This window comes from Paenibacillus sp. JT22N15 (assembly GCF_059383755.1).
The window spans coordinates 115,344-230,686 of sequence record NZ_JBXENV010000002.1; the positions used below are offsets into that span (position 1 = coordinate 115,344).

The 115,343-nt window shown below is 48.9% G+C and carries 92 protein-coding genes and 2 pseudogenes (2 of these 94 cut by a window edge); 33 read left to right on the top strand and 61 right to left on the bottom strand.

The window, feature by feature from the left end:
• Together AC50X8_RS04190 and AC50X8_RS04195 are read right to left on the bottom strand one after the other, a co-directional pair.
• On the bottom strand, window positions 1-286 hold the 5' end (the start) of the coding sequence (locus tag AC50X8_RS04190; RefSeq protein ID WP_494864823.1) for an RNA polymerase sigma factor. 326 nt of this gene lie to the left of the window's left edge; only the first 286 of its 612 coding nucleotides appear in the window; it begins with the start codon at window positions 284-286; its stop codon lies beyond the left edge, outside the window.
• 64 nt (window positions 287-350) lie between these two features.
• The gene (locus tag AC50X8_RS04195) at window positions 351-803 is read right to left on the bottom strand and encodes a MarR family winged helix-turn-helix transcriptional regulator (protein WP_056031006.1); all 453 of its coding nucleotides are present in this window, start codon (window positions 801-803) and stop codon (window positions 351-353) included.
• Window positions 804-922: 119 nt separating this feature from the next.
• Between AC50X8_RS04195 and AC50X8_RS04200 the strand changes: the two genes are divergently transcribed.
• Window positions 923-1,396: a GNAT family N-acetyltransferase gene (locus tag AC50X8_RS04200; RefSeq protein WP_494864821.1), complete on the top strand. Its 474-nt coding sequence runs from the start codon at window positions 923-925 to the stop codon at window positions 1,394-1,396.
• The gene (locus AC50X8_RS04205) at window positions 1,393-2,004 is read left to right on the top strand and encodes a YczE/YyaS/YitT family protein (protein WP_494878804.1); all 612 of its coding nucleotides are present in this window, start codon (window positions 1,393-1,395) and stop codon (window positions 2,002-2,004) included. The genes AC50X8_RS04200 and AC50X8_RS04205 overlap by 4 nt, the downstream gene beginning before the upstream one ends.
• A 104-nt stretch (window positions 2,005-2,108) precedes the next feature.
• Here the strand turns inward: AC50X8_RS04205 and AC50X8_RS04210 are convergent, their stop codons facing one another.
• Window positions 2,109-3,197 (bottom strand): pentapeptide repeat-containing protein, encoded by a 1,089-nt coding sequence (locus tag AC50X8_RS04210; protein ID WP_056031015.1) that lies wholly within the window; start codon window positions 3,195-3,197, stop codon window positions 2,109-2,111.
• 215 nt (window positions 3,198-3,412) lie between these two features.
• On the opposite strand from AC50X8_RS04210, the gene AC50X8_RS04215 reads away from it, so the two are divergent.
• Window positions 3,413-3,967, top strand: coding sequence for a glycoside hydrolase family 12 protein (locus tag AC50X8_RS04215; RefSeq protein WP_494878806.1), 555 nt, complete (start codon window positions 3,413-3,415; stop codon window positions 3,965-3,967).
• Window positions 3,968-4,057: 90 nt separating this feature from the next.
• Here the strand turns inward: AC50X8_RS04215 and AC50X8_RS04220 are convergent, their stop codons facing one another.
• The 4 genes from AC50X8_RS04220 to AC50X8_RS04235 form a co-directional block, all read right to left on the bottom strand.
• Window positions 4,058-4,624 (bottom strand): TetR/AcrR family transcriptional regulator, encoded by a 567-nt coding sequence (locus tag AC50X8_RS04220; RefSeq protein WP_056031020.1) that lies wholly within the window; start codon window positions 4,622-4,624, stop codon window positions 4,058-4,060.
• Between the two features lie 252 nt (window positions 4,625-4,876).
• Window positions 4,877-8,095, bottom strand: a complete 3,219-nt coding sequence (locus AC50X8_RS04225) for a bifunctional cytochrome P450/NADPH--P450 reductase (RefSeq protein ID WP_494878808.1) — start codon at window positions 8,093-8,095, stop codon at window positions 4,877-4,879.
• Between the two features lie 909 nt (window positions 8,096-9,004).
• Window positions 9,005-9,424 carry a VOC family protein gene (locus AC50X8_RS04230; RefSeq protein ID WP_494864812.1) on the bottom strand — a complete coding sequence of 140 codons (420 nt, stop codon included), beginning with the start codon at window positions 9,422-9,424 and terminating at the stop codon, window positions 9,005-9,007.
• Between the two features lie 47 nt (window positions 9,425-9,471).
• Window positions 9,472-10,758, bottom strand: coding sequence for an MDR family MFS transporter (locus AC50X8_RS04235; protein ID WP_494878810.1), 1,287 nt, complete (start codon window positions 10,756-10,758; stop codon window positions 9,472-9,474).
• Between the two features lie 135 nt (window positions 10,759-10,893).
• On the opposite strand from AC50X8_RS04235, the gene AC50X8_RS04240 reads away from it, so the two are divergent.
• Window positions 10,894-12,669: an ABC transporter substrate-binding protein gene (locus tag AC50X8_RS04240; RefSeq protein ID WP_494878812.1), complete on the top strand. Its 1,776-nt coding sequence runs from the start codon at window positions 10,894-10,896 to the stop codon at window positions 12,667-12,669.
• A 71-nt stretch (window positions 12,670-12,740) separates the two neighbouring features.
• On the top strand, window positions 12,741-13,058 hold the full coding sequence (locus tag AC50X8_RS04245; RefSeq protein ID WP_494878814.1) for an S-layer homology domain-containing protein: 318 nt from the start codon (window positions 12,741-12,743) through the stop codon (window positions 13,056-13,058).
• Window positions 13,059-13,147: 89 nt separating this feature from the next.
• Here AC50X8_RS04245 and AC50X8_RS04250 read toward each other — a convergent pair whose 3' ends face one another.
• Entirely contained in the window at window positions 13,148-13,777 is a 630-nt protein-coding gene (locus AC50X8_RS04250) for an NUDIX hydrolase (protein ID WP_494878816.1), read from the bottom strand.
• Window positions 13,778-14,006: 229 nt separating this feature from the next.
• On the opposite strand from AC50X8_RS04250, the gene AC50X8_RS04255 reads away from it, so the two are divergent.
• Entirely contained in the window at window positions 14,007-14,630 is a 624-nt protein-coding gene (locus tag AC50X8_RS04255) for a LysE family translocator (protein WP_494864883.1), read from the top strand.
• Window positions 14,631-14,676: 46 nt separating this feature from the next.
• Window positions 14,677-15,801: a metallophosphoesterase gene (locus tag AC50X8_RS04260; RefSeq protein WP_494878818.1), complete on the top strand. Its 1,125-nt coding sequence runs from the start codon at window positions 14,677-14,679 to the stop codon at window positions 15,799-15,801.
• Window positions 15,802-15,916: 115 nt separating this feature from the next.
• Here AC50X8_RS04260 and AC50X8_RS04265 read toward each other — a convergent pair whose 3' ends face one another.
• Window positions 15,917-22,069, bottom strand: coding sequence for a DUF5695 domain-containing protein (locus AC50X8_RS04265; protein WP_494878819.1), 6,153 nt, complete (start codon window positions 22,067-22,069; stop codon window positions 15,917-15,919).
• Window positions 22,070-22,419: 350 nt separating this feature from the next.
• Here AC50X8_RS04265 and AC50X8_RS04270 point away from each other — a divergent pair, with 350 nt between their 5' ends.
• Window positions 22,420-23,310, top strand: coding sequence for a helix-turn-helix transcriptional regulator (locus AC50X8_RS04270; RefSeq protein ID WP_494878820.1), 891 nt, complete (start codon window positions 22,420-22,422; stop codon window positions 23,308-23,310).
• A 98-nt stretch (window positions 23,311-23,408) separates the two neighbouring features.
• On the opposite strand, the gene AC50X8_RS04275 is transcribed toward AC50X8_RS04270, so the two are convergent.
• From AC50X8_RS04275 to AC50X8_RS04360, 18 genes and pseudogenes are all read right to left on the bottom strand, one after another.
• Window positions 23,409-23,660, bottom strand: coding sequence for a hypothetical protein (locus AC50X8_RS04275; RefSeq protein WP_494878821.1), 252 nt, complete (start codon window positions 23,658-23,660; stop codon window positions 23,409-23,411).
• Window positions 23,661-23,699: 39 nt separating this feature from the next.
• Entirely contained in the window at window positions 23,700-24,941 is a 1,242-nt protein-coding gene (locus AC50X8_RS04280; protein ID WP_494878822.1) for a hypothetical protein, read from the bottom strand.
• 11 nt (window positions 24,942-24,952) lie between these two features.
• Entirely contained in the window at window positions 24,953-25,795 is an 843-nt protein-coding gene (locus AC50X8_RS04285; RefSeq protein WP_056031049.1) for a hypothetical protein, read from the bottom strand.
• Complete coding sequence (locus AC50X8_RS04290; RefSeq protein WP_056031052.1) at window positions 25,792-26,481, bottom strand: ABC transporter ATP-binding protein; 690 nt, start codon at window positions 26,479-26,481, stop codon at window positions 25,792-25,794. The genes AC50X8_RS04285 and AC50X8_RS04290 overlap by 4 nt, the downstream gene beginning before the upstream one ends.
• Window positions 26,474-26,905, bottom strand: coding sequence for a GntR family transcriptional regulator (locus AC50X8_RS04295; RefSeq protein WP_056031055.1), 432 nt, complete (start codon window positions 26,903-26,905; stop codon window positions 26,474-26,476). The genes AC50X8_RS04290 and AC50X8_RS04295 overlap by 8 nt, the downstream gene beginning before the upstream one ends.
• Before the next feature lie 216 nt (window positions 26,906-27,121).
• Window positions 27,122-32,113: a cadherin-like beta sandwich domain-containing protein gene (locus AC50X8_RS04300; RefSeq protein WP_494878823.1), complete on the bottom strand. Its 4,992-nt coding sequence runs from the start codon at window positions 32,111-32,113 to the stop codon at window positions 27,122-27,124.
• Window positions 32,114-32,297: 184 nt separating this feature from the next.
• A complete protein-coding gene (locus AC50X8_RS04305) occupies window positions 32,298-32,831 on the bottom strand; it encodes a phage tail protein (RefSeq protein WP_494878824.1) in 534 nt (177 codons plus the stop codon).
• Between the two features lie 18 nt (window positions 32,832-32,849).
• Window positions 32,850-33,347 (bottom strand): phage tail protein, encoded by a 498-nt coding sequence (locus AC50X8_RS04310; protein ID WP_494878825.1) that lies wholly within the window; start codon window positions 33,345-33,347, stop codon window positions 32,850-32,852.
• Window positions 33,348-33,388: 41 nt separating this feature from the next.
• Window positions 33,389-33,904, bottom strand: a complete 516-nt coding sequence (locus AC50X8_RS04315) for a phage tail protein (protein WP_494878826.1) — start codon at window positions 33,902-33,904, stop codon at window positions 33,389-33,391.
• A gap of 78 nt (window positions 33,905-33,982) precedes the next feature.
• Window positions 33,983-34,456 (bottom strand): GNAT family N-acetyltransferase, encoded by a 474-nt coding sequence (locus AC50X8_RS04320; protein WP_081418637.1) that lies wholly within the window; start codon window positions 34,454-34,456, stop codon window positions 33,983-33,985.
• Between the two features lie 1,209 nt (window positions 34,457-35,665).
• On the bottom strand, window positions 35,666-36,520 hold the full coding sequence (locus AC50X8_RS04325; protein ID WP_494878827.1) for a diguanylate cyclase domain-containing protein: 855 nt from the start codon (window positions 36,518-36,520) through the stop codon (window positions 35,666-35,668).
• Complete coding sequence (locus AC50X8_RS04330) at window positions 36,510-38,609, bottom strand: cellulose biosynthesis cyclic di-GMP-binding regulatory protein BcsB (RefSeq protein WP_494878828.1); 2,100 nt, start codon at window positions 38,607-38,609, stop codon at window positions 36,510-36,512. The genes AC50X8_RS04325 and AC50X8_RS04330 overlap by 11 nt, the downstream gene beginning before the upstream one ends.
• A 17-nt stretch (window positions 38,610-38,626) precedes the next feature.
• The gene (locus AC50X8_RS04335) at window positions 38,627-39,877 is read right to left on the bottom strand and encodes a glycosyltransferase family 2 protein (protein WP_494878829.1); all 1,251 of its coding nucleotides are present in this window, start codon (window positions 39,875-39,877) and stop codon (window positions 38,627-38,629) included.
• A gap of 10 nt (window positions 39,878-39,887) precedes the next feature.
• Window positions 39,888-41,504 carry a hypothetical protein gene (locus tag AC50X8_RS04340; protein WP_494878830.1) on the bottom strand — a complete coding sequence of 539 codons (1,617 nt, stop codon included), beginning with the start codon at window positions 41,502-41,504 and terminating at the stop codon, window positions 39,888-39,890.
• A gap of 4 nt (window positions 41,505-41,508) precedes the next feature.
• On the bottom strand, window positions 41,509-43,035 hold the full coding sequence (gene wsfD / locus AC50X8_RS04345) for a glycan biosynthesis hexose transferase WsfD (protein WP_494878831.1): 1,527 nt from the start codon (window positions 43,033-43,035) through the stop codon (window positions 41,509-41,511).
• 229 nt (window positions 43,036-43,264) lie between these two features.
• On the bottom strand, window positions 43,265-44,446 hold the full coding sequence (locus AC50X8_RS04350) for a hypothetical protein (RefSeq protein WP_494864773.1): 1,182 nt from the start codon (window positions 44,444-44,446) through the stop codon (window positions 43,265-43,267).
• A gap of 29 nt (window positions 44,447-44,475) precedes the next feature.
• Complete coding sequence (locus tag AC50X8_RS04355; protein ID WP_494864767.1) at window positions 44,476-44,844, bottom strand: MGMT family protein; 369 nt, start codon at window positions 44,842-44,844, stop codon at window positions 44,476-44,478.
• A gap of 326 nt (window positions 44,845-45,170) precedes the next feature.
• Window positions 45,171-45,290 (bottom strand): annotated as a pseudogene (locus AC50X8_RS04360) (TetR family transcriptional regulator); the annotation flags it as partial.
• A gap of 317 nt (window positions 45,291-45,607) precedes the next feature.
• On the opposite strand from AC50X8_RS04360, the gene AC50X8_RS04365 reads away from it, so the two are divergent.
• Complete coding sequence (locus AC50X8_RS04365) at window positions 45,608-46,462, top strand: SDR family NAD(P)-dependent oxidoreductase (RefSeq protein WP_056031095.1); 855 nt, start codon at window positions 45,608-45,610, stop codon at window positions 46,460-46,462.
• A gap of 80 nt (window positions 46,463-46,542) precedes the next feature.
• Here AC50X8_RS04365 and AC50X8_RS04370 read toward each other — a convergent pair whose 3' ends face one another.
• Window positions 46,543-47,052 (bottom strand): GNAT family N-acetyltransferase, encoded by a 510-nt coding sequence (locus AC50X8_RS04370; RefSeq protein WP_056032909.1) that lies wholly within the window; start codon window positions 47,050-47,052, stop codon window positions 46,543-46,545.
• Window positions 47,053-47,296: 244 nt separating this feature from the next.
• Here AC50X8_RS04370 and AC50X8_RS04375 point away from each other — a divergent pair, with 244 nt between their 5' ends.
• The gene (locus tag AC50X8_RS04375; protein WP_494864763.1) at window positions 47,297-48,250 is read left to right on the top strand and encodes a ribose-phosphate diphosphokinase; all 954 of its coding nucleotides are present in this window, start codon (window positions 47,297-47,299) and stop codon (window positions 48,248-48,250) included.
• Between the two features lie 120 nt (window positions 48,251-48,370).
• On the opposite strand, the gene AC50X8_RS04380 is transcribed toward AC50X8_RS04375, so the two are convergent.
• Window positions 48,371-50,137, bottom strand: coding sequence for an AraC family transcriptional regulator (locus AC50X8_RS04380; protein ID WP_494878832.1), 1,767 nt, complete (start codon window positions 50,135-50,137; stop codon window positions 48,371-48,373).
• A 194-nt stretch (window positions 50,138-50,331) separates the two neighbouring features.
• On the opposite strand from AC50X8_RS04380, the gene AC50X8_RS04385 reads away from it, so the two are divergent.
• Window positions 50,332-51,297 (top strand): ABC transporter substrate-binding protein, encoded by a 966-nt coding sequence (locus tag AC50X8_RS04385; RefSeq protein ID WP_494878833.1) that lies wholly within the window; start codon window positions 50,332-50,334, stop codon window positions 51,295-51,297.
• Between the two features lie 146 nt (window positions 51,298-51,443).
• Here AC50X8_RS04385 and AC50X8_RS04390 read toward each other — a convergent pair whose 3' ends face one another.
• Both AC50X8_RS04390 and AC50X8_RS04395 read right to left on the bottom strand, forming a co-directional pair.
• Window positions 51,444-53,789 carry an endo-1,4-beta-xylanase gene (locus tag AC50X8_RS04390; protein ID WP_494878834.1) on the bottom strand — a complete coding sequence of 782 codons (2,346 nt, stop codon included), beginning with the start codon at window positions 53,787-53,789 and terminating at the stop codon, window positions 51,444-51,446.
• A 307-nt stretch (window positions 53,790-54,096) separates the two neighbouring features.
• Complete coding sequence (locus AC50X8_RS04395; RefSeq protein ID WP_056031110.1) at window positions 54,097-54,741, bottom strand: TetR/AcrR family transcriptional regulator; 645 nt, start codon at window positions 54,739-54,741, stop codon at window positions 54,097-54,099.
• 343 nt (window positions 54,742-55,084) lie between these two features.
• Here AC50X8_RS04395 and AC50X8_RS04400 point away from each other — a divergent pair, with 343 nt between their 5' ends.
• The 4 genes from AC50X8_RS04400 to AC50X8_RS04415 all read left to right on the top strand — a co-directional run bounded on the left by AC50X8_RS04400 (window position 55,085) and on the right by AC50X8_RS04415 (window position 58,023).
• On the top strand, window positions 55,085-55,852 hold the full coding sequence (locus AC50X8_RS04400) for an SDR family NAD(P)-dependent oxidoreductase (protein ID WP_099517260.1): 768 nt from the start codon (window positions 55,085-55,087) through the stop codon (window positions 55,850-55,852).
• Between the two features lie 39 nt (window positions 55,853-55,891).
• Complete coding sequence (locus AC50X8_RS04405; protein ID WP_494878835.1) at window positions 55,892-56,644, top strand: SDR family NAD(P)-dependent oxidoreductase; 753 nt, start codon at window positions 55,892-55,894, stop codon at window positions 56,642-56,644.
• 173 nt (window positions 56,645-56,817) lie between these two features.
• On the top strand, window positions 56,818-57,270 hold the full coding sequence (locus AC50X8_RS04410; protein WP_494878836.1) for a hypothetical protein: 453 nt from the start codon (window positions 56,818-56,820) through the stop codon (window positions 57,268-57,270).
• Window positions 57,271-57,378: 108 nt separating this feature from the next.
• Window positions 57,379-58,023: an HAD hydrolase-like protein gene (locus tag AC50X8_RS04415; RefSeq protein WP_494878837.1), complete on the top strand. Its 645-nt coding sequence runs from the start codon at window positions 57,379-57,381 to the stop codon at window positions 58,021-58,023.
• Between the two features lie 183 nt (window positions 58,024-58,206).
• Here the strand turns inward: AC50X8_RS04415 and AC50X8_RS04420 are convergent, their stop codons facing one another.
• The 4 genes from AC50X8_RS04420 to AC50X8_RS04435 form a co-directional block, all read right to left on the bottom strand.
• Complete coding sequence (locus AC50X8_RS04420) at window positions 58,207-58,587, bottom strand: VOC family protein (protein WP_063892469.1); 381 nt, start codon at window positions 58,585-58,587, stop codon at window positions 58,207-58,209.
• Window positions 58,588-58,786: 199 nt separating this feature from the next.
• Window positions 58,787-64,597: a PKD domain-containing protein gene (locus tag AC50X8_RS04425; RefSeq protein WP_494878838.1), complete on the bottom strand. Its 5,811-nt coding sequence runs from the start codon at window positions 64,595-64,597 to the stop codon at window positions 58,787-58,789.
• 836 nt (window positions 64,598-65,433) lie between these two features.
• Window positions 65,434-66,660 carry an S-layer homology domain-containing protein gene (locus AC50X8_RS04430; protein WP_494878839.1) on the bottom strand — a complete coding sequence of 409 codons (1,227 nt, stop codon included), beginning with the start codon at window positions 66,658-66,660 and terminating at the stop codon, window positions 65,434-65,436.
• 25 nt (window positions 66,661-66,685) lie between these two features.
• The gene (locus AC50X8_RS04435) at window positions 66,686-67,687 is read right to left on the bottom strand and encodes an S-layer homology domain-containing protein (RefSeq protein ID WP_494878840.1); all 1,002 of its coding nucleotides are present in this window, start codon (window positions 67,685-67,687) and stop codon (window positions 66,686-66,688) included.
• Between the two features lie 515 nt (window positions 67,688-68,202).
• Here AC50X8_RS04435 and AC50X8_RS04440 point away from each other — a divergent pair.
• Together AC50X8_RS04440 and AC50X8_RS04445 are read left to right on the top strand one after the other, a co-directional pair.
• Window positions 68,203-68,760, top strand: coding sequence for a hypothetical protein (locus AC50X8_RS04440; RefSeq protein WP_056031140.1), 558 nt, complete (start codon window positions 68,203-68,205; stop codon window positions 68,758-68,760).
• Between the two features lie 27 nt (window positions 68,761-68,787).
• A complete protein-coding gene (locus AC50X8_RS04445) occupies window positions 68,788-69,264 on the top strand; it encodes a glycoside hydrolase family protein (protein ID WP_494878841.1) in 477 nt (158 codons plus the stop codon).
• Between the two features lie 9 nt (window positions 69,265-69,273).
• On the opposite strand, the gene AC50X8_RS04450 is transcribed toward AC50X8_RS04445, so the two are convergent.
• A complete protein-coding gene (locus AC50X8_RS04450) occupies window positions 69,274-69,600 on the bottom strand; it encodes a TroA family protein (protein ID WP_494864737.1) in 327 nt (108 codons plus the stop codon).
• A gap of 244 nt (window positions 69,601-69,844) precedes the next feature.
• Between AC50X8_RS04450 and AC50X8_RS04455 the strand changes: the two genes are divergently transcribed.
• On the top strand, window positions 69,845-72,082 hold the full coding sequence (locus AC50X8_RS04455; RefSeq protein ID WP_494878842.1) for a carboxylesterase/lipase family protein: 2,238 nt from the start codon (window positions 69,845-69,847) through the stop codon (window positions 72,080-72,082).
• Window positions 72,083-72,273: 191 nt separating this feature from the next.
• Here AC50X8_RS04455 and AC50X8_RS04460 read toward each other — a convergent pair whose 3' ends face one another.
• Both AC50X8_RS04460 and AC50X8_RS04465 read right to left on the bottom strand, forming a co-directional pair.
• Window positions 72,274-72,927: a hypothetical protein gene (locus AC50X8_RS04460; RefSeq protein ID WP_494864733.1), complete on the bottom strand. Its 654-nt coding sequence runs from the start codon at window positions 72,925-72,927 to the stop codon at window positions 72,274-72,276.
• Between the two features lie 93 nt (window positions 72,928-73,020).
• Window positions 73,021-73,788 carry a helix-turn-helix domain-containing protein gene (locus AC50X8_RS04465; RefSeq protein ID WP_494878843.1) on the bottom strand — a complete coding sequence of 256 codons (768 nt, stop codon included), beginning with the start codon at window positions 73,786-73,788 and terminating at the stop codon, window positions 73,021-73,023.
• A gap of 317 nt (window positions 73,789-74,105) precedes the next feature.
• Between AC50X8_RS04465 and AC50X8_RS04470 the strand changes: the two genes are divergently transcribed.
• Together AC50X8_RS04470 and AC50X8_RS04475 are read left to right on the top strand one after the other, a co-directional pair.
• Window positions 74,106-74,912 (top strand): alpha/beta fold hydrolase, encoded by an 807-nt coding sequence (locus tag AC50X8_RS04470; protein WP_494878844.1) that lies wholly within the window; start codon window positions 74,106-74,108, stop codon window positions 74,910-74,912.
• A 122-nt stretch (window positions 74,913-75,034) separates the two neighbouring features.
• A complete protein-coding gene (locus AC50X8_RS04475; protein ID WP_494864727.1) occupies window positions 75,035-76,021 on the top strand; it encodes a sensor domain-containing diguanylate cyclase in 987 nt (328 codons plus the stop codon).
• A gap of 159 nt (window positions 76,022-76,180) precedes the next feature.
• Here the strand turns inward: AC50X8_RS04475 and AC50X8_RS04480 are convergent, their stop codons facing one another.
• From AC50X8_RS04480 to AC50X8_RS04515, 8 genes are all read right to left on the bottom strand, one after another.
• Window positions 76,181-77,035, bottom strand: coding sequence for a GyrI-like domain-containing protein (locus tag AC50X8_RS04480; RefSeq protein ID WP_494878845.1), 855 nt, complete (start codon window positions 77,033-77,035; stop codon window positions 76,181-76,183).
• 95 nt (window positions 77,036-77,130) lie between these two features.
• Window positions 77,131-78,051, bottom strand: a complete 921-nt coding sequence (locus AC50X8_RS04485) for a hypothetical protein (protein ID WP_494864725.1) — start codon at window positions 78,049-78,051, stop codon at window positions 77,131-77,133.
• A gap of 117 nt (window positions 78,052-78,168) precedes the next feature.
• Window positions 78,169-79,197 (bottom strand): serine hydrolase domain-containing protein, encoded by a 1,029-nt coding sequence (locus AC50X8_RS04490; RefSeq protein WP_494864877.1) that lies wholly within the window; start codon window positions 79,195-79,197, stop codon window positions 78,169-78,171.
• Window positions 79,198-79,386: 189 nt separating this feature from the next.
• Window positions 79,387-81,123 carry an ABC transporter ATP-binding protein gene (locus tag AC50X8_RS04495; protein ID WP_494878846.1) on the bottom strand — a complete coding sequence of 579 codons (1,737 nt, stop codon included), beginning with the start codon at window positions 81,121-81,123 and terminating at the stop codon, window positions 79,387-79,389.
• Entirely contained in the window at window positions 81,092-82,945 is a 1,854-nt protein-coding gene (locus tag AC50X8_RS04500) for an ABC transporter ATP-binding protein (RefSeq protein ID WP_494878847.1), read from the bottom strand. Before AC50X8_RS04500 ends, AC50X8_RS04495 begins: the two co-directional genes overlap by 32 nt.
• Before the next feature lie 45 nt (window positions 82,946-82,990).
• Window positions 82,991-83,314, bottom strand: a complete 324-nt coding sequence (locus AC50X8_RS04505; protein ID WP_494878848.1) for a nitroreductase family protein — start codon at window positions 83,312-83,314, stop codon at window positions 82,991-82,993.
• On the bottom strand, window positions 83,311-83,652 hold the full coding sequence (locus tag AC50X8_RS04510) for a nitroreductase family protein (RefSeq protein ID WP_494864717.1): 342 nt from the start codon (window positions 83,650-83,652) through the stop codon (window positions 83,311-83,313). The genes AC50X8_RS04505 and AC50X8_RS04510 overlap by 4 nt, the downstream gene beginning before the upstream one ends.
• A gap of 222 nt (window positions 83,653-83,874) precedes the next feature.
• Window positions 83,875-84,849: a helix-turn-helix transcriptional regulator gene (locus AC50X8_RS04515; protein ID WP_494864715.1), complete on the bottom strand. Its 975-nt coding sequence runs from the start codon at window positions 84,847-84,849 to the stop codon at window positions 83,875-83,877.
• 144 nt (window positions 84,850-84,993) lie between these two features.
• Between AC50X8_RS04515 and AC50X8_RS04520 the strand changes: the two genes are divergently transcribed.
• A complete protein-coding gene (locus AC50X8_RS04520; protein WP_494878849.1) occupies window positions 84,994-86,625 on the top strand; it encodes a helix-turn-helix domain-containing protein in 1,632 nt (543 codons plus the stop codon).
• 119 nt (window positions 86,626-86,744) lie between these two features.
• Window positions 86,745-87,758 carry an ABC transporter substrate-binding protein gene (locus AC50X8_RS04525; RefSeq protein WP_494878850.1) on the top strand — a complete coding sequence of 338 codons (1,014 nt, stop codon included), beginning with the start codon at window positions 86,745-86,747 and terminating at the stop codon, window positions 87,756-87,758.
• A gap of 91 nt (window positions 87,759-87,849) precedes the next feature.
• On the opposite strand, the gene AC50X8_RS04530 is transcribed toward AC50X8_RS04525, so the two are convergent.
• The 3 genes from AC50X8_RS04530 to AC50X8_RS04540 form a co-directional block, all read right to left on the bottom strand.
• Window positions 87,850-88,884: an ABC transporter substrate-binding protein gene (locus AC50X8_RS04530; protein ID WP_494879064.1), complete on the bottom strand. Its 1,035-nt coding sequence runs from the start codon at window positions 88,882-88,884 to the stop codon at window positions 87,850-87,852.
• 99 nt (window positions 88,885-88,983) lie between these two features.
• Complete coding sequence (locus AC50X8_RS04535; protein ID WP_494878851.1) at window positions 88,984-90,639, bottom strand: helix-turn-helix domain-containing protein; 1,656 nt, start codon at window positions 90,637-90,639, stop codon at window positions 88,984-88,986.
• Window positions 90,640-90,676: 37 nt separating this feature from the next.
• Complete coding sequence (locus tag AC50X8_RS04540) at window positions 90,677-91,720, bottom strand: NAD(P)/FAD-dependent oxidoreductase (protein WP_099517287.1); 1,044 nt, start codon at window positions 91,718-91,720, stop codon at window positions 90,677-90,679.
• 129 nt (window positions 91,721-91,849) lie between these two features.
• Here AC50X8_RS04540 and AC50X8_RS04545 point away from each other — a divergent pair, with 129 nt between their 5' ends.
• Complete coding sequence (locus tag AC50X8_RS04545) at window positions 91,850-92,014, top strand: hypothetical protein (protein ID WP_155972839.1); 165 nt, start codon at window positions 91,850-91,852, stop codon at window positions 92,012-92,014.
• A 325-nt stretch (window positions 92,015-92,339) separates the two neighbouring features.
• Here the strand turns inward: AC50X8_RS04545 and AC50X8_RS04550 are convergent, their stop codons facing one another.
• Window positions 92,340-93,278, bottom strand: a complete 939-nt coding sequence (locus tag AC50X8_RS04550; RefSeq protein WP_056031186.1) for an aldo/keto reductase family protein — start codon at window positions 93,276-93,278, stop codon at window positions 92,340-92,342.
• 97 nt (window positions 93,279-93,375) lie between these two features.
• Window positions 93,376-93,696, bottom strand: a pseudogene (locus AC50X8_RS04555) (winged helix-turn-helix transcriptional regulator); the annotation flags it as partial.
• Between the two features lie 201 nt (window positions 93,697-93,897).
• Between AC50X8_RS04555 and AC50X8_RS04560 the strand changes: the two are divergent.
• From AC50X8_RS04560 to AC50X8_RS04580, 5 genes are all read left to right on the top strand, one after another.
• Window positions 93,898-94,632 (top strand): SDR family oxidoreductase, encoded by a 735-nt coding sequence (locus AC50X8_RS04560; RefSeq protein WP_494878852.1) that lies wholly within the window; start codon window positions 93,898-93,900, stop codon window positions 94,630-94,632.
• A gap of 207 nt (window positions 94,633-94,839) precedes the next feature.
• A complete protein-coding gene (cysC, locus tag AC50X8_RS04565) occupies window positions 94,840-95,442 on the top strand; it encodes an adenylyl-sulfate kinase (RefSeq protein ID WP_056031190.1) in 603 nt (200 codons plus the stop codon).
• A 50-nt stretch (window positions 95,443-95,492) separates the two neighbouring features.
• Window positions 95,493-96,251 carry a sulfotransferase family protein gene (locus tag AC50X8_RS04570; RefSeq protein ID WP_494878853.1) on the top strand — a complete coding sequence of 253 codons (759 nt, stop codon included), beginning with the start codon at window positions 95,493-95,495 and terminating at the stop codon, window positions 96,249-96,251.
• A gap of 43 nt (window positions 96,252-96,294) precedes the next feature.
• Complete coding sequence (locus AC50X8_RS04575) at window positions 96,295-97,092, top strand: HAD family hydrolase (RefSeq protein WP_327204899.1); 798 nt, start codon at window positions 96,295-96,297, stop codon at window positions 97,090-97,092.
• Window positions 97,093-97,113: 21 nt separating this feature from the next.
• Complete coding sequence (locus AC50X8_RS04580) at window positions 97,114-97,584, top strand: hypothetical protein (RefSeq protein WP_494878854.1); 471 nt, start codon at window positions 97,114-97,116, stop codon at window positions 97,582-97,584.
• A gap of 149 nt (window positions 97,585-97,733) precedes the next feature.
• Here the strand turns inward: AC50X8_RS04580 and AC50X8_RS04585 are convergent, their stop codons facing one another.
• From AC50X8_RS04585 to AC50X8_RS04600, 4 genes are all read right to left on the bottom strand, one after another.
• Entirely contained in the window at window positions 97,734-98,711 is a 978-nt protein-coding gene (locus AC50X8_RS04585) for a diaminopimelate dehydrogenase (RefSeq protein ID WP_056031197.1), read from the bottom strand.
• 64 nt (window positions 98,712-98,775) lie between these two features.
• Window positions 98,776-100,035, bottom strand: coding sequence for a Glu/Leu/Phe/Val family dehydrogenase (locus tag AC50X8_RS04590; RefSeq protein ID WP_056032926.1), 1,260 nt, complete (start codon window positions 100,033-100,035; stop codon window positions 98,776-98,778).
• A 506-nt stretch (window positions 100,036-100,541) separates the two neighbouring features.
• Entirely contained in the window at window positions 100,542-102,341 is a 1,800-nt protein-coding gene (locus tag AC50X8_RS04595; RefSeq protein ID WP_494878855.1) for a sensor histidine kinase, read from the bottom strand.
• On the bottom strand, window positions 102,338-103,093 hold the full coding sequence (locus AC50X8_RS04600; RefSeq protein WP_494879065.1) for a response regulator transcription factor: 756 nt from the start codon (window positions 103,091-103,093) through the stop codon (window positions 102,338-102,340). Before AC50X8_RS04600 ends, AC50X8_RS04595 begins: the two co-directional genes overlap by 4 nt.
• Before the next feature lie 220 nt (window positions 103,094-103,313).
• Between AC50X8_RS04600 and AC50X8_RS04605 the strand changes: the two genes are divergently transcribed.
• A complete protein-coding gene (locus tag AC50X8_RS04605) occupies window positions 103,314-104,366 on the top strand; it encodes a peptidoglycan DD-metalloendopeptidase family protein (RefSeq protein ID WP_494864690.1) in 1,053 nt (350 codons plus the stop codon).
• Window positions 104,367-104,475: 109 nt separating this feature from the next.
• On the opposite strand, the gene AC50X8_RS04610 is transcribed toward AC50X8_RS04605, so the two are convergent.
• The 3 genes from AC50X8_RS04610 to AC50X8_RS04620 form a co-directional block, all read right to left on the bottom strand.
• Window positions 104,476-104,886 (bottom strand): GNAT family N-acetyltransferase, encoded by a 411-nt coding sequence (locus AC50X8_RS04610; protein WP_494878856.1) that lies wholly within the window; start codon window positions 104,884-104,886, stop codon window positions 104,476-104,478.
• Window positions 104,887-105,166: 280 nt separating this feature from the next.
• Entirely contained in the window at window positions 105,167-106,879 is a 1,713-nt protein-coding gene (locus tag AC50X8_RS04615) for an ABC transporter ATP-binding protein (protein WP_494864686.1), read from the bottom strand.
• A gap of 186 nt (window positions 106,880-107,065) precedes the next feature.
• Window positions 107,066-107,965, bottom strand: a complete 900-nt coding sequence (locus tag AC50X8_RS04620) for a hypothetical protein (RefSeq protein WP_056031210.1) — start codon at window positions 107,963-107,965, stop codon at window positions 107,066-107,068.
• A 173-nt stretch (window positions 107,966-108,138) separates the two neighbouring features.
• On the opposite strand from AC50X8_RS04620, the gene AC50X8_RS04625 reads away from it, so the two are divergent.
• The 4 genes from AC50X8_RS04625 to AC50X8_RS04640 all read left to right on the top strand — a co-directional run bounded on the left by AC50X8_RS04625 (window position 108,139) and on the right by AC50X8_RS04640 (window position 112,044).
• Window positions 108,139-108,843, top strand: a complete 705-nt coding sequence (locus AC50X8_RS04625) for a GNAT family N-acetyltransferase (RefSeq protein ID WP_494878857.1) — start codon at window positions 108,139-108,141, stop codon at window positions 108,841-108,843.
• Window positions 108,844-109,581: 738 nt separating this feature from the next.
• Entirely contained in the window at window positions 109,582-110,454 is an 873-nt protein-coding gene (locus AC50X8_RS04630; protein WP_056031218.1) for an ABC transporter ATP-binding protein, read from the top strand.
• Window positions 110,451-111,260: an ABC transporter permease gene (locus tag AC50X8_RS04635; RefSeq protein WP_235533059.1), complete on the top strand. Its 810-nt coding sequence runs from the start codon at window positions 110,451-110,453 to the stop codon at window positions 111,258-111,260. Before AC50X8_RS04630 ends, AC50X8_RS04635 begins: the two co-directional genes overlap by 4 nt.
• Window positions 111,261-111,267: 7 nt before the next feature.
• Entirely contained in the window at window positions 111,268-112,044 is a 777-nt protein-coding gene (locus AC50X8_RS04640) for an ABC transporter permease (RefSeq protein WP_494878858.1), read from the top strand.
• A 21-nt stretch (window positions 112,045-112,065) separates the two neighbouring features.
• On the opposite strand, the gene AC50X8_RS04645 is transcribed toward AC50X8_RS04640, so the two are convergent.
• From AC50X8_RS04645 to AC50X8_RS04655, 3 genes are all read right to left on the bottom strand, one after another.
• Window positions 112,066-112,569: a hypothetical protein gene (locus tag AC50X8_RS04645; RefSeq protein WP_063892470.1), complete on the bottom strand. Its 504-nt coding sequence runs from the start codon at window positions 112,567-112,569 to the stop codon at window positions 112,066-112,068.
• Between the two features lie 94 nt (window positions 112,570-112,663).
• Window positions 112,664-114,505, bottom strand: a complete 1,842-nt coding sequence (locus AC50X8_RS04650) for an ABC transporter substrate-binding protein (RefSeq protein ID WP_494878859.1) — start codon at window positions 114,503-114,505, stop codon at window positions 112,664-112,666.
• A gap of 159 nt (window positions 114,506-114,664) precedes the next feature.
• Window positions 114,665-115,343, bottom strand: the 3' portion of a protein-coding gene (locus AC50X8_RS04655) for an ABC transporter permease (protein WP_494864678.1). Its footprint extends 833 nt past the window's final position; only the last 679 of its 1,512 coding nucleotides appear in the window; the start codon falls outside the window, past its right edge — the gene reads right to left on this strand; the stop codon is at window positions 114,665-114,667.

The following is a 115,343-nucleotide window of genomic DNA, read 5'->3' on the forward strand; positions in this document are numbered from 1 at the left end:
TTCGCAGCAAATTCAGGCAATGATGATAGGCAATACGGTACAGCCACGCCGAAAAATGCACCTTGGGCACATATCCCGCTATTGCCTCATACGCTTTGACAAAAATATCTTGAACCGCATCCTCTGCGTCCTGCCGATTCGCCAGCATCCGCCAGCAATAATGATATAGCGGCTGCTGAAAAGCTTGTACAATCGCAGCGTAATGCTCCGTCTCCCCTGCTTGAACAGCGCTGATTAGCCGTTCCAGCTCCGATGCTTCCAATTGATTATAATGCGTTGTGAGCACCTCCTTCTTGGTTTGTATACTCTCTAGAACACCTGACGCCAAAAAAAGGTGACCGCAAGCTGCATTAATATTTGCGTTTGTTTCCTTTTTTCACAAATTCCCAATCCACTTCAATATTTTTTCTCACCCGCTGAAGAAGCTGCAAGATGTTATCCGCCTCTTCCGTTGAAAATCCAGCTAATGCAACCGCATTGGAATGCTCCCCTTCGCGCTTGAGGAATGGATAAACGGCTTCGCCTTTTTCTGTCGGAAACAGTTTTTTAATTTTTTTATTGCTGTCATCCTCTTTTTTCACGATAAAGCCCTGCTCCTCCAGCCTCTGGATAGCCCGGGCAGCAGTCGTGCGATCGACCTTAATCATTTCCGCCAGCTTTTCTTGGATGATGCCTGGATTTTCACAAATGCGCACCACATATAAATACTGCCCTTTTGTCAGATCAAATTGTTTAAATTCAATGTTGCTGATGGAATCCAAAGCCCGAGCAATCATGCCGATTTCACGAAGAATATCTTTCATTGGTCTCATTTCCCCTCACTTTTTCTTTTTGTTGCATTTACAACAAAATTCAATTCATTTATACTATTAAAAAGCTTTAATGCTAGCACTTATACCTATACAGAAAAGGAGTGAGACGTTTGTATTCAAGCATTATACAAACTCAAGCTGATTTAACCATTGCTTTGCAAATCCGCCAGCAAGTATTTGTCGAAGAGCAAGGCACTCCCTTGCAGGATGAATTTGATGAATTCGACGATTTTGATGCGCTGAAGGAACGGGTACAGCATATTTTAGTTTATTATAACGAAAAACCGGCCGGAACTGGGCGTTTAAGAACGGTAGATGGATTTGCCAAGCTTGAGCGCATCTGTATTTTGCCCCCGTACCGGCAATTTGGGCTGGGAAAAGTGATCGTGCAAACTTTAGAGGAAATAGCCAAGGGGCTCGGATATGGCCGATTCAAATTGCATGGACAGCAGCAGGCAGAAGGCTTTTATCATAAGCTGGGCTATGAAACCGTCTCGGACCTATTTATGGAGGACGGGATTCCGCATGTATTAATGGTAAAAGGATTAGCTGCCGAGGGCTCAGGAAAAGATGGGATAACGTGAAATATTTCTTTTATACGACAGGCATTTTAATGATGTCTCTGGGCATCGCCCTCACGATTGAATCGGGCTTTGGAGCATCGCCGTTTGATGCGCTTCTGGTCGGCCTAGCCAACCAAATCGGGCTTACGGTGGGCAGCTGGGAAATGATTATTGCTCTTATCATGGTTGGCGGCAACGCGCTATTATCCAAAACAAGGCCCGAATTTAAAGGCTTGCTTACCGCTTTTATTGCCGGCCTCGGCATCGATCTGTGGCTTTATGTGCTGCAAGCCTTCACCCAGCCGGAGATGTGGCTAAGCAGGCTGCTGTTTCTGGGATTCGGCTTACTGATCGTTGGAGCAGGCATTGCCTGTTATTTGCAGACGCAGGTCGCGCCCATTCCTATGGATCGCTTAATGCTTCTGATTCGGGATAGGAGCGGCATGGGCATTCTGCTTTCCCGAACGTTGATTCAGCTCTTTTTCTTATTGATGGCCTTTCTATTTCATGGGCCCATAGGGATTGGAACGTTATTAACCGTCTGCCTAGGCGGTGCAATCCTGCAGTTTTTTATGCCGTATGCGGCAAAGCTGATTCCAGCTCACAAGAGCAGCAGTTCTTTCCAATAAGCTTTTTTTGACGAGCCTTTAAAACAAAAAGCCTAGAAGCGCATGTGCCGCGCTTCTAGGCTTTTTTTATTTCTATTAGCTTATGAATTCCCTCCCATGCTCGTTTAATCAACCCACCGTATGCTATGAATCTGTTCATCTGAAAAGCTGTAGCTATCTTTTATTTGACGGGAAAATAACGCATGCTGAAGGTTTGCTCCTTCAAAGCTTGTCCGGCCAAAGGTCGCTCCAATGAAGCTCGCCCCTTCCAGATCTGCATGATCGAAACGCACGCCCATCATTCCCGGCCTCCGATGATCTCTCGGCTCATGGCCGCGCACGTAATCAAACACGGCTCCTCGCAAATCGGCATGGCGAAAATCTGCTTCCGGCAGCGACGAATATCGAAAATCCGACTTGGGTGCAAGGCAGCCATTCCATCTCGTACCCATCAGATCACAGCGCTGAAAGCGGCTCCCCTGCAGATCGCTGCCACTAAAATCCGCATACCGCAAATCATTCGACTCCGCTCGCACCTGGGGCAGCTTTAAATTACGGTAGCATCCATAAGCAATGCTGCTTGCCTTGCTCTCTTCCAGCCGCCTGCGAATTTCCTTCACATCCTGCAAGCCTTGATAATCGACCAGCACATCCTCGCTAAGATCTGTATATTCGCCAATGCTGATACGCAAAGCGAGCTCTCGTTTAATAGACTTATATTCCTCCAGCATAATGGCTTCCGGCATCGCTGCCCGCAGCAGCGCAACCGCAAATAAATGGTAACAGCCCACTGCTTTCAGCATCATCGCTTCAAATTCTGTAGACTTGGCACATTCCCCGTATCCTTCGTACGATTCGGTCATTTCCTGTATAAACGCCGGCAGCGAGTGATATAGCCAAGCGGCATCATATTCCTCAAACAGCGGCGCCGAGTTCTCATACCATCTTTCCGAATACGCTTCAATGAAATAACAGGAATGATCCATCATCGACCTGCGCAGCAAGCAAAAATGGATAAGCGAAATCGGGCCTTTTTGATCCGAATCCTGCATTTCCCTAATTCGCAAGCAAATACGCTTGAAGGTTTCCAGAAACTGATTGATCCATTGCTCCTGATGATGCTGAAGCTCTTCTTCAATCGCAGTCATCTTCTGATCCAGCGCCGGGAGAAATTGATGCTCATAAAAATATTGCACGATATTCTTGTTATTCATCTTCACACGCATCCTTCCAATAACAAGGAATTCCACCCTATAATTAACTTCGGATTTCGTGCGGGAAAACTTTAGTTTTTAGGGCAAAATGCCCAGAAAACTTCAAATTTTCTTTTTTCAAGGATACCTCATATTAACAGTTACCCTAAAAATAGTATGATTAAATCACTAATTTTCGGGGTGTTTACTCCCTCCACATATTGCTAAAATACTAAATGAAAGCGCTTTACAAAATCGATAACTCCACACCTTATGCCAAACTAAATTTTAACAACAATAAATATTATTTATTCAACAACTCTTGGGGCAGCTCGGGCATTTCCGGCTGGTGGCAGACCGTTTATCATAACAGCAATACGAACTTTGGATATGTGTGGAACTGGCCAACTACAACAGGCGGCGTAAAAGCTTTCCCTTTGATTGTAAGCGGCTGGCACTGGACAGAAGGCTATACACCGGGCAGCGGACTGCCGACGCGGCTCTCTGACAATAAAGCGATTAACAGCGGAGTAACCTATTCTATTGATCCTGCCACGAATGGCCAATATAACAATGCCTATGATATTTGGCTGCATACCACAGGTACGGCAACATGGTGCAGCACGCCAACGGATAACTTCACCATCAATGTGAAAAATTTTACCGATTATCTCGTTGGCAAAAGCTATTTCCCAACAACCCGCTACGTCAGCAGCATAGAATATGGCACCGAAATTACAAATGGCAGCGGCCAGCTTAATTATTCGAACTTCTACGCAAACGTTCAATAACCTTTATCATAGAACGAGCAAGCGGCTCTCTCGTCCCCCCTAATACGGCGCAGAGAGCCGTTTTGCTGTGCTTGGCCGGGCTTATGTAAATCAGGGAGTTTTAAAACCATGGTAGAATGTGTCCACGACCAAGGCTGCTGCGGATTTTCTAGCAATATCCCCGCTTACGACTTGCTGCCATGTCAGGAACAGGAGGGAATACAGGACATTCACAATCCAGTTCTTATCTACATCATGGCGAAAATAACCTTTTTGCTGCAGCAAGCCGATTGCATGCAGCACGGGCTCCCTCAGCTTTAGATCTGCTCCAATAATCTCCTCGTTGTAATTAATGGTTGTATCATGGGCAATGAAGTGAAGCTTATCCCCTAATGGGATGAGCGCTTCAATGAGCATCGGGATGTAGTTTTCACAGTTATCCTCATCGAGCCGAATGTCCTTCATAGTTTCACTGACGACCTCGATTGCGCGCAAGCCCAAATAAATCATCAATTGCTCCCTGCTTTCCACATACCGATGCAGCGTAGCGATCCCGATTCCTGCCGAATCTGCAATTTCATTCATCGACGCATTGGGCTTCTCTATAAGCAGCTTGGTTGCTTCATCCAGAATAGAGTTAAGCCTCGATTGCTTGATCGATGACATTTCTGTTCTCATATTTGTTCACTCCTTGGAGAGAATTATGGTGTAATGGATTCATTGTCCAATCATATGGTAGGAATATTACATTGAAATTATAACATAAGCACGAATGCGGCTGACTGTTCCAAAATTGAATCCGCTCCCTGCTATAGATGGCTTAGTCTCAACTGAAAAGTCTCCCCGGAGAAATGGCTTGCTGCAGCGCTATCTCCAGGGATGACGCTTCGGCTTTAACTTTCATTGGTCTTTACATCATACTGCCGTATGTTAGGACACGGTTGGCTTGGAATTGCCGGCCCATACATCCTTTACATACCGGCTTTCCTCCTCTAACTGTTCGAGCCAGCGGTCGCCTGCTTCAGGCCCTGCTCCATGCCTTTTCTCATACGCAGCCTTTAATGTCTCCTCCACAGCAGGGGCCATTTGGCTGCCGTCCCCACACACATATATTTTGCCACGCTGCTCTATTAGATCCATCAGTAATGAAGACACCTGCTTCATTAAATCCTGTACATAGGTTTTGGGTTCACTAGGCACCCGCGAGAAAGCGGTATGAAGCTTCACAACACCCTCCTGTTCGAATTGGATCAGCTCATCTCGATACAGGAAATCCATTTCGTTCCTGCACCCGTAGAACAGATGGGCTTCACCGAGTGCCACCCCTTGCTGTTTCAAGACGGATCTCGCCTGTAAAAATCCTCTGAATGGAGCAACGCCCGTTCCTGGACCGATCATGATGATTGGCGCAGCTGCTTCTTCTGGCAGTCCAAACCCGGATTCTGGCGTCTGTACAAACATGAGAACACGGTCGCCTGGCACACGATCAGCCAAATAAGTAGAGGCGACTCCCGCATACTCTCCTTTGCCGCTCCATGCCGGTTCCTTGACGACGCCTACCGTAATGCTAACCTCTCTCGGATGGAGCAGAGGAGAGCTGGATATAGAGTAATACCTCGGCTTCAGCGGAGGCAGCAATTCCAGCAGCCTGACAAAAGGAAGCTCGCAGGCCTCATATTGTTCAATCAGCTCCAGCATCGTTACTCTATTGCCTAAAATATACTGGGTGTAGCGCTCATCCTCCATCATGGCCTCCAGCTCACGACGATGGGGCGGACAAACGGTATGAATGGCCAATTCCTGCAGCTGAGCACGTGTGACGGGCGCCTGAAGCTCCACACAGGACTTGATCAGCTCACGCACGTTGACGGATCGTTCTAAGGGCAAATGGGTCAGCTGTGAACCGCCCTTGCTCAAGCAAATCATTTCGCTGCCATCCATGCCAAACCGCTTCAGAATGCGGTCTACATTTATGTCCCGGTTAAGCGGCAGCACACCGATGTGGTCGCCCTCGCGATAGCTGATGCCTTCGGGAAGAAGAAGTTCGATGTGGCGCGTGCTTCGTCCACTTTCAGAGGCTTGCAGTTCCCGGTTGTTCTGAACAGTCGCATAGGAGGCCTGATAGGTTTTTTCGTAAGGCACTTGAGACGGCCCCTCAACAAATTGCAGCTGAAGCGTACTTGGATTGGCCATCTCCATGCGATTCACTTGTATGCCAAGCTCATCCGTAACCGCCCGCCACATCGCATCCAGCCACTCCTTGACCTGCTGTTCCATATCGCCCCCTGCATCGACTTCACCTCGGGATACAAGTCTTTTGGCACCTAAAGCATCCAGCCTCTCATCAATAAAGCGCGGGATGCTCTGGTACGTTCCCGACCAAGTCCGGTCTCCGCAGCCTAATACCGCATATCGAACGGCTTGCCCCTCAGTTGTTCCTGCTTCTTTCAGCCAATCCACGAATGCCGATGCATTGTAAGGCGCCTTGCCGTTGTATGAAGCCGTAACGATAATCGCAATGGCTTTGCCCGGCAATCTCCCACTCCATTCATTGAGTGGCGCCACCTCACTATGAATTCCATAACCAGTGGCCATACTCGCGATCTGACGGGCAATACTTTCCGATGTACCCAGGTTTGAGCCATATAAAACAAGCAGCGATTCATTGCCGCTCGATGTTCCGATTATGGCCGGTCTAGTCTGGTCCGCAGCAACAGATCGTGAATCTCCAGAATTGGTCTCTGCTGCGTCTGTTATTCCTACGGTTCCTCTCGTGGATATCTGCTGACGGGGTTTAACCCGAATCTGGAAATCACCAGGCTTCAGTGTCAGAGTCTGCTTTACATCCAATATATAATTGTCGTAATCGATTAAGTCGAAATGCTTTAGCACCATGCCCAGTACTAATGTGGCTTCATAGAGGGCAAACTGCATGCCGATGCAGGCGCGCTCTCCATTTCCAAAAGGCTTGTAAGCATGATGGGGAACCTTAGCCGGATCTTCGAATCGCTCAGGCCGGAAAAGATCTGCATCCTCTCCCCAAGCAGCCGGATCACGATGAAGCTGAGGCAGAAGCACGCTAAAGCTCTGTCCCTTTGCAATGGGATACTTCCCGCCAATGACCGTATCCTCCCTTGCATAAACGTCAAATCCTGGTGCTGTCGGCCACAATCGCAGCGATTCATTTAATATTAATCGGATGTAATTAAGCTGAAGAACCTCCTCATATTGCGGGGTTTCACTTGTCAGCACTCGGCCCACTTCTTCCTGAGCCTTCAAAAGCACTTCCGGATTTTTCAACAGAAAATATATCGCGAAGGATAACAGCCCGCTCGTCGTCTCATGACCAGCAATTAGAAAGGTAATGATCTGATGACGAATGTTTTCGTTGTCCAGCATCTCTCCGGTTTCCGGGTCCTTGCCTTCCAGCATGCGTGCCAGTAAATCCGTCTGTCCCGGCTCGGAGCTTGCCTTTCGTTCGGCGATGATCTTATCCACGAGCGTGAACATCGTTTGAATATCCTCTTCAAACCGGCGTTTTGTTTTGATCATTAACATATTTTGAATTTTCATTCGGGAGCCTCTGAGCATCGCTTCGTTCAAGGCGCGAACCATGCTTTGGACAAACGGGGCATGATCTTCCCGATAAAAGCTGTTGAATCGATAATTGAACCCGCACAGTCCAATCGTATCCAGCGTCAATCGGGTCATATCATCGGCTACATCGACGGAGTCTTGCGGATTTAGCCGTGCCCACTTGAGGATTAACTGTTCGGCGATGTCGATCATCATGGAATGATAACCCTTCATCGCCTGCTTGCTGAACGTAGGAAGCAGTATGTTGTGCGCTTTTTTCCAGTTCGGCTCATGCGTCCAGCTAGTAAACAATCCGTCGCCGCCGAAGGCGCGAACGTTCTGCAGCTCGTTGTATACATATTTGTCAAATCGGGTCACATCGCATACCTCAGCCACGAGCTCATGGCCTGACACGATTAAACTGGATAGTCCTGGTGCAGTAAATTTAAAAATAGGTCCGTATTTTTCTGCCAATGCTCCAAGCGATAAGGTTGGCGAGTCTATGTCAATCAAAGGCAAATTGCCGAGCGGACCATACGTTGGGGGGTGGGGAATAGAGCTTTTTTCTTTCATCTTCTATCATTCCTCTCTTCATGTTTTGAACAGTTTTCAAACATTTGTGCCGGCGGGAAGCTAGAGGGCGTAATCAAACGTAAGCGAGCCGGCTCCAGATCGTACTTAGTTTCAAACGTATTGCCTCCATGACCGGGAAAGTCTCCCCTCATGAATGTGAGCATACTTACCGAATGGCAGCTTCAAGTTCAAGTTCAAGTTCATCGGTTCAGCAGTTGACTCCCTTCACAAAAATAGACTTGGCGGACACAGCAGCCGTTATTTCAACTGAATCACGGGTTAAGGCACTGGATGCGGACTCAGGAGCCGCTAATACGCTGTAAATGGCTATATTGATGGGATAATGAGAAACATAACGGATTTCCTGTCCGCTTATGCCCTGAAATTGGATCAAAAGCCAAAATAGCGGAACCACAGTCCTCCAATCCAGAAGTTGGCGTCCCGAGCTGTGTAGTCTCAGCTACAATTGTAGGCTGAGGTTCACCAGCCTTGAAGCGTAAAATGAGATTGGTCCCGAAGAAGCGATGCGTAAGGGTGTAGCGGGCTGACCCCTATTTTCACACACACCCTGGCAATGCTTGATCGACATTGAAAAAACAAGGAAAAATAATGTTATCAAATGATAGTATATACTATCATTTGATAACATTATAATTCTTTTATTTTTAGTTTTCAACGTTAACTACATTTTAATTGGCTTGTCTTTGGGGCAAATCCATTCAACGAGAAATATCCCGAAACATAAACAAAACATAAACTATGCCCTCTCCGCTCCCTATTAAGACAAATTGGTTTGGTTAACCTAGACAAGCTAAAAAAGCTTTGCTCACTTTTAGATACAAGTAAGCAAAGCTTTTTTAGCTTGGGTTTTGATTTCTCCAAATCATATTTCTTTAGATCAACTTTCAATTAGCTCAGCCCAGACGTATTTTGCAGCACGATACGGTAGCCGTCGGGATCGGCGATGGTGATGCCTTTTTGCTTCCAATAGGGGTTTTCCGGCTCCACCTCGGGGTAGCCTAGCTCCAGCAGACGCTCTACGATTAAGAGCTGCTGTTCCCGTTCCTCAATGTAAAATACGAGCAGATTATCCTCAGACGGCGGGGCAAGCGGCGGCCCAGAGACATGCTGCGTAAACTCCAAATGATAGTCCGCCCCCGGCAGACCGAACATCATGCCGTCGTACCCGTCATGCCCCTCGAAGGAGCCAATTCGTTCCAGTCCCAGCCCCTGTTCATAAAAAGCAGCCACCTTAGCCAATTGGTTCGTCGGCCTTGCTACTCTGAATTGTACGGCTGGCATCGCGCCAGCCCATTGTTTTTTGCTCATGCTGCACAACCTCCTTTATTTTCTTCGCTTACAAAAAATATCCGCTTCTAAACTTTCGCAGCAGTCGGTGCGGAACCTTGCGGACGAGTCGTCCCTGGCGCGAGCCGCTGAAATACATAATGCGTCAGCAGCAGCCCCGTCATGCCCATTACAAAAATGATTAATGCCATGTAGCTCGAATGCAGCACGGCACCCAGGCTAATGCCGATAGCTCCGAAGGCTCCGGCGAACTGTCCCAGCAAACCGTTGACCGCAAGGTAGGAGCTTCGCGCATGATCCTTCACAATGCCGGCCAAATAGGCTTGTCTAATCGGCGTGAACATGAGCTCGCCAACCGTCGCTCCCAGCATCGATACGATAAGCAGCCATACAGAATTGCTGAAGCCGACGATCGTAAAGCCAAGCGTGTACAAAATAACGCCAATATACATAATCCGTGCTGGGCGGAAACGGCGGACAAAGCTGGCTGCCCAAATCGCGAGGCAGACGATGATAAGCGTATTCTCTACTTGCAGCAGACTGACAAGCCGAATGCCTGTCAGCTCGAAGGTGAAGTTGTCCAGCATATGCAGCTGCTGAGGCTCGAACTCTTTTTGCAGGCGGACGCTAATGTAGTTGTACAAGTGGATTTCCAGCGAGCGAATAAGCATCCCGCCCACACTGTAGATAATAAACAGCTTGTCCTGCGCTACCAGCTTGTAATTCAGCACCATATTGCGAATCGGGCCATTGCTGCTATATTGCAGCCTGCTTTCCGCATCTGGAAAATGGGTTTCCCGAATTAAAAATAACGTCAGCATAAGTGTAGCCAGACTCGCCAGCCCCATAATCATAAACAGCTCGGTCCGGTGCGTCGCGAACAGAAAGCCGCCGATCGGTGCGCCAATCGAAATCGACAAATTGATCGCCCAGAAATTAATGCTATAAATAAAAGCGCGATTTTCCTTTGTACTGACGTCAATCAGCATAGCCTCGGCCGCTGGATTAAACATGCCATTGCAGAGACTAAGCAGCAGCATCATGGAAAAGGTCAGCCAAGTGGAATCAAGAAAGGACGAGTTGGCAAGCGTCATGACGAGGACGGAAATAAAGCGGATTATTTGCGCGTATGCCATCACCTTTTTTCGTCCATAACGATCTGCCATATAGCCGCCATACAGGCTCGCTGTAATTTGCGCGAGCAAATTAATGAGCAGCAGCAAGCCAGCCATTCCGGCCCCCAGCCGCTGGGTAAAATAAATCGCCATAAACGGCAAAATCATCGCCTCTACGCAGCGGGTCAGGAAGGTCGTCAAAATCCGAATTTTAATGTTGCGGTCTAGCTGCATAAACATGTTCGTTTCCCCTCTTTCTGTGTAGACTTAATTTTAGCTGGGAAAACGAGAATAAAAAGAGTAAGATTGAAATTAAAATTTCACCTTTTATGGGGCGCGCTTGCGCCAGCCAGAGCAAAGGACGGATTGTATAGGATGAAACATAAAGAGCATTATATTAGCCTGCTTCTGTCGCTGCCCGGCAAGCAGCACAAAGGCGCAACGATACCGATTACGATTGGCGAGCTGACTGAGGTGCTGAACTGTACGCCTCGCAACGTCAAGCTGGTGCTGCGCAGGCTGGTGGAGGAAGGCTTTGCGGCATGGAGCGCGGGGGTGGGCCGCGGCCATATTTCGCAATTGACGGTTATCCGCGAGCTGGAGGATGTACTGACGGAGCATTTCAACGAGCTGCTTGCGAAGGGAAAAATGAAGGAGGCCATCGCTTTCATCTCCAGCCACGAGCTGCCTCCTGCCTTGCGTGACAAGCTGCGCGCCATGCTGGAAAATCGCATGGGCTTCCAGCTGGAGCAGGCAGGTGCCGCCAATCTTGACGTGCTTCGGGTTACCGTGACGAGGAAGCTTGGCATCTTTGATCCAGCCTTTGCTTTTACCGTTACCGAGGTGTTTCTACTGGAGCAGATCTACAGCCGCCTAATCGACTTTGATTCGGCGTCGCAGCGCTTCCTGCCTTCCCTTGCCCACGCTTGGGAAAACAACGAAGATTACACGGCATGGACCTTTTATTTGCGCAAAGGGGTCCGCTTCCACCACGGGCTGCTTCTAACGGCTGAGGATGTGCGATTCACGCTGGAGCGTTTGCGGGAGGTCCATTCTCCCTCCTGCTGGCAATATGAGGATATCGCGGACATTGAAATCGTCAGCGATTATTGCCTGATCTTCAGGCTGCGGCAGCCTAATCCGTTTCTGCTGCATTTTCTCAGCTGTGCGGCCATGTCGATTTTGCCGCATAATGAACCATTTTCTGAGAAAAAGATGCTTGGGACAGGCGCTTTCAAGATGGTGGAAAATGCAGCGCAGGTGCTGCGGCTTGAAGCGTTCGACCCCTATTTTCGCGAGCGGGCTTGGCTTGACCTCGTGGAGGTATGGCATATTCCTTCGGATGCGCCGCGGGAGCGGCAATTTTCCTTGCCGCATTTGGACGCCGCAACCGGCGATCATGCTGCGGAAAATAATAGAGCGATGGATTCCTTGCTTGATGGCTGCCGCTATTTAGTTTTCAACTTCAGCATGCCGGGCATCCAGCATCAGTCCTCCTTCCGCCATGCGCTGCGGCTGCTGCTTGACCGCGAGCTGTTGATTGCGGAGCTCGGAGGCAATCGCGCCGTACCTGCCAACAGCTTTCTAGTCGCCAGCAGCGAGCTCGCTTCCTATGAATCCGGCTCGCTGGCTGATGCGGAAGCGCTGCTCCGAGAAAGCGGCTATGCCGGTGAAGCCATTGAGCTGTATTACCACGGGAGGCCTGTTGAGCAGCAGGACATGCTTTGGCTGCAGCAGCGGGCAGCTGCTATAGGCCTTCATCTGAACCTCCATTCCTATGTCATTGCCGAGGTCTCGCCCCAAAAGCTCGCGCAAGCTGCCCATTTGATGCTGGCAACTGAGGTGCTTGAAAACGATACCGAACTAGGCCTGCTGCGGCTTTTCTATAATGAAGACAGCAATTTGCATCATTTTTTGACTAGGGAACAGCGAGAACGGCTGCGGAGCATACTTGCCCGCTATGTCAGCCTCCCAACCGCTGCCGAGCGCGCCCAAATTGTTGAGGAAGCCGAGCAGTGGCTGCGGCAGGATAATTGGCTGCTTTATCTGTACCATTCCCGTTTCCAGACGCAGCTGCCGCTAGCCCTTCAAGGGCTGGCTATCGATTCCTTCGGCTGGCTGGATTTTTCTAAGCTATGGATTAAAAAATAATAAGGGGATCTGGCGGTATTGCAGCTAGCCTCCCTCACTATATCCGACAATTTCAATAGGCTAAGTAAATAATGATTGACAAGGAAACTTCTGGCACCTATTATACGGGCTACCTGGCTGCGGCAAAACGTCTTGGCATTACTACTGGCGTAGGCGACAATCAGTTTAAGCCGGATCACCAAATTACGCGGCAGGAGCTGTTTACGCTGCTGTACCGCTCGCTTGACAAGCTTGGCGAGCTGCCTGTAGGCAGCGCAAACACGTCCTTATCCCGCTTCAGTGATGCGAACCAGATTGCCGATTATGCACAAGAGGCTATTCAAAAGCTGGCCGATCATGAAATCATTACAGGATCAGGTGGCACAGGTGTTGTACAATCTCCTCTCTAAAAACTAATCGTTGAATCCAACTCAGCCTATCAAATAGGGGCAGCCTCGCTAGTAGTTAAAAACTACTGGCAGGGCTGCCCTTATTTCGATTAATCCAGCACGACCGGCTTATCCGGCTGCTTCAAAAATTCGAACATCATCTTGATCTGCCGCTCGGTGTTGCGCTGCACCGATAATGGAGGCAGCGCATCCTCCGTGAAAAAACCAACATCGGTCGTCTCCGGCCCAACTGCCGCTTCTCCGCCAATAATTTCACATTCAATAAACAGGTCATAAATATGATAAATATCTGGTGGATGCTCGTGCTTCTTTTTATCCAGCACCGCTAGCAGCCGCTTTGGCTTAACCTTAAAGCCGGATTCTTCCCAAATTTCCTTCACTGCAACCTCAGAAGGAGAAATGCCAACATCCGCCCAGCCTCCCGGCAGCGCCCACGCCTGATCCTGCTTTTCTTTGATCATTAAAATCCGCTCATCCTGGAAAACAACGCCGCGAATGCCGACCTTCGGCGTCGCATATCCCGTATCGCTGGCAAAAGTATGCTTTAGCTGTTCCCGGCCTATGCCTGTTGCAAACGCCAGCATGTCAACCGAAATAGCGCGAAGCTCCTCATAGCGCTCAATATCGAAAGCATTTTCCGAATAGGCAAGCCCATTTTGCGCAAGTGCTTGAACCCGTTTTACCCAGTCCAGCCACTGTTCATCTGACGAATGGTTCATTCCACATTCCTCCATATTTCTAAATCTGGCTTTAATCGCTTTGTCTAGCTTGCAATAAACCCTTGAATGCTTTCACAATAATATCATGAAACGCAGTGTTTGCCTTTATCATTCCCTCTAGCTTGGCACGCGGTTGACTCTAGTAAAGTGTATAGATTGAGATCGGGGAGCCGTTCCTAGTATACTAAAGGAAGTAAGTAACTTTTTGATAGAACAGGATGTGTTGACCTTGGAATGGGCTTCCCTCTTATCATTTCTAGGCGTTGCGGTGCTGCTTACCTTAATGCCGGGACCAGACAATTTGTACGTGCTCACCCAAAGCATCGCCCGTGGCAAAAAAGCAGGAATCATCACAACGCTTGGCCTATGCACCGGCCTCTTCGCCCATATTTCCGCAGCCTCTCTCGGCATCTCCGCAATTGTCTACCAATCGGCAGTTGCCTTTGCCGTCGTGAAATATGCCGGTGCCGCCTATTTGCTTTATTTGGCCTATAAAGCTTTTCGGCAAAAGCAATCGCCCCTCGCGCTTGGCACCGCCGATGAACTGGCCTATGCCTCCTTATACAAAAAAGGCATCTTCATGAGCATGCTGAATCCTAAGGTTTCCTTGTTTTTTCTTGCGCTGCTGCCGCAATTCGTCAATGAGTCAAGTGGCTATGCTTCTCTGCAAATGATCGCGCTGGGACTCATATTTGTGCTGCAAGCCATCGTTATTTTTACGCTGATCAGCATGTTTGCCGATGTGCTGCGCCGGTTTATTTTCAAACGTCCACGCCTGTCCAGCAAACTGAATATCGTCGAAGGCTCCGTATTCGGCCTAATTGGCCTTAGCATCGCCTTCAGCAGAAAATAACTAATTACGTAAAAACATAGAAAGAGACATAAAAGGGAGAGTTATCATGTTTATTGTTATGGGTATTGTCATGCTTGCCGTTTTCGGCTCGCTCGTTTTTTATCAAAGCTGGAGCATTTGGCGGTGGCTTAAGCCGCTGCATACGAGGGCCCGCAAGCTCATTTATACGGTCGTGGCCGCTGCGCTGCCCTGCACTTTTATCATCGCGATGATTACGCAAAATGCTATTTTAATTGCCATTGGCATGTACTGGCTCGCTATTTTCTGCTTATTGCTGCTCATTATTCCTTCCGTACAGCTCATCGCACGACTGCTGCGCTTTACGTCATTGCCACGCGAGTCGGTGTCCAAATGGTCCGGCATTGCCGTCCCCGTCCTGCTCCTAGCGCTGCTCGGCTACGGTTCGTTTCTGGCATACAGCCCCGTTGTCCGCACTTATGATATTACGATTCCCAAAGGCGCACAAGACGGCGATTCAGCGAAAAATACATTAAAAATCGTCATGGCCTCCGATATGCATTTTGGCATTTTGTCCGGCAAAGATCATGCCGTCCGTCTCGTCGAGCGCATTAATGCTTTAAAGCCGGATATCGTGCTATTTCCTGGCGATATTTTGGATGATCAAATTCAGCCATATTTGGATCATGGCATTGATAAGGTCATGGCAACGATCGAGGCGCCCTACGGTGTGTACGCATCCCTCGGCAACCATGATAAATATAATGGGCATATCGAGGATATTATTAACGCCGTTGAAGCGGGCGGCATGAAGGTGCTGTATGACGAGTCAGTTACCATTGATGACCGCTTCACGCTGCTTGGACGCAAAGACCATTCCGATACGGAGCGCGCTCCGCTGAGTGAGCTCGTTCAAGGCATGGATGCCGCCAAGCCGCTCATTTTGCTGGAGCATCAGCCTTACGATTTTGATATTGCCGTTGAGCTGGGTGTCGATCTGATGGTGTCAGGCCATACGCATCACGGCCAAATATTTCCGGCGAATTTCATTACGCAGCTCGTGTTCGAGAATGACTGGGGCTATTTGAAAAAGGAAAAGCTGCAATCGATCGTTTCCTCCGGCTTCGGCTTCTGGGGACCGCCGATTCGTCTCGGCTCCCGCTCCGAAATCGTGGAAATCAACGTGACGTTCAGCAGCCCGGATGCAGAATAGAGCTTTGATTGAACCATATCTATGCAAAAAAGAGAGCCATCCCCTATGAATCGGGATGGCTCTTCTTCGTATGGCTTGACGACCCTATTATTGTGTCAATCGCTATCTTTACTGACTACTCCAGCTTTTGCAGAAACTTGTTAATAACCTGGGCCGTTTCAGCCCGCGTTGCAATAGCAGCTGGATCAAAACGATTTTGATTTTTGCCATTCATAATTTCCAGCTCGGTTACTAAAGCTACTGATTGCTTTGCCCATTCCGATATGTCGCCTGCATCTGCGAAGTCCAGAGCCGTTTGGTTGGCAGACTGCTCGTCATCATTCAGCATCGCCCAAGCTCGGGCCATAATGCTAGCCATTTGTTCTCTCGTCAGCGCTTCATTCGGAGCGAACGTCCGTGCATCCTTCCCTTGAATGAGTCCCGCAGCTACCGCTGCCCCTACCTCATCATAAAACCAGTTGTCAGATGATACATCGTCGAACTTTTGCTCTGCGCCAGTTGTGCCAGCGACAGCGGTATCCAGTTTGAGCGCCCGGACAAGCATCGCTGTAAACTCAGCGCGGGTCGTCGTTTTTTGCGGGGCAAACCGTTCATTTGAAAGCCCGAGGACGATATGTTTAGCCGTTAATGAACGGACCGCATCATACGCCCAATGCGAAGCAGGCACATCGCTGAAAGCTGCTTCATAAGACATGACCGCATATTTGCTGAAATGAGGTACGGAGGTGCTGATTAGCTTGGCAGCCTTGTCGATTTTGCCGCCGACATACTCCCACTTCTGATCGTTTTCGTTGTACCAGTAAATGCCCAGCAGATTTTCTTCATCCGCGCTCGCGTTATAGCTCAATTGAATGCCGACTGGCGAGGAGAAATTGGCCAGCTCCTTCTCCGTACCATTTGCTGTGCGGATCAGCAAAGTAAACGCGTAAGCTTCCCCGGATGATTTTAAGCTGCCGGATTGAACGTTCTGCTCCAGCCTATCCAAAGACAAAATAATTTGCGCTGTTGCAGCTTCATTTGCTCCAATAAGCTTTACCAAATCCGCAAGCACGCTTGCTGGAATTTCAAGCACTACTCCGCTGCTTTCTACACGAAGTGTAGAAGTTCCCAGCAATGTGCCGGCATTCGCGGGAAGTACAAGCTTGCTCTTGCCAGCGGCAAGCTGAAGCTTAACGATCCCGCCATTGCTGCTTGCCAGCTCATTGCCCGTCACCACTTGATTCGTTGCTGGTAGTGGCGTTGCCGATGGTGACGGTGTTGGCGTCGATGATGTAGTCGGACTCGACGTTGCTGGTGCTGGTGATGATGTTGGCGTCACCGGCGAATCCGTAGGCAATGGTGTCGGTGTTGGCGACACTGGCGTATCGGTTGGTGCTGGTGTCGGCGTCACTGGTGTATCGGTTTGAACTGGCGTTGGTGTTGGCGTCACCGGCGTATCGGTTGGTGCTGGTGTCGGCGTTGGCGTCGGTTCCACCGGTGCCGCCGTCACCGTCACAACGGCCTCCGCACGAAGCGAGGTTCCATCAACCGTCCCTGCAACAGCAAAGCTGCCTTCTGCCGCATATTGCTCCGCGCTTATTGCATCCCAGACGACAAAAGCGGTTCCTCTCGCATCGTTCTCATACGTCACTTGAACGCTTGCCGGGAGGCTTGGCGCAGTGCCAACGGTCGTTGCTGCTGCTGCTTGATCTACGCTTTTAATATCTTTGCCTTCATACAAACCCTTCACTTGCGAGGCCGTCATCGGCCCATTGTAAATCCGGAAATCATCAAGGCCCGCATGCAGCTGCGCCCCGTTGCCATAACCGGATACGCCGATCTTTTTGATATCCGCAGTAGCGGTTATCTTCCTCGGTGTGCCGTCTGTGCCCAGCGTCTGCGCCACCCCATTTTTATAAATCGCCCGTTCGCCGGTCGCGGAATCAAATGTAATGACGACATTCGTCCATTCATTCAGCGGCAGAAAATCATTCGGCGATTGCTTAACATAAAAACCGTTGGCGCCATCGACATAAAAAATGCTCGAGTTGCCATTGTAGGTCAAGAAAAAGCCATTGCCCGCATAATTGCTTTCCGGTTTGAACCAGAGCAGCACATTTTCGCGGTCATTCATATTTTCCGTCCGTTTAATCCAATAGGACAGTGTCAAGCTGCCAGGCTGCAAAGCCGCACTACTGCCTGCGTCTACATAATTGCCAGAAACGCCATCAAACTGCAATGCTCCTCCGGTATGTCCATCGTTTACCCGGTCCAATTCTCCGTTAATCGTGCCATTCAGCGCTGAAGCGGATGCATCCTGGACGATCGTTCCTTCCGTCTCATCGAAATTGTAGCGAACAACGAGCGAAGGATAACCTTGTATTTCTCGGGCCATTACCGTTACATTTGCCGTCGCTTCCAAGCTTGTGCCAATAACGAGGCCTTTTACCGTAAAGCTGCTGCCCGCTTCCGCGTACTGCTCCGGCTGAATGTCGTTCCATCTCACCGATGCATCAATGGAGCTTCCATCTTTCAAATAAACCTTAACCGATGCTGGCAGCTTCGGAGCTACGTCCACTGGAGTGGACACCTGCACCTCTTCAATGCGTTCGATTTCATCAACTGGCGGAGCAACCATTGCCGCAATTTCCGCCGCAGTTAAAGCACGGCTGAACAGCTGAAAATCATCGACGCTGGCATTTAAATAAGGATCGCTATACTGCGATTTGCCGATGTAGTTGTTTTTCGTTTTGCCGAGGCTTCTCGGCGTTAATGCCATATGGTCATTGCGTCCAACCTCTGCGCCGTCCACGTACAAAATGCCCAGCGAACCATCCAGCGTTACCGCTACGTGCCTCCATTCGCCCGTAGTCAGCGCGGGTCCGGTAATCGATTGCTCGGCTCCCGGCTGGTTTCCGCCCGTCGTTATGCTGAATTGCATCGAGGAGCCTACCTTCGGCGCCAAAAACATATAGGATTGCGTTCCTGTGCCAAAATCAAACAATCGGGAGTAATCATTCAATTGATCGGCCTTCACCCAAGCCGCAACCGTAATTTTCTCCGTAAGTCCCAGCACATTGTCCGGCAGCAGCACATAACCGTCCGTACCGCCTACTTTGACGGCGTTGCCTGAGCGGCCGCTTGCCCATGCAGACGTGCCTTTAAGGGAAGCATCCTTTCCGCTGCCAGAAGAATCTGCGGCAATCGTGCCCGACGTCTCATTAAAGTTATAGCTTGCAATAACGTCCGGAAGGGCCGCTGGCGGACTAACGGTAATGCTCACCGTATCGCTGGCATTCAGCTCCGAATCATCTGCACTGAGCTTTAATACATAATTACCCGGCTCATTAAACTGGGCTGTTGTTACAGACGAGGTCGCAAATCCGAAGTCCACCACACCGCCCACGGGGCCAGATTCCATGCTCCACTGCACCGTCAGCTTTCCGGCCGGAAGGCCATCATCCTGCACACTGCCTTTCAGCACCAAATTATCATACAAATGAATCTCCTGATCATCACCCGCATGAACCGTTGGCGCTGTATTCGGATCTGGCGTCGTTTCACTCAGCTCAACCGTATAATTTGCGGCTGCTGGCGCATCTACCGCAAGAATCGCTTTTGCCCCAAACGCATTCAGCTTGCCTGCTGGCTGCCCATCCACCGTTACGGCATAGGCTCCTGGCTTCAAGCCCTCCAGCGTCAAATGAACTTGATGCGCTGTACCCGGCGTCAGATTTTTAATATTCAGCGCAGCTGCATCCTTGGTTTTGGACAGTTCCGCATGCGTAAACTGGTCCCGCTCAAGCGTCAAATACAGCTTTTCGGTAATCAGATTTATTTTCTTATAAAGCCCATCTATCGGTTCAATTGAATAAGAACCGCTATCCTCCGTCACATTCGCTCCATACCCTGTCAGTCCAAAAATCGGATCAATCGCAACGTCCGCGCTTAAAATTTGCAGAGCGCCGAACAAGCCAAGGTCGGATTCTCCCGTCATGCCTCTCCAGCCGTTAAGCAGTGGGAGCGATGCGCCACCGCCATGTCCAAGCGTGCCAAGATTGCCCTTCTCCGCTTGATACGTCCATGCCGAAGCGCCATAGTTGGCCGGATCGTCGCTGATCTGTCCCGTGTTGATAGCGCCAATGTTGGCGATTTTCGCCGCATAAGAAAGCCGCTGCTCTACTTCCCGGTTGCCGCTTGACTGATAGCGAATCCAGTCATCCATCGCATAACCGGCGAGCGATACGGTGTACTGAAAATTCCACCAGTTTTCGCCCGTAATCGTAACCGGGTCCGTGTAGTAATACCACACCGGCATATGGCCGCGCGAGGCCCGTGTTTTGGCATTAATTTTGCCCATCATTTCTTGAGCTTTGAGCTGCTCGGCCGCATTATCGCTTTGCATTTTGGCAAGGGTGTAGACCGCTTCCTCGCCCGTGTTGTCATAGCTGTATTCCGAGCCGTACGGATACTTCGTATTTTTAAAATTATTATATTTCGTTGCCATTTTCCCAATGATATCGCTGGCTTCGACGACGTAGCCTTCATCCTGCAGCGCTTGAATAATCGCCGGCGTCGTCAGCTCGCCCATCAATCCCGTATTCCAGTTGTAGGCAACCGGCCCTTCGTAGAGCGCCTTCATAATATTGTAGGCCCGCAGCAAATACGTATTTGCATCATGCTCATAGTCGATGAGACCAGGGTATTCTTTAACGATTTTATACATGCTGAAGAAGGTGTTGTAAATGTGCGGATACGCATAACCCCGATAGGTCGGCGTCGTATTCGGCTCCGGCATTAAAAAGTCATGGATCAAATAATCGTCATGATGCCCGTTCATCAAATTTGTCCAAATCGCCGTCTCCAAATATTCGTCGACTGCCTTGACCTCTCTCGCCACCGGATCGAGGGCATTTTTCTCCGCCAGAAACTGCCCATGCGTCAGCCCCCAATCGTCGCCCCAGCCCCAATAGCCGTTGAAATTGCCCATTTTCTTCTTCGTGTTCATCATCCAGTCGTCAAACACTTTGTCATAAATTTCGCCCGGCGCCTGCCACTGCATGGAATCCACCATAAATTCAGAATGCGCCGCCAAAGCTTCATCGATAGGCGAAATCGCATAAAATTGCAAAACGGTGCTGAGGCCATCCCCATAATTGACTGTAATATCGTTCGGCCCCAGCTTCGTCATTTGCAGCTCGTAAATATGATGGTCGCCAGCCTTGCTCTCTACCAGCGGAATGTCGTTGCCCGCATCATCTTTAACGGAGTTAATCGTCTGCTTCGTACGCAAATCGAACTTCGCCTTCTGATTAGTCGGAACGATCATGCCGGGAACGACGCTGACATCGACCAGTCCTTCCTCATACAGCTTCTGCTTCATTTGATGCTCATCAGCAACAGCATGAAAATTAAAGCCATACTGATTGTCAGCTCCAGCCTCCAGGATGAGGCTTGTATTCGGCAAATAGCCGCGGTTCGTCTTCTTGATCACATTGGAGTGAATGTAATAGACGTTCAGCCCTTCTATCCACTTGCCGCTTTCTCCCGTCCATTTGCTGTTCGGGCGTTCCTCCTGCCGCCACCGATCCTGGTATTCAAAGCCGGCCTTCGTCTGCGCATCCGGCGTCATCAGCAGGTAGGAGCCTAGTCCGCTAGGACGGCTTGCCGTCATATACGAGCTGTTATTGCCAACAAAGGAGTGGCTCACGACCCGCGTTTCATAAATCGCATCCCCGTAATTCCACTGCTCATTGAAAGGAAGCGGTACGCCGTAATCGCCGATCTCCAGCTTTTGCCCACTCGTATTCGTCAGATGAATGGTCCAGTTTAGCGTTCCATCCTCCTCTAGCGTGTAGGTTTCCACCAAAGTGAAATCCTTTATGCCTCCAGCATTTTGCGACCCTGCATACGTCACCGTTGTCACATCGCCATCTCTTGCGATCTGCCGCACATCACCTGATTGATTGGTCGACACTTCCTTCCATTGCCCGTTATCGCCCAAGCGATACGTAAACATCAGCTCGCCCATCCATTGGTGATCGGCTGTATTTTGCTCCGGCGCAACCGTCTTGTTCATCACATATTCCGTCGGGTATAAATCGCCTTTGATTTTAAGCGAGCTAATTTCGCCATATTCCCCGATTTCCACCTGCAAGCCGCCGCCCTCTGCTTCCGCACCCCAGGCCTTCCCGATTAATGGACTAAATAATCCCGCTATAATGGCTACTGCTGAAAATAAAGCTATGGTCCGTCTAGCCGTTAACGTTTTCCATCTCTTCTTTATCACAAAACAGCCTCCTTGTTAATCGTTTAGATTTTTAGTGAGAAACCGCTCCTTCATTCTAGCTCCTCATTCAAATAGGAAACAGCAGGCACCCCTTTCCGCTTACTTCACAAGCATATGTAAGCGCTTTTTTATTATCATAGCACGGTATTTTTGAATAGGATTTAATGATTTCAACCAAAACTATCATATTCGCAACCTGATTTCCAAAATCTAAACGTGTAACCTTTTTTTGCGCAAGTTGCCTGCCTTCTATTTTTTCGATTGAGTTTGTGAGCCGCCTTGAGTATGATAGAGAAAAAACGAAGCTGTTCATTCATACAAAGCCGACTCAAGTATGATGGAGGTGCACGTTGAAACCAACCGTTTTGCATTTTATCACACCGCCGGTTCCTTGCATTATCGATTGTGGTACAAACGTCTACGCGCCGGGCGAGCAGCATATTAGACGCAGAAGCATTGGCGTCTTTGATCTAATTGCGGTCACCCGTGGCACCTTATTTATTAGCGAGGAGGAGGAGCAGTGGAGTCTGAAGCAGGGGCAAATGCTCATTTTGCGCCCCGATGCGCTGCATTACGGCTTTGCCCCATGCACGGAGCCTACCGAAATTGTCTGGATTCATTTTCAAATTTTCGGAAGCTGGCGCACAAGCGAATCGTTGCAGGCTGCTGCTGAAGAGCAAGCCTCTCTCATGGAGTCGCACCGGGCAAAAGCCTATTTGCACAACCGCGATTTAAGCTCTATTTTTATCCAAAAACACAGAAGTCTGTCCGCTCAGGCTCTCAGCCTGCTGGGCCATTTTTCCCAGCTGGAGCAGGCGCCGCCCACCTTGCGCAATTGGAAAAGGCAGGATCATTTTCAAGCCTTATTGCATGAATTGAAGGAGGAGCCGGCTCTAGCCTCAGACTCTACGACCGCCGCTCTTGCCAGAAAGATTGAGCTGTTCATCCGCCAAAACTATGCACTCCCCATTACGAATAAAATGCTGCAAATTCACTTAAACTATCATCCTAATTATTTAGCCAAATGTATGAGCAAAATGTATGGTGTAACGCCCGTCGAATATTTGCTAGTCTATCGCATGGAGCAGGCGAAGCGTTTGCTTGCGCAAACCTCCTATCCGATTGGCAAAATCGCCGAGGAGGTCGGCTTTGTCCACACGTCCCATTTCACCTCCCACTTTACGAAGCGCGAAGGGCTGTCCCCGTCCAAATATCGGCAGGTGCACTCCCCCGTCTCCTAGTTCAAGGGTGAGTGGCATTGCTGTCCTTCGAAGCCGATGCCCGTTTGACGGTGCAATAGAAAAACAATTGATAATAATAGAAAAAACAGCGGACACCGTTATGAACGGCGTCCGCTGCTTGCGCTTACGATAAGCGCTTTGCGCATAATCATCTTTTTCACTTTCTCTCGGCGCTCAGCGGGGGATTGGAGATGGAAGTCCTGCTCTTGGCCAATGGCAAGCAGCGCCTGTTTGCCCGCCTCAGCGGCAAGCCGCTCATCCTGCAAAATATAAAAGGCAAGCTGATAGCTCCATGTTTCCAGCTCCCTGAGCACCTCGACCGTATGATCCAGGCTAGCTGCTGCCTGCATGCCTTGCACCTCACCCTCTTATTTGGGATGTTTGCTAGTCTATTCTTTAATGCTCATATTATTTAGCGCCATATCGCTTAATGCGATCTGTCTCTCTTCCTCGCTGCCCTCAGCTGTCACACTGCCTTTATATAATGGCTCGCCAGTTGCAGCATTCATTACCACAACGGTTCGAGCATCTTCCTTACCGAGCAAAACATACAGACGCTCTCCATTCATAAAAAAGCTCTGCAATTCGCCCTCGCCAATCTGGCTTGACAACAGTGACCAAGTCTCACCTCGTCTTTCCCCTGTTTCCAGACTATAACGTGATACCGCAATCAGCGTCTCATTGTAATTTGTAAAATAGAGGTCACCGCCTGAAATGTAGCGCCCCCCCATTCTACGCGCATCCAATTTCTGCATTTCATCCGGCAAGCGCTGCGTTATCCCGCTCTTATACGAATACACATAAAGTTCTGCCGGAACGTTTGTCGGAACGCTGCTGCTGTTGGCTTCTCCCGTCTGTTCCTGCGTAACGATACTTAAAACAAAATAATCATTTGGTGCTGTATAATCATTTTGGGTGGCTGCAGATGAAAGGGGAGTCAGCTTGGTCCCAGCAGCATCTAGAAATTCCAGGGCAATCCTTTTAATGAGCTGACCGCTATCCGAATCGATTATATAATCAAAATACTGTTTTGCTCCTGATGGCCTACTATCTGTTTCATATTGGTTTACCATCACATGAAGACCATCTGCTTGCAGTTGTACATCATATATGGTTGCATGCTCTCTCATGCCTTGCTGAGAAAAAGGAGTTAATGCAATCGAATAGTCTGCGACCTTGCCAGTGCTTCGATTCAGCATCTCTACCTCTATCGTTCCTTCCGGGTCACTAGTAGCCGAATTGTATGGAATTTCAGCGTAGGCTAGCCAGTCCTGATCCTGATAAAAGCTGCCTATCTCCGCTTTGCCCCGCATGAAAGCGGGATATTTTTCAATAAGCTCTCTCATGCCCTCTTGCTCATAAAACCACTCACGAGCATCAGTTATATACGATTCATAAAGGGACTTCCTGCTTCGATACTCACTGCCGTGTACAGTTAAATTTAGAGGCTGCGAGCCCTTCCCGCCTATATACGAACCGACTAATACCAGATTAGCCGCTTCATTCGCATCCCCTTCCAGCGTCTCTAATCGATATTCCGGCAAATGGTCTGCCGAGCCAAAAGCGTAATACGTGCTGAACCCTGCTGCTGCGAGCAGGACGAGCGCCAGCGTAGTGATATAACGTTTCATCTTGCCCCTCCTTACACGGTAATCTTTTTATTTAACAGTCTGATGCTAAGCCATACGGATACCAAAACGAGAATGACGGTCAACGCCAGCATAATAGAGTAAGTTTCCCCTGGATATAAATAGGAAGCCGTATTCCCCGGCCGCTGCAAAGTAATAGGAGCCAGCAGCGCGGCGCCGCATACGAACAAATAAATAACAGCATAACCAATGCCAATAACCCGATAGCTTCGTTCCAGCAAAATAACCATAAAAGCAGCAAGTACGGTCAAAATCCCAATCGCATAGGCCATCACAAATGCATCAAACTGGCCTGGAATGAGCACTTTCAATGCTTGATTTTGCAAAATCGCCTGCGACAAATAGGACGGATCGCGCAGCGCTTCTGGTATAACCAAATTGAACAGCATCATTTCAAGCGGAAGCAGCAGCAGCTGGAAGGAGACCAGTCCGAACGTAAACAGCAAAATCGCTGTCAGCTTCGCTGCGTAAATGCAGCCGCGATTGCTCGGCAGCATCAGCAGCCGATAAATAAACGTATCGCGCCCCAGCCAATCGCGGTACCAAATGAGAAAAACATAACCGGCGATAACTGCAATGCTGATCAGTACCGGAAAGGAAAACCAAAATTGATTGTTGAACATCAGCTCATTAAACGTCAGCTTCCCGGTCTCAGAGAAAGGATGATACGTATTCAATTTCTCACTCCAGCCAGGGCCTGTTCTAATGCTGCGCTCACTAAGAGACCACAGCAGCACTACGCCAAATTGCATGAGAAGCGTTAACGCCATTAATCCGCCAAGCAAATAGCGAAAACGGTGCACTTCCATATGTACCAGCTTCAAATAAAACTTCAAGCCTGATACACCTCCTTCATGACATCCACAATTGACTTGGCTTCCTCCATACGAAGCTGCTCGCAGTTGAAATTGCGGATAACCGAACCATTTTTCAAAAGCACGGCCTGATCAATAAGATGTTCAACGTCTGCGATCTCATGCGTCGTAATCAACACACCGCGATCTTCAATTAGATGGCTCGAAAAAACTTCCGTAATGAGCGCTCGGCTGAACATATCAATGCCGGAAAACGGCTCATCCATCAGCACATATTCGGTATCCAGCGCAAGTCCCAGCAGCAGATTGAACTTCGCCGCCGTCCCTTTGGACAAATGGCCGATCCGTTCTTTCCCTTCCAGTTGAAAAAATGTCATCAGCTCCTTGGCCCGATCCTCATTCCAGCTGCGGTAGAAGTCCGCCATGAATACCATCGCTTCATCCAGCTTCATCGCAGGCGGCATCGTCAGATGATCCGGGATAAAAGAAATTTTCTCATACCGCTCCTTGCCAAGCTTTTGACCATCCATTGTGATTTCGCCCTTGCGGATCGGCGTCAGCCCCATAATGGCTTTCATAATGGTCGATTTGCCCGCTCCATTCGTGCCAATCAGGCAGGTAATTTCACCCTTCTCGATTTGAAAGGAGACACCATCAAGCACCTTGCGCCGACGATATTTTTTATGTATATCCCGCACCTCAATCATACTGCGCGCCTCCCCCCTGCTTCTCGCCACTCAGCTGCTTATCTTCCGTATACTTATGCTTGACCAGCTCCAGCAGCTCCTCCACCGGAACGTCGATTTTACGAACAGAGGCAACGAATGCCTCCACAGCCTCGCCTATCAGCTCCGCGCGGATAGCCCGCAATACGTTCTCGTCTGTAGTAATCCGACTTGGCGAGTTTCCTTCTGTTACGATCAACTGCTGTTCCTCCATTTCCTTATAAGCTTTCTGCGCCGTATTGGGGTTGATCTTGAGCAGTGCGCCGAGCTCCCTTCGCGAGGGAATAATTTGTCCGGCTTCCATTTTCCCAATGACCAATTGCTCCTTAAAAAACTTGACGACCTGCAAGTAGACCGGGTCACGGCCATTGAAAGCGACTTCCGTCCAGCCTTCATTTGTCTTCATCCCGTTACCTCTCATTCTTGTTCCAGTGTGTGTACCAAGTAGTTCATACACTTTAAGTGTATTATGCGCATAATACGTTTCTATGTCAAGCATTTGTTAAAAAATAGGGAAAAGCCCTGCGCTTATCAAATATAATTTTATGGGTTGCCGCAGCGCGAACAGCCCCTGAAGACATAAGTCTTCAGGGGCTGTTTCATGTTTTAATGTTTTAAACTATTAAATCAGCTTCGAATTAGCGAGCAGCCTCTGCACCATCACTGCAATTTCCGCTCTGGTGATAAAAGCTTTAGGGGCCAGCTGCGCACCCGATCGGCCTGAAATAATTCCGCCCTGCAAGCTGTCTGCAAGGCTGCTTTTCGCCCACACTGCCGCTTCATTCGCATCGGCATAAGGCCGTAATATATCATCTGTATTTCCCGCTGGCAATCCCGCTTTCAGTCCGGTGACGGCCATTGCTTTGGCGATAATGACCGTCGCTTGTTCGCGGGTTATTGGCTCATTGGGCCGGAAGGTTCCGTCCTCAAAGCCATTAATCAGCTTGTAGGCAACAGCTGTTTGAATCGCCTGATTATACCAAGCGCCGGTCTGCACATCAGAGAATCCGGAAGCCCCGGTCTCCAGCTTCAACCCCAGACCCCTTACGATAATAGCCGCAAATTCAGCACGGGTAATGGGCGCATTCGGATTAAAACGATCGCTACCTACACCGCTGATGACCATATGCGAGCCCATATCATTAATTGCCTGCTCAGCCCAATGTCCAGCAGCATCTTGGAACTTAACTGGATTCCAGACTAAAGCGTAAGTGCTGTTAGTAAAGCTGAATATTTTCGCCCAATAACTGCCATTCACCTGTACGATTTTTGTTGGAACATGACGGATGCTGCCATCTGCCTCGACCACAATCGCCGTTGTAATTCGCTGTGGATCAATGGTACTCGGAATCGCTATTTCACGTTCTACATAAGAATTAAATTTTGCAATCTCCTGCTGTGTCGTTCCATTGACAACCTTGACTGTAAAATTAAACGGCTCTCCAATAAGCTCGAAGCCACCCTTTGCAGCGGCTGACTTCACTTCCTGCAGCCTGCTTGGAGTTAATGCTGCCACCTCAATTTGAAACTCCAATTGTTCCAGCCCTGTTTGCTTTAGAAGCTCGCGTATATCAGAAGAGCCTGTAATTTGCTCAATAGGAAGCGTATAAGTGGCGCTTCCCGTTTGAATTTTGACAAGAGCTTGTTTTTGCTCCAGTACCTTCACATTATCCCCATTGAGCTTCACAATCAACGCACCCGATTGGATATCTACCGGAAACGTAACGACAACTCCGCTTGTTTCGTCCGCAAGCCTGCTGTTCAACGCTGCTTGATTGACGGTCAATGTCGTTACGCTTTGATTGTTGACCATCGCAGTTGAAGTCGAGCCTATGTTATACACAATTCCGTTTATAAGGACATTTACGCTTTTAGTCGTTGGCGTACTCGGATTGCTAGAGCCTCCACTGCTGCCTCCACCACTAGAAGGAGCAGCCGGTGTTACCGCATTAGACGGAGCAGACGGGGCACTGCTGCCCGCAATATTGAGTGCTTTTACTGTAAACGTATAACTGGTTCCGTTCGTAAGTCCCGTCACCGTTATTGGGCTGCTGATACCAGAAGCTGTAATATTTCCTGGCATCGCTGTCACTTCATACCCTTTCACTGGGCTCCCCCCATTATCGGCAGGGGCAGTAAAACTAACGATTGCCTGTGCATTGCCGTGGGTAGCTGTGACACCAGTAGGTACGCCAGGAACATGAATATTTAAGCGCGTCACCTTCACCGTATAGGTTTTAGAAAGTTTTCCTGCTTCTTCTACAACAATCAATACAGTCTGCTCTACGCCAGCATTCAGACTAATTGGGGCAGAAGCGATACCGCTTGTTACCGTCGCGCCATCCACTTTAATTGTTCCGGCTCCGCTTGGCGTCACGGTAAGAGTGGAGACGTTATACGGGACTGTCAATCCGATATAATCATACGTACCACTGGCAAACACAAAACCGCTTGGACTGCCGCTTAAGGAAAGATTAATGAGGTCTGCTGCCTCTGCTTGCGTATAACTAACGCTTTCGACGTCACTGTCGAAATAATCGGCCTTCGTCGCAATCGCCTTCACCGTCATCGCTGCACTAATCGTCGGCTTCGCCAACGCATTATACGCAAGCGTTGAACCGCCTACCGCTGGCGCTGGCGTACTCCCGTCCGTCGTGTAATAGATGTGGTCAGCTCCAGCCGATACAATCTCCAGCTCCGTGCCAAAAGCGACTGCTCCAGCTGCTGGATTGAATGTCGGCTTTGCCTGCGCTACTTTCTCGCGCGTCACTTTAATCACATACGTTTTTGCACTTTTTCCCGTTTCCGTTGCCATAACGGTAATCGTGCGTTCCACCCCCGGCGTAAGCGTAATCGCCGCTGAAGCTGCCCCACTTGCTACCGTCGCTCCATCTACGGTCAGTGTGCCCGCTCCGCTTGGCGTCACCGTTACGCTCGCGACGCTATTGTCTACCGTCACGCCGTTATACACATACGTCCCGCCTGCAAAAACAAATCCGCTTGGTGCACCACTCAGCCCAACGTCCGTCAAATTCGCTGTCGCCGCCTGCGTATAGCTCGCGGTCGCAACCGCACTGTCCAGATTGTCTGTCTTCGTCGCAATCGCCTTCACCGTCACTGCTGCACTAATCGTTGGCTTCGCTGATGCATTATATTCCAGCGTTGAGCCGCCTACCGCTGTCGCTGGCGTACTTCCATCTACCGTATAGTAGATGTGATCGGCTCCTGACGATATAATCTCTAGCTCCGTACCGAAGGCCACGGCTCCCGCTGATGGATTAAACGTTGGCGTTTCCTGCGCTACCTGCTCGCGCGTCACTTTAATGACGTACGTATTTGCACTTTTCCCCGTCTCCGTTGCTACAACGGTAATCGTGCGTTCCACTCCCGGCGTAAGCGTAATCGCCGCTGAAGCTGTTCCGCTTGCTACCATCGCTCCATCCACGGTCAGCGTCCCTGCTCCGCTTGGTGTCACTGTTACACTCGGCACACCATTCACTACCGTCACGCCGTTATACGTGTACGTACCACCTGCAAAAACAAAACCACTTGGACTGCCGCTAAGCGCGAGGCCTGTTAAATTCGCCGTAGCTGCCTGCGTATAGCTGGCGCTGCCTACAGCACTATTCAGACTATCTGTCTTCGTGGCAATCGCCTTCACCGTCATCGCAGCACTAATCGTTGGCTTCGCTGCTGCATTGTACTCATGCGTCGAGCCGCCTATCGCTGTCGCTGGCGTACTTCCATCTACCGTATAGTAGATGTGATCGGCTCCTGACGATATAATCTCTAGCTCCGTTCCGAATGCCACGGCTCCCGCTGCTGGATTAAATGTTGGGGTGTCCTGCGCTACCTGCTCGCGCGTCACTTTAATCACATACGTTTTTGCACTTTTTCCCGTTTCCGTTGCCACAACGGTAATCGTGCGTTCCACTCCCGGCGTAAGCGTAATCGCCGCCGAAGCTGTTCCGCTTGCTACCGTCGTTCCATCTACGGTTAGCGTGCCTGATCCACTTGGCGTTACCGTTACACTCGCAACACCATTCACTACCGTCACGCCGTTATACGCGTACGTTCCGCCCGCAAACACAAAACCACTTGGACTGCCGCTGAGCGCGAGGCCCGTCAAATTCGCTGTCGCCGCCTGCGTATAGCTCGCGCTACCTACAGCACTGTTCAAATTGCCCGCCTTCGTGGCAATCGCCTTCACCGTCACTGCTCCGCTAATCGTTGGCTTCGCTGACGCATTATACTCCTGCGTCGAACCGCCTACCGCTGTCGCTGGCGTGCTTCCGTCCGTCGTGTAGTAGATGTGGTCGGCTCCTGCTGACAGAATCTCTAACTCCGTTCCGAAAGCGACCGCTCCCGCTATAGGGTTAAACGTTGGCGTTTCCTGGGTTACCTGCTCACGTGTCACTTTAATGACATACGTTTTTGCACTTTTTCCCGTTTCTGTTGCGACAACGGTAATCGTGCGTTCCACTCCCGGCGTAAGCGTAATTGCCGTCGAAGCTACTCCACTCAGTACCGTCGTTCCGTCTACGGTCAGCGTGCCTGCCCCGCTCGGTGTCACCTGTACGCTCGCAACACCATTCGCGACTGTCACTCCGTTATACGCATACGTGCCGCCCGCAAACACAAAACCACTTGGGCTGCCGCTGAGCGCGAGGCCCGTCAAATTCGCAGTTGCAGCTTGTATATAGCTTGCACTGCCTACAGCACTATTCAGTTTGCCTGTCTTCGTGGCAATCGCCTTCACGGTCATTGCTGCGTTAATGGTCGGCTTCGCTGACGCATTATACTCTAGCGTCGAACCGCCTACCGCTGTCGCTGGCGTACTGCCATCTGTCGTGTAGTAAATATGCTCGGCTCCTGCCGAAATAATAGATAGCTCAGTGCCAAAGGCCACTGCTCCCGCTGCTGGATTAAATGTCGGTGTGTCTTGAGGTATAGGGCTGATCATATTCGTCAGCGTGATGTCATCAATATTCAAGTCGGATGGCGCACTGAAAGTATCTGAAAAGTGCCATTGAAGCGTTACAGAAGCAACATTCGAGTAGTTGTACGAGGTTCCATTGCCCAATAAAGTTGATATTTGAAATTTCTTGTTGACTCCGCTCTCATATAGATTAACTACACCTGCGCTCGAGTGCGTAGCAACCACTGCACCACCAGCATCCTTTAAAGTGACAGTAAGCTGATCAAGCCTAGGGTTCACCAAATCTGAATATGCGCTGATACCTAAATCTTTAAAGGTAAAACTGTTAAGCACGGTCTGCCCTTCCGCTTTAATGACGAGCTCGCCCGTCGTATTCCCAGTCTGCAAATGCGCCGACCATAAAGAAGTTCCGTCCTGTTCAAAGCCATTTGTTACGACAAACTTATCTCCCTGCTTCCTGAAGCCCGTTCCGCCTGAATCATTTACCCCTAAGGTATCACCAAAATCATAAGTCCCATCCGCTGTCCCCGCAGCTGCATTCAGACTTGCCGGAAGCAGATTAAGCATAACGGCAAGCACGAGCAGCATAACGGCAACTCGCTTGATAGGACTGCCAAACTCTCCTCGCCTCATCGTGACTTTGCCTTCCTTCTGCCCCACTAATTGATGCCTCATAACCGCATCTCCCCTTGTTCTAATAGAAATCTTCACACTTTTAATAAACTTCACTCTTCCACTCAAAAAGCGGGTGCTATATCCCGCATCTGCCGAGATCTCCTGCACCCGCTACAAGTAATCACTCTTTTTCTCAAAAGAGCGACTTCCATCACTATCCCATCTCAGCCAGCCTGTGCTTCCTCTATCCTCTTGGAGGATATTCCCCATTAAGGCATATTATGAAATTCATTGCCAAGTACGGCTGCATATTGTTATGCGGCTGGCTGCCGCCTGCTGGCGTAAGCGCTAGTGGATTCATTTGCGTATTATTTGCTGCTTTATATAGCGGCCGCTGAACGGCTGGCCGTCCTGATGCTTTCGTCTCCGCCCAATAATGATTGGCTGGATCATCGGAGTTTTGCTCCGCCGCAATTCCGTTAGCAGCATGTGTATGGGCAGGAATTTCAGTAGAGAGAAGCGTTACTTGAGCGTCTCCACCCTGCTCGCCTACCGTTGTTGGCGTAAGCCCGGGACCTGCTCCTTGTCCCAATGGAGCCATCCCCATTAAATTAGGCAAAGCAAAGGTTGTCGATCCATTTCCGCCATATTGCGCGCCAATAATAGAGTACAAAACAGAATTGGATTGAATCTGCAGTATAGCTCCATTGCACAACGCCCAATTATTTGGTGGATAATTCCCCGCAAAAATGCGTATTTCCCCTGTAAATGCATCCATATGATAAGGCTGCCTCCTTTAACTTCTTGGTGGGTATATTCCTGTAATAGCGATACAAAAATTCAGCGCCAAAAATGGCTGCATATTGTTATGCGGCTGACTGCCACCTGCAGTGGCGATAGCGCCTGCATTCATAGTGACGTTCGCAGAAGGAGGCGCATAAGGCGTATAAGGTGTGTCTGCCCAAGCATTCCCCGCTGGAGATATTTGATCAGCCGTTTCCGAGGAAGCAGCGAGCTGGTGCGTATGCATCGGCATCTCGTTTACCGTTAAGGTGTGATTGGCCTCTCCTGCTACATTGCCAAGTGGAATATTCTGTCCGACATGAACGGGAACCCGTCCTTGTAAATTCGGAAGCGCAAAATTATCCCTCCCATTCCCGCCATAATACGTGCCAAGAACGGCGAACAACGCTGTGTTTGTTGATATCTGCAATAATTGCCCATTGCATGGAGCCCAGCCCTTCGGTGTAAAACCAAATGGGAACACTCTAATTTCGCCAACAAATGGATTCATTTTCAACCTCCTATATAAAAAGAATGAGATCTATAAAACAATTAAGACTGGGGTGGAAAGATCCCGAAAAGTGCAATAATAAAAGAAACGGTCAAGGAAGGCATCATATTGTTATGGGGCTGACTGCCACCGAAGGAAGAAAGATTGTTGTTATTCATAGGAGACTGTGGAAGTGGATTGTTGCTGCTATCAAGACCTGTGGAATATACGGCTGCTTTCGCCCAGGTATTATTTTGGGGAGAAGAGGCACTGCCCATAGTTTGGACTACTTGGGGTAAGTGAGTGTGGGTAGGTAACTGAGTAGTTAAGAGTGTGACGTTTTCTGTTCCTGCCTTCATGCCTAAGGGATAATTGGTCGCTTTATGAATGGGAACCCTCCCTCTCAAGTCCGGTAGTCCAAAGGTCGACATACCGTCACCACCGTAGGTAGTCCCTAATAGCATATATAACGTTTCATTCTCTGATATAGATAAAATTTGGCCTTCACATTTCGCCCAGCCCTGTGGAGCATAATTACCAGCGAACATGCGAATTTCACCAATAAAAGCCTCGCTCATTTTATAATCCCCTCCGATTGAACATTTAAAGCTGCTGAAAAACAATAGGTGAGCCGAGGCCTGTCCTGTCTTAGGAGTCTATGGCTTCCATTCCATCAATATATGCATGCCTTGCTCCTCTACCATGTGGAAGCCTAGTCTTTCGTATAAACGGAGCGCCTCATTGCCCCGCATCACATGCAGTTGAATAGGCTGCTTTTTCTCAGCCGCTTCTTCCTGAAGCTCCTGAAGCAAGTACGTGCCATAACCAGAATTGCGGAAAGCTGGCAGCAGTGCCACATTAACGAGTATCATTCTATCTGCCTTGCGAACAAGCATGCAAACCCCGATTTGGAAATCATCCTTCATTAAAATATAGTTCTCCGCATCCGGATACTGCGATTCATAAGAGCGCTTCTGTAAATCATATTGCATGCGCAGAAAGGCCTGCTGAAACGATTCCTCCCAGCCCCATGCTTCTACTTCTTCCTCGCGGGTACTCGCATAAACACGATATAGAAATGAATGATGCTTCTCCCCTGCCTGTGCCATATGGAGTCTGCCCGTAAGCACTTGCTATCCCCTCCTAAAATCAACCAGAAAGATGATTACCATATTTATCTATTCCACATCTAAATTTACAATCCTCCTTAATATTCGACATTTTATTTTAATTTTAACTTAAGTTGATATTGAATTTAAATTCAACTTGGATTACGAAAGCGTAGCCTCCACACCATCCTGCACTATGACATCATCGGGTATCCATTCGTTCAAGTACTTCGGTCTGGGTTCCCCTTGTTCCGTGGAATAATTGCTGTGGCAGTTGGTCTTTTTTATTTGCTCATGAATCATAATCGCGGCGGCATATATATGGTGCTCTACCCTTATGATGATGAAGCGAAGGAAAACTGAGACCAGGCATTATTCAAGAGCCTTTTCACAAGCCAACCGTTGTATTAGTAGTAGGATGAAAAAGTATGTTAGAACAAAAAAGACCAACCAGATAAAAATGGTTGATCTCATCACACGAAAGGGAGACAAGACTATCGAGGCTCTCAACAGTTTTTAAAGGAGAGATACATTAGAATGGAATAGACTTTGATTAAATGATTGTATAAATTTTCGAAACAGTTAATCTAGTTGGGTAATTTATCAAAAAATCATTCAGACTTACTGATTCCGTTATCTTTCTATTTGTAATAACCTCACTAAGATGCGTATTAGTATCTGGAGTTACAGTTGCATCTAGTAGGATAATATCAAATGGCTTAGAAAGACCTTTAAATAATATCGATAATTCATTATAACTGTTATTAATCTCTCTAATAAAGTCACAAGAACACTGTCTGTGTATGAGATAATAATGTTGAGGTACAGTAACATTGAGATACTCATTAATTTGGTCTATATGGATATCATGTATTTGTTGGTAATGAGTTAATGTGCTTGAGGGTATTTTATCATTTGTTGCTATATGTAGAAAAAAACACAAATTTCATTCCACCTCCGATGAGTGAACCTTAATTAATTTTTCAAGCGGTCGACACTCATTCATTACAATATTTGGGGACGTACACACCATTTAATATATTAACACAAAATTGGATAATTATAGTACATGTTTCATCTAATCTGTGAACTAGCTACTTATAGGCATTCGTAATTCAGGTTCAATCACCAGCAAAAAAAAGAACCCCTTGAAATCAAGGGATTCTCTATAACTTGCTATCCGCCAGATTGCTATCCATTCGGCATCTGTCTTCCCATTATCCTTCTAGCTTACACATCATACTCCAGCTGCTTCCGCGCCTGCACGATGAAATCAAGCGGCGTCGGGATCGCTTCCGGCTCATATTGCAGCGCCCCGATTTTTAGGCTCAGCTCCACCTTGTATTTATGCGAAAACTCGGCAGAATTAAACTCCTGGATTTTATGCCGCAAGCGCTCGATGACGATATTCGCCCCTTGGCGGTCTGTGAACAGCAGCAGCCCCCAAGTCGGATTATCCTTGCTCAGCATATAAATCGAATCATTCGTCCGAATGCTCGTCTGGCTCATCTGCGAAAGCTCGAAGATCGCTTCCGTCATCCGCTCCTCGCTGACCATCCGCCGCAGCTCATCCCAATATTTCACGTTCACAACAAGCAGTGTGAGCGGAATTTGATACCGGGTGGACAGCGCCATGAAGACGGCGGCGTCATTTTGGAACGAGCGGCTGTTGCGCAGATTCGTATTTTCATCCATCGTCGCCAGCCGGCTGTTCGTTTTCTTGAGTTGTTCATTTTCCGTTTGGAGCTGTCTGCCCGCAAGCGTGAACATCCACGTCACCAAGGTGAATACCGGCGTCATGACGAGCCAGAAATAATTGACGCTGCTGACCGCCTCTCCCCCCACAAGCGTTCCATATAGCGTATAGGTACCAAAGCCAAAAATAAACACAATGTTGAGAATCAGCCCTGTCGTCACATTCGTGAAATACGTAATGATCGCAATCAGGAAAGCGACATTCAGAAAAATAACATTTTGCAAATAACGGTCAGGATCTCCCGCTGTAAATACAATGCAAATGAAGCTGACGACGATGAGCAGCAGGAAGCCGCTGTCGGAAATAAGACTGCTCTGATTACGCCTCATCGCGATCACCCCGTCTTCTGCGATATTTGCGAGCCAGGAAAATCAGCGATACGAGCACCAGCACCATAACAAGCGCTGCCGCGATTACGAAGCTGAGCACATCGGTGCGTTCCATCACATTGCTAATGACGGAGGCTTGCTCGGGCTCCGCTTCTTTTTTGAAACGAAATGCGTTAATGTTGCCGTCCTTGTCCGTCGATACGCCATCGCCGAACACCTTCCATACCGTTCCTTGGCTGGCGACCAGCTTGGAAGCTAAATAATAATATTCCGAGTCTGCCCCAGTAACGGCAAGCAAGCCATGTCCCGCCTCATACGGGGAGTCAATAAGCTGCAACGTCCCGATACGCTTGCCGTAATCGGAGTCGATGCTCATTTTCTCATTGGACTGCAAGCCTGCGCCATTCGCATCATATTTGAAGTACAGCGCAGCATTATGATCACGAATCACCTTGTTGCTTTGGAAGGTTCCGATCGCGATGACGTTGCGGGCTTTCAAAACATCAGCAGCAACATCATCGCTATAAAAGAGAACGTCTCCCGTGTTGCCCTCTGCATATTGGCCGAGCAGGTTAAACAGGTTCGCTACCGTACGATACGTGTAGGAATCGCGCTCCTGCGGCAGCACGACCGCTACCTGGTTAAATGCTCCATCTCTCAAAAATGGATACGGATAGTTGTTGAACAACAGCTCCGTCCGATCCTTCGTATTCAATTGCAGCATGGAATCCTTCGTCACGAAAGCCCACGGCATTTGGTTCTGATTTTGCACGCAAACGGCATTTTTCAGCTCTAGATCAAAGGCGACAACGACGGAAAAGTTGCCGGAAATGTCCAGATTTTTCGGAATTGGCAATGTAATCGAATCGCCATTTGCCAGCTCCTCCGTCAGCTTCTTGCTGCCGATTGGCGTATTGTTGATGAGCACTGTCACCATCGAACGGTCAAAATCCAAGTTTTTCGCATAGCGGAAATCGAGACTGATTTTGCTTGCGTCAGCGATGGAACGATTGGCTGGCAGCGACACAAAATAAGCTTTCTCCTGATGACGAGGGCCCTTCAGCTCGTCGCCTGATTCGGTCAAAACGACATTGCGGCTAATGTTGACCACAGGCGTCGAGACATCGGTGCTCTCATCGACGATTTTACGGTCGGAGCTGAGCTGGCTCATCAATGCCTGATTCGCCACAAGGCGGCTTGCCTTCACAAGCAGCGCCTCATCCTTCGCGGTTACAACGAGCGCCCATTGCTCGCCTTGGCGCACGAGCTGAATCAGCGCTTTACCGTTCAAATCCGGTGTGCCGACAGCTGTCTTCAGCCCGCTCGGCAGCTGGTCATACAAGGCGACAGCCGTAACGAGCTTTTTGCCTGCATAATATTCATCATCGAAGGCAAGCAGCGGAATCGTCTTGTCCTGAAGCGTATTCGCCTTGGCAAAGCCAGACAGTGCATAGACGGCCGCTTCCATTTCTTTCGCAGAAGCCTGTGCCGGCACTGCAATCGTATTCAAGCTTTTGCTGACTGTATCGAGGCTTGTAAAGCGCTCATTAAAATCACGGATGGAGCCGTCCAGCGGCTTGCTTACATAACGAACATCCACGTTGGAGCTGCTGTATAGCTGGAGCCAATTGTCCCGCTCCTCATCCGGCGAGCATATTTGATCATTGACGATCGTCTGAATGCTTCCTTCTGTCGACAGCGTGTTTGTGCCTTCCGCCAGCAGCTCGCGAGGAATCGTCACGCTCAGGCGCTGCTTTTTCTCTACCGTGCGATCCGGGCGGAACGAATAGAAGGCTACGCCATTGATCGCCAAAGTGACGCTGGAACGGTCCTTATCGGCGAGCTGCGACACCTTATAGTCCATATTGACGACGACGCTGCTCACATTCCAATAAGACGGTATTTGAAAAAAGTCCTGGCGCGTCGCCATCACACCCGACATGGATGTATCTGCTGTAATGAATGGAATATCATAGCTCTCTGTTCCCGGTGCCTCTGCTGCGCTTGCTGTTGCTGCTCCAAGCTGGCCCAGCTGTCCAAGCAGCAGCGCCATGCATATGAAGGTAATGACGAATATGCGTCTTTTCATGATGCTCTCCCCCAGCTTTAATAACGTTCGGTTTTGTACCATTTTGCTTCGCGCTTAAATACTAAATCCTTGAGGTACGTGTATAAGCCGTAAGCGGCAACAACCATCCACATTTGGCAATAGGATACGTACATCAGCATAATAATCCACACATTGGACAGCCTCAGCTCGCCTTTTTCCGTCGTTAGCGTAATATAAGTGCCTACAATAAACAGCGTGACCGCCAGCACCCAGAGAAAGGAGCTGAATCCGGCGATCGTCGTATGTACGTAACCTAAGGCGTGAAGTATGAGCAGCAGGTCAGACATAACGAGCGACGTGAGAAGCAGAAAATAAATCGATAAAAAGTATAATATATCAAAGCGGATGTTCGTCGCCGAGCGGTCAAACAGCAAGGGAATATTTTTCACAATGACATAAATGTTTCCCTTCGCCCAGCGCGTTCGCTGCTTGAACCATACTTTGACCGTTTGCGGCTCCTGCTCCCAGGTGACGGCCTTCGGCTGAAATTTGATTCGGTACCCCATCATGTAAATACGGAAGCTGATCTCGGTATCCTCGGCAATCGCCTTCACATCCCAGCCGCCAATCCGCTCGACGATATGGCGCCACATAATGAAGTTCGTTCCCGGTATCGTGCAAAGCTTGAACAGCTTCCATCTGCCTGCCTGCGCCATCCATTGGAAGGACAGCGTCTCTATGTTAATGAAACGGGTGAGCAGATTCGTATCGCGGTTGCGTGTTCGAAACTTTCCGATGACCGCGCCCAGCGTATCATCATTCGTAATTTCACCGACCAGATAGCGAAGCGCTGTGCGCTCCGGCGTATTGTCAGCGTCATAAATGGCGATAAGCTCGCCGCGGCTCTGCTGAAAGCCAATGTTGAGCGCATTCGACTTGCCCTTGCCGCCTGTCACCTTGTCGGTGTTGATCACGATTAAATTGCGTCCCACGTATCTGTCCTGTACCTCGGCAAGCAGCGCCGCGCTATTATCCGAGGAATTATCGTTAATGACGATAATTTCGTAGCGGTCATGCGGATAATCAAGCGCAAGCAGCGACTCTACTGTCTTCGTAATGACCTTGCCCTCATTGTGGGCTGGAACCATAATCGTGACGAAGGGGGTCTCCCCCTTGATTTCCGGTACAGGCTTCCCCTCGCTCTGAATATAAAATAAATATCCGGCGATTATCAGCACCACATTGACGAGCAGAAGCGACCAAATACAGATAACGGCAATCAACATGAGGATGTCTGCGATTGTCATAGCTGTCTCCTTATTTGAAGTATTTGCGTCTGTAGAGTCGGTATCCGATCATAAAGAGGAAGCCGAATATGAAGAGCGACACAATAATAATGACGATAAAAATTTTATTTTGCACATTAAACAAGGTGGTAAAGCTTACCGTGCCCTTATCTGCATATTCAAAATCAGAGCTGACCTGCCGCAGCACATCATTCAAGGTTACCGCTTGACCATTAATGGTCATATGGCCGCCTTGCGACAGGATGACATGCGCCTCGGTTCGCACCTCGTGGCCTTGTTGCTTATAATCTGCGAAGGTCATCCAGCTCTCTGTAATGCTGGCGAGATCGGCGCTTAGCTGCGCTTCATTTTCAGCAAAATCATACGTCAGCGCCGTATTCATCGGAAGCGGCTCCCAAGCCTTGCCCTCACGGTCAAAGCTGGCAAGATAGCTCGGGCTTATGCTGTAAAGCGATGAGGCGAAGGGCTGGGAAACGTTCGTCTGCGAACGGTACATCAGCTTCTTATTAGGCAGCAGCACCGCCGAATTAAAGAAGCCCATGCCATCCACAGCGTATTCCTTATCGTAGGACCAATACATTTCCGCTCCCATGCCAAGCGGGGCAATGCCGTAAGCCGCTAATACGTCAATGAACGAGGTCATCTTCGTTTTCAGCGTCTGGTCATTTTGACCAATGGTTGAAGCTACGACTGGCGCATTGACCAGCACAGTGCCGTTTCGCGACTGGACATACTTTAACGTTTCCAGATAGCGCTGCATCGCCGGAAACTCCGAATTGCTGAACACCGGCTGGACGCTTATCGCAAATGGAATGCCAGCATCATATAAAGTATCGGCCATTTGGGCCAATAGCGTTAAATCCGAAAACGGGTATATTTCCTTAAAAAGCAAGTAGGTTTGCCCCGGCTCGGCAAGTCCCAGCCAATCCTTCAGCACATACGATATCGCCAGCTCGCTCAAATTCCCCTTTTGAAAATAAGGCACATACGCCGTATGCTCATTCCTCACCGCGTAGGGAGAGCTTCCGTTCGCCCCGCTATTTTGCTTGGGCGTGAAGCTGCCGTAGGCCTCTGCCTGAAGATTCACCGAAGGATTTGCTGCCGTCTGCTCCATCACGATGTACGGGGTGTTTTGCACACGCACCGCCTCATCTGAAAATGGGCCAATCGCAAGACGCATCGTTTCCTCGCTCGGCGTTTGTTCGATGGCAATATGCAGCGATTGCTGCTGCGGAGCAGGCAGATCCTCGCCGATGTGAAGATAATCGCCGCGATAGGCTGCTCTATCCTGAACAAAAGCAGCATTCGTCAGCTCCATATCCGCTGCATTTCGCACCAGAATCACCTTGCTATACTGCTCCAGCATGCCGCCTGAGTAACCATCTACGGAGAGGATTGTCACCTGCGCCCCGAATGCGGCAAGCTGCTGCTGCAGCGCCTCGACATTGCCAGCCTTTGGCGTGCCACCCGCCAAGCTGTCATAGAGCAGCAGCACGCGGATCGGCTCCGCCTCTCTTTCTGCGGCAGCAGCGAGAGAAGAAATGGAAGAGCTATAAAGCAAACAGAGCAACAGCAGCAGGTGCAATAGCGTTTTCGGTAATGGTTGTCTACATTTGCTTTTTTTCACCTTCTCACCTTCCCACCCTCTCTAGATGTATTTCGTTTGGCGAATCCTGCTCCTGCTCGCTATGCCATAATCTGCGGCGCACAGCATCTGCGATAACCAAAAACGTAATGAGATCAAAAGCCGCGGTAAACAGAAATTCATGCTTCGCCAAATCGGCGTCCCCCGCCCCGATAATCGAGACGAAGATGCCGGACAAGCCGGCCAGCATCATCATGACGATGAGCGGCAGGCGCGAAGCCCGCCTTAAATTTCGCGCCCTGATCGCCGCTACGAAAGCCGGCATATAAACGCCAACGACGACAATCATCCAGATGACGATGAAGCCGAAGGTTTTGGGTGCAAGCGCCTCTTTGAGCAAGCTGTAGCCGGAGAAAAAGACCGTCTGCTGGCCAAACGGCTTGCCTGCTGACTTCTCATAGTTGCCCATCGCCGCGGGGCGGATGGTGAATGCATTTTTCGCTGCCAAATTCAGCATGCTGCCAGCCTGATCCGGATGGCTGATATAATAGCCGACAATCGCACCAAAGCCGTACTGGCTATAGAAGTTTTCCTCTAAAATCGGCGAATCCACATCCACCGTCGTAAACGGCTCATAATAAATGCTGTCCTTCAATATCGCATATTGCTTGTCCATGCCGAGCGCCTCCAAGGCGCCTTCCGGATCGTCTGAGCCCATCAGCACCCCGCGCGTCATCGCATGGTATTTGTTAATATTGACGAACTCCTTCGGAATGAGCACATACGTTGCAATGCCTGCCAGCATCAGAACGGTGAGCGATGTCAGCATTAGCACGCGGAACGTCCGCTTCACATGGATGAACAGGTAGAACAGCCCGATGACGGCAATAATGACGCCAACCGGTGCATTTTGCTGCTTGCTCGTCGTCAGCAGAAACCCGCTTACTGTAAACACAGCGAGCATCGCGTAATCATTGTAACGGCGGCGGTAAAGCAGCAGCCCTGAGGCAAAGACGAGCATCATCATAATAAGCACGATGCCTTCGCTGAAAAAAGAATTGAAAAACGCCGTATATCCCGTATCGCCAAACATAAAAATCGCCAGCAGCGCAATTATATAGCCGTATTTCCGGTCAATTTTCCAAGTCAGGCTCTCAACGAGCAAATAAATCGCAATGACGTAAAGAATCGTCAATATGGCCGCCTGAAAACGCACATCGAACACCTGGCTGCTGGCCAGCAGCGTATTCAGCGCAACTGACAATTGAATGAACCAGGATTGCGAGGACGTAAAGGTTGTCCCATTTTCATTGTAATATTGCAAAATGCCAAATTTCTTTACAAAGTAGCCGAGATATTGGCTGTCATAATCCGGGGCGTTAAAATATAAGCCGTTGCTGTACAAAATACGAAAAAAGTCCCCATTGTCCGCCATCCCAATATACGGGGGCGTGAACAAGGCGATAATGGTAATAATGAGCACTGCCAAAGCGGCGAAGCTGGCAGGCGATAGGTATCTGTTCAATAAGGCATAGGCTCGCCGCGCATAGTGCTTGGCCCTGTCTGCTATCATGGTGGGCGCCTTCTTTCTTAATAACTTTTATAAACTTGGTGAAAAAGGATCATCGCTGCGCGAAAGGTTTGGCTTACGATCGCCATTACCCTTGAATTTCTGTGATTAAGCCGCAATAGGAAGAAATTCAAGGGTAAAAACGAACGCTACCGCTTCTCCAGCTTAAACCTTTCACTCCGCTTGCCTTTTTCACCAAAGTTTCTGCTAAGGAAAATTATGAAAAAGGCTTTTAGTAAGTATAAGCAAGCAAAGCCATTAGGTTGTCGAAGGAATAGGCCTGCTGAGCTGCCGTGTCGCCAAAGCCGCCGAGCAGCGGGCTTCCAACCTCCTCGATTTGGAACTCATTCATTTTGCCAATACTGTCGGCATATAAAGTCTGGTCGCCAATCACGGAGCCAATCATCGCCGTTATCGCGTAGATGGCAGTGGAGCGCGTATCCGTCGTGGCTGCGCCTTCCCTCGTGTATTGGCCGTAAAGCGTACCCGCCTTCACCTTATCCTTTATGTATCGGATGCTTTCGGCTTTTTCTTCACCCATTTCGGCTAATACCAGCACAGTTAACAAAGATTCCACCATATTAATATGATCCGAGCTGTATTTACCTTTGCCATAATCATAACGCGTCTCATAGAAAGGAAATTCATTCGTTAAATAACCGTCCTTGATGACTTTCTCCATATTAGCGATCAGCGTTTGCCGCTCCCCCGCCTCGATAGGCAGCAGCCCCAGCGTCTTCAAATCGATATAGCAGAGCGTAATAAAATCATTCGTTATTTTGTATGTTTCATCATAAAAATCATACAAATAGCCATTTTTCACATTATGCTCGTAAAAACGTTTGCCGAAGCTGTCGGCCTCCTGCTTGTAGCCTTCATTTTGAAAAACATCGCCGGCCTCATAAAGCGCCCGGATGATGCGCAAATCGTCAACCGCTGCGTTCAGCGTATAACGCTTTTGCAGCTTGGGGCTGAAGCGGTAGCTGAAAGCCGTCTCCATATTGAAGGATTGCTTGGCGCGGGCCCACTCCTCCTCGAAAGCAGACTTTTGCTGCGTTAACGCTTTGTAGCGCATCATAAGTCCCGCCGACTCGCTAAGCATTTCATGCCCCGTCGTGAGCTCCGCATTTTGCTCCGTATCCTGCAAATTCGTATAAATGCCCGCCGTTCCAGACAGCTCAGTCGTTATAAAATGATACAGCTTCTGCCGCTTGTCCTGCATTTGCAGCTTGTCACCATAATGCTGCTCTGGCAGCAATGCTGCCATAGGCGTGTCCTGTGGCGCTGCCGAGGATGTAGGCCATGAGGATGGAGCTGGCTGCTCCGAGCGTCCACATGCCGTCAACAATAACACGAACGTTATTGCGGTTAAGATCACTTTTTTGCCCGAACCGCTTGATTGTATTTTACGCATCCATCTGCCTCGTTTCTCTGAATCCGGGTTTAAAACATTTGGTCCACATCGTCTGGATCTAGGTTATCCCACGCTCCCATTATGTCCGCTGGCGCCGGATTAAAACGATATTTTGCCAAATCCAGCTTGCCCTGCGCACTAACCTCGATGCCCTCTTCCTCCAAGCGGGACCGCTGCTCCATATTCCCCTCTTCACTCGGGATGGCGATTTCGCCTTGCGCATTGACAACCCGGTGCCACGGCAGCTGATGGATGCTGCTCTGCGTATGCAAAATCCGCACGACCTGGCGCGCTCCTCTGCGGCTTCCCGCAAGCTCGGCAATCTGCCCATAGCTCATGACAGTGCCTGCTGGAATGCGTTTTATAATTTCAATAACTCTTTTCGTAAATGGCTGCATGATGGCCTCCGCTAGAAAGCTTATTTTTCTTTTGAAAAGATTGTAACATGTTTCAGCATTCGACTGGTTTCTACATTTAATATTTACACGCAAATCTTAAAATAAATTCAAAAAAGGCAAGCACGTCGTTCCCTGGGGAACTTCGGCCTGCCTTATTTTACAATATACATACTTATAAAATTATTGATTGATCAATTACAAATGAGTGAAATAAGCTGCCCGATTAAGCCTTGCTTGCCATATAGGAAATCTGCTCCAGCCATGCTTTGCGCGTTGCCTCATCAGATGCTGGAACGGATTCGAAGAACAGATGATACATAACCTCCAGCCCGCTCGGCTACTTGCGCTGTAGTTGCGCGATAATAACCAATTTCAGAAAAAACCTCAATAGCCGCAGATACGATGTCGGAACGCCTGCTGGCAGCTGTTGCCGTTCCTTTTGCCATAAACGCACCAAACCTTTCAATTGGTATTGATTGATCAATCACTAACTTGATTTAAACTATATCCGATCCAAGGTGAAACGGCTGTCGCCATCCTTTGGCGGCGCGGCGCGTTTCAGTCCGAGAAATATAAGCTGATTATAAGAGTGAAACCTATAAATTCTTATATTTTTAAAAAGACTTGCAAGTCCTTTGTTTCAAAAAGTTTTGCCTGACTGCTTGACTTGGAGTCGCCTCCAAGTTGTACGCTAATGCCATCAAGAGCAGCATCAACAGCTAGCTGCTGGTTTGATTGCCAACCTTATCGAGGAGGAAACATAATGAACAAGCAAATAGATGTACAAACCGCGCTCATTACAGGCGCTAACAATGGAATTGGGCTAGCGCTCACTCGCAGGCTGCTTGGGGAAGGCTGGCATGTTGCCGCGCTCATTCGTTCCGATTTTCTAGAGGACGATGAGGAGATTCAAGCTGCTCTGCGCAAGGGACAGCTTCGCATTTACAAAGCCGATTTAGCTGATTTTGCAAGCTTAAAGCAGGCAATGAAGCAAATTAAAGCAGCAGAAGCCAAGCTGGATGTGCTATTCAACAATGCAGGAGGCAGCTTCTCGGAGCTATCCATAACCAAGCAAGGGCGGGAGCAGCATTTTGATTTGCAGACGGTCGCGCCTTATGCCGTCTTTATGGAGCTGAAGGAGCTGCTCAAAAAAGGAAGCTATAAGACGATCGTTAATACGTCGACCAGCTCTTTCAAAACTTTAAAGAAATTCGACGCGAAAACGTTGGAGCGCCCAACGGAATTCAAGAAGCTGTTCGGTCCCTACTCCACCTCCAAGCTCGCTCTTTCCTTGTGGACAAAGGAGCTGGCTCCAGCCCTTGCTGCAGAAGGCCTGCGCATCATCAGCGTTGATCCGGGCGGCAATAATACGATTAGAAAAGGAAAAAGCTCCGGTTTGCCTTTTTATATAAAGCCCATCATGAAGCTATTTTTCCCGCATCCGAGCAAAGGCGCTTCCCTGCTTTATGAAGCAGCGGTCGGCAAGCAGAAGCTCGCAGCGCCTGGCTCTTATCTTGTAAATGGCAAAACCTCTGCGCTGAAATTTACTGACCAAAGCGCCAAAGTGCTAAATCTCGTCAGCTCGATTTATGACCGGGAGTTTGCAAAGCCCCAGTAAGTGTGAGGGTGCTTCAATATAAAGCCCAATTAAGAGCGGCAAGCTGCTGCTCCTAATTGGGCTTTGGACAATCAAACCAACTATATTTCTTTGTAATATAATACCGTCGCATATAGGTTGCCATCACCTGAACGGGCAAATTTCGGAATACGCCCTGCTTCCATAAAGCCCAGCGACTGGTACAAAATATTAGACGGCGCTCCTTCTAGCGTATCTAGGATGAGCAGGCTTCGTTGTTCCGCAACAGCCCGCTCCTCCGCTGCCTGCATCAGCAGTCTGGCAATGCCTTTGCGCCGCTGCTGGGGCTGCACCATCATTTTGGCGATTTCCGCCCGGTGGGACGCATTTTGCTTTTGCGCCAGCTGGAGCTGTACGGTACCGACAATTCGCTCTCCCTCCTTGGCAACCCACAGCAAAGTGCCCGGCTCCAATACGCCTTGCCAATACCCTTTCGCATCCTCCCTGCTAAGTGGCGGCAGGAAGCCGATCGACGCTCCATCGTCTACGACCTCGACAATGAGCCCGGCTAACTCCTCTAACGTATGCTCATCAAGCTCTGTCAGCTCTGCTACTCGCAACGATTGGCCCATGCCCTCAGCTCCTTTTTCATACTCCTTTTTCATCTCTGTTTCATCCTCTCTAGCATATCCAATTTGTAATTTGAGCTCAATATACTAAACATGATCATCGAATAAATCTTCATTGCCGCGAATAATTTCTGTAAAGACACATCGGAGATGTCCGGCACTATGATGCCAATGGTCAACGTTTTGCGTAGCTACAAGCTTCAAAGCCAAAAAATTGGTGAAACGTTTTTCCTATAGGAGGCTTAAGATGCAAAAAATAAAGCTTTTTTCCGGTACATCCAACCGCAAGCTCGCTGAGCAGGTCTGTTCTTTGCTTGGGCAGCCGCTTGGCGATGTCGCTATTACCCGCCAGCAAAGCGGCGAAATTCACGTTTCCTACCAAGAGCCGATCCGCACCTGCGACGTCTTTATTATTCAAGCGATGTCCCATCCGGTTAATGAACATTTGGTCGAGCTGCTTGTGCTCATTGATGCTGCCAAACGTGCCTCGGCAAATAAAATCAATTTGATTTTGCCCTATTACGGCTATGCCCGGCAAGAGCGAAAAACGGCTCCCCGCGAGCCGATTTCGGCGAAGCTGGTCGCCGAGGTGCTGACGACAGTAGGCGCGAACCGCATCGTAACGATTGATCTTCATGCCGATCCGATTCAAGGCTTTTTTGAAATTCCGGTTGACCATTTAACCGCCCTCGACCTTATTATCCATCATTTAAAAAACAAAAATATTGAAAATCCGGTCGTCGTCTCTCCCGATGCAGGACGTGCTTCCACAGCGGAAAAGCTTGCTGGCGAGCTCAATTGCCCATTCGCCATTATGATCAAAAACCGCCCGGCCCACAACCAGACGGAGATTACGCATATTATTGGCGATGTAGCGGGCAAAACGCCGATTATCATTGAGGATTTGATTGATACCGGGAATACAATCGTCAATGTCGTTAATGCCCTTAAGCAAAATGGCGCCGGGAATGCTTATGTTTGTGCGACACATGGGCTGTTTTCGGGAGGGGCACGAAATTTGCTGGCATCGCCTAATATCAGTGAAATCGTCGTCACCGATACGATTGCGATGCAGGAGGAGCATGAAGCTTTTGGTGAAAAGCTTGTCATCCTGCCAATAGCTCCTATAATCGCTGCTGCCGTACAAATTATTATTCAGGGCGGCTCCATCGATACACAGGTAAACTCGGGCAAGGTTTAACATTTGGCTTCCTTGTTCAGCATACATGTATGCCATGTTTGCTCGCGGTTTTGGAGGATGAAGGGCTGCTGTGTCCCTTCCCTTCCCATCCCTCCTTCCTCCTCGTCCTGTTTGGTTTGATTACCGCATAGGAATGGGACCCACTGCCGTGATCCGCTGCGCGATTTCCTCCGCCTGCAGTAGGGACGACAAAGGATCGGATAAAAAATATTTATTCCATTCCAAGTAAATGACTTCACATGACGGCTTTTTATCCAATTCAGACTTTAGCATCGATTGGGCAGAAGGGCTGCCCTGCGAACTATTCAGCATGAGCAAATAGTCGCCAAGAAACCTGCTAATCGCGCTTCTTTCAATTTGGGCGTATTCAAGCCTCTGCTCCATGATCTCACGGCGTACTTTTTCGGCAGGCTTGAACCCCAGCAGCTCATAGGCAGCTCTGCCTCCACGGCCTTTGCTGTTCCCAACCAAATCGACATGCTCCGACCAATTCGGGTCAGCTATTGTAAATGTCCGCTCAGACGAAACATATGTGCTTACATGATGGCGTACTAGAGAAATTCGCCGTGCGAACTCGTCCAGCCAATTAGCCGCTTCCTTTTTTCGATTCAAAATATGACCCATCGCCTGAATTTCCTCCGCTACAGTCTGGTACGCTTCACTTTGAAAAACAACCGTTGGCGCGATGCGGGCATACGAGGCGTATGCACAGGGGTTCCAGGTAATAATCAAATCCGGCTCCAGTTCCAGCACTTTTTCCAGAGAGATTTGGTTATGGTTGCCGATATTGTTCACCTCCGCATTCATATAGGGCGCAAACCACTCCTTGCTCCCGATCAAAGAATGCGGCGCTCCTAGCGGCGTAACCCCTACCGCCAATACGTGGCCGATATCCCAATCCACGACTACCCGACTAGGCCTATCCGGAACTTGAATGCTGCCCATTGGCGTAGCAATCGTTCTTGTCCTGGTTTCGATGGATTTGCTGTTTGCCCGATTTGCCGTCCCTTCGCTATCCGTTCCTAACCATACCTTTACAGCTGAACCGAGATCTCCAGCTCCAATTTCAAAGGCTGGCCCGTGTTTTTTAAGCTGTTCCCTATAAGACATAGGTGAAATTCCAAAATTTTTTTTAAAATAACGGCTTAATGTAAATCCATTCGCATATCCCACTTGCTCGGCAATATTTTGCAGAGTCGCTTCCGTTTGTCTGAGCAGCCTCGATGCTTGGGCCATGCGAATTTGGGACAGCACACGTCCCGGGCTCGTATGCAGCCGATTTTGGAACAGACGATTTAAATAACGGGGGCTGCAATGAAAAATAACGGCTACGTGCTCAACGGTTATCTGCTCTTTATAATGCTCCGCCAAATAGCCGATGACCTGCATGGTTCGGTCAGGGCTCAAAGCTAGCGCGCGATGCTGCCGAATTTGCTTTAACAGCTCGTACAGCCATTGATAAAATTGGGCGGTCGATTGGATACGCTCCAAATAATCAATGTTTTCCCATTGCTTCTGCAGCTGCACCACATGCTCCAAAAGCGGTGAAGGATAGGACAGCTGCATGCCAAAGTGGGCATTCAAATCCGCAGCTTCCACGGGCAAAGGCCCCAAAAACATATAAACAACCCAATAAAGCTCTATCGCCTCATCGGCTATGACACTTAAATGCGCCCCTTGGCTGCCATGAATGGCATAGCAGGTATCAACCCTGTGCATTTCTTGATTCAGCCACACGATGCCTCGGCCGCGCGTTACATATAAAAAAGTGTTGGACGGGCATATTTGCGAGCTCGGTACCTGATTACTTTCATATTCATAACGCCGTACATCCAATAGCCGAATTGGCCTATTGTCCCACAGCGCTGCATACTGCTCTATATCCATTAAGAAAGCTCCTATCGTTAGCTTCAAAACAAGCATACGTTCTCATCATATATGATAACAATTCTCAATACAAATATATATCAAGTTCCGAAACGGGTATGCCCTCGGTCCGAATTGGTCATTGTACAATCTGAAAAATTCATCTAAAGTGGGATTTAAATGAAAATTGTTATCAATTAGAAAGAGGGTACAAAATGTTTAGACAACAAGCTTTTTACAAAATGGCATGCCTCGCCATGCTGGTACTTGCAGTATTTCTCGCTGGCTGCACTAATCAAGAGACTACCGATCAAGTGGAAGATGCAGTCGAAATTCCGAAAACCCGGATGATAAACACGTCCATTGGAGAGATCGAAATCCCTGCTCAGCCAGAGCGCATCATTGTAGATTGGAATATTGGGCATGTGCTCGCTGTAGGCGTCACTCCTATCGGAGTGCCTCACAGCCTTCTCGATTATGGCGAATTTATGCGCAAACCTCTGGAGAATACAGCAGATATCGGAAATCACAATCAGGTTTCACTTGAAAAAATGGTAGAGCTTGAGCCTGATCTCATTATTACATGGAGCAAAGATGCCTATGAGTCCTATTCCAAAATTGCTCCGACGGTCGTTTTCGTGCCCGACGAATATGCTTCCATGGAAGAGGAAGTGACCGCTATGGGCGAAATTCTGAATCGCCAGACGGAAGCAAAAGCATGGAACGAGCAGTTTACCCAAAGGGCAGAAGCCGCACGTAAAAAAGCACAGGCTGCCGTACCAGCTGGTGCCACCTTTACGATAGCTGATTTTAATTGGCTCACTAATGTAGGCATCGTTGGAAAAAGTGCAAACCGAGGCGGTAAAGCGGTATACGACTTGCTCGGCCTCACCCCTGCCACAAAGATTAAGCAGGACTTAATCGATAAAGGCGAGGAAAGCATGGATATCAGCTCCGAGCTGTTCGGAGAATATGTCGGCGATTATCTTCTGCTTATGAAGTCCGAGAACAGTGATAAAGAAGATATTCCCGAAATATGGGCGGGGATGGATGCCATGAAAAACAACCGGGTTTATGAGCTCGATATTCATAAATACCTTTCTGCTGATCCTTATACGACGATTTATCAGGCAGAAGAAATTGCTGAAAAATTAGCTGCCAAGCAAGCTAAGCTGGAATAAGTGAAAGAGTAGAGCATAATAGACTTGCTCACGTGTTAAATAATCGTCTTCTTTTGGCGGACAGGCTGGTTCAGCAGGACGTTAAAAAAGGAAGTGCAGAAAGGCAACGATCTGCCTTCCGCACTTCCTTTTTTTCGTTTCCCCTATTAGCTAGGCTCCGTGCCCCACACTAAATTTCCGTTTTGATACAAGGTGACCTTCGTATAATCTGCATAAGTCGTCCGTGTCGAGTTAAAAGAATAATCATCCGTCTCGCTGAAATTTGTCCAATCACTCTTATGAATGCGCGTATGAATTTCGCCAGATGTCCCGCCCGCTGGGATGCTGCCCGCGCCAGAGCCAAAGGACAGCTCTACATAATAATCGGCGCCTGTCCGCGGCGTACTCAGCTTGACGAAGCTGCCCGATACATGACCGTTGCCTACTTGGGCATAGTCGCTGAAGAAGTTTTGCTGTTTTTCCCCGTCAATCGTATACCAGTAGCGGATCTTTAGTCCGCTCATTGCGACGGGAGTCGTCCCGTTATTTTTTATGATGAACTGCGGCTTAAGCTGGTTATCCCCTGCATTATTATCCCCTAGTCGATAAGCTACCGCTAAGGCGCCAGAAGGCTGCTCTGGCCCGGTCGTACCGCTCGGTGTAGCAACGGCTTCAGCCGAGGCTGCTCCCGTACCAGCACTGTTGGCCGCCTGAATAATATAATAATAGGTCGTTCCGTTCGTAACGGCTGTGTCATTATAGACGCTGCCAGATACAGCAGCAGAAAGCGTCGTATATGGCCCGCCGCTCGTCGTTGCCCGTTTCACCGTATACGAGGTCGCGCCGGCTACCGCATTCCAAGCAAGCTGAACCTGCATGCTGCCAGCTGTCGCTGTTAGGCCAGTCGGTGCAGCAGGAACGAGCGGCCCCTCAGGCGTCTGGACCGTTTCCAGCACCGACCAATAGGCAGGCTTGGACTGCAAACGCTCATCGAACAGCAGCGGCCAATTGTTGCGGGTTACCGGGAAGGTGCGAAGCCACGTATGCGCATCATCCTTGCCCCATAAGGTTACATTCGTAACGGTGTCCGTATGCCGCAAAAACACCTGAAACAGCGCTTTGTACAAGTTGGCTTGGCGCTGCTTCAGCTCCGCGGAGAATGTATCGTAGGATTGCGAATTATCCGAATAGACGCTAATGTCCAGCTCCGTAATATGCGTCTCCAGTCCAAGCGCTTTGAACTTGATGATGGAGCTTTCAATTTCCGCAAGTGTTGGATAATAAAGACTAATATGCGTCTGGTGGCCGACGCCGTCAACCGGAACGCCTTTGGCCTGCAAACGGGTAATTAAGTTATACAGTGCCTGGCTTTTTGCCGATTCATGCGTATTGTAATCGTTAATGAACAGCTTCACGGTCGGATCCACTGCGTGGGCGAACTCGAACGCTTTTTCAATATATTCTTCCCCTGCAATTTGATACCACAGGCTGCGGCGCAAGCCATCTGGCTGCGATGCATCGATAACCTCATTAACTACATCCCACGCATAAATTTTGCCCTCATATCGTTCCATTACAGTCTGAATATGATTTTGCATGCGTGCATACAGCACCGCTTTGCTGACTAAATTTCCGTTCGCATCACGAAACACCCAGTCAGGTGTTTGTGAATGCCAGACTAGTGTATGCCCGCGCACTTGCTGGCCATTTTGCACTCCGAAAGCTACCGCAGCATCTGCCTCCGTAAAATTAAACACATTCTCCTGCGGCTCCGTGCTGTCCCACTTCAGCACATTGCCAGGCGTGACGCTGTTAAAATGCTTGGAAAGCAGCTGTTTATCCGGAACGGTCAGCAGCTCATCATTGGTAAAAGCTGAGCCAATTAAAAATTTCCCGGCAAAAGCAGCTTTAAGCGACGGTATGTCTTCAATTATAATTGGGCCAAGATCCGGCTGCCGCTCAAACCGGAAATCATCAAGGTAAAAGGAAGCGGTTGCACTTCCTGGCACCTCAAAATAAACCGCTACCTGTGTGGCCGGCTCTAGCATTTTGAATGTAGCCTGCAGCTTCGTCCAGCCGCTCGCTGTGACCGCTCCAGATGCGATATTTTCATAACGGGTACCAGCAGGCAATGTGCGCTGAAGAGACATTGAAATATTGGCGTTTGCTGCTCCAGCAGGCAGCTTGACCCAACCAATAAACTCATACGTTTGCCCAATCTCAAGCTGGCTTGTCACATCAAGCGAAGGCCCATGCCAAGTGCTTGTGCGTCCACTTACCGCCAAGCCGTATGCTCCGCTGCGCGCTGCTGCTGCATTTGCAGCCAATACCTCCACACCGCCGCGGCCAACCCATTGCTGCACCGTACCATCCTCAAAATCGCTTTGCTGAAGCAAGGTATTCCCGGTTTCCACCGCTTGCACAGGCTTTGCCCAGTAGAGGGGAAGCAATAAACTTACGATAATTAGAAATTTAAGCGCTTTCATAAATGGGTAAAGCTGACGATTGCTCATTCTTTAATTCACTCCTTTTCCTATTCGGGTATGGTAACCACTCACAAATCCGAAGTACTGTCGTTCAACCTACTTAACGAAGATAACGGCATATACTTGTCTATATTTTTAGACAGACGCGCCTCCTCCCTATTTTGGTTGGAAGAGCCGACCCTTTTGCAAGAAAGATACCCGATAGTTAGAGCTGGGAACGACCCCTATGAAAAATTATACATCTTCCTAGCTGAGCCTACAATATCAATTAATAGAAAAATTTGTAACAAAATCTTGATCCTTTGCCCTAACGAACGCAAGCTTCTCCTAGGCATTACTGATTATAAGGGGAATAGACACTTACGGTTGGAGCAGACGAAGGCGCATTTTTTTTGAACGTGATTTTGTCCATTTTGCGATTTACCAGCCCAATTAACTGGTCCGCCATGTAGGAGGTGGAATATTTAAAACCCGATTCTTCCCAATAAAGAATAACGCCCATTGCAGCTGACATCTGGTAGCTGAGCAAAATTTCGTAGTCTAGAGCAGGGCTGCCCACATCCATAGTTATGTGCATATCGCGCCTCATCGACTCCCGAAGCACGTCGTAAAGCTCAAACCCAAAGCTGCGATCTACGGAAAGCAGCGCCTGAAATTCATCTTTATGTTTTTCAATATGGTCAAACAGCTGCAGCGCCGAAGGATAAATATCTTCAGCCTTTACCAGATCCATCCCCTCGTATGGAATAAGCAAAGTCTCTGCAAAGCCAAGCAGAAATTCGCTACGTATCTCTTGCAGCAGCTCTTCTTTGCCGACAAAATGCTTATAAAAAGTTCCGCGATTATAATCCGCCCGCTTTGCCACATCAAGTATGGTCACAGCCTCATATCCTCGCTCTAATATGAGCGACACGAATGCAGCTTTAATCGCTTGACGCGTCCTTCTCGTCCTTCGGTCCAGTTGCTTCTCCGTTGCCAATGCGCTCAGCCTCCAAAGCCTATAGGTAATGTTGTCCCTATTATACCTCATTCGATATTCCATAATAAATGTTATCTAATCTCCCACACCTATTAAACACCCAAAGCTTGCATACAGTGGAATACATTTATACATCATAAGCAAAAATCAACAATTAAGTTTCATATGTTCAATTTCCGTCTATAAGTAGACATACATTCTTTACCTGTCACTTACATGACATTTAAGAAAGTATTGATTATTGTCGTGACAACATTGTGAAGTGTAACCTGTAATGGCACACATACAACTTATTCATACAAGCTGCGCTCGACTAAATTATACGATAAGGATGCGATAAAACATGGTTACAACAACAACGAAAACCGCAGTCATTACAGGCGCCGCTGGCGGTATTGGAAAAGAGCTTGCCCGCCGTTTTGTAGAGCGTAAAGTTAATTTGGTACTGGTAGACTTGAAGCTTGAAGCTTTGCAGCAAGTCGTTGCTGAGCTTGGCCTAGACGATTCCAACTCCCTAATCGTTGCAGCAGACGTCTCCAAAGAAGAAGATGTTGAAAACTACGTAAATAAAGCCGTGGAAAAATTCGGCACAATCGATTATTTCGCTAACAATGCCGGCATCGAAGGTCCATCCGGGCTCATCGAAGAACAAAGCGTGAAAGCACTTGACCTTGTATATAACGTTAACGTTCGCGGCGTATTCCTTGGTCTTCACTACGTCGTTCCTGTTATGAAAAAACAAAAATCCGGCGCGATTTTGAACACTTCATCACTGGCGGGCCTCATGGGCGCACCTGGCATGTCCCCATATATCATGTCCAAGCATGCCGTAATCGGCTTGACTCGCGTTACAGCTAATGAGCTTGCTCCGCTTGGCATTCGTGTCAACGCCGTTCTTCCAGGTACGATCAATACGCGCATGATGCGCCAAATTGAAGAAAACTTCGGCAATCCAGAGGCATTCAAAAAAGCCAATGAAGCCGCAACACCGATGGGCCGTTACGGTGAACCGGAAGAAGTAGCTGCTGTAATGAATTTCCTTCTGTCCGATGAAGCATCTTTCGTTACGGCATCGCTTTATACGGTCGATGGCGGTATGGTTGGTCAATAACAAATAAATATACAACTAATGAAAAGGAGATTATCTACAATGAAGCTTGAAAATAAAGTCATCATCATTACAGGTGCGGGAAGCGGCATTGGACGAGCGACTGCCTTGAAGCTTGCTGCCGAAGGCGCTATCGTCGTATCCTCCGACTACAATGAAGCTACTGCCAAAGAAACAGCTGAGTTGATCAAGCAAGCTGGCGGACAAGCTTCCGCAATCCGCGCTGACGTTTCCAGCGTGGAAGATGTTAAAAACATGATCGACAAAGCAGTTGAAACGCACGGTACGCTTGATGGAATTTTCAACAATGCCGGCGTTGGCGACATTCGTTCCTTTGAGGATCACACACCAGAATACTTCAACCATGTTATTTCTGTAGACCAATTTGGCGTGTACCTGGGCATCTATTATGCCTCGAAGAAAATGAAAGAGCTTGGTGTTAAAGGTATTATTATCAACACCGCTTCCATCTTCGGTTACATGGCTGCTAAAGGCAGCTTTGCTTACCAAGCTGCTAAGGCTGCTGTTGTCATGATGACAAAATCGGCAGCACTGGAGCTTGCTGATGCGGGCATTCGCGTAACTGCAGTCGCACCAGGCTTCATCGATACACCGATTATCAAGGATGGCGATGATTTCAAAAATTTCCTTGCTGAGCAGCATCTGAGCAAAAAGCTCATTCAGCCGGAGCAGATTGCTGATGTTGTAGCTTTCCTCTTCTCCGAAGAAGCTTCCGCAATCAATGGACAAACGATTCCTGTTGAAGATGGCTTCCTCATCTTTAAACGCTCTTAATTGCTACAAACAAGCAGCATCTGCCGATTACTGGCAGGTGCTGTTTTCTTTTTCTGATTAGTGTATTGTTCCTAAAGTTAGGAATATAGGACTATTCATTTTCTAGTTAAAAAGATCGAAATAGTACTAGGATATGGATTATTATATTTTTATAAACAGAAGGAGAATTATCTATGAAATTCCAAACTATTTTGGCCGAAAACACTGAATTAAAAATTACTACTGGTTTTGCAGGACGCTTTTCGGTATTTATTAATGGCAATAAAATTGAAAAAACAAATGATGGCTACCTCTTCCCGCTCAATGGAGAGACGCAGCAAATTACGGTTAGACGGGCGATGCTTGATAACGTACCGAACGTGACATGGAATGGCCGCGAAGTGCTGCTCGCCAAAAAACTAAAGGGCTATGAATGGATTTTGAGCGCATTGCCTTTGCTGCTGCTCTTTCTGGGCGGTGCTGTAGGCGGTGCAATTGGTGCCATTGCCATGCTTGGAAACGTTAATCTATTCCGCAGCCAGCTTCCTACTGCCGCGAAAGTCCTCCTCTCCCTGCTTATCTCAGGCTCCGCTTTTATCGTCAATATTCTTGTCGCTATGTTCATTTATTCGATGGTCAACGGCTAGAGAAATGTTAAAATGCCCGTACCCGCAAAGCTCCGTCATGAACTACCCTTGTTGTTATCGTCTACTTTTTATAGTATAAATAGGCATAACAAGGGAGCTGATACTGGTATGTACAAGCATGTTATTTTTGATTTTGACGGTACGATTGCCGACTCTGCTGCCGCTGTATTTACCATCTATAATGAAATGGCGGCACAATATCGTTTTAAGCCTGTAACCGAAGAGGAATATAAGAAGCTGAGCCAGCTATCTTTGCAGGAGCGATTTAAAGCGCTTGACGTTCCCTTTTATCGGTTTATGCTGTTTCGCAAAATCAGCAAGGAATTCAAACGGAAATACAATGAGCATGTTGCTTCGATTCCATTTTGTGACGGGATGCAAGATGTACTAAGCCATTTGCTGCAAAGCGGCATCAAGCTATCCGTTATTACATCCAACGCTGCAAACAACGTCGCAGATTTTTTGCAGCCCCACGGCATTCACACCCTGCATGACATACGCAGCTCCAGCGGTCTGTTCGGCAAGCATAAAACCATTCAAACCTATTTGAAACAAAACCGTCTCCGGCCGGAGGACGTGATCTACGTCGGCGATGAGCTGCGGGATATTGTAGCTTCCCATAAATGCGGCATTAAGGTAATCGGAGTCACTTGGGGACTCGACCCTAAGGAACTGCTGGAATCCGGCAAACCTAGTTTTTTAATTGACCAGCCCCAAGAGCTTTTACATCTAATAGAATCCACCTCTCCTTAACTTCACAGGAGTCGAAAACATACCAGCCTCTACTGAGTGAAAATCTGCCTGTGCAAAATTTACTCATGAAAAATCCCCTATAAGTAAATTGTAACGAGCTTGCTCCACACTGTTTACTTATAGGGGATAATATAAAGCAGGGCTGACCTTAACTTACCATCAACTTTTTTACTTCTCATAGAATCATACTAAGTACTGTGATAATTCAATGAGGTTCCGATCTGGATCTCGAACATAAACAGAGACAATCGGGCCAAGGGCTCCTGTTCTTTTTACTGGCCCTTCCTCAATTTCAACCCCATTTTTATGTAAATGATGCACGACCTCTTCTATGTTTATATCAGTAATAAAACATAAATCGGCAGACCCAGGTAAAGGGTGCTCAGCTTTGGGTTCAAATTCTTTTCCAGCCTCATGCAAATTTATTTTTTGATTACCAAAACGCAAAGCTTTTCGATTCACACCGAACGTCTCTTCCTTCATTCCCAAAACTTGTGTATAAAAGTGTATAGTCGCTTCTAATTTACTGACAGTTAAAACGAAATGATCAAGCCGTTTTATCATCATTTTCCCTCCAGTTTCGACAATCTACGTACTGCTTCAATCTATTTGGCAACAAATTATACCAAAAAAGTGACAACAACAAAATATTGCTTTTAATTTCGCTATAATTAAGAGCCTGCTGCTATACATTGGAACGGCCCAGCAAATCTGCATAGACCAGCTGAGCCGTCCTGATTATTCTAATTGCACAAAATAAACTCTATCGCACGCGATGAACGCCCAGAACATCATTAATCGTGCCATCTATCGACACCTGGACAACATCCTGCTTCACTGTTCCATTATTATAATGAGCTGTAAATGTGAAGCTTAATGTTCCTTTGTTAAGCTTTTCAAAGGAAGCATCCCATAGCGCGCCAGCCCATAATGTGCCCGCCGTATTTTTCACCTCCAGCTTCGTTTTATAGCTGTTCATGGCAACTTCAACGCGCTCTGGCTTCGTATCCGTCCCTGTTTCTGTCGCATTCGCTACCAAAATGAACTTTTCGCCTGCCCAAAATACGCTGTATGCACGCGGAGTTTCTTCATCTCCGCCCTGCTTTTTGTTATAGGATTTACGAATGCTGTTCCAATCGTCCGTATGATTGACCATTCCCGCCACTTTCAGCGGCTGCACTTGAACGGTTTGGGAGATCGTTACTGGTTCGGCTAAACCGTCATCTACCGTTACGCTAAGCTGCCATGCGCCAGTCTGCTCCATTTTGAGCTTCGGCCCTGTCTTGGCGTAAGGATAGGAAACGGTATACTCGTACGCATATTTTTGCCCGGAAGGCGACTGAAGCTCCATCTTTAGAGCCAGCGTATCTTTGTCCGGATCAGCTGCAATCGCCTCGAACGTTACCATATCCCCTTCAAAAATCGGTTTCGGAGACCAGTCTACATCAATCGTTGGCGGGCGATTGGTCACAAAATAAATATACGCATATTTCCCTAGATTGCCCGCTACATCCGTATCTATGACCGTCAATCGATACGCTTGTCCGGGAATTAATCCTGTTACTTGATGAGAACGTGCCGCCTGCTGCAGGGCTATGCTGTATTCGGCCGAACCATCGCCATTCAAATCAATCGTCGTCACACTGCCATCTGTATGAACCTTTTGCATATAAAAGACTCGAGCTGCATGGCCTGAGGATGGGGACGCATCGCTAAAAGCATTAAAATTAACCGTTACCGAGGTCGGTTTGATTTCGAGCTGCTCCTCCACATCATCCGGCTGCACGGTATCCACAAAGAAATAGCCGTTGCTGCTGTAAGGCCCCCATACATAACTGTCATAGGCTCTCGCTTTCCAATAATGCAGACCTTCCTGCAAATTGAATGCTGGCATATGACTGGCTGCAGCACTCGCCATATTAGTGTCCAGCACCCTGCGATCCACAGCATGGAAAAATACCTCATAATCGATTGCTGTGATAGGGTCATTTTCAGGATCAACAGTAAATACACGCAAATTCGGACGATCGTTATTCGTATAGATCGGCTCCGAGGCTGTTGCCCCGTTGTAGCTAAGCAAGTAGGTTGTTGGCGGCGAATCAATGATAAAATATACGACATTGCTATCATCCGACCATGCTCCACGGCTGAATACACGCCCCTGTACCTTCACCTTGCGTCCAATATCTATCGTGCCTGCTTCAAGCTGGAAGCTGGCATCACTGCCCGGGTATTCTACCTCCAGCGCCGTTTGGCCATTATCCACATACGTTAGTTTCAAATAAAACTGTTCCTGCGGATCATTTTCTTTATCCCGATATATCCACTTTAGATTAGGCTCGTTAAGGACAACTGTTGGTGCAGAAGAAGAACCAGCAGGATAGGTAATGACCATTTCCGGCTTGGACTGATTGACTGCAGGCAGCGCTTCCTTATAAACTCTCGTCTCCGCCCAGAAACTCCATGCCCCATGCATGTCCTTCACCTGCTCCTGAACGATCAGCTCGATGCCGGGACGGCTATAAAGCAATCTTTTCCCTGTTGTCCAGGCGCTTTCGTCCGCCCAGCGTGTCCGAAACAAACGATCCGCCAAATAACCGGGAACATCCGGGTCATACGACGTATCGTGCGTCAAATAATCCAGCGCTTCCCCTCCAGCGTAAATGGTGCCCGTAAACCAAATATCCGGCTGCGCAATTGGTCTGCGGTGCACATAAAGCGATTTTGTAACCGGCTCCGAGAACAAACGGTAATCAGCCAGTCCGGGATTATCCTGTGCCATATAAGTAATGGCATACAATCCGGGCTTTTCGAGCGAATTTAGCGCAGTTCCAAATGCTCTCCCATCATACTGGCTAAGGCCAAGCGTATTGGCAAAATATTTTGGGTTATGCGCGTAGCTCCATTTTTCCGCCAATTTCGCATCCGTCTCAGGATCATTAAACAGCTTATTGTATAAAATCTGTTCGCCTATAAGCACGGCTTCATAGGTTTCCTCTGGAATAGAATCGCCATAATTGGTGCGCTTCACTTGGCTAAACGAGGCTTGCTGCTGACCAAGCGACATTAAGCCTGCTGAGCCTTTTTTGTAGGTGGCGTCCGCCGCTTCCAGCTTGTTAACCCCATTAATAGAAACTCGGTGTACACCTGCAAGCGATTCTAGCCTGAAAGCATAAGGGATACCCGCACTCCGCGGCATGGCTGCCTGAGCCAGAACGGTCTTGTTGCCGCCCGACACTTTGTAAAGCGTAAGGGAGTTGCTCGTCCACTCCACTGCATACATATTTTTTTCATCTTGAATTTGAATGGCTGCCCCTACTGGTTTATCATTAGATAAATGATTGATGGATAGCTCAAATTCAAGCACCTGATTTCGCATTATGCTATTCGGATCGTAAAGCAGTCCGCCCCATGCCTCGCTATCGATCTCGACCGTAGCATCGTTCAGCAGACGCGGCAAATCTCCTGTTGATTCACCTGTGAAAGGAATAACTACTTTTTTGCTCGTGAGTGAGCCTGAGTATGGTCCCGTATAGATAACATCTGTTCCGATGCCTAAAACCGAACCATTCGGAAGGACGTTGGATGAAGCGTTAAAAGCAACTCCATCATAGCCATTTCCATCTGAATATTTCATCGTATCCGTCACAAAATAGGCTTTGTTCTCATAAGTTTCCGCACCTAAAGACGGTGTTTGATTAATGCCCAATACACCTGCCCAATGCTGTAATTTTTGAAATGCTGAGCTTGCCCAAACTTGCTGGCCACCCGATGTCTGATAAGTAATTTTATTAAATAGCTTCACACCAGATGCCATTGCCCAAAATTCATCCGAAGGCTGTGAAAAAGGACCGATCAGGCCTGTTTTAGGCCATAAAATTTGCGTCATGATCGGATCGCTTGGCGACGGGCTTTTATTATTCGCAACTATAAAATGATCCAGCATTCGGTATGGATTTCTATCATCGTTACTCGTGATGGAACCGTCCGGCATTATCAAAAAACCATACGGCGTCGCCATAACTCCGGACTTATTAACCGCTGTTTTTGCGAGCTCGTAAGGGAATTTCAAAACATCAATCGTACCGCTGTTTTTCTCCGGCCTCGTAAAGCTATTCGTTGCTGTACCGTAAGACAGAACGCCACTCACCTGGGAGTATCCGTAATTTCCAAACTCAAAACGCATGGAGGTCGCATAGCTTTTCATTCGGTCAGCAGACATCGTAATAGCAGAAAGCATGCCATTGCCCGTAACATGATTGGCTATAAGCTGACCATTAGGGTTTACGACATAAAATAATGCCGTCCAATTATCTTCCGTACCTCTACGCATGTTTGCAGCCACTAACAAATTGCCATTTGCATCGACATCTACACTGCCGATCTGGTAAACGTTCCATGCATCTATTCCCGCATGCACAAGCTTTGTCCAATACAGCGTTTTTTGCGCGACAGAATATTTAGCTACATAAAGCTTTTGCCGAATATCGAATGTCCGTCCTCCGTTGCTTTCCCGATACGCGACATATAGAAACTGCCGATCTGGCGAAAAAGCTGTACCGATGACCTTATTGCTCGGATCGTCCCAATAGCTGCTGCCCGCTGCACCTCCAGTCGCTGGGGGTGCGATGTTAGGGTATTCCTCCAATAGCTGCCCGGTCTCGATGTCATATATGCGCAGCGCATCCCCAGAAACATTCACTGTCCCTTCTTCTAGAAAATAAGCCTGCTTCATTTGGGTTGGATGATATTGATAAAATGCCCCTTTGAATGTGCTTCCGGGATGCACATACGTATGTTCAATCTGGCCTGTCCATACATCACGAATGGAAAACACCCAGTTTTTAGACTCTGGCGGTTTGTAGCTATAAGCATAATAATACCCAGCCTCGGTCATCACTGTCGTTTTGTAGCCAGCATAAATTTGACCGATACTGCCTTCCCATGCCGGCAGCGGCTTCACCTTTTTCGCCAAGTTATAGCTTCCATTAAAATCTGCCCATAGCGCATTGCGGGTCGTCAGATTAACTCCATTTGATTTCCAGCTTACCTTATTTGTCGCCCCGCCTTCATATGGCGTCTTATTAACCCATGATCGCAAAATCGATTCCGGAGAATATGAGGTAATTGGCGGACCGCTGCTCTCCCCCTGATCCGGCTGCTGCGTCAGGCCGACTGCAGTAAAATCTACACTTGGCGCGCGATTAATAATGTCCGTTGCCACAATAGCAGACTGTGCTGACAAGCCATAATCCTCCGTAACCGTTGCCCGGTACTGCCGCTTGCCAACTGTCGCATATTTTACACTATGCACCTCCTTGTAAGTCCCGTTATACAACGTGTGCCATGGTTCCTCATTAAAATCCCCATCATTGTCACCATCGTAACGCTCTTCAAGCAAAAGGCGCTCCAGCTTGTCGCCATCTGGGCTGCTTGCATCCATATAAAGCGTGTTTTCGTTATCGCGCACGCCTTGCTCGGCAGCTAAAAACGCCACTACAGGCGGCTGATCAGGAACAACCTCCAATGGATAAGCCGTCCATTCGCTTTCTCTCCCTTGAGAATCATGGACCTTGCCTTCAAGAGTGTAGGCTCCTAGCTGATCCGGTGCTTTAGCAGGCCATACACCGACCGTATAAGGACCACTATCATTTTTCTTATAGCGAATTTCCGACTTGCTGAAATCAATGGTCACTCCCCGCTCCGACAGTGGTGAAAACGAGTTATTCAGATGATAAGGCTGCGGGAAGGACCTCCCCTGAATCCAGCGCGTTACACCAGAAATGATGGCGACTGGTTTCGGGTCATTGACATAAAGCAACGCCGTATCTGATTGGCTTTCATAGTCGTTAGATACATTCAGCGTAGCCTTATAAACGCCCGGTTCATTAAAGGTCACCGTGGGATGAGAGAAAGCTTTTTGATCAAAATTAAATTTGTCTAAATTTTCAGTTAATTCCCACGAATAATCGGTATATCCTCGGGCTGTCGCCGATAATGTAGCCCGATCACCGGTAAAAATGGAGGTTGGACTCCAGTTTGCATTCACTTCGAGGATTGGTCTTGGCGCAGGCGTCGGCTCGGATCCTCCATTGGAAGCTGTAGCGATTGGCGTAGATGCTCCCGGCTTTGTAACGGTCGTCGTGCATTCAATGGCCTGCTCCGCTGTCGTTCCGTCCGTGAATGTGACTATGGCGCGCATGACAAATGTCTCGGTGAAGCTGTCTCGGCCACTCAACTGGGCCTTCGGTATTGTGAATGCAAATTTATAGCTGATCGTATCCAATACTTGAGCTATGGTCTGCGTCTGATATTGGGTCCCGTCTTCAAGGCGGCCAAACACTTTCCAGTTTTTTATTTTAAGCGAGCCTCGCTGCTTTATCGTTGCAGTAATTGTTGAGTTTACAGCAACGTCTTTGTCTGCAAAGGCAACAGTTGATGGATCAGCTTTGCAGGAGCAGTCGAGGTAGGGCTGGTCTACTGGAGGAAGCTTTTCGTAGACAACACGGACTTCGCCTTCGTAATAATAAGTTTGTCCTGACCAGTCTGTTGATGCCGAAATAAGATATCTCATGCCGATAGCATTTCCTGTGCAACCATTACAATCGTTGTATTCCCAATTGGTATTAGTCTTGTCTATCGGAACAGCTACTGAGATATAACCATAGCCATCGTTTCCTTTTTTAGCTTCTACTATCTTGTGAAATATTTTCTCATCATTTTTCGAAGTAGCTCGTGCATCTGTAATTTTAATAGTTGACGGAATTAATTTATTTATAATTACAGACTCGTTATTAAATGTGTAATACTGAGGACCCTCAAACTGGGGATTTGTAACAACAGCCCATCCTTGTGAATCTTTCATTTGAGTAGATATAGTCTTTCCACTTGCATCCTTTGATGGCAGTATGCCTGGACAAATGGAAAGGTTACCCTGCCAACAAGCATCGCCAGCAGGCGGTGTTACGTTATAAGTTACACCATCAACACCTTTAAAGACCCATTCTTTACCGTTAGAGCGCCTATTAACGGCAAAATACATATCCGGATTGTAGCCTTCAGTTATGGCCGTTACTTTTGTTCCAGAAAACTTTTTCACTGTTATTTCATTATTTGAATAGCTAAAGTTACTTTGAGCGATTCCTGAATTAGTTAACTTTAATTCACCTTTACTATTGGCCACCATTGACCAGAGTTCATAGGATTTTATTTTATAGCCATCAGGAATCGGCGCATTTACGGTAGATACATTACTTCTACTAGAAGTTAAATCGAAAAGACCATCTGTACCTAACTTTACTTTATAACTTTTCGTGATAGTTTCAGAGGTAGCAGCCAATATCGTTGGAGGTTGAATCTGAAAAATACCTATTACTATAGAAAAGATCAGTAGTAAGGATAAAAAAGGTTTTATTTTGCCCATACATCTTTAACCCCTGTCAAATAATAGTCTTTTTGTGGACTGTACGTTCTCAAATGAATTGGAAATCCTCCATATTTCTTCACTTGTGCTGCTATAACCGTTTTAGGAACGAAAGGGAGTTTCCAATTATACTCGACGTTGTTTTTCGTACCAAAATAAAGCGCCATTTTGTTTTTAAAGATGCCCTTGCGTTCAATCGTTTTCATGTCATAATAATAAAATTTATCTTGAATTTGAGTTGCAGCTACATCCCCTTCGCCTTCAGTATACATATAGAAACTAGAAGGGCCACTTTCACTTCTATTCGAATCAACTATTAAGTTTTTACTTACGAGTTTATACCCAAAGACAAGCCCAGGTGTCTTTTTTGGATCTAAATCTTTACCGTTCATCTGATACTCTGCACCATCCAAATACTCAGCATAATAGCCGTTTTTATCGAGTGGGTCCATAATTACTAATTGCTGAATCGATACTTCGAAACCTGACCGCATTTCCTTCGTAAACGGTAGCTTCACCAAATCATCTTGGCCTAACATAGTAATCACATTATGATCATGCCATTTAATCTCAGCCGCACTAGAAGCCCCCTGATCTACCGACAGCTTCCCGCCACCAGCAAGCTTCAGCAGGCGCGTGACGATAACCGCCGCTTGTGCCCGAGTAGTCGTACCATCTGGGTCTATCGTTTCCGCCTTGGCTCCTGTACGCGATAGCAAGCCCGCGTTCACGGCGCGGAACATCAACTCATCCGCCGTCAGCTTTGCTCCGCGATACTCAGCATCTGCTCCACGAACGGCGAGCTTAGCCATTTCCACGCGTGTTACTGCCTTGCTCAGATCGCCCGTAAAATCGCCAGCGGCATAGATTTTCGCATCAGTCAGCGCCTTCTGATAGCCAGTATACCATGGCTTGCCAGCAGGAGCAGCTGTGGCCTCCACCTTCGTCGTCAGCGCAATAACCTTGAGTAGCTCTGCACGCGTAATCGGATTTTGCGGCTTAAACGTTTGATCCGGATACCCGTTCAAAACTCCCGCTTTCACCGCAGCTTCAATCGATTCCTTCGCCCAGTGCCCTGAAATATCTTTAAACACAGGCGCGGCCGCCTCAGCAACTTTAGAATCCACCGACGTTAACGACAACGTAACCGCTGCCGACACCAACACTAACAATACAATAGAGCCTTTCCACCATTGCAATCCCATTTTCCCCATCTTATTTAACCTTCTTCCGATTAGATTAGTTTGCATAAATAATAATAGCCAAAGACTTGCTGGCCCTACTTTTGTCCATTATGATTTTCTTCCCCTTATAGGTTTTCAGCAGTCTAGCCTCTAACGCTTTTCCAGCGTCCAGCTTGACCGCATCCCGGTAAGCCGTATCCGCAGACTCGCCTACATAACGGGCCAAGAGTTCCATTAACAACTCCTTATGTAATGAGGGCTTCTCATATAGCCATATCATCGTTGCTTTTTTCCTGCTGTCATACTCCAACACTAATTTATAATCTGCAGGTTTTCCGCTGCCTTCAGGATTAAGCAGCACCGTTTGACCACTAACCATCACATCGCCCGAAAAGCTTTCGAGTGACAAAACCAGCTGCTTCAGCTCCCCCGTAGATGTATAAGCGGACTGCTCCGTAATGCCCCCAGCAGCCCGAAGCTGCGCAGACTGCCAATTCAGCAACCGATAAATGACCACAATCGCTTCCGCACGCGTCATCTTGCGGCCCATCCCGATCCTCCCGGCAGTATCACCCTTCATTAGGCCAAGCTGCTTGGACATATAGACATAGCCTTTCGTGCTCCCCGCCTTGTCCTCGCCTGCTGCCCGAACGAAAAGCCTCGCCGCTTCTCCGCGCGTGATCGCGTGATTCGGCTTGAACTTGGCAGAATCATATTCCGTCATCTTCAATAGACTGAGCTTCAACCCGGCAGCCAAATAAGGGCGGAACCATCCGGTGTCATCCAGAAAAGGCGTGTCCATATTGGCGACCTTAAGCTGCTGTGCTTTTACGACTGCGGCAAGCAGCTCTGCTCGAGTTACCAGCTTATTCGGTCGAAAGGTACCATCCGCATAACCGCTCACATAACCGGATTGTACCGCCTGCTCCACGGGAATACGGGCCCAATGGCCGTCCATATCGTTTAGCTGCTGCTTCGCCTCTGCTGCCTGGGCATGCAAAACCGGATTAAAGGCAAGCGCGACAACAACCGTTAACATAAATTGATTTTTCTTCATGCGGGGACTCCTTCATAGGTAAAATGGCACAGCCCATCCCCCCATAAAGCGCAAAAAAGCACGCAAAAAACCCAGGAGGATTTAAGCGTGCTTCGCTTCATAATTATTTTATACTTTACCCTATTTTATAAAATATTGTCAATCCATTTTTCGGATCTTTTCGTCACAAAAACTCACCAAACTCCTCATTATGCTCCTAAATTCGCTGATTTTCTGCATAAATAACCAATTTTCTACGTTCAGCAGCCGTTATGCGAGCTATCCAAGCCTAGTCGCTCCTCTTCTTTCACTTGTGATTTTTTCCATATTATCGCACTGCCAAAACCCTTATTTCATTCGCTATCAGCAGCCTTACTGTTCTCGCAAGCGTCTTTCGCCGCCTATACCTCCCCCCCATCTAAAGTCCTACAAATTAAATCACAAGCGCTTCCTTGCCACCCGAAACATTAAACAGTAAGATAGGTTTTAACTTTCTCGCTCAGATTTTCACTTTAACCTAGATGGAGGCCAACAAGATGAAGTGGTTCAAGCGCTATAAGCTGCAGCCAACGCTCGTTATCGTAAGCAGCTTGGTTATTTTGCTGCTGCTTGCGGTGCAGGCGATCATCGTTTACTACTCTACTTCACAGCTAATGTCCGCTAAAATTAGCGATGCTTCGCTGTCACAGCTGGAGCAGACTAATGAGAGCCTGACGCAGCAGATGCAGTCGATTCGCTCGCTAGCACTGTCTATTGTCATTAATCAAAATGTGATTCAAATTTTGGAGGACGGGCGCTGGGGCGCCGACATTTATCAGCAAATCCGCAGCAATGAGTCGATTACTGACCTGCTGTCCAATACGGCCTACTCTCGCTCCGATATTAGCGAAATTATTATCATTACCGACCGCATGAGCATCTACAATTATTCCAATCCTAACGGCATTTATGAGCAGGAACGTATGAAAGATAAGCCTTACTGGGATTATATGAGCAGCCGTACGGAAGGTTTTTTGCCGCCACGTGCCAACGATATTCGAATTGACGGAGCCGGCGCTCATATTATTACATATTTTCGCCACTTCAGGACTTAAATAAGCTAGCAAAGGAAGAGTGCTGCCATGTATATGTTCAGTTATTTTAAAGAAACGGATGAGCGGCTGTTTCTAGCCGAAAGCGAGGATGGCTACAGCTGGCGCGACTTCGCGGGCGGCGAGGCAGTCTTTCAATCGGAGCTGGGCAGCGGGCTAATCCGCGACCCGTTTATTTTGCCAGACCCGAAGCGCGGCCTGTACCACCTCGTTTGGACCGATGGCTGGAGCAGCTGCAGCATTGGCTATGCGCGTTCAGCCGATCTTCTGCACTGGGAAGAGGCGAAGCTGATTCCCGTTATGGAAGCGGAGCCGGATACGCAAAATACGTGGGCGCCGGAAATCTTTTTTGATACCGCCGCTCAGGCTTATCGCATCATCTGGTCCTCAACCATCCAGCCGGGGCCGCGCAATCATCGAATTTGGTCGGTGACGACGACTGACTTTGAGCATTTTTTCAAGCAAGCGCGCGCAATATATCATCGATTTTTTTACTATTGGAAATGACGCCATTGTTCATCCAAGAAGAAAATCAACCTCGTACACACAGCTATTCTGTACAGCGGGAAGGCTGCGCCACTCGGGCTGCTCCAGCAGCCGGCGCTCCTCTCCTTCCGCTTGGCTGTGCCACTTGTCGAACGTGATAAACAGATGGTCAGCTGATAGCAGCGCAAGCTCCTCAAGCGTCATCTTGATCATGCGCGAACCAACCGCTTTGGAAGGAACAGGACCTATCTGTACCGCCGGTGACGGGCATAATCCCAAATCTCCATACAAAACCGCAGCAGCAAAGCCTCTGCCTCCGTCTGTATATGACCTGCCCTGCTTGCCCCACTCGTCCAAAATAATCGGCTACGGTATGCAGCAGCGTCCGCCAGCTTTCGCTTAGCTCGCTGAGCACGCATGTGTTCGATATTTGGCGGCATTTCGACAAACCCGTTTATACAAAATGATCATTAAATGAAAACGATTACAATAAGTCGGATTTGAACATGTTAGATGTCGTTATCGTCGTAGTGGCATTGAAAGCAACTTCTTATAATGAAAAGGCATCATACAGGATGACAACAGAGAGGATGATTGTACAATGGGGAAGGTCAGACAAATAAGCGTTGTTGCTTTACTGCTTGCTGTTTTATTCGGAAGCATGCCCATTTACAGCTATGCGAGCATGACGGTGTCTGCTGCTGCGGCAGTATCTGCCGAAATTCAGTCGCTCATCGATCAAGGAATGATTAAGGGCAATGGCAAAGCGCTCAGCGAAAAATATTGGAGCAAGCAAGCGACTCGTGCACAAGCTGCGACGCTGTTTCTTCGTTTGAAAGGCTTAGAGAAAGAAGCGCTTAGCTATTCGGGAAGCGATTCCTTCCCTGATGCGGCGAAAGCAGGCAAAGTGCTTCAGCCGCTGGTTAACTATTTGAAAGCTCATCCGCATCTCGGTTGGCTTGCAGATAAGGATGGCCGCTTCGCGCCACAGCAGGCTGTCACCGCGCAGGAATATGCCCGGGTGCTGCTGAAGGCGCTCGGCTATGAAGCTGGCATAGATTATAAAGAAGCCGAGGTGCTGGCTTTTGCAGCCAAGCAGGGGCTAGCCGCATTGAAAACTGGCGGCAAGCTGACCAATGCCCAGCTTGCCACCGCCACGGCGCAAGCGCTGAAAGCAAAGCATAAAATCAGCGGCGAAACGCTGGCCGCGATTATAATTAGACAAGCGGCACAAGCGCCTTTCACTGCCGATGTGACGCAACAGACCGCCTATGGCGCGATTAAAGGCGCCAAGGATGAAGCGAGCAGCACGCTTAGCTGGCTCGGCGTGCCTTATGCGAAGGCGCCAGTCGGCGAGCTTCGCTGGCAAGCACCGCAAGCGCCAGCAGCTTGGACAAGCACGCTGGCGACGACCGCTTTCGCTGCGAATTGCACCCAGCTCGCAGCTGGCAAGGCAGCAGGCAGCGAGGACTGCCTGTATTTGAACATTTGGCGGCCGGCTGACAGCAGCACAAGCCTGCCCGTTCTTGTCTTCGCGCACGGCGGCGGCAATATGACCGGCTCCGGCAAAGATTTCAAAGGCGACCTGCTTGCCGAAGCGACGAACAGCATCGTCGTATCGATCAACTATCGCCTCGGTGCGCTCGGCTTCTTCCATCACCCTTCCCTAGCAACAGGCGATGCGGTTCAGGATTCAGGCAACTATGGGCTGCTGGATATTTTCCAGGCGCTCAAATGGGTGCAGGGCAACATTGGCGGATTCGGCGGAGACGCGGCCAATGTGACGCTTTCCGGCCAATCGGCCGGCGGCCGCGATGTCATGGCGGCCGTCATCTCTCCACTGAGCCAAGGGCTGTTTCAGAAAGCCATTGTGCTCAGCGGCGGCATGACGACCGCGCCTACGGCGGACGGCGACGCCAAGGTGAACAGCGTGCTGGCGAAGCTGGCCGCTGCGGATGGCACAGCCGCCGATGAAGCGGCGGCTGCCAAGTGGGTGGCTGGCCAAACAGCCGAGCAGCTCGCGGCATATTTGCGCAAGCAGCCTGCTGCCGACCTCGTGCAGCAGTTTGGTGGAACGGCCATCCGCATGGCGCCGTTCCCGCATTTATTTAGCGATGGCACGGTGCTGCCAGCGGAGGGCTTTAACGTATTGAAGAGCGGCAAATATGCGCAGCTTCCGATGATTTTGGGCAGCACAGCGACGGAGTTTTCCGCCTTCGCCTTGAGCGATCCCTCATTCGCTGCTGGCTTCGCTGACGGCAGCCTGCTGAAGGACCCGGTGAAGGGGCCACAATATGCAGCAGCTATCAAATATGGCAGCGAGCTGTATTCCGGCTTCAATGCAGAGCGCGCAGCCGAGGTACTGACGGCACGCTCTGGACAGCCAGCCGTTTATGCGTACCGTTTTGCATGGGGCACACAGGATGGCGTCATTTCGAGCAGCCTGCAGCAGTTGATTGGCGCAACGCACGGCGCTGACATGGATTTCATTCTCGGACGCAAAGCTGGCATTGCTGCGTATTTCCCTGACGGCTATTTCTCCGAGCAAAATGAGCCTGGTCGCAATGAACTGACAGCAGCCATTCACGGTTACTGGAAAAACTTCCTCTACACCGGCAATCCAAATGCCAGCTTCCTGCCAGCATGGACACCGTGGACGGCGAAGAATGGCGCTGATCGCATTTTGCGTCTGGATGCTTCAAATGAGCATCAGACGATTCATATGTCGAATGAATATTACAAGAAAGCGGATGTGCTTTCCCGCATGGAAAAAGAGCTACCAGCCGACACCTTAAAGCTTCTGCAAGAAAACGTATTGGCGGGCAGATTTTTCTGGTAAGCCTCATTCGCAGCGTTAAGCATTTATCTTAGTGTAGTGAAGACTAGTGTAGTGTAGAGTAAAGTACTGATAAACACAGCCTTGCCTCGACATATCTGCAACCATATAAAAAACAACAGCCCGGCAGCGTCCATTCAGGACAGCTGCCGGGCTGTTAATGCTCTATTTTCAACCGCAAATAGTGCGCTTGCTTATTTAAACGTAACGGAGCTTATGACATCGTCCGTCGTTTTTTTCGTTTCATCATCCAAGTAAGTCGTAATCAGGTTGAACGCATAGCCCTCCAGAATCGCACTGTAGTAATGCTGCGTTACCGTCACTTCGCCTGCATTGATTGTAACTTCCATCATATCAAAATCTTTGCCGCCAACTTTCGTCGAGACGATATCTTTGTATTCGTAAGGCAATTGGCTCTCGACCATGAATTTTTTGGATGCTTCCAAATAGTCTTTGCCTGTTTTGATGCCTTGCAGCATGCTCAGCTTTTCCGCAATTGCCATAACGGATGCTCCCGTCTGCTCTCCCCCGATCGGGTATTGCGAAGCCATCAACAAATTAAGCGTCTTCGTTTGAGCGTAGTCGAGCTGTTTTTTCTTTTTATCATCGTTGCCGACAATCGCTTCTCCAACCTCACTAGTCAGTTGGTTCATCGTTTCAGCATCTTGATATTCCCACTCTTCCGGGAAGTTCAGCGATACGCCGAAATATTCATTGCTATACGTTCCTTTTGCTGTCGTCCCTAGATCAACATCTTTCGTGCTGCCTCCGCATGCTGCAACCAATACAGCTACAAGCACGAGCAGCAGCGATAAGGAACCTAGCTTCTTTTTAGACATTTTAGACATAATACCCTCCGATAAATATTCTCTATTTGTGTACTTCGAAAGTGTAGCATAGACCCTATTATTTTCCACCTACAAAAAACTATAGGTTGTTTTTTACAAATAAGCGCATTTACTGGCGATAGATACCGCTTCTGTACTCGATTGCACACCAAGCTTCTCAAAAATCATTCGCTTATGATGATTGACCGTACTCTCCTTAATTTTGAGCTTCAATGCAATGGCCTTGACCTTCATTCCCTGTGAGATCAGCTGCAGCACCTTAAGCTGGCGTTCCGTTAATTTCACCGTGCCCAGCCCTTGGTCCAAATCCTCCGCAGCCTGCTGCTTGTCGTAACGGAACAGCATATCGGTGGGAATCAGCTTGGCTATCGCAATCAGCTCGCTTTTCATATCCGCATTAATCGTGGACACATCCAAATAACCGGCCATTTCCCCATTCACCTCAAGAGGGGTAGAGAAGCAGTGCCAGCTTTGAAAAAGAGGGCTTCCATGCTGCTCCGGCAGTAAATATACCGGTCCATTCGAGGCCATCGCTGCCGAAATCGCATTGACGCCGCAGCTTTTTTCGGTGAAATACATGCCGAGGCGCAGCTTCGATTTGGCAACCGTCTGTTTCAAATTATCGCTGTAATCCATGCCAAGCAGAACGCCCTTCGCGTCAGTCAGCAGAAATATATAATTGCCTGTGAGATGATCCTTAATGGTAGAGAGGCTATCGTGGAAAGCCGTAATCAACGGTTTATTTTGAAGGGAAATGCTTTCGAATTGCTGCCTGGGGACGAACGATGCGGTGGACTTGCGATATTCTTCTATATGGCCTCCACCCCACCGCTGGCGCAGAGTCTTGATCGTTTGTGGCATGGTCGTGCTATTCCTCCCTGCTTAACTCACTCTTATACTTATCGGTCAAACTTGGCAAAAACTTGAATCTCTTCACGGTACCGGATATTTTATGCTTTATGCCCTTTTACCCCATACAGCTAAGAAATACTCGCATTTTTTGGAAAATAGCCCTGAGCCCCAGCAAACTGTGACGTCTGCTTCATGCTTTATTTCTCTAGTTCCAGCAATGAATCTTGCTAACCATCATTAATCTTCCTCCATTTTCCGATATAATGAACAAGAAGCCAACAATCATCGCTATCCCTTCATCAAGGCGCTTCAGAGAGGAGCTTCATATGACTATCGACGTTTTGGAGCGGAATAATGTAAAGGTAATGGGTACAGGCAGCAAAACGATTGTTTTTGCTCATGGCTTTGGATGCGATCAGGATATGTGGCGTTATATGGTTCCTAGCTTTGTAGACAACTATCGAATTGTATTGTTTGATTATGTAGGCTCTGGAAAATCGCAAATTCACAATTATGATTCAAAAAAATATAATGACCTAGAGGGCTACGCCCAGGATGTGCTGGATGTAATGGAAACGCTGGATTTGCGAGATGCTATTTTCGTCGGCCATTCGGTTAGCAGCATGATTGGCATGCTCGCTTCCATCCATGATGCTAAATATTTCGAGCGTATCGTTATGCTCGGTCCTTCTCCGCGCTATGTGAACGATCTGCCGGATTATTACGGAGGTTTTGACAAACGCGATATAGAAGAATTGCTTTCCATGATGGAAATGAATTTCATTGGCTGGGCCAGCTACTTGGCGCCCATTGTCATGCAAAATAGCGAGCGCAAGGAATTAAGCGAGGAATTGGAAAAAAGCTTCTGCTCCAGAGACCCGCATATCGCGAGGCAGTTCGCAGAAGTTACTTTTTTCTCCGATTGCCGTGTCAGCCTTCAGCATGCATCTGTGCCTACACTGATTCTTCAATGCACCGACGATAGTATCGCTCCGGTTGAAGTAGGCCATTACTTGCATGCCCATCTCAAAAACAGCGTCCTTCGGCAGATGACAGCGACCGGGCATTATCCGCATTTAAGTCAGCCTGAAGAGACGAGCCAGATGATTAAAGAATATTTAGCCAGTGTTTAGTAGGCAAGGTGAAACGGCTTTCGCCGTCCTCTGGCGGCGCGGCGCGTTTCAATCCGAGAAATATAGAGGAAGGATGGGAACATCATATCCTTTCCTATATTTTAAAGAAAGGCAGCCCTTATATGGATATTCAATTAGATAAAGCTCCCTGCGGATATTTCTCCATATCGGACGCAGGCTTGATTCAATCGGTTAATCAGACTTTACTGGACATGCTGCACTATGAGCGCGATGAGCTGCTTGGCCAGCATATTCATTCCACCATGTCGGTGACGAACAAAATGTTTTTTCAAACGTATTTTTATCCGTACATTCAATTGTATGGGCGCGTCGATGAAATGTACTTTTCTTTTCGGACGAGCAGCCATGAAGATGTGCCTGTATTGCTGAACGGGGTTCGCCAGGAGCGTGACGGGGTTACCTTCATTGACTGCGTTGTGTTAGTGATGCGCAAGCGAATCGAGCACGAGAAGGATATTTTACAAACCAAGACGAAGCTTGAAGAGTTGTATCAGGCCACTCATGAAGCCAATAAGAAGCTCGAGCTCCTGCATGAGGAGTATGAGCTTAAACAGCAGGAGCTGTTAGGGATCAACCATCGCCTCGAAACGATGGCCTCCACGGATGCGCTGACCGGGCTTAAAAATCGGCGTTTTTTCCAGGACAGCCTGCTGGCACAGCTTGCCTTGTTCCAAGAAACACAGCAGCCCTTCTCGCTGCTCATTATTGATATCGACCATTTCAAAAAGATTAATGACACCTACGGACATCCCGTCGGCGATCTTGTGCTGACCAATCTGGCCCGTTTGCTGCAAACGATGTCTCGGGAGAAGGACATTGCCGCCCGCTATGGGGGCGAGGAATTCGTCATCATTCTTTCCGGCGCCAATCAGGAAAAAGCGATCGTTGCCGCAGAACGATACTGCACGACAACCGCTTCTATGGATTGGGGAGAGTACAGTATTACAGTCAGCATTGGCGCAGCAACCGTTACACCAGGCGACACCGACCAGACGCTGATCCATAAAGCGGATACTGCCCTCTATGCTTCAAAGACGGGCGGAAGAAACCGCATTACTCATGCGGATCATTTAGTGAACAGCAAGTAGAAGGCAGTAGGATAGATAGGACTCCAAGTAAAAAAGAAGAAGCCACCTGCGCTGCGAGGCGAAGACGGCTTCTTCTTTTGCTATATTTCACACTTACTAGATTGCCGAAATGCGCGCTATTCGCCAACTAAATCGTGCAGCAGCTCGGCTGTCGGTCTCTTAAGCTCTCGCCTCAACCGCCACCCATAGCTCATTACGGTTTTCTTCTGGCGGCAAATAACATTCGATAGCCGGCAATTCGGCGAGCCGATAGGCTGAGGTAGGCAGCCATTCCGTATACAGCCGCTTCCAAATACCGGCCAGCTGGTCTGGTCCGCCCTCCACTTCAAATACCACCCATGACGATGGCGAAAACTCCCGGCGGATCATAGCTTCAGGAGCCTCTTGCTCCGTTTCAATTGCTAAAATGTAGTTCAAAAACTCATTTTGCCCGTGCCCTCCGTCCGCACATACGCCAAGTATGCCACGGATACCGGGTTCGGCTGCGCGGATTTCCCATAGCTTTTCAAACAATCCAGCCTGTGCTGCCTCAGCCCATAAACGCGGTACCGTCTCAAACACCTCGCTATTGCGCACCTGCTCGGAAAGACCAACGACAGAAAATGCGCCAAGCTCCTCGATTCGATAATTCATTGCTGCCGCTCCTTTTACTGAAATTTGAAAGGATAGTCGCGGATAGGCCTTCAGCTTTGTACCGGCACTTCTCGCAGCAGTCGGTGTAGTACCATGCAGCTGCTGAAAAGCACGGGCAAACGCTTCAGGGGAATCGTAACCATATTTGAGCGCCACATCGATGACCTTTACCGTGCTGTTTTGCAGCTCAAATGCTGCCAGACTGAGCCGTCGCCTGCGAATGTATTCCGATAACGAAACCTCCATAATGTAGGGGAACATCCGCTGAAAATGATAGAGTGAACATCCCGCTATATGGGCTGCTTCCGCATAATCAATCTCATCAGCCAAATGATCTTCAATATAGCCAATGGCTGCGTTCATATGTAATACCCAATCCATTATCCAGTCCTCCTCTGCTCACTACTATACTTAAAGTAACATAAAACAGCCTTGCATTCTCTGCACAAGAATGCAAGGCTTCTCCCTGTAACGTATTATCCCTCTCGTTCCAACGACGGGCTGCTCACCTCTGAACTCTTCCCGCTTATTACAGATTGCCATAACATAAAGCAGCCAGCCCCGAGAGACAGCAAGAAGAAGAACAAAGCGAGCAGCGGCAGCGGCGACCATTCCAGCATGGCTCCGCCGATCCAAGTTTGCCAGCCTACTTCAAGCAAGCCCAGTATATAGGCAGCTCCCGCCACATGCACCCACTTGCGGCGCTCCTGCGGGCGCAGCCTCGTGCGCTCCGACAGCCATGCGACAAGCGGCACAGCTTGAATCGCATGAAAACCCAGACCATGAAGCCAGATGATATTCCCATTCCCGCCTGTCATGCGGCCCCCCGTCAAGGAAATCCAAATGCCAGCGGCGAAGGAAAGCAATATCGCCATAATCGCATAGCGGATCGCCAGCACCAGCTCCGGTCTTAGCTTATACGATCTGCTGCGGAAGAAAGCAACGGCCAACACGCAATAAAACACGATCAGCAGCATGGCCACAAGGCTAAAACCGGCTGCCACAGCTATATCAAAGACTGTACCGCCTTCTGCAAAACGCGGATTCATGCCGCGCATATTTTGTACATTTTCAGCGAAATACGAATACATGGAAAGAACCGCATAAGACCAGCGAAAAATCGCCTTGCCTCTCGTGCTCATAGCGGACAAAGGCAATATCGCCGCTGTCGAAAGCAAAAAAATACCCAATGCCGCATTAAAGGAAGCCGCTTTGCTTACATCCCCATTTGGCGCAACCTCGCCACCATACAGCAGCATCCAGACCACGCATACCGCTGCCAGCACAAAGCCAAGTATGCCTAGCGACGCCAGCAGGCCCTCCCCCTGAAACAGACGAACCTTCTTTACAGGCTCCTCCCATTGCGGGCCCGCTTCCGCACCTAAATTCCTAATCATATTATCCCATCCATTCCCTATTAGCTTCTTGCCTTAACTTTAAAGGAATGGACAGGGCAACCGGAACGGACCTTTATCCAGTATTTCACTGAACGGAAAGCGGATATTGCCTCAGGCTCAAGACGGAGAGATCATTTCCCCAATCATCCCTTTTAACTGATGAATGCCTAAATCGGTATTCGTCATAATAACGGTTCCCGTTCCTGTGAATGGGAAAGCAACTAGCATACATTGAAATCCTACGCCCCAGCCGAGCGAGGAAATTTCCAGCTCATGCTTGGAATGGTCTAGAAAAAGGCCAAGCCCCGTCCATTCTGTAACGCCTTGAGGGGTAACGAGCTCCTTCGCATAGCTTGCGGACAATCCTATTTCACTTTGATCTTTAAGAGCATTCATTAATTCCACAACTAAAATGGCCAAGTCCGACGGCGTTGTCCAAAGCCCGGCTGCTGCCGGATAAGGATAAATCGGATATTTCCCTTCCACTGCCTTTCCATGCTTATCGTGTCCACAGCAAACTCTCCCGCTCATTGCTTCTAATAATGATGGACGAAACGTGCTGTTGTTCATATGTAAAGGTTCAAATATAAGCTCGCTCATGACGATTTCAAAGGGCTTCCCTGAAACATCCTCTATGAGCTGCTGAATGATGCAATAGCCCGCATCTGAATATTGAAAGTCGCTTCCCGGCTCATATTCCACCTTAATAGGCACTTTGCAATAAGACGTCTCTCCCTCTAACAACGCCACCATTGGAGGAAAAAGCGCCCTGGAATGAAGCTCGCCAAATCCTCCCTCTGGATCAACAATGCCCGCTTGATGGCTAAGCAGCTTCCTAAGAGTCACTTTGCTGCTAGCAGTCCATGAATGACCCGGAACCTTCCATGAAGTGAGCCTATCATTTATATCCTCATCTAATGCTAGAAGACCATCCTCGACCAATTTCATAACGAGCATAGCTGTTAAAAACTTGCTAATGGAACATGCATTGAAAATCGTATCGCTATTCACCAGATGCGAGGCTCCTTGCTCCAGAACACCAAAGCACTCTGCCTCGCTCAACTGCCCCTGCCGAATAAACACAGCACTTAAACCTGCCACTCCATAATGCCCCATGCGTTCAACTACATTAATATTTAATGGCATACTCTGATCCAGCCCTCTCTCATTCCAATTCGTTCCAGTCACCCCTCCACATTATAGAACACATGTTCTTATAATTCAACCATTTATGATAAGCTTTAACCTGCTCCCGTCAAAAATAAAAATGCCGAATGGATAAGCTCCATTCGACATTCCCTTTTGGCCTTTCTCTATCCAATCACCTTGCAAAATTTAAGAAGAAATCTGCCAGCCCGCCGTCTGCTGCTGCAGCTTCCATAGCCGCGCATACAAGCGGTCCGCGCCCAATAGCTCCTCATGCTGACCCTGCTCAACGATTCGGCCTTGATCCAGCACAATAATTTGGTCGGCACTCATAACCGTCTTCAGCCGATGGGCGATGGCAATAACGGTACGCCCTTGAATGAGGCGGTCGATCGCCTGCTGAATATCGGCTTCATTTTCAGGATCGAGCGAAGCCGTCGCTTCATCCAGCAGCACAATCGGAGCATTCTTCAGTATCGCCCGCGCAATTGAAATGCGCTGCTTCTCCCCGCCGGACAATGTGCTTCCGCCTTCTCCAACTAGCGTTTCATAGCCTTGCGGCAGCTTCATAATAAAATCATGGCAGCATGCCTGGCGAGCCGCTTCCTCTACTTCGTGCTGGGTCGCCCCAGCTTTGCCGACACTTATATTATTCGCAATTGTATCCTGGAACAAATACACATCCTGAAATACCATGGATACTTTGCGCAGCAGCGCCTCCGGGTTCATCTCCCGAATGTCCTCCCCGCTGAGCAGCACCTGCCCCTCGCTTGGATCGTAGAAACGGGCAATCAGCCGCAGCATCGTGCTTTTGCCGCTGCCCGAAGGGCCGACCAGCGCGGTGAAGGAGCCTGACGGCAAGCTTAGACTTGCCTGCTGAATAACGGCATGCTCATTATAGCCGAACGTCACCTTGTCAAAAACGAGATCATGACCAGCAGGAGGCTGCTTCTCTCCAGGCATGACGGGCTCCTTCATCAGCTCTATGATTCGTTTTCCCGCCTGCTCATTGTAGCGGAACTCTGTAAAGCTAGTCAGCGCCGTCGTCAACGGATCATAAATTCTCGTGCCTATTAGCAAAAAGGTAACGAAGGTGATCAAATCAAGGCTGCCTCCAGCAAGCAAATATACCCCGACAATGGTCATTAGCGTTAATCCCGCGCGAAGAAAGGCGATTGCACTCAGCACGACTGGACCCAGAAGCCCCTCAACCCGAATGCTGTGACGCATAAAATCTTTAAATGACTGCTCAAGCCGCACGAAGCGCTCTCCCGTCAAATTAAAAGCCTTAATCACCTGAATGCCATTCAAATATTCCTGAAGCCGATTGGAGGCATTGATTTTCGCCGCCATATGGTTCGCACCAAGCCTACGGGTTAGTCCCGAGGTAGCCAGTACGATGACAATGGTAAAGGGCAGCGTCGCGAACAGCGCCAAAGCGAGCCGCCAGTCCAGCAGCGACAGCCCAATCAAAGCTAAAATCGGCGTTAGGGCAGCAGCAAACAGCTGCGGCGCCACATGGGAAATGCCATGCTCAACGAGCGCAAAATCCCCCATCATCATATTGGCGAGATCGCCGGGATCACGTTTATTCAAATACCCGAGCGACAGCTTGCGCAAATGCTCCGCAAGACGGCTTCTGCCATCGACCGCTGCGGTGTAGGCACCGCGGAATTGCGCGCGATAGGCGGGTATTTCGCTTAAATAAAGCAGCACTAACGCCCCAGCCATGCTGGCGCATATCCACCAAAGCCTCGTCATATCAAGAGCTGTACCCGGTTCGGCAAACGAAGTAAAGATAAGCTGCGCCACCTCAACGAGCAAAATAAAAGGAATAATCGCTACCAGATTGGAGAGCGTTGTATATGCAATTGGCTTCCATAATGCTTTTGGATTACCTGCTGTTATATTGCGCAGCATTCCCATGTTTGTTCCCTGCCTCCTTCCCTGCTCCAATTCGCCAGCCTGTTGCTGCCGTATAAGCGTTCCATAGCTTCGAATACAGCCCCCCGGCGGCGACTAGCTGCTCATGCTTGCCACGCTCGGCAATACAGCCCTCGTCCATGACAATAATTTGCGACGCATCGCGAATCGTAGACAGCCGGTGCGCAATGACGATAACCGTCTTGCCCTTTGTCAGCTCCTTCAATGCAAGCTGCATTTCAAATTCGTTTTCCGGATCGGCAAAAGCGGTTGCTTCATCCAGCACAAGCACTGGCGCATTTTTCAAAATCGCTCTCGCTACCGCAATACGCTGCTCCTCGCCACCTGACAAATAAACGCCGCCCTCGCCAATCAGCGTATGGTAGCCCTGCGGAAGCTGAGTGATAAACGTATCGCACTGTGCCGCTTTCGCTGCTGCATATACCGCTTCTGGCTTAGCATCAGGCACGCCGATCGCAATGTTATTGTAGACGGTATCGTAAAATAGAAACGTCTGCTGAAAAACAAACGCTACCGTATTCATTAACTCCTCCGTCGCCATATCGCGGATATCGACGCCGCCAATTTGAATCGCTCCTTCACGGACATCCCAGAAGCGAGGAAGCAAGCTTGCCACCGTCGATTTCCCCGCCCCCGATGGCCCAACGAGCGCCGTTACTTCCCCCTGCTGCGCCACAAAGCTCACATTGGACAACACAAGACTGTCGGCCTGTCCATAAGAGAAGGACACATCATGAAAGGCCACCTCGTAGGAAACCGGACGTTTAGGAAATTCCGGCTCTGGTACGGGCTGCTCGGCGAAAATTTTGTCAATTCGCTCAACCCCTTCATTTATGTCGCGCAGCCCAGATGCAAGATGCATAATCTTGAACATCGGCGCGGTAATGCCCGGCGACAAAATGAGGAAGAACAGCAGCACAGCGGCGAAAGCCACATTGCCCGGATCACGCTGGAGCAGGAACACGCCTACTGGCAGGATGAAGGCTGCGAATGAGCCGAGAACGACTTTGAACGATAAAAAACCATACTGAAATTGATCCGTATATTTCACGCAAAAATCCCGGTATTTGACCATATCCTCATAAAATTGACGGAAGGAAAACACCGTCTGCCCAAATACTTTAATGACTGGCATTCCCCGCACGTATTGAATGGCTGAACCATTCAGCCGCTCCAGCGAATCATAATACTGCTTGATGCTTTCCTGCTTCTTCGAGCCTGACATCATCAGCATTTGCAGCACGAAGCCCAGCACAATCGGAATCAGGCAGGCAGCAGCGAGCCACACATTCAGCCAAAACATGGCGATAATCATTATAACGATCGTGACTGCCATATGAATGAGATCCGGCAGCTGATGCGCGACGAACGTCTCGACCTTCTCGACATTTTGATCCAGCGTCTTCTTGACTGCTCCGGTCGAGGTGCTGTTTAGCCAGCCGAGTGGCAGACGGCCAATATGCGAGGACAGCTTCACCCGCAGGCCATACAAAATCCGAAACGCCGCAATATGCGAAGCCAGACCGCCGCCATACATCAGGAGCAAACTGGCTAACAGGCCGCCTAGTGCAACGAGGCCCCAACGAATCATTAGCCCGCTGTCCGCAGCTGCCGGGTTCGCCGCATGCTCCAGCAGTTCTTTTATTATAAAATAGACCGATATATATGGAATCAGCATGCATATGGCGCTTAATGCGGAAAAAATCCCTGATACAGCAAGCAGCCCGCGGCGTTCTCCAGCCAATTCCAGCAGCCTTGCGATTCCCTTTTTCCCTGCGATTTCTCCAGCTGTTTTTCCAGCCATGATAGCTTCCTCTCCTTCAGGCAAAAATCATCGGGACGTGCTGCCCTACAGCCACGTCATTTTTTTATCAGCCGAAATGCGGTTGCCAGGTGCTGGCTTCTGATCGAAGTACCCTAAATACAGCATGCCGGCGATGCGCTCATCGCTGCGTATTCCGAGTGAGCTGCAGAAGGGCGCGCTTCCGCATAACGTGTCATCAATCGACCACACCATGCCGATGCCCTGCTCCCAAGCGCACAGCTGAAAATTCTGAATCAATGCGCACGCCGCTGCAAAATCCTCATCGCGCTTCACCTTGCTTTTCTCCTCCTTCGCGACGACCAAGGTGAAACCGCTGTCGCCGTCATTTGGCGGCGCAGCGCGTTTCATTCCGAGAAATATAGAGAATGGATGAGAAAATCATATCCTTTCCTATATTTGAACAAAACCGCAGGTATTTGCTGAATTTTGTCCTTGTACATTTGCTTGATTTTGCTCGGCATCAGCTTATAGCGCTTGAGCTCCGACAGCGAACCCACCATATGATCCGCCAGCCTCGCCTTCGACTCCATCTCAGTCGCACAAATGAACCGCCATGGCTCGCGCAGCTTATGATTTGGCGCCCACACCGCGATATTCATCAGCTCCAGGACCGTCTCCTGCGAAAGCGGCTGTGTATTAAATTTCCGGATCGTCCTTCTGTCTTTAATCAATTCCTGTATATTCAAGCGAAAATCCTCCCCTTATGACACTACTATTGAGAAACATTATCATCATTAATGAATATCAGCTACCTCTGGACGGATTATTCCTGACGGTGGACGGAGATGCAGCCGCTTAGCAGCCATTTTATATGAGAAAAAGCCGGAGCCGTGGCGGCGTTATCGTCATTTCTAACGTTAACGTCGCCGTGGCTCCGGCTCTCCTATACTTTTCAAGCGGGTTGCCACTCACATCGAGCGGCTCTGCTGCCTGGCATATTCGCTTGGATTAACCCCAAACGTTTTGCGGAACAACGAGGCAAAATGGCTCATATTCGTATACCCTACCATAATCGCCGCTTCACTGACATTCATTCTCCCCTGCTCCAGCAGCAGCTTCGCTTCCCTCATCCGCTCCTCGCGAATATAGCCGAACACGGTTGTGCCAAACAGCTCTTTAAAGCCTGCCTTGAGCTTAAAATCATTCAGTCCCGTCTGGCGCGCCAGCTCCAGCAAGCCCGGCGGATTGGTGCGGTTGTGGTATAAAATGTTTTTCGCCAGATGAAGCCGCTCCACATCGGCTGTCTTTAAGCGCGAAGCGGCGGATTCCAGCTCGCTCTTCTGCTCCAGCCCGTACCAGAACAAGGCAATCAGCTCAAACGCTTTGCCCTCCAAATAATGCTGCCGAATAGGGCCGGTATACGGGCAATTCTTCAATTGATCGAACACCTGCTTAATTTCCGGTGTCAGCTGCTGCTGCTCGCAATAAAACGTATCGCCAGCCTGCCAAGGGAAATACGAGAATAGATGCTTCCATATTCTAAAATCGATTCGCAGCTCCATATGGGCCAACCGATCCGAATGCAATTGCTCGAAATGGATGCGCGTATCGTGCAAATAGATCATTTGCGTCCCGCCCGAGCCCATCGCCCGCTCCCCTCGCCTGCCCTCAATCGTCCAACAGCCATTGCCATGCTGCGTTAATGAAATTTCCAAATGCGGATACTGCACGTCAATATAAAAAATATGATTTTCATGCAGCTTCACATCAATCGTATGCAGCTCCATGCCCGGCCGCAGGCGCGTGCGCTGCAAATAGCCGTCTCCCCATTGCTCAGGAAGCTTAACCGTATCTGCAAGCTGCTCCACCGGAACGCCTAGCTCTACACCAATCCATTCATTATATAAAGATTCGATATGTTGGGCTTCCAACGTATGTTTCATCCTTATTTACCCACCTTTATTGAGAAACGTTTTCAATTAAAATTGTATCAGTATCGAGCCGGAATGAAAAGCATTAATGTGAATTGTACTCTTTATTCAGCAATGATAGACTGGGTAGCAAATAAAAATAACAGGTGATTAACGATGAACCCCATTACCTATGAGCTGCTTGGAGCCTCCTTGCTTGCAGATAACGGGACGACGAGCCCGTCCGTCCTTGCCTTTACGACTTTCCCGGCGATTATCGTTCCAACGGAAGCAATCGTTGTCGGGTCGGATAGCAATACTTATCCAGTAGAGAAAGGGCAAGCGATTTTGCTGCGGCAAGCAGAAAATAATCTGCATCTCAGAAGCACGGATGGCAAGCCATTCCAGCCCATCTACGGCATTTCGTTCAACAGCTACCGAATAACGGAGCGTGGAAAAAGCCGGCTGGTCTATGAGCTAAGCAGCGAGCAGTTGCCAGAACACGGGCAGCTGCTCGAATTTCCGCGCCAGGCTGCGGGCCTGCTGCATGAGCTGCTGCAGGTGGTTAAGCTGACAGGGTCTATTCAAAATACGCCAAGGCTGCATTTCATGCTGCATGAGCTGCTGGATTTGCTTTTTTCCCGCGATTTGTACAGCAACCATTATTTGAAAAAGGATAAGCCTATTCATCAGGTGCTTGCTTATATGAAGCAGCATTACCGCTCGCCGCTCAGCCGTGCTTATTTGGCGAAAATGGCCGGCTTCAACGAAAGCTATTTCTCCTCGCTGTTCCGCAAGGAAACCGGCTGGAGCTTCGCCGAATATGTATACCGGCTGCGCATTGACGAGGCCAAGCTGCTGCTGCTGCTCACCAACGATAAAATGCAGGAAATCGCTTATAAAACCGGCTTTGCGGACGGCTCCTATTTGGGCAAGACGTTCCAAAAAATCACTCATCTGTCACCCAGCAGCTTCCGCAGCAGGAAGCATGCAACGCGCATTGTGGGCATGCAGTTTCTTGGAGCTCTGCTTGCTGTCGGCATTGAGCCGCTGGCCGCACCGCGCGAGGTGCTCCGCTCTTCGTCGCTGCTGCATGGCCGGCTGCAAGGCATCATGGAGCTGGCAGACATCGAGCAGGTCGAGGAGCTTCGAGCGCTGGCGCCTGATTTAATTATTGCGCCTACCTACCATTACAACATGCCTCATATGCTTAAGGCGCTTGAACATATCGCTCCTGTCATTATGCTGCCGTGGGGCGAGATGGATAAGCTGGAGGAGGTGCGAATGATAGGCAGGCTGCTTGGGCGTACAGCGGAGGCGGAAAATTGGATAGCCGGCTTGCAGCAGCAAGGAGCAGCGGCGAAGCAGCGGCTAGCGCAGCTTTTAGCTCCTGATGATACGTTCGGCTTATATGAGCTAAGATATGATGATTCATGGATGATTCTTCATCCGCCTGTTCGTTCCGCCTTCATCCTTTATAAGCTGCTCGGGCTAACGCCTCCCGCTGCTATCCAGAAGGAAGTGATTGAGGCGAACAGCCATCTGGCCTTGCGGGAACAGCATTTGCTGCCTTATGCCGCCAAGCATATGTTTCTGATAGTGCCAGCAGATGACACTGAGGCTGTAAGAGGCAAACTCATGGAACGCAGCTTTTGGCAGCAGCTCGTGAAGGAGCAGGGCCATAAAATCTATCTGCTGAAGCTGAATGAGTTTTGGATGGACGATGGAGTGTCGCTAGAGAAGCAGCTAGATATAATGGTGAAGCTTCTACTATCCGATGCAGCTGAAGGTTCAACAACAGACGGGTAAATCCAACAATTTTCCCAGCCAAATATCCAACTTTATCACATCGACCTTTCTCTTCCGCTGCCGTTATAATAGAATTATCATCGCGAATGATAATCATTATTATTTTATCGGAGGATTATATGTATCAGCTACATAAAGTTACGAAAATGTTTGCCTTGCTTCTACTTGCACTATCGCTCGCTGCTTGCGGAAACTCGGCAGGCGGCAGCAATAGCAGCGGCAATGCCGTTGCCTCGGACTCGCCATCGCCTTCTCCTTCAGCAGCTGTGGAGGCCGAAGCTTCTCCAGAAGCAACGACCCGCATCGTAAAGACGCTTCGGGGAGACGTTGAGGTGCCCATTAATCCGCAGCGTATCGTAACAGACGGCTATTTGCCGGAGATGCTTGTCATGGGCATTAAGCCTGTCGGCTCCACCTCATGGGAGCTTGAGAACAAAGTTATCCAAGACCAAATTGACGGCATCGAAAGCACGGGCGAACGCAACCTTGAGAAAATACTCGATTTGAAGCCCGATATCATCGTAACGTGGACCGGCGACGAGAAAATTTTGGAGCAATATGACAAAATCGCCCCGACGGTTGCTTTGCCCTTCAGCACGTACACCGATATCCATGAGACGCTGCGTTTCCTTGCCTCTGCTGTCGGCAAAGAGGCGGATGCCGAGCAGTGGCTCGCTGAATTTGACCAGCTTGTTGGACAAGAACGGGCGAAGCTTGCTAATATGATTAAACCTGAAGATACCTTCTCGCTCATGGGCGTTTTCGTCGTAGACAGCGGCTTCTACATTTATGGAGATGGCGGCTATCGCGGCGGCGAGGCGATTTATACACACTTGAAGCTGACTCCCCCTGACAAGCAAAAGCAGGAAATGATCGGCAAGGAAGCCTATCGCCAAATTTCCTACGAGGTCATTGAAGACTACGCAGGCGATTATATTTTTCTCGACCAGGGAGACATGCTTTCCGAGGTGTGGGGAAGCAACCAAGGACTATGGAAATCGCTGGATGCGGTTAAAAATAACCATGTGTTCAATCTCGATCCAGAATTGTTCTGGGGAAATGATCCCGTGTCCTTGAAGCTGCAAATTCAGGAAATTGTAAAAATGCTGACGGAGCAAGCCAAGCAAGAGTAAGCCTGTATGCCAGCAAGTGTTCGAGAATTAAATAAAGCCGCCGAGATCGCTTCGGCGGCTTTTCATTTTGGATGCTTAATGCAGTTAATGTTTAATTGCCTTTAGTAAGCCATTCCGCAAGCTCCTCAGTCTGAGCCAGAACCGCGAGCGGATCGTAGTACCATGAACGCTCCTCCGGCCATACATACAGCTTGCCATTTTTCACTGCCGGAAGGTTGCTCCAAATCGGATCAGCCTCAAAATCAGCCTGTGTCCAGTCGTTCGAGGTCATGATAATATAATCCCCAGCATATTGCGGAACAATCTCTGCTGACAGCTCGGCCCACTGCTTCTCCATAATGACGTCTGCTATTTCGGTTGGCGGCTTGCGTCCAAGCGCCTGATACACCGGCTGGCCCCCACGTCCAAAATTATCTCCGTAGGCATAGGTCGACTTCTCCATATGCTCAAAAATGGAAAAGGTCGCGTCTGCTGGAATGGCCGCATCAACCTTCGCCTTCGCTTCAGCAATGCGACGGTCAAATTCCTCCAGCCATGTCTTCGCCTCTTGCTCTTTGCCCAGCACCTTCCCGAAATACGTCAGCTCTTCATGAGCATTTTTGAGATCGCCATACGGAATAAAGAGGGTAGGCGCAATTTTGCTGAGCAGCTCGTAGCTTTCTCCATTGCCCGTAATAATCAAATCGGGAGCAAGAGCTGCAATTTTCTCTGCAGACGGCTTGCCATATTCCCCCGTATCTTCAACGCCGGTAAGCGCCTCTTTAAAATAATAGTTTTTCAGCGTTAATCCCGGCGCCCCGATTGGCACAACGTCAAGGGCAATCAAGCTGCCGAGGTACTCTTCAGCCACGATGCGCTTCGGCTGAGCCGGAATTTCAATATCGCCATTTACGGTAGATATCGTTCTGACTGCATTAGGATCAGCGCTAGCCTCTGGTGTTGCTTCTGCCGCTCCGCCATCGCTTGCTTCGCTGGATGCCTGCGCTGTCGCTTCACTCCCAGCATTCGCCTTGCCAGTCTCGTTCGAATCTGCTGTACCGCATGCGGTAAAGATGCTTACGCATAGCAGCAGCATAACCAGCATAGCAGCCATGCGGCGCTTATGATTTTGGCTTTGATTTTTCAAAAACACGTGTAAATCCCCCTCATTTTATGTCGATAATCATTCTCATTTACACTTTAACGTGTAAGCGAGCAAATGACTATGCCTTAAAATGATCCGGCACTATGCAAATTTGTGATGCGGTGCCAGCAAGCCTATCAGCTCCTGCAGCTGCGCCTGCGAGGACAACGGGTCATACCCGTAAAACTGCCCCTTCTCCTTCAGCACATGTACGCGGTTTCCCTGTACAGCGTCCAGCTTTCTCCAGCCTGACGATTGGAATAAACGCCGCAGCCGCTGCTTGTCGTCAGGGTTAGTTGGCGGTCCTGTTATAAAAATATGATCCGCCGGATAAGCAGCCAGCAGCTCAATGCCTGTTTCAATAAAGCCCTTGGCGGAAATATTTTGCTCCACCAGCTTTGCCGGAAGGCGAAAGCCCATGTCATCATAAAGCACCTGACTGCCTCTTCCAAAGCTGCTGCTGAAGCAATAGGCTGTATTGCGGCCAATTTCCCAGACGATTGCCGTACCTCTGCTGCCCAGCTCTCGGTCAAGCTGGCGGTTAATGATGTAGATCTGCTCATCGTATTGCGCCAGCCAGTTCTCCGCCTGCTGTCTGCGATCTACAATGCCAGCAATCAGCAAAAATTGCTCGCGCCAGCTCATCGTCTGAAAAGGCAGCTCGATAACGGGAGCAAGCGGCAGCAGCCTCCTGTTTTCCTCAGCCCCGCTATAGTTGATGATGATATCCGGCTTAGCTGCTGCAATCGCCTCGTAAAACGTCTGCGGCGTATGCCCATACGGATTGAAGCTCCCACTCCCGCTCTGGCTCTGGCTTTGGCTTTGGTGCCTCCCCGACTGCAAGCCTCCTCGCATCCCTTCCAGCCAGGGCGTATATACGCCGAGCTCCGGAATAATGCCGAGCGCCATTAGGCTCGCGGTATGGTTCAAATTCAGCGAAACGAGCCGTTTGTTTTTGCGCAAATAAGCCGTCGGCGACAAGCCGATGCCTTCCTTAAATTTGCGGCTGAGATAAACGCCCTCCTTGTAGCCAACCTCCTGCGCCAGCGTGCCGAGATCAAGGGCCGTTCCGGCCAGCAAGCGCTGCTGTGCGCTGCGAATACGCAGCAGCGTCAAATGGGCATTGAATGTCCGGCCCGTATGCTTGCGGAACATTCGCGAAAAATGCTCTGGGCTGACCCCCGCGCGGCTCGCCATCTGCTCCCGCGTTATATCCTCGCTGAAATGCTGCTCGATATAAGCTTCTGCTTGCTCCAGCCATGAGCTGGCCGGCTTTTGCCGGCTTGCCAGCTCCCGGTGCAGTTCGGCAAGCAGCTGCGTAAAAAGCTGCTGAACGCGAAAAGGCGAATGGGGATCACATTGATTCCACACATTCGCCAGCTCGCTCGCAAGCCGCAGGATGACCGCCGGGCAGCGCTGCAGCGGAGCCGGATGCTCCAGCCCCGCTCCTGTTTCACCAGCAGCTGGCATACAGCTGTATTCCAGCAAAATGCCTCGCAATTCCGTATGCGCCTCTATCTGAAGCTTAGGCAGCGAAGGGCCGCTAAGCCATACGCTGCCACGGGACAGCTCATGATAATAGTTATGAATGTAAAGCGCGCCCTCTCCGCCCCACACGATGAGCATACGGTAGAGAGGAGCCGCTTCTTCCTGATGTTTTTCATCCAGGCCCTGCTGAAGCTCCCGCAGCCGCACAGGCATATAGAAGCTATGCTGGGCCTTAGGCAGGCCAGCATTTGCCGAAGAGAGCAGCATCATTTTTCACATCCTATCTAAGCTAATCTTCTTTCCTTCATTAAGCATCTTCTTCTTTAACGCCGAGGGCTAGATTTTTCTCCTTAAAGCGGGAATTATGCGAGGATACGTAAGCAACACCATCCGCCTTCGGGTCTATGAAAAGCTTGGCACTGTTGACCGCTAGCGCGGCATCCGTAAATGCTCCGGCAATCAGGTTCAGCTTGCTGTCATAAGAAGCAAAGTCGCCTGCGGCGAAAATGCCTGGCAAATTCGTCTCCAGCTTCGGAGTGACGTATACGCACCACTCATCCATGCCGATGCCCCAATCTCTAATGCCGCTGAAATCAGACTTCAGCCCGTGGTTGACGATGACAGCATCTACCTCCAGCTGCTCTGTTTCCTCCGTCTCCAAGTGTCTCACCGTTACCTTACTGATCGTCGATCCGTCGCCGCTGTACAGCTGCGTGACCTCCCATGGCGTGCGGACGTCGCAGGAGGAGGTTTTCATCTTGATGACGTTTTTCTCATGGCCGCCAAAATACTCCCGGCGATGAATGACCGTCACCTGCGCCGCAATCGGCTCCAGCTCATTCGCCCAGTCGACAGCCGAGTTGCCGCCGCCGGAAATAAGCACCCGCTTGCCTCGAAACGGCTCCAGCTCCTGCACCGTATAATGCAAATTGGATACTTCGTAGCGCTCGGCGCCTTCCAGCTCCAGCTTTGCCATCTTCAAGATGCCCCGGCCAATCGCCAAAATAACGGTACGCGTCCAATGCTTTTCTCCCGTAGATGCTTCAAGCATATACGTCCCGTCCTCAAGCCTCGTCAAATTGCGAATTTGCTGCCCAAGCTCAATGGTCGGGTCAAAGGTTTGCGACTGCTGCTTGAGCTGTCCAATAAGCTTCTCACATAAAATCGGGGTGACGCCCCCTACATCCCAAATCATTTTTTCCGGGTAAATCAGCATCCGTCCGCCCAGCTCTTCCTGAGCATCAATCACCTTCGTCTTCATGTCCCTCATCCCGCTATAGAAAGCAGCATATAGTCCTGCTGGACCACCGCCAATAATCGTAACATCGTATAATTCCAGCTGTTCTGACACGCTTGTTCCTCCCAGATCTTGAATTTGATATTCATTCTCACTATATTATTCATTGTAGCCTTCTATTCCAGTAAAGAGCAATGGACAAAATAGAACAATCGTTTATACAAATCTAATAAAAGGCTGTCCATGTTGTCTGTTGGCGGACACAGCAGCAGCTATTTCAACAAAATCACGGGTTATGGCACAGGCTGCGGACACAGGAGCCGCTATTGCGCTGTAAATGGCCATTTTGACGGGTTCATGCAGACGATAACGGATTTCCTGTCCGCTTACGGCCTAAACTCGGGATAAAAGCCAGAATAGCGGAACGCCAGTCCTCACAAAATGGTAAGAGCATCCTAAACAGGGTGATCTCAGCAACCATCACATCCAGATGCAATTCTCCAGCCGTGCAGCATTCGATGAAAACAGTGCATATAAGATTCACTTCGGAGGAAGTCGATTCTTCCTTATTGTTGCTTTATATTTCATTTTTTTTGGAACAATTATTTCTCCCCCTCTAACCGCGTTATTTTATAAAAAATGAAAATATGGATTCTTTCCAAATGAAACAGCCGCTTGAGGAATAACCCCCAAGCGGCCAGCTCTATTTACGCTCACTAATTTCAATCACTTATTAAGCCAATATTTCCTCGATTCGCTCCAAAACGTCAGCGCTAAGCTCTACACCCGCCGCTTTGGCATTTTCTTCGACCTGCTCCGGACGGCTGGCTCCCACAAGCGCACTGGACACATTCGGCTGGCGCAAAATCCAGGCCAGCGCCAGCTGTCCAACCGACAGCTCTAGCTCCGCAGCGATTTTGCCCAGCTGCTGCACCTTGGCGATTTTCTCGTCGGTCACATTTTTACGCATGTTCTCAAGCTTTGCTGCCCGGCTGTCCGCCGGAAGCTCACTTGCCGAGCTGTATTTGCCCGTCAACAAGCCTTGCGCCAGCGGCGAGAATACCACTTGGCCAATACCGCCACGCTCCCCAAAAGGGATGACTTCCTTCTCAATATATCGGTTAAACATATTATAGATCGGCTGATTGGCTATAATGCGGTCCAGCAAATAACGATCGGCAATCGCATGCGCTTCCGCCATCTGCGCCGCTGTCCATTCGCTGATGCCGACGTACAGCACTTTTCCTTGGCGAACCAAATCGTCCAATGCGCGCAGCGTCTCCTCCATCGGCGTATTCGGATCATGGCGGTGGCAGTAATAAAGATCAATATAGTCGGCGCCCAGACGCTTCAGGCTGGCATGGCACTGCTCCGTAATATGCTTGCGGGACAGCCCTTGGTCATTCGGACCATCGCCCATTTTGCCAAACACTTTCGTTGCGAGCACGTAGGATTCCCGGGGATACGCACGCAGCGTTTCGCCCATCACCTTCTCGGCCTCGCCCCGCTCATACACATTGGCGGTATCAAAAAAATTAATGCCTAAGCCATAGGCGGTCTCAATCGCTTTGACGGCGTTTTCCCGCTCCACGTAACCCCCATATGTCAACCAGCTTCCCAGACTGATCTCGCTGACTTTCAAACCGCTTTTTCCTAAATTACGAAATTGCATTTGAACTCATCTCCTCATACGTCCGGTCCGTACTCCCTTTCACCTCGGCTGATGCCGCTGGCTGGGAATCCGTGGCCTTATTGGTTTCAAGCTCTTGCACAAACCGGGCATGCTTCCTGCCCCAGCCGCACATGCTGTCCAGAACTGCCGACACGCTAAGCCCATGCTCGGTCAGACTGTACTCCACACGGGGCGGGATCTCCTGAAATATTTCGCGCTGCACAAGCCCGTCTTCCTCCAGCTCACGAAGCTGCTTCGCAAGCGTTCCTTGCGACACATCGGGAATTAACCGCCGCAGCTCGCCAAACCGTTTCGTACCTTCTACGAGTAAAATAAACAGGATGAGCGGCTTCCATTTGCCTCCGATTACTTCCAGCGTTGCAATAACTCCTGCCAATCTCGGCTCTTGTAAATTCATCCCAGTCTACTCCTCTCTCTACCATCATACCAGCTAAATGCCAATTCTGCACACCTGCCGCCTAACCTCCGCGCGCTTGCTGATGGTACGAAACTACGGACTATGTACGAAAAAACTGCGTACTTGGCAGCGCTTATGATCTCTTCAATAATAGCGGTAATGGCGAAATTCGCCCATCGATGAAAATCAGGAGGCTTACCTATGACTATTCTATCTTTGAAAAATAAACGCGTCGTCATTATTGGCGGCAGCTCGGGAATTGGCCTGGCGACGGCCCAGCAGGCACTTGATCAAGGGGCGTCCGTCGTCATTGCCGGACGATCCGAAGCGAAGCTGGCAGCAGCCCGTCAGACGCTTAGCTCTGACAAGGTGGAGACGCATGCGCTGGATAATCGCGACAACAGCCAGCTGGAACTCTTTTTCAAGAAAATCGGCAGCTTCGACCACTTGTTCACTCCGGGAGCCTCGTATGTGCGGGGGCCGATCACTTCAGATGAAGCGACAGCGGAAAGCTGCTTCAAGGCGAAGTTCTGGCCGCAATATTATGCGGTGAAATACGCTCTCCCTTATATTCACTCAGACGGCTCTGTCGTGCTCATGTCAGGCGCATTCAGCCAGCGGCCGCTCGCGGATGGCGCGTCTTATGCCGCCTGCAACGGCGCGATTGAAAGCTTGGGGAAGGCGCTAGCTGTCGAGCTCGCACCGAAGAAAATAAGAGCCAATGTCATCTCGCCGGGCACGATTTATACGGCATTTAATTGGGAGGGCGCCGAGCAGGCAACCCGCGATGCCTCCTATGATGCTTACACGAATATGAATGTGCTGGGCCGAGTTGGGGAAGCGGCAGAAGCCGCCCATACGGTTGTCTATTTAATGACGAACAGCTACACGACAGGAACGACCTTGCATCCCGACGGCGGCTATTTGCTGCGCTAGCGCTGCAGGTTCAATCGAGATGAAGGAGAACTCAGCGTCACCTGTCCAGCAAAGCAATATGGCCGGCATAAACGGGCAGTACCGTCTCCATAAAATCAGGCACAGGCCACTGTGCCTGATTTTGTGTTTTTGTACGAACGCTTGTCACAGCGCAACATATTTTAGTACAAAAAGGACCGTAGCGCCCTCCGGAAGCGAAGTGGAAATATGAAACATGAAACGCCCCCTAATGAGCGGCACTTGCCCAAAGTAAGCAAGGACGAGCGGCATCAGCTGAACGGGCATAAAAGCTGCGTGCTATGGTTTACCGGATTGCCCAGCTCTGGCAAATCGACTTTGGCTTTCGAAGTAGAGCATGAGCTGTTTAAGCGCCATATGCACAGCTATGTTTTGGATGGGGACAATCTTCGGCTTGGCTTAAATCAAGGGCTCGGCTTCAGCCAGCAGGACCGCAGGGAAAATGTCCGCCGCATTGGCGAAGCCGCCCGGCTGTTCGCCGATGCCGGATTGATCGTGCTGGTCGCTGCCATCTCCCCCTACCGGGCCGATCGCGAGCGGGTCAGATCCTTTTTTTCCGAGGACGAGTTTATTGAGATTTATGTCAAATGCCCGCTTGCAGAATGTGAGCGCCGGGACCCGAAGGGCCTGTACAAAAAAGCACGTGCCGGTAAAATCCATGATTTCACAGGCATTTCCTCCGTTTACGAAGCGCCAGGGCATCCTGAAATAATGATCGCAAGCGACAAGCATACGCCTAAGGAATCTGTCCGCTTCATTTTAGATTATTTAAGAGACAACGGCTGCTTGTAAGCGGCTTTGGCACCAACTACTTTTTTACAAATGAGGCGAGGTGCAGCATCATGAAAACATCCAAGGAGCCATTGCTGCTGTATGTACACATTCCGAAAACCGGGGGAACCTCCTTCACGCAGGCGATTGTCGAGCATTGCCCGATTGCGGTTTACTATTTTCAGGTAGCGGATAAACCCGGTTTGCTGCGTCAAACCCTCAAACAGGCCGATGCGCTATGCGGCCACCTCCCCTTCGGCCTCCACTATACCACCGCCCGCCCCTGCCAATATGTAACGATGCTGCGTGATCCGGTGGAGCAGATCGCCTCCTTCTTTTATTTTAAATACAAAAATAAGCGTTATCCCGATAACTACAATCCTTATCTTACGTTCGAGGAGTTTTTGAATAATCCGTATTTCGATCCCGAATATGTCAATGTACAAACCCGTTTTCTGAGCGGAGAGCTGGGCAGCACGACCCCCAATTTGAACTTGGCCATCAGGAATTTGGAGCAGCACATTTCTTTTGCTGGCATTACTGAGCTTTATGCGGAATCGCAATTTTTGTTTATGAAAACAATGGGCTGGGAGCCGAAAGTCTATTCAAAAAAAAACGCCAATGAAAACCGCCCGCCGAAAACAGAACTGACAAGCGATATGATCGACCTCATTCTTCGCAAAAATGCCAGTGATGTTGAGCTGTATTATTTAGCCCGCCAGCTTCTGCTGAAAAAAATTTATGCGCTTTCGCACGCCACCCGAGAGGAGCTGCGCCTGTATAAACGCAATTGCTGCTGGCAAGGCGAGGACGAATTGGGTTACTATTAGAGCAACTAACGATGAAATAGACGAAAATGGGAGAGAACTCGCCGTGAAGGATAACCGCTTAACAAATAGATTCGCATATGACGCTGCACCAGAAAAACATTCCGCAGCTCCCGTTGTAAAAGGCATTTTTTTCGATGTGGATGATACGCTATATGACCATTTGCCCCCATTCACTAAAGCGGTACAAGAAGTGCTTCAGCTCGGCGAAGCCTTCCCCTATGAAGCAGCCTATCGCCGCATGCGGCATTACAGCGATGTGCTGTCTGAGCAAATGGGCGGCGCTGGCGCACTGGAGGCTGGGGCTGCGACGGAGCTGATGCGGACGCGCCGCTTCCAGCTGGCGCTAGGCGAGTTCGATGTAGTGCTCACGGACGAGCAGGCCGCAGCGATGCAGGCTGCCTACATTGGCTGCCAATACGACATCATAATGTTTCCGGGGGCAAAAGCCATGCTTGAGCGGCTTGTAAAAGCCGGGTATATCGTTGGCCTCATTACCAATGGAGCTGGCGCCCATCAGCGCCGCAAAATCGAAGCGATGGATATCGACGATTTGATTCCGCGTGACCGTCAGTTCATTTCCGGCGAAGTCGGCTGGGACAAGCCCGACCCGCGGATTTTCAAGCTGGTGAATGAGCGTACAGGCACACTGCCCGAGAATAGCATCTACATCGGCGACTCTTGGAATAATGATGTAGTAGGCGCCCTGCAAGCAGGCTGGATCTCCATTTGGTTCAACCACCGCCAAGTGCAGCCGTTAACCGAGCACGCTCCCGCCTACATAATGTCTGGCTATACGGATTTGCAGGAGCAGCTGGTGAAAATGGGCGTTTTGCCTGAATAGTTACACGATGAAGAAATTCACATGTCCAATATTTTCACCTCTGTATTTGTGGATGTTATTGCGCTTAGTGGATCGGCGCTTGCACAAACGAACCGCGAGAAAGAGTTTGTCATTTGGTTGGCTCAGCGCGATCAAAACATAGTCGGCATTGGAACCGTCGGCTTTAGCCTCGATGAGCTGCCGTGGGACCCGGATGATTTTTCATCCAATCAGCAGTTTCTGCTTCGGGTTGTAGACGGAGCGCTGGCGCGTTTAGGCTGGAGCAAACTGAGCTACGAGCCGAACCTGGACTATATCAAAAGCACGCTAGAGCGGTTTGCCCGGATGGTTTCCGCCTTTCGACCCGAGGATGTCGATGCCACTCATTATGAGGATTGGTCTCTCGTTGAAGAAGGAGACGATTGGCCGACGATTCCACCAGGGTATCCGCAATGCGGGAAGCATGGCATCTATCTTACTTGTCACGGATGCGTTATATGCAATTCGAAGTAATGCCTGCTCAAATAGTGCCGATTTAGCTGTTCCATGCCAATACAGCAAAAAAAGAAGCCGTCCCTTAGCAGAATGAACTGCTGAAGGACGGCTTTTTTTCTTTAATAGCAACTAGCAAAAAAATGCAAGCTAGCTTGATGTGGAACGAATTACAGCAATTCCTTACGCAGCTGTGCTGCGGATTTCGGCGACAGAAGGCCGAACGGAATATCAAAGACGGTTTTCGCGCCAGCTCCACCTTCTTGAGCAAGCTTGTAGGCTGCTCTCGCATAAGCGACAAGCACGCTTGCTGTGAACTCAGGGTTGCTGTCCAGCGTAAGACCAAATTCAATAATTTGCGTACTGTTCGTTCCGGTTTTGCCGCTGCGCAGTACCGTGCCGCCATGCGGCATTGCGGAATGCTCTGCTTTCAGCGTCGCTTCGTCTACAAAATGCACAACCGTATCATAGTCGGCAAAATAGTTCGGCATATTGCGGATTTCATCGGCAATCGCTTCTTGATTTGCGCCTTCTTCTGCTACGATATAACATTCTCTAAGATGCTTCTCACGCGTTGTGAGCACAGGATTTTCCCCGCTCCGCACACGATTGACCGCTTCTTCAACAGGAATCGTATATTGCACGCCATTCTTGACGCCATTGACACGGCGAATCGCATCGGAGTGGCCTTGGCTTACCCCTTTGCCCCAGAACGTGTACTCCTTGCCCTCCGGCAAAATCGCTTCCGCCAGCAGACGGCTAAGGGAGAACAAGCCTGGATCCCAGCCTGTGGAAATGACGCTGATTTTGCCGCTTGCTTTCGCAGCTGCATCTACCTGCTCAAAATATTCAGGAATGCGGGCATGCGTATCAAAGCTGTCGACGGTGTGGAACAGACGGGCAAAAGCAGGACCCTGCTCCGGCAGGTCTGTTGCCGAGCCGCCGCACAAAATCATAACGTCAATGTCGCCAGTGAATTTTTCTGCGTCTTCAATGGAATATGCTTTCGTCTCAGACGGAATGGAATCTGGATTTCTGCGGGTAAAGATAGCATCCAGACGCAGATCCGGACTTTGTTTGATGGCAAGCTCCACGCCGCGGCCCAAGTTGCCGTAACCTACAATGCCAATGCGAATTTGTTCAGCCATGTGTATCGCCACCTTTTATTGATTGTAAAAATGATTGCAAGCCGATCCGTAATTAAAGGTCGTTCTACACCCAGCCTCTTGCTTCCATCGCTGCAGCAATACGCTTGATGGAAATCATATAAGCCGCTGTACGAAGATCAGTGCTGTGCTCTTTCGCCAAATCACGAACAGCCACGTAAGACTGGATCATGTTTGTTTCCAGCTTCTCAAGCACTTCAGCCTCGCTCCAGTAGTAGTTCATCAGGTTTTGTACCCATTCAAAATAGGATACCGTAACGCCGCCTGCATTTGCAAGGACGTCAGGAATAACGACGATGCCCTTCTGGAACAGAACGCGGTCTGCTTCTGGCGTCGTTGGGCCATTGGCTGCTTCAGCGATGATTTTCGCTTGAATGCGGTCTGCATTTGCAGCTGTAATTACATTTTCCAGCGCAGCTGGTACCAAGATGTCAACATCCAGCTCAAGCAAAGCTTCGTTGGAAATGACGAAGGATTCGCCGTAGTCCAAAATGGATGCATTGTCCTTAAGATCGGAAATTTGATCGATGTCCAATCCGTTTGGATCGTAAATGCCACCGCGCGAATCGCTGATCGCCACGATTTTGCAGCCTGCTTCGCTAAGCAGACGAGCTGCGATTCTTCCTGCGTTGCCGAAGCCTTGAATAGCTGCAGTCGCATTTTGTACCGGAAGATGCTTATCTTGGAGCGCCGCCAAAATCGTATAAACACAGCCTTGAGCTGTCGCTTCATTACGACCTTTCGAGCCACCGATAATAAGCGGTTTGCCCGTAATGACACCTGGGGAATATCTGCCTTTCATCTTGCTGTACGTGTCCATCATCCAGCCCATAATTTGCGGCGTCGTATACACGTCTGGTGCAGGAATATCTTTATCCGGTCCAACAAAGTCGGCAATAGCTTCCATAAATGCGCGGCTTACGCGTTCCAGCTCGCCTTTGCTCATTTTGCGAGGATCACAGATAACGCCGCCTTTGCCGCCGCCGTAAGGCAAGCCAACAACGCCACATTTGAAGCTCATCCACATCGACAATGCTTTAACTTCATCAAGCGTAACGTCCGGGTGGAAACGAATGCCGCCTTTAGTCGGCCCAATCGCATCATTGTGCTGGGAGCGGTAGCCTTCAAAAACCTGTACAGTACCATCATCCATACGAACCGGGAAGTTAACGGACAACACGCGCATCGGATGCTTCAAAATTTGAGTCACATGCTCAGGCAGCTTCAGATGGGCAACCGCCGTATCGATTTGCTGCTGGGCAATTTTATAAGGGTTTAATGTTTCTTCTGCAACAACGACTGTCATTTTCGAAATCATTCCTTCACTCTAAATTGGTCTGCTTGAAAACTGCCGCTTTACCGCGACCGCGCACTATCGAACTGCACCGACAATGAGTTTTTTTCATTTTACCTTTTTCATCTGCATATTAAAAGAATTTTCTTGATAAAAATGCAAAAAAATATTCAATTCGTCCATTGTCACATTAGTTTTCTTTAAAAGTTATAAGAAGTGACATATGACATCAGTTGATATATAAATCCGAGATTTTGTGTCAAAACTCCGTTTTAAGCGCGAAAATAAAAAACAAGTCAGGTTTTGTGCCATTCTTTTTTTCTTCCTCGGCAAATCAAAAGCTTATTTCGTTGATTTCATGGCATTCTTCATTACGCAAAAAAACTATAAAATATAACAAAAGCATCACTCGACTAAAAAAGAAAGGCTGGAAGCTTTATGCATCCAGCCTTGCACCATTCCAACCTTCCCCCAAACCGGAAGGAAGCAAAAAGGGCATTTTCTCCTCTAAAGCTCCTCTACTCGGAGGCTCCAGCCGCATCTGTCCTTACTATCGTATTTCTCCAAATGAGCCGAATGATCGTGCCTTGCCCCAGAGTAGTCACGACCGTGATTTTGCCGCCCATCGCTTCTGTCAGCCCCTTGGCAATCGCCATCCCAAGGCCCGAGCCATTCGGTGTGGAGGCGGTATCCGTGCCGCGATAATACCGTTCAAACAGCCGATTCAGCGTGCTCTCGTCCATTCCGCCACCATTGTCGGCAAATTCAATCGTCACACTATCACGCTTCTTCTCCTCCGAAGCGATCAACGAGACGGTTAATACAGTATCCGGCGCATTATGCAGAAGCGCATTTGCAGCAATATTGTTAACGACACGCTCCAGCCACGGGGTATAGAGCTGAACCCATACAGCTTTCTGAGCAGATGCTTGGAACCGGATTCGACCTTTGCCAAACAGGGGATCATCTGCCGCCAGCTGCAGCGTGTCCCGCAGCCAGCCATTCAATTCCACTTCCTCGATCTCGGGCGGCAAAATCCCCGTCTTTAACCGATAGGTCATCGCCAGGTCGCTGATCAGCATGTCCATATGAGCCGATTTTTCCAGCATCGTTGCTGAAAATTTGCGCACATCCGCCTGTGACCAATCATATTTGGGCTCCACGAGCAGATGAGCATAGCCCGTAATGGAGGACAATGGCGTCTTCAAATCATGGGTCACGCCCGCAATCCATTCCTCCCGCAAGCTTTCCGTCTGCTTCCGCATTTCCTGCTCGCGCTGCAAAGCAGCAGACAGCTTATCAATGGATAATATGACATCGGCGAAAACACGGTATCGCCGCCGCCATTTGCCAGAAGGCATCCGGCTGCGCGGCAAACCCTTGCGATCCAGCGGCTCTTGGTAAACGGCATTGCCGATGGCATCCAGCCATACCAGCATATGCAGCAAAGGAGCGCCAAACCGCCGCGCTTGCCATAGCGACAGCAGCAAGAACAGGATCAGCATCGCGGCGAACATCGCAACGACGCCAATGATGACAATTTGCGCTTCGGCCGGAATGAGCGGTTTCTTGCCCGCGGCCCCTGTTCCCGTATTTTTTTGCCCAACAATCCAGGTCTGCTTCGTCTGTTCATTGTAGGAAGATTGAATGAGATAGCCGTATCTGTCGGAGTAGAGCGTCCGAAGCACCAGCTCCTGAACGGTATATTGCACCGGAATGGCGTCCGGCTTATTATAGGAAGCAAGCTCCGTACCTGTCTGATCCAGCAGTTGCACGAACACTTGGCCTTTCTTCAGCTCGGTTCCCATCGCATCAGGAATTAAAAGCTGACCGCCTTGAGCGGTAAATCCGCCTTCGTTCACCTGCGTTAGTATCGGCTTCATATAATTAGGCGCGCCATAAACGAGCGTGTACAGCCTACCGTTCTTCTGTTGAATCCATACGGCCAAATGGTAAGCAAACGGCTGCTTCCCTGTCCAATAAGCGACCAGCTCGCCCGGTCCATATTGCTTGGGAACATCCGCAGGCGTATTATAGGAGCTTTCCACCTGTCCGAGCTCATCCAGACTTTGCAGCCAGCCGCCATTTTCCTTCACCTGCTTCAGCAGGCTGGGATCAAAGCGAATCCCCTCTGGTCCAAGCTCCGACGATTCAACTAGTCTCTCCAGCCCAACGCTGGCAAAATCACGCGTAATGCTAATTTCGTTAAACTTTTGCAGCATCCAGACTACCGTTACAGCAGACATAAGCAATACGATTGTGCCCGCTATCCCCAGCTGAAGGACAAATCTCAACGTCAATTGCCGCCGCATATTCATCGCGTGCCATTCTCCCACAGCGGCCCTTGAACGAGCTTGTAGCCAAGCCCTCTCACATTGACGATAAACTTCGGATTAGAAGGATCAGCCTCAATTCGTTCCCGAATCCGGTGAATATGAACCATCACGGTATTATCGTCGCTGAAGGCGTCGTCGCCCCAAACCTTCTCGTACAGCTCGCTTTTGCTGAAAATCCGGTTCGGGTTTTTACATAGAAACAATAGCAGCTGAAACACGAGTGCCGGACAGGCTACCGCTTGCCCTTCCACCGTCAGCTCGCCCGCTGCTTCATCCACCTTAAATCGTCCATAATCAAAAATAGGGCTGGCAGGTCCCCGCTCCATCTCCGCCGCACTGCCGCCATTGACTGGAGTAGACGCGCCAAAATACCGCCGCAGCTGCGCCCTGATACGCGCAACTACCTCAAGCGGATTAAAGGGCTTCGCAATATAATCGTCACCTCCGATGGCAAAGCCGGTCAGCTTGTCGAAATCGGAAGTGCGCGCGCTCAAAAATAAAATCGGAGCATCTGTCGTTTGCCGGATAAACGGACATACCTCGATTCCGCTGCGCCCCGGCAGCATCACATCCAAGACGATTAAATCATATTTTTTCGCCGTACAGGCAGCAATCGCCGCTTCTCCTGTGCCGACGCTGTCAATATTCGTATAACCTTCCTTGTGCAGCACCGTCTGCAACAGCTCCAGCAGCGCCTGTTCATCGTCCACAAGCAAAATCGCTGCATTTTCCACTACGCCGCCTCCTTTCAAATTCAATGCTATATTGCACTATTTCTCCATCATAGCATGATAGCTTTGATTAAATACGCTATGCCGTCTTAACGGAAGCTTAATTCGTTAAACCAGTCTGCTGCTGAAAGTTAAGACAACGTTAAGCTGCTGTTTCAGTACAGCTAAGTGTGGCTTGCTAGTATAGGGTTATAGACTATAGGAATATAGAGGAGAGATCGGAATGAAGAAACCATCATTTATAATGATCAAACAAGCCAGCACCTCGGTTAAAATAGCTGCTGCTGTCGGAACGCTAGCCGTAATTTTAACCGCCTGTGGGGGTGGAGATACCGCAGCGACGAACAATAGCGGAGCAACCAGTGAAGCTTCAAGCTCGCCAACTGCGGCAGAGTCGACAACGAACCCAAGTGAAGCGCTGATAACGCCGGAGCAATTGCCAGAGGCGCTGCTTGCAGGCAATTATAAAGGGATTTATGAGCGCTTTAGCGCTCCGTTTAAGGAGCAGGTTAGCGAGGCTGATTTTCTAAAAATGGCGGAGTCGTTTATGAGCGGCGTGAAGTCGCTCGAAAAGTCCTCCATTTTGAACAAAAGCGGCGTTGAACAGCGCACATGGGTGAGCGATTCCGGAACTAAGGGAATTGTCGGCATTTTTGATGCGGAAGGCACGATTATTGGGCTTCAAGTGAAGGAGCTCTCCCCTGCAACGGAAACAGACAGCATCCTGACCAAAAATAGCTACAGCCTGCCATTTCGCGGGGAATGGCTTGTCATTTGGGGCGGAAACAATGCGTTAATCAATTATCACTATGAATATGAGAGCCAGCGTTACGCCTATGATTTTGTGCAGGCGAAGGACGGTTTTTCCTATGAAGGCGATCCTTTGAAAAATGAAAGCTACTTCGCCTTTGGCCAAGATATTATTGCCCCTGCGGACGGCACAGTCGTATCGGTTGTTAACGATATTGCCGATAACGAGCCCGTTGGCGTTATGAATGAAAAGGCGCCTGCCGGCAATGTGGTTGTCATCGATCATGGAGGAGAATACAGCTATCTCGCCCATATGAAAAAAGGTTCAGCAGTTGTAAAGCCAGGCGACAAAGTCAGCAAAGGCGATGTCCTTGGACAGACGGGCAATTCCGGCAACTCCAGCGAGGCCCATCTGCATTTTCAGCTGTCTGACGGTAAGGATTTGTTCACCTCATCAGCGATTGCAGTGAAATGGGAAGGCGGCATTAAGCCTGTGCAGGGGGAAACAATTGGCTCCGCAGAATAAGACAACATAAGCAAACAGCTGCAAGCATCGGTCTTCTCAGACCCTGCTTGCAGCTGTTTTTTCTCACGATCTTATGCGCCAGACGGACTCATATTTTTTACGGTATTTTTCAATGAAACCGGATTAAACGTTTATAGACGAATGTGGTCTTGCGATAGCCCTGCTCCTCATAATGCGATATAGGAGCATCAAGCTGCTGGCCCATCTTGAACAGCGCTTCCGCCTCCAGCATCAGCTGCTCTCCTATCCCTTGGTCCACATATTCCGGATGTACGATGAGCCCGCCAATATAGGGAACATCCCCTCGCACATGCAAATGAATCGAACCGACGATCGCGTCGCCCTCTACAACCGCTTTGAGGAAAATATGGTCTTGAAACTGCTTCCTTATAGCCGCCAAGGACGAAATGGAGGGCTCCAGCCTGTATGCTCCGAATCGGCCGGCAAGGCCTCTGCCCGCTGCTTGCTTCAGCGTGATAAGGGCTTCGGCATCGGATACAAGCGCTATTTTTATTATCATCTGCTCTATCACCTCTTTGAGCGTACAATCTTCTTTAAACCATTTATTATTTATTATATAAAATAAAACTGAACTGATTCTGAACACTTCTCCTCTTCCATCAGGTAAATAAAGAAGCAGAGCAAGAGAACTGCTTTTCTCTTGCTCTGCTTCTTGCTCTTACTCTGCTTTCTCTTGATCTGCTTTCTCTTGATCTGCTTTCTTTCGCTCTGGATTCTCTTGATCTGCTCGATCTGGTTGTTGAGTTGGTCCGCTTAATCTAAGTAATCTGCTTTGGCTATTAACCAAACTGTGCCTGATGGAGCCTGCTGTAAATGCCGCCTTGGTGAACAAGCTCCTCATGACGGCCCTGCTCCTCAATGCCTTGTGGAGTAACGACGACGATGCGGTCGGCGTTTTTGATCGTTGCCAATCGGTGCGCAATAACGAGCGTCGTCCGGCCCTCCGACAGCTCAGCCAGCGACTGCTGAATAATCAGCTCCGTCTCTGTATCAAGCGCCGACGTAGCTTCATCCAAAATCAGAATCGGCGGATTTTTCAGGAACATTCTTGCAATCGACATCCGCTGCTTCTGCCCACCGGACAGCTTGACCCCACGCTCGCCAATGACCGTATCCAGCCCTTCCGGCTGCGTACGAATAAAATCATCCAGGCGCGCTCTTCGAGCCGCTTCCCATATTTCTTCCTCGGTGGCACCGAGCTTGCCGTAGAGAATATTTTCACGAATCGAGCCCGAGAACAAAAATACATCCTGCTGCACAATGCCGATTTGGCTGCGCAGCGATTGCAGCTTGATCTGGCGAATATCGACGCCGTCCACCGTAATGGAGCCTTCATTCAGCTCGTAAAAACGCGGCAGCAAGCTGCACAGCGTTGTTTTCCCCGCACCCGAAGGCCCGACAAAAGCGACCGTTTCCCCTTTGCCGACAGTCAGGCTTATGTTATTGAGCACCTTCTCCTCGCCTTCATAGCCGAAGGAAACATTTTGGAAGCGAATGTCGCGCTTAAGCTCGCCCATCGCCACCGCATTCGGCGCATCGGCAATATCCGGCTCAATATCGAGCAGCTCCACATAACGCTTGAAGCCGGCAAAGCCTTGCGGATAGCTTTCAATAATCGCATTAATTTTCTCAATTGGCTTGAAGAAGACGTTCGTCAGCAGCAAAAAGCCGATAAATTCGCCGTACGTCAGCTCGTTCTGAATAACAAACCAAGTGCCGCATACCATGACGAATACGGTAACTAAGCGCATCATCATGTAGCTGATCGTTCCGTTTTGCGATATGAGCTTGTAGCTAAGCAGCTTCGTCAGACGGAAACGGCTGTTGTTCGTGTTAAACTGCTCTTTCTCATACGACTCATTAGCAAACGCCTGAACGACGCGAATACCGCCAACATTATCCTCTACCCGGGCATTGAAATCGCCAATATCGGTAAACAGCTGATGAATGGCGCTCGTCATTTTGCGGTTGAAATAAATAACGAACCAAATAATGACCGGCACGACGATAAAAGTCATCACCGCAAGCTTCCAATTAATGAGCATCATCAGCACGAAAGAGCCTGCCAGCGTCATAACAGCGATAAATAAATCCTCTGGTCCATGATGCGCCATCTCGCCGATCTGCATCATATCGTTGGTCAGACGCGTCATTAAATGCCCTGTCTTCGTATTGTCGAAAAACTTGAAGGACAGCTTCTGAATGTGCTCAAACAGCTTTTTGCGCATATCTGTCTCGATGTTAATACCGAGCATATGCCCCCAATAATTTACGACAAATAACAGCAGCGTATTAACAATGTACAAGGCCAGAAGCGCCAGCGACGCCCACAAGATGATCATCCATTCTCCCTTTGGCAGCAGATCATCTACAAACCGGTTGACTACTAGCGGAAAAGCGAGCTCTAGCAGCCCGGCCAGCACCGCACAGCCAAAATCCAGCATGAACAGCCCTCTATAAGGCTGGTAATAAGAAAAAAAACGACGTATCATGAGCTTGCTTCAATCCCCCTTATCATCTGTCTCTTTAAAAATATATAGAAAACAGCGTTGGGAGACAATGGATTATTGTAGGTTTGGCTTGGAGGATTTCAGAAATGTGTACCAAAACACTTTTTAGTTTATTTATTCTTTTCTGTCTGATAGATGGAAACCAAGGTCGCTACTACTTTATATGTCCTAAACCAACTGTTTAAGAATTTTTCGATGATTGGCTTTTAATCCTTCAGTATTCTTCAATTTCGATTCTATCTCTCTTGCGTCGTGAAACGGTTTTAACAAACTAGGTCTTCGGGATACATAACCGTTGCTTAAATAATAATTAATCGTAACAAATGGAGCATCCGCATTTAATACTGTTTCAATAACCTTATATAGTTTTTCAGGATTACGTGATATTGCCTTGAAAGAGTCTGTGAAGAAAAAAGATTGCTCACCACTTTTAACTGTTTCAAGAATTTCATTTAGCGAAGGACCTATTTTAGAGTCCATCCCACTTTGATTTTCAATTTCGATATTCTTATCATTATTAGTTTCACAATTAAGATGTGAAATGCTATGTTTTTTATCTTTTTGAAAATTCACATAAGTTTTGCACTTACTAAGATAATTCATAACCTCCCATGCTAGTGGGTACTTAAAGGGAAGCTCCTCAAAAGGATCTTCTTGCGGTTTTCCCACTTCTTGAGCTTTAATATTTAAATCATATTTTGATAAAAAGCTTATTGCATCAGAAGTAATAACCCTAACCTGTAGATCAGAAATAATCGGCTTTGTTAAACCTAACCCCCTTGCCGCTAACAATGTACTAGCAGCATCTTCTAACAAACTATTCCTTATCCCCACTACTACAAGTGAATTAACACCAATGTTAGATCCCGGTTGGTAATACGTTGCCTCTTCAATTCCATGCATTAGCAGCGTATTACGATACTCTTCATCTCTCCATCTATATAAAATAGATGAAAGTCTATTATGTATATCAATAGATATTTTCGAAGTCACCTCTTGATTAGCATCAAGACTGTTAACCAAAGGAATGAAGTTATTTTCAATATATAAATCTACAATGTTACTCATACAATCTCCTTTCTACGTCTAAAAATTTATATAAATCATGTAGCAACTAGCTTGTGCTTTCAGTCCTATTAACTCCCAAAAGATATTTTCTTAATAGCACAACTTTCAATTCCCATTAAAAATAAGTATAATATTTATCTATTATAACACTTTTATCCAGAGGAGACTTAGACATGTTCGCTCTTAATATGACAGACTCAAAAAATGACAGCATTCAGTTGTACACATCGGTCACTCATAGAACTTTCAATGAATATCTAGAATATCCTGAATTTGAAGAAAATTTTGATTTCTCACCCATTAGGCATGGTATTAAATTAGTAGCATCTTTAGATATGATATTAGAAGAAACAAATGCACAAGATATAGAAGAAAAACTGAAAGCAGAATACCATTTAGATAACGAAAGTAACGAATTAGTTATTGCGAGTATCAGCATTACTGAATTTCCGGCTGAATGGAAAGAACATATGGAAGATTCGTGGTCCATGTGGTTAGACACACTGGATGAAGACCATTGTATTATAGGCAACCGGGCCGATCAGATTGAGGAGCACGATTTATATAATGATCCCTTTTCATTTGGAAGTCTATTCTACATAAGACGAGTCGATGTACATCCAAAGTTTCGGGGACAACACACAGGTATTAATTTAATTCAATATACTTTTAAAAATCTTATTAGAAACGCAAATGGAATGGTATTCTTATTTGCAAAACCAATGCAATCCACCCTCTCTAAAAAGAAAGAGACTTTTAAAAGCCACGCAAGGCTTGCTAAATACTATGAAAAATGCGGTTTTAAAAGAGTATCACAGAAAAAAGCAGATGCTATTTTGATGGAGACAAATTTGCAGGATTTGGTTGAACACAATTGAAATAGAAGAAAACAGAATTGTGTTCTCACAATATTTTCAGATAAAGCAATTAAAATAGCGCCTGTTCAAGGCGCTTTTACTTTTCTTAAATCCTGACATCGTTTCTTTCTAAAATCTAGGATGTGTATGCAAACGTAAGCGAGCCAAATCCCGATAGATGCAAGCGTCAAACATACTCCCGCAACCACCGCGAATGCAACCCGCATGAATGTGAACCTACTTACCAAAAGGCAACCTCGCGCTCCTCGTTCCAGGGGTTTGCTTCCTGCACAAGGACACAAACGTAGATTTGGAGGACACAGCAGCCGCTATTTCAACCGAATCGCTGGTTTTGGCATAGGCGCGGACTCAGGAGCCGCTAATGCGCTGCCCATCATCATTTTGAGAGGATTATGAAGGCAATAGCGGATTTCCTGTCCGCTTAAGGTCCAAAATGGGATCAAAATCCAGAATAGCGGAATCTCAGTCCTTCAGAAGAGGAGTTGAGCCCCACAAGCTGCGTATTCTTAGCCACAGCGTTCTCTGCAACTGTGTTCTTAGCAACAATCGCATGCTGTGGCTCCATAAGCCTTGAAATGTCAGAGAAGATGAGCCTCTAGTATGCATTTAGCAAGGTGTAGCAAGAAGAGCTCCAGTTTGCATACACATCCTAGCTAATAAAAAAATCGATTGACAGCGCTTCCCATAAAATGCTACTATCTTCTCCCTGTCATTTTAACAACGTGAGGAGGAAAGCACTTGATTGAGGTTAACGGAATAAGCAAGTCGTTCCTGGTGTCGAAGCGGCCGCCGGGCCTGGCGCATGCGGTAAAATCGCTTTTTCGGAGGGAATATACGGTCGTGGAGGCGCTGCAGGATATTTCATTCACGATTGGCTCCGGTGAAATTGTCGGGTATATCGGCCCGAACGGAGCAGGGAAATCGACGACAATTAAGACGATGAGCGGCATTCTCGTACCGGATAGCGGGACGTGTTCGATTATGGGGTACACCCCTTGGAAGGATCGCGTTTCATATGTGAAAAATATCGGCGTCGTGTTTGGACAGCGCTCGCAGCTATGGTGGGACGTTCCGGTACTGGACTCCTTCGAGCTGCTGCGCGACATCTATCGCACTCCCCCACTGGAATATCGGGCTACTCTGGCATTGCTCGTAGAAACGCTGGATTTACAAGCGCTGCTGCACACTCCCGTTCGCCAGCTCAGTCTTGGACAGCGCATGCGCTGTGAAATTGCTGCTTCGCTGCTGCACAGTCCCAGCCTGCTGTTTCTCGATGAACCGACGATCGGGCTCGATGCCGTATCCAAAATCGCCGTCAGGCAGTTCATTAAAACGATCAATGAAGAAAAAGGCGTTACCGTCATTTTGACGACCCATGATATGTTTGATATTGAGGCACTCGCGAGCCGCCTGCTGCTCATCGGCAAAGGCAAGCTGCTTTATGACGGCACCGTGCAGGGGCTGCGCAGCCGCTATGGCGGAAAAGTTGAGGCGCCGCAAGCTTCACAGCTGGAACAGGCATCCGCTTCAACGTCTGAACGGGGCCATTCTAACGACAGCCTGTCCATTGAAGACATTGTCGTGCAAATGTACAAGGAGTACGCACTATGATTAAACCTTACTACGCCGTACTCAGGTTGCGGCTCAGCAACGGGCTGCAATACCGTGCCGCCGCATACGCCGGCATCGGGACGCAGTTTTTTTTCGGCTTTATTTTCATTATGGTGTTTGAAGCCTTTTATGCCCAGACCAGTGCCGCCGCACCACAGATGAGCCTCTCCGAGGTTGTCGCCTATTGCTGGCTCAAGCAAGCGTTCCTTGCCTTCATCGTTTTATGGCTGCGAGACAATGAACTGTTTCAGCTCATTACAAGCGGCAATATTGCCTATGAGCTGTGCAGGCCCAGCGGCATTTACGGCCTCTGGTATGCCAAGCTGCTCGCCCAGCGGCTGTCCAGCGCTTTGCTTCGCTGCCTGCCGATATTGCTGGTCAGCGTCTTTCTGCCTCAGCCCTACAGGCTTGAGCTGCCGCCTGACTTTGCCGCCTTTTTCCTATTCGTCTGCTCGCTTATCATAGGGCTGTTTCTGATCGTGGCCATCTCCATGCTCATTTATATTTCCGTATTTATTACGATGTCTCCGGCCGGCTCCCTGCTGATGTTCAGCGTGTTTGGCGAGTTTTTCGCCGGCATGATTATTCCGGTGCCGCTTATGCCGGATTGGATGCAGCGGATCGTCTACGCTCTGCCCTTCCACTGGACCGTTGACTTCCCCTTTCGCGTCTACACTGGCAACATTTCCACGCTAGATGCCGGAACGGGACTGCTGTTTCAGCTGCTGTGGCTCGCTGCCCTTATTTTCCTTGGCAAAATCGCGATGAACAAGGCGCTGCGACGCGTCGTTGTACAAGGAGGCTGATGCGGCGATGACGCTTTATTTTAAATACATGCTGCTGCTGTTCAAAGCGCAAATGCAGTACCGCGCTTCTTTTCTGCTTCTCGTGCTTGGACAATGCTTAACGCCATTTACCGTATTTGCCGGGCTATATTTCATGTTCGAGCGTTTCGGGGAAATGAAAGGCTGGAGCTTTTACGAGGTGCTGCTGTGCTTTGCTGTGACGCATATGGCTTTCTCTATTACCGAATGCTTTGCACGCGGATTTGATATGTTCTCCTCGCTAGTCGTCAGCGGAGATTTCGACCGGCTGCTCGTTCGGCCGCGCGGCACCATTATTCAGGTGCTGGGCTCCAAATTTGAATTTTCTCGCGTCGGACGGCTGCTGCTCGGAATTGTGGTTCTCGTCTGGACGATCATGAATCTGGACATTCCATGGTCGCCGCTTAAAATAACGGCGCTCGTGCTGATGGAAGCAAGCGGCGTCATTATTTTTGCCAGCATCTTTATTTTGTGCGCTTCGTTCAGCTTCTGGACCGTGCAGGGACTGGAGATCGCTAATATTTTAACCGATGGCGGGCGGGAAATGACGCAATATCCGCTGAGCATCTACCATCGGCGCATTCAGCAATTTTTCACCTTCATTATCCCGTTCGGCTGTGCCAACTATTTGCCGCTGCAATACATACTCGGCCGCGAGGCAAGCCCGATGTATGCTTTTCTGCCGCTGGCAGGGCCGCTGTTTCTTGCACCCTGTCTGCTCATCTGGCAAATTGGCGTTCGGCGCTACCGCTCGACCGGGTCCTAGTGCTGCGGAATAAGCAGCTGGTTACTGAGCCGCCGGATAAATGCGATAGGCATCACGGCCAGCCGCGCCCGGTGCGTCCGGTACATTGACTGTATCAGCTGCTTCGGTTAATTGGGGAGCTGCACCATCCAGCTTGGACAATGTCCAACCGTAAGAAAGCACCGAGGCAAGCTGGTCAGCTTCAGCGTTCGTCAGCCAAGCATGGACCGATTCGCCTCCTGGCTCCAACAGAAGCTCCGCTTCTTGCTGAAAAGCAACTTTAATCCAGCTGTGAATGCCGCGAATCGTATTGTATTTTATTTGATAGCCCTCGTTCACAGCCTGTGCAAACAGCTCCGCATCGCTGCTGGCTAAAGCATTCAATAGGCTGTAGTCAAATTGAAAGGGGCTCGTATCTACGGGTAAATCGCCCTCATGCACCTTGCGAATCAATTGTTCATTCGTCCAGCCATAGGACTTAAGCGATTCCAGCAATAGCGCATCCCATTGCGATAGTTTAATAACCGTTCCTGTCTTTGCATCCATGTTATTCGTCTCCTTTATCTGTGCTAACGCTTGTCCTTATATGAGTAAAGAGATTGCCCCGACCATCACGAAGGAGGGGGGCAATCTCTTTCTATTATTTAGCTGCTGCGCCTGCTTGGTAGGCGTTCAAAAACTCTTTTACTTTTGCCGGATCAGCCTTCAGCTCAAGGCCTGTTTTCACAAGCGGGCTAAGCGTAGAAATAGCTTTAAATTTATTGCCGCCGTAATAGGCTAAAAACTCATCCTGATTGATCGAATAAAGCACCGCTTTTCTCAAATCTGCGCTTTCTGCAACCGGACGGTTTTTCGTATTAAACAGCAGGTACGAAGCCGCGTTGCTCGGAAGCGTCTGGAGCGCCAGCTTGCTGTCGCCCTTCACAATGTCAAACTTCGTTTCAGGCACGCTGTAATAAAGATGAATTTCGCCGCTGCGAAGTGCGGACAATGCACTATCGGCATCTTTAATAAAGCGAACTTTAATCGACGTAATTTTCGGCTCATGCTTCGTGCCTTTCATATAGCCAGGGTTTTTATAGAAGACAGCTTCATAGTCGTTTTTGTGAGCCAAGATGTAAGGTCCGCTTGTGTACAGCGTATTGTTGTACTGGCTGCCCTCGGTTACCGTGTTTTGGTCGCCGTAAGGAATATCCTTGTTCACATCGAATTTGGCTACATCGTACGTATTAATTTTTTCTACCTGCTTCTTGGATACGATACCCGCAGATTGGTGGGCCAAATAATTCAGCACTTGCGGGAATGGCACCGTTGTTGTCAGCTTCACAACCTGGTACTTGCCTTCCTTGCTATTTGCTTGTGCTTTATCCGACACGAGCTCGGAAATTTTGGCATCGAGCCCTTTTTCCAGTTCATTTTTCACATTACCGCTGCCGCTCGACAGCTTTACAGACTCAAGCGCTGCCGGGTCAGTGATCAGCTCGACATTTTTAATATGCTCGTGCAGGGTATACGTCCGGTGGTCAGGAACGGAATCTTTATTTTTGGCGCGATCCAGCGAGAAAATAACGTCGTCGGCGCCTACACGCTCGCCAGAATCGGCAACAAGCTTGTCTTTAATTTCCGCGAAATGAATATCATCACGCAAAATGAAATAATAATCGGAATTGCCTTCGGCAATCGCAAAATTATACGACAATGAGCCTTCCGCCGTCAGCTTGTCGTCATCGGTCAGGTTCAGCAGGCGCACGTATTGGTTCGTGTTGATAATGTTAATGGAGCCGTCATTGCCTTTAATCGGGTCAAGCGAAGTCAAGGTCGCCATGGCCGATTGCAGCACCAACGCTTCCGTATTGCGCTTGGATGCATCTTTAAAATCCAGCTCTTCCCACGGGAGCGATCTAGACTTCGATAGGCGAACGCTGTCCTTGTTCAGCACTTCCTGATTAAACGCTTGCGATTTAAGCGAGCTGTAAAGCGGAGCAATATAGGCGTTGTCAAAAACGAGCTTTTGCTCCAATTGTTTATACGTTTCTGTGTATTGATCCGGTGTTTGTGTGGAAGCCGTATCAATGAGGGCATCAATGTCCTTATCGCTCATAATGCTATAGTCACCGCCGGTTTTAAACAGCGAGCGAACCGCATAGTCCGGGTTTCCCGTTACTGTCGTCCAGCTCGACAACGCTATATCATAGTTGCCAGCATCCTGCTGTGCTTTAAACGTACCGTAATCGGCTTGAATGTTCAGCTTTACGTTAAAGCCGTTTTTCGCCAGCTGGTCACGTACAATGTTCAGATCAGCCTCATTGCTGCTCATTCCGAGCAATTCAATATCAACCGGCTTGCTGTCGACAACCGCCTCTGCGCCTTCCGTCGCTTGCGGCGTGCTGGCAGCCTCATCCTTCGTCGTCAATGTGCAGCCGCTCAGCATAATAGCCAAACTGAGCAGAATGAGTGAAAATAGCTTGCTTGTGTGTTTCATGTTTCTCTCTCCTCTTGTCTTTATTCTATAGTCTATAAGTTAACTCACATTCGTACATCGCCCATACATCGTTTCGTAACGTAGCTTTGGATAGAATATGAATGAGGTTACAGCAAATATAAAAGCAAATACAGCTGCAATTGCAGCTTTAGCACTGCCCTAATCCAGCTTCGGATCTAATGTATCCCGCAGGCCGTCGCCGAGAAAATTAAACGACAGCACGAGCGCAATAATCGCCAGCCCCGGATAAATCGCCGTATAGGCGTGGGTTTCCAGATAAGCACTGCCCAGCCGCAAAATATTGCCCCATTCCGGTATATGCGGCTCGACGCCCAAACCGAGGTAACTTAAGCTGCTCGTTGAAATAACGGCTGTGCCTATCGTAAGCGTCGATTTCACAATCATCGGAGCAATAGCGTTCGGCACAATATGCTTGAACAAAATAACGAAGTCTCCTGAGCCGAAAGCCCGCGCAGCCTGTACATATTCGAGCGTCGAAACGAGCAGCACATTCGCCCGCATCGTTCGGGCATAGGTCGGAATAGCGCCGATACTGAGCGCTAATATCAAATTAGTCGTGCTGGCGCCAAAAGCGGCAATGATCGCAATAGCCAGCAAAATGCCTGGAATGGCGTACAGCACATCGAGTGCACGCATGATGATGTTATCTGCATGGCGGCCGTAATAGCCGGACACCGCACCCAGCACACCGCCGATTAGGACGGGAATGAGCGTCGATAAAAAGCCGACAATCAGCGATATTCTAGCACCGAATACGATGCGTGAAAGCAAATCCCGGCCGAAATTGTCCGTCCCCAGCGGATAAGCGAGATTTGGA

Bases quoted from the DNA above. Each gene is read 5' to 3' on its own strand.
- AC50X8_RS04380 (WP_494878832.1), bottom strand. From the start codon at position 50,137: ATGGATATAGAGCAGTATGCAGCGCTGTGGGACAATAGGCCAATTCGG.
- AC50X8_RS04420 (WP_063892469.1), bottom strand. From the start codon at position 58,587: ATGATAAAACGGCTTGATCATTTCGTTTTAACTGTCAGTAAATTAGAA.
- AC50X8_RS04480 (WP_494878845.1), bottom strand. From the start codon at position 77,035: ATGGATTGGGTATTACATATGAACGCAGCCATTGGCTATATTGAAGAT.
- AC50X8_RS04570 (WP_494878853.1), top strand. From the start codon at position 95,493: ATGAAAACATCCAAGGAGCCATTGCTGCTGTATGTACACATTCCGAAA.
- AC50X8_RS04250 (WP_494878816.1), bottom strand. From the start codon at position 13,777: ATGAACCATTCGTCAGATGAACAGTGGCTGGACTGGGTAAAACGGGTT.
- AC50X8_RS04370 (WP_056032909.1), bottom strand. From the start codon at position 47,052: ATGGGCCAATCGTTGCGAGTAGCAGAGCTGACAGAGCTTGATGAGCAT.
- AC50X8_RS04415 (WP_494878837.1), top strand. From the start codon at position 57,379: ATGTACAAGCATGTTATTTTTGATTTTGACGGTACGATTGCCGACTCT.
- AC50X8_RS04195 (WP_056031006.1), bottom strand. From the start codon at position 803: ATGAAAGATATTCTTCGTGAAATCGGCATGATTGCTCGGGCTTTGGAT.
- AC50X8_RS04520 (WP_494878849.1), top strand. From the start codon at position 84,994: ATGAACCCCATTACCTATGAGCTGCTTGGAGCCTCCTTGCTTGCAGAT.
- AC50X8_RS04460 (WP_494864733.1), bottom strand. From the start codon at position 72,927: ATGTCTAAAATGTCTAAAAAGAAGCTAGGTTCCTTATCGCTGCTGCTC.
- AC50X8_RS04300 (WP_494878823.1), bottom strand. From the start codon at position 32,113: ATGAGGCATCAATTAGTGGGGCAGAAGGAAGGCAAAGTCACGATGAGG.
- AC50X8_RS04490 (WP_494864877.1), bottom strand. From the start codon at position 79,197: ATGCCATTAAATATTAATGTAGTTGAACGCATGGGGCATTATGGAGTG.
- AC50X8_RS04455 (WP_494878842.1), top strand. From the start codon at position 69,845: ATGGGGAAGGTCAGACAAATAAGCGTTGTTGCTTTACTGCTTGCTGTT.
- AC50X8_RS04440 (WP_056031140.1), top strand. From the start codon at position 68,203: ATGAAGTGGTTCAAGCGCTATAAGCTGCAGCCAACGCTCGTTATCGTA.
- AC50X8_RS04405 (WP_494878835.1), top strand. From the start codon at position 55,892: ATGAAGCTTGAAAATAAAGTCATCATCATTACAGGTGCGGGAAGCGGC.
- AC50X8_RS04235 (WP_494878810.1), bottom strand. From the start codon at position 10,758: ATGTTTATGCAGCTAGACCGCAACATTAAAATTCGGATTTTGACGACC.
- AC50X8_RS04445 (WP_494878841.1), top strand. From the start codon at position 68,788: ATGTATATGTTCAGTTATTTTAAAGAAACGGATGAGCGGCTGTTTCTA.
- AC50X8_RS04310 (WP_494878825.1), bottom strand. From the start codon at position 33,347: ATGAATCCATTTGTTGGCGAAATTAGAGTGTTCCCATTTGGTTTTACA.
- AC50X8_RS04365 (WP_056031095.1), top strand. From the start codon at position 45,608: ATGAACAAGCAAATAGATGTACAAACCGCGCTCATTACAGGCGCTAAC.
- AC50X8_RS04280 (WP_494878822.1), bottom strand. From the start codon at position 24,941: ATGAAACGTTATATCACTACGCTGGCGCTCGTCCTGCTCGCAGCAGCA.
- AC50X8_RS04465 (WP_494878843.1), bottom strand. From the start codon at position 73,788: ATGCCACAAACGATCAAGACTCTGCGCCAGCGGTGGGGTGGAGGCCAT.
- AC50X8_RS04220 (WP_056031020.1), bottom strand. From the start codon at position 4,624: ATGAGAACAGAAATGTCATCGATCAAGCAATCGAGGCTTAACTCTATT.
- wsfD (WP_494878831.1), bottom strand. From the start codon at position 43,035: ATGATAGCAGACAGGGCCAAGCACTATGCGCGGCGAGCCTATGCCTTA.
- AC50X8_RS04535 (WP_494878851.1), bottom strand. From the start codon at position 90,639: ATGATGCTGCTCTCTTCGGCAAATGCTGGCCTGCCTAAGGCCCAGCAT.
- AC50X8_RS04495 (WP_494878846.1), bottom strand. From the start codon at position 81,123: ATGGGAATGCTGCGCAATATAACAGCAGGTAATCCAAAAGCATTATGG.
- AC50X8_RS04315 (WP_494878826.1), bottom strand. From the start codon at position 33,904: ATGAGCGAGGCTTTTATTGGTGAAATTCGCATGTTCGCTGGTAATTAT.
- AC50X8_RS04425 (WP_494878838.1), bottom strand. From the start codon at position 64,597: ATGAGATATCTTATTTCGGCATCAACAGACTGGTCAGGACAAACTTAT.
- AC50X8_RS04485 (WP_494864725.1), bottom strand. From the start codon at position 78,051: ATGATTAGGAATTTAGGTGCGGAAGCGGGCCCGCAATGGGAGGAGCCT.
- AC50X8_RS04215 (WP_494878806.1), top strand. From the start codon at position 3,413: ATGAAAGCGCTTTACAAAATCGATAACTCCACACCTTATGCCAAACTA.
- AC50X8_RS04330 (WP_494878828.1), bottom strand. From the start codon at position 38,609: ATGAAAAGACGCATATTCGTCATTACCTTCATATGCATGGCGCTGCTG.
- AC50X8_RS04430 (WP_494878839.1), bottom strand. From the start codon at position 66,660: ATGGGGAAAATGGGATTGCAATGGTGGAAAGGCTCTATTGTATTGTTA.
- AC50X8_RS04335 (WP_494878829.1), bottom strand. From the start codon at position 39,877: ATGACAATCGCAGACATCCTCATGTTGATTGCCGTTATCTGTATTTGG.
- AC50X8_RS04305 (WP_494878824.1), bottom strand. From the start codon at position 32,831: ATGGATGCATTTACAGGGGAAATACGCATTTTTGCGGGGAATTATCCA.
- AC50X8_RS04505 (WP_494878848.1), bottom strand. From the start codon at position 83,314: ATGAAACGCGCTGCGCCGCCAAATGACGGCGACAGCGGTTTCACCTTG.
- AC50X8_RS04410 (WP_494878836.1), top strand. From the start codon at position 56,818: ATGAAATTCCAAACTATTTTGGCCGAAAACACTGAATTAAAAATTACT.
- AC50X8_RS04650 (WP_494878859.1), bottom strand. From the start codon at position 114,505: ATGAAACACACAAGCAAGCTATTTTCACTCATTCTGCTCAGTTTGGCT.
- AC50X8_RS04390 (WP_494878834.1), bottom strand. From the start codon at position 53,789: ATGAGCAATCGTCAGCTTTACCCATTTATGAAAGCGCTTAAATTTCTA.
- AC50X8_RS04605 (WP_494864690.1), top strand. From the start codon at position 103,314: ATGAAGAAACCATCATTTATAATGATCAAACAAGCCAGCACCTCGGTT.
- AC50X8_RS04375 (WP_494864763.1), top strand. From the start codon at position 47,297: ATGCAAAAAATAAAGCTTTTTTCCGGTACATCCAACCGCAAGCTCGCT.
- AC50X8_RS04550 (WP_056031186.1), bottom strand. From the start codon at position 93,278: ATGCAATTTCGTAATTTAGGAAAAAGCGGTTTGAAAGTCAGCGAGATC.
- AC50X8_RS04475 (WP_494864727.1), top strand. From the start codon at position 75,035: ATGGATATTCAATTAGATAAAGCTCCCTGCGGATATTTCTCCATATCG.
- AC50X8_RS04350 (WP_494864773.1), bottom strand. From the start codon at position 44,446: ATGCGTAAAATACAATCAAGCGGTTCGGGCAAAAAAGTGATCTTAACC.
- AC50X8_RS04610 (WP_494878856.1), bottom strand. From the start codon at position 104,886: ATGATAATAAAAATAGCGCTTGTATCCGATGCCGAAGCCCTTATCACG.
- AC50X8_RS04400 (WP_099517260.1), top strand. From the start codon at position 55,085: ATGGTTACAACAACAACGAAAACCGCAGTCATTACAGGCGCCGCTGGC.
- AC50X8_RS04615 (WP_494864686.1), bottom strand. From the start codon at position 106,879: ATGATACGTCGTTTTTTTTCTTATTACCAGCCTTATAGAGGGCTGTTC.
- AC50X8_RS04355 (WP_494864767.1), bottom strand. From the start codon at position 44,844: ATGCAGCCATTTACGAAAAGAGTTATTGAAATTATAAAACGCATTCCA.
- AC50X8_RS04620 (WP_056031210.1), bottom strand. From the start codon at position 107,965: ATGAGTAACATTGTAGATTTATATATTGAAAATAACTTCATTCCTTTG.
- AC50X8_RS04590 (WP_056032926.1), bottom strand. From the start codon at position 100,035: ATGACAGTCGTTGTTGCAGAAGAAACATTAAACCCTTATAAAATTGCC.
- AC50X8_RS04595 (WP_494878855.1), bottom strand. From the start codon at position 102,341: ATGAATATGCGGCGGCAATTGACGTTGAGATTTGTCCTTCAGCTGGGG.
- AC50X8_RS04230 (WP_494864812.1), bottom strand. From the start codon at position 9,424: ATGAGCAAAAAACAATGGGCTGGCGCGATGCCAGCCGTACAATTCAGA.
- cysC (WP_056031190.1), top strand. From the start codon at position 94,840: ATGAAACATGAAACGCCCCCTAATGAGCGGCACTTGCCCAAAGTAAGC.
- AC50X8_RS04260 (WP_494878818.1), top strand. From the start codon at position 14,677: ATGTTTATTGTTATGGGTATTGTCATGCTTGCCGTTTTCGGCTCGCTC.
- AC50X8_RS04645 (WP_063892470.1), bottom strand. From the start codon at position 112,569: ATGGATGCAAAGACAGGAACGGTTATTAAACTATCGCAATGGGATGCG.
- AC50X8_RS04210 (WP_056031015.1), bottom strand. From the start codon at position 3,197: ATGAATAACAAGAATATCGTGCAATATTTTTATGAGCATCAATTTCTC.
- AC50X8_RS04585 (WP_056031197.1), bottom strand. From the start codon at position 98,711: ATGGCTGAACAAATTCGCATTGGCATTGTAGGTTACGGCAACTTGGGC.
- AC50X8_RS04295 (WP_056031055.1), bottom strand. From the start codon at position 26,905: ATGAAGACAAATGAAGGCTGGACGGAAGTCGCTTTCAATGGCCGTGAC.
- AC50X8_RS04470 (WP_494878844.1), top strand. From the start codon at position 74,106: ATGACTATCGACGTTTTGGAGCGGAATAATGTAAAGGTAATGGGTACA.
- AC50X8_RS04275 (WP_494878821.1), bottom strand. From the start codon at position 23,660: ATGCAGGCAGCAGCTAGCCTGGATCATACGGTCGAGGTGCTCAGGGAG.
- AC50X8_RS04545 (WP_155972839.1), top strand. From the start codon at position 91,850: ATGTTGTCTGTTGGCGGACACAGCAGCAGCTATTTCAACAAAATCACG.
- AC50X8_RS04500 (WP_494878847.1), bottom strand. From the start codon at position 82,945: ATGGCTGGAAAAACAGCTGGAGAAATCGCAGGGAAAAAGGGAATCGCA.
- AC50X8_RS04240 (WP_494878812.1), top strand. From the start codon at position 10,894: ATGAAACATAAAGAGCATTATATTAGCCTGCTTCTGTCGCTGCCCGGC.
- AC50X8_RS04525 (WP_494878850.1), top strand. From the start codon at position 86,745: ATGTATCAGCTACATAAAGTTACGAAAATGTTTGCCTTGCTTCTACTT.
- AC50X8_RS04640 (WP_494878858.1), top strand. From the start codon at position 111,268: ATGACGCTTTATTTTAAATACATGCTGCTGCTGTTCAAAGCGCAAATG.
- AC50X8_RS04560 (WP_494878852.1), top strand. From the start codon at position 93,898: ATGACTATTCTATCTTTGAAAAATAAACGCGTCGTCATTATTGGCGGC.
- AC50X8_RS04290 (WP_056031052.1), bottom strand. From the start codon at position 26,481: ATGATTGAGGTGCGGGATATACATAAAAAATATCGTCGGCGCAAGGTG.
- AC50X8_RS04635 (WP_235533059.1), top strand. From the start codon at position 110,451: ATGATTAAACCTTACTACGCCGTACTCAGGTTGCGGCTCAGCAACGGG.
- AC50X8_RS04625 (WP_494878857.1), top strand. From the start codon at position 108,139: ATGTTCGCTCTTAATATGACAGACTCAAAAAATGACAGCATTCAGTTG.
- AC50X8_RS04385 (WP_494878833.1), top strand. From the start codon at position 50,332: ATGTTTAGACAACAAGCTTTTTACAAAATGGCATGCCTCGCCATGCTG.
- AC50X8_RS04245 (WP_494878814.1), top strand. From the start codon at position 12,741: ATGATTGACAAGGAAACTTCTGGCACCTATTATACGGGCTACCTGGCT.
- AC50X8_RS04225 (WP_494878808.1), bottom strand. From the start codon at position 8,095: ATGAAAGAAAAAAGCTCTATTCCCCACCCCCCAACGTATGGTCCGCTC.
- AC50X8_RS04325 (WP_494878827.1), bottom strand. From the start codon at position 36,520: ATGAGGCGTAATCAGAGCAGTCTTATTTCCGACAGCGGCTTCCTGCTG.
- AC50X8_RS04580 (WP_494878854.1), top strand. From the start codon at position 97,114: ATGTCCAATATTTTCACCTCTGTATTTGTGGATGTTATTGCGCTTAGT.
- AC50X8_RS04515 (WP_494864715.1), bottom strand. From the start codon at position 84,849: ATGAAACATACGTTGGAAGCCCAACATATCGAATCTTTATATAATGAA.
- AC50X8_RS04435 (WP_494878840.1), bottom strand. From the start codon at position 67,687: ATGAAGAAAAATCAATTTATGTTAACGGTTGTTGTCGCGCTTGCCTTT.